The 110,455-nt window shown below is 65.1% G+C and carries 113 protein-coding genes, 2 tRNA genes, 3 pseudogenes and 1 other annotated feature (1 of these 119 cut by a window edge); of the genes and pseudogenes, 31 read left to right on the forward strand and 87 right to left on the reverse strand.

Annotated elements, in window-relative coordinates:
* Positions 1-318: IS66 family transposase (locus ACO2Q9_RS07455; protein WP_423309982.1), on the forward strand; the 318-nt coding region annotated here is incomplete at its 5' end.
* Between the two features lie 22 nt (positions 319-340).
* Here ACO2Q9_RS07455 and cadR read toward each other — a convergent pair.
* Positions 341-760 carry a Cd(II)/Pb(II)-responsive transcriptional regulator gene (gene cadR / locus ACO2Q9_RS07460; RefSeq protein WP_010791743.1) on the reverse strand — a complete coding sequence of 140 codons (420 nt, stop codon included), beginning with the start codon at positions 758-760 and terminating at the stop codon, positions 341-343.
* 46 nt (positions 761-806) lie between these two features.
* Here cadR and ACO2Q9_RS07465 point away from each other — a divergent pair, with 46 nt between their 5' ends.
* The 8 genes from ACO2Q9_RS07465 to ACO2Q9_RS07500 all read left to right on the forward strand — a co-directional run bounded on the left by ACO2Q9_RS07465 (position 807) and on the right by ACO2Q9_RS07500 (position 10,944).
* On the forward strand, positions 807-1,916 hold the full coding sequence (locus tag ACO2Q9_RS07465) for a cation transporter (protein WP_072632770.1): 1,110 nt from the start codon (positions 807-809) through the stop codon (positions 1,914-1,916).
* Positions 1,917-2,506: 590 nt separating this feature from the next.
* On the forward strand, positions 2,507-2,833 hold the full coding sequence (locus ACO2Q9_RS07470) for a DUF2933 domain-containing protein (RefSeq protein ID WP_003090285.1): 327 nt from the start codon (positions 2,507-2,509) through the stop codon (positions 2,831-2,833).
* 18 nt (positions 2,834-2,851) lie between these two features.
* Complete coding sequence (locus tag ACO2Q9_RS07475) at positions 2,852-3,151, forward strand: heavy-metal-associated domain-containing protein (protein WP_003090284.1); 300 nt, start codon at positions 2,852-2,854, stop codon at positions 3,149-3,151.
* A gap of 8 nt (positions 3,152-3,159) precedes the next feature.
* The gene (locus tag ACO2Q9_RS07480) at positions 3,160-4,827 is read left to right on the forward strand and encodes a DUF3141 domain-containing protein (protein WP_003090283.1); all 1,668 of its coding nucleotides are present in this window, start codon (positions 3,160-3,162) and stop codon (positions 4,825-4,827) included.
* Positions 4,828-5,122: 295 nt separating this feature from the next.
* Complete coding sequence (locus ACO2Q9_RS07485) at positions 5,123-6,256, forward strand: acetate/propionate family kinase (RefSeq protein WP_003090282.1); 1,134 nt, start codon at positions 5,123-5,125, stop codon at positions 6,254-6,256.
* Positions 6,257-6,473: 217 nt separating this feature from the next.
* Positions 6,474-6,926, forward strand: coding sequence for a MerR family transcriptional regulator (locus ACO2Q9_RS07490; protein WP_009516039.1), 453 nt, complete (start codon positions 6,474-6,476; stop codon positions 6,924-6,926).
* 154 nt (positions 6,927-7,080) lie between these two features.
* Positions 7,081-8,397, forward strand: coding sequence for an SAM-dependent methyltransferase (locus ACO2Q9_RS07495; RefSeq protein WP_006226050.1), 1,317 nt, complete (start codon positions 7,081-7,083; stop codon positions 8,395-8,397).
* A gap of 117 nt (positions 8,398-8,514) precedes the next feature.
* Positions 8,515-10,944, forward strand: a complete 2,430-nt coding sequence (locus ACO2Q9_RS07500) for a D-xylulose 5-phosphate/D-fructose 6-phosphate phosphoketolase (protein ID WP_003090278.1) — start codon at positions 8,515-8,517, stop codon at positions 10,942-10,944.
* 177 nt (positions 10,945-11,121) lie between these two features.
* On the opposite strand, the gene ACO2Q9_RS07505 is transcribed toward ACO2Q9_RS07500, so the two are convergent.
* Entirely contained in the window at positions 11,122-11,724 is a 603-nt protein-coding gene (locus ACO2Q9_RS07505; RefSeq protein ID WP_009516037.1) for a TetR family transcriptional regulator, read from the reverse strand.
* Positions 11,725-11,829: 105 nt separating this feature from the next.
* On the opposite strand from ACO2Q9_RS07505, the gene ACO2Q9_RS07510 reads away from it, so the two are divergent.
* A complete protein-coding gene (locus ACO2Q9_RS07510; protein ID WP_009516036.1) occupies positions 11,830-12,660 on the forward strand; it encodes an SDR family oxidoreductase in 831 nt (276 codons plus the stop codon).
* An 8-nt stretch (positions 12,661-12,668) separates the two neighbouring features.
* On the opposite strand, the gene ACO2Q9_RS07515 is transcribed toward ACO2Q9_RS07510, so the two are convergent.
* From ACO2Q9_RS07515 to ACO2Q9_RS07610, 20 genes are all read right to left on the reverse strand, one after another.
* Entirely contained in the window at positions 12,669-13,931 is a 1,263-nt protein-coding gene (locus ACO2Q9_RS07515) for an MgtC/SapB family protein (RefSeq protein ID WP_003121546.1), read from the reverse strand.
* Positions 13,928-14,983: a type II glyceraldehyde-3-phosphate dehydrogenase gene (locus ACO2Q9_RS07520; RefSeq protein WP_003121545.1), complete on the reverse strand. Its 1,056-nt coding sequence runs from the start codon at positions 14,981-14,983 to the stop codon at positions 13,928-13,930. Before ACO2Q9_RS07520 ends, ACO2Q9_RS07515 begins: the two co-directional genes overlap by 4 nt.
* Positions 14,984-15,010: 27 nt before the next feature.
* A complete protein-coding gene (locus tag ACO2Q9_RS07525; protein WP_003121544.1) occupies positions 15,011-16,543 on the reverse strand; it encodes an ABC1 kinase family protein in 1,533 nt (510 codons plus the stop codon).
* Positions 16,544-16,629: 86 nt separating this feature from the next.
* Complete coding sequence (locus ACO2Q9_RS07530; protein ID WP_003121543.1) at positions 16,630-17,661, reverse strand: hydroxyacid dehydrogenase; 1,032 nt, start codon at positions 17,659-17,661, stop codon at positions 16,630-16,632.
* Positions 17,658-17,912: a hypothetical protein gene (locus tag ACO2Q9_RS07535; protein ID WP_009516033.1), complete on the reverse strand. Its 255-nt coding sequence runs from the start codon at positions 17,910-17,912 to the stop codon at positions 17,658-17,660. Before ACO2Q9_RS07535 ends, ACO2Q9_RS07530 begins: the two co-directional genes overlap by 4 nt.
* Complete coding sequence (locus ACO2Q9_RS07540; RefSeq protein WP_003121541.1) at positions 17,909-18,553, reverse strand: DUF6629 family protein; 645 nt, start codon at positions 18,551-18,553, stop codon at positions 17,909-17,911. The genes ACO2Q9_RS07535 and ACO2Q9_RS07540 overlap by 4 nt, the downstream gene beginning before the upstream one ends.
* 53 nt (positions 18,554-18,606) lie before the next feature.
* The gene (locus ACO2Q9_RS07545; protein ID WP_003090267.1) at positions 18,607-19,506 is read right to left on the reverse strand and encodes a ribose-phosphate pyrophosphokinase; all 900 of its coding nucleotides are present in this window, start codon (positions 19,504-19,506) and stop codon (positions 18,607-18,609) included.
* Positions 19,503-21,050, reverse strand: coding sequence for a thymidine phosphorylase family protein (locus ACO2Q9_RS07550; protein ID WP_003121540.1), 1,548 nt, complete (start codon positions 21,048-21,050; stop codon positions 19,503-19,505). The genes ACO2Q9_RS07545 and ACO2Q9_RS07550 overlap by 4 nt, the downstream gene beginning before the upstream one ends.
* Positions 21,047-22,408 carry an MBL fold metallo-hydrolase RNA specificity domain-containing protein gene (locus ACO2Q9_RS07555; RefSeq protein WP_003121539.1) on the reverse strand — a complete coding sequence of 454 codons (1,362 nt, stop codon included), beginning with the start codon at positions 22,406-22,408 and terminating at the stop codon, positions 21,047-21,049. Before ACO2Q9_RS07555 ends, ACO2Q9_RS07550 begins: the two co-directional genes overlap by 4 nt.
* Before the next feature lie 25 nt (positions 22,409-22,433).
* Entirely contained in the window at positions 22,434-22,931 is a 498-nt protein-coding gene (locus ACO2Q9_RS07560) for a TPM domain-containing protein (RefSeq protein ID WP_003121538.1), read from the reverse strand.
* Between the two features lies 1 nt (position 22,932).
* Positions 22,933-23,817, reverse strand: coding sequence for a TPM domain-containing protein (locus ACO2Q9_RS07565; protein ID WP_009516027.1), 885 nt, complete (start codon positions 23,815-23,817; stop codon positions 22,933-22,935).
* 1 nt (position 23,818) lies between these two features.
* Complete coding sequence (locus tag ACO2Q9_RS07570) at positions 23,819-24,430, reverse strand: LemA family protein (RefSeq protein ID WP_003121536.1); 612 nt, start codon at positions 24,428-24,430, stop codon at positions 23,819-23,821.
* Positions 24,427-25,734 (reverse strand): MFS transporter, encoded by a 1,308-nt coding sequence (locus tag ACO2Q9_RS07575; RefSeq protein WP_015012974.1) that lies wholly within the window; start codon positions 25,732-25,734, stop codon positions 24,427-24,429. The genes ACO2Q9_RS07570 and ACO2Q9_RS07575 overlap by 4 nt, the downstream gene beginning before the upstream one ends.
* A gap of 31 nt (positions 25,735-25,765) precedes the next feature.
* The gene (locus ACO2Q9_RS07580; protein WP_031687142.1) at positions 25,766-28,231 is read right to left on the reverse strand and encodes a heavy metal translocating P-type ATPase; all 2,466 of its coding nucleotides are present in this window, start codon (positions 28,229-28,231) and stop codon (positions 25,766-25,768) included.
* Positions 28,232-28,263: 32 nt separating this feature from the next.
* Positions 28,264-29,127: a polyphosphate kinase 2 gene (gene ppk2, locus ACO2Q9_RS07585; protein ID WP_003090242.1), complete on the reverse strand. Its 864-nt coding sequence runs from the start codon at positions 29,125-29,127 to the stop codon at positions 28,264-28,266.
* Between the two features lie 10 nt (positions 29,128-29,137).
* The gene (locus ACO2Q9_RS07590; RefSeq protein WP_010791738.1) at positions 29,138-29,296 is read right to left on the reverse strand and encodes a hypothetical protein; all 159 of its coding nucleotides are present in this window, start codon (positions 29,294-29,296) and stop codon (positions 29,138-29,140) included.
* A gap of 1 nt (position 29,297) precedes the next feature.
* On the reverse strand, positions 29,298-29,948 hold the full coding sequence (locus ACO2Q9_RS07595) for a methyltransferase family protein (protein WP_003090238.1): 651 nt from the start codon (positions 29,946-29,948) through the stop codon (positions 29,298-29,300).
* Positions 29,945-30,184, reverse strand: a complete 240-nt coding sequence (locus ACO2Q9_RS07600) for a DUF2933 domain-containing protein (RefSeq protein ID WP_003090237.1) — start codon at positions 30,182-30,184, stop codon at positions 29,945-29,947. Before ACO2Q9_RS07600 ends, ACO2Q9_RS07595 begins: the two co-directional genes overlap by 4 nt.
* Positions 30,185-30,195: 11 nt before the next feature.
* Positions 30,196-30,597, reverse strand: coding sequence for a hypothetical protein (locus ACO2Q9_RS07605; RefSeq protein WP_003090236.1), 402 nt, complete (start codon positions 30,595-30,597; stop codon positions 30,196-30,198).
* A gap of 154 nt (positions 30,598-30,751) precedes the next feature.
* A complete protein-coding gene (locus ACO2Q9_RS07610) occupies positions 30,752-31,186 on the reverse strand; it encodes a hypothetical protein (protein WP_079279895.1) in 435 nt (144 codons plus the stop codon).
* A gap of 143 nt (positions 31,187-31,329) precedes the next feature.
* Here ACO2Q9_RS07610 and ACO2Q9_RS07615 point away from each other — a divergent pair, with 143 nt between their 5' ends.
* Complete coding sequence (locus ACO2Q9_RS07615) at positions 31,330-31,752, forward strand: MerR family transcriptional regulator (RefSeq protein ID WP_003090234.1); 423 nt, start codon at positions 31,330-31,332, stop codon at positions 31,750-31,752.
* Positions 31,753-31,986: 234 nt separating this feature from the next.
* On the opposite strand, the gene soxR is transcribed toward ACO2Q9_RS07615, so the two are convergent.
* On the reverse strand, positions 31,987-32,412 hold the full coding sequence (soxR, locus tag ACO2Q9_RS07620; protein ID WP_006226036.1) for a redox-sensitive transcriptional activator SoxR: 426 nt from the start codon (positions 32,410-32,412) through the stop codon (positions 31,987-31,989).
* 131 nt (positions 32,413-32,543) lie between these two features.
* On the opposite strand from soxR, the gene ACO2Q9_RS07625 reads away from it, so the two are divergent.
* Positions 32,544-32,924: a hypothetical protein gene (locus tag ACO2Q9_RS07625; protein WP_006226035.1), complete on the forward strand. Its 381-nt coding sequence runs from the start codon at positions 32,544-32,546 to the stop codon at positions 32,922-32,924.
* Between the two features lie 73 nt (positions 32,925-32,997).
* Positions 32,998-33,219, forward strand: a complete 222-nt coding sequence (locus ACO2Q9_RS07630) for a MerR family DNA-binding transcriptional regulator (RefSeq protein ID WP_099459023.1) — start codon at positions 32,998-33,000, stop codon at positions 33,217-33,219.
* Here the strand turns inward: ACO2Q9_RS07630 and mobH are convergent.
* Positions 33,201-35,015 carry a MobH family relaxase gene (gene mobH / locus ACO2Q9_RS07635; RefSeq protein WP_010791736.1) on the reverse strand — a complete coding sequence of 605 codons (1,815 nt, stop codon included), beginning with the start codon at positions 35,013-35,015 and terminating at the stop codon, positions 33,201-33,203. The two genes, ACO2Q9_RS07630 and mobH, sit on opposite strands and share 19 nt — an antisense overlap.
* A gap of 298 nt (positions 35,016-35,313) precedes the next feature.
* On the opposite strand from mobH, the gene ACO2Q9_RS07640 reads away from it, so the two are divergent.
* Genes ACO2Q9_RS07640 through ACO2Q9_RS07650 form a run of 3 tightly spaced genes read left to right on the forward strand, consistent with a single transcriptional unit; the run spans position 35,314 to position 36,493 of the window.
* Entirely contained in the window at positions 35,314-35,631 is a 318-nt protein-coding gene (locus ACO2Q9_RS07640; RefSeq protein WP_013391814.1) for a type II toxin-antitoxin system PrlF family antitoxin, read from the forward strand.
* Entirely contained in the window at positions 35,631-36,089 is a 459-nt protein-coding gene (locus tag ACO2Q9_RS07645) for a type II toxin-antitoxin system YhaV family toxin (protein ID WP_013391813.1), read from the forward strand. The genes ACO2Q9_RS07640 and ACO2Q9_RS07645 overlap by 1 nt, the downstream gene beginning before the upstream one ends.
* A gap of 26 nt (positions 36,090-36,115) precedes the next feature.
* Positions 36,116-36,493: a DUF3742 family protein gene (locus ACO2Q9_RS07650; RefSeq protein ID WP_013391812.1), complete on the forward strand. Its 378-nt coding sequence runs from the start codon at positions 36,116-36,118 to the stop codon at positions 36,491-36,493.
* Positions 36,494-36,508: 15 nt separating this feature from the next.
* On the opposite strand, the gene ACO2Q9_RS07655 is transcribed toward ACO2Q9_RS07650, so the two are convergent.
* The 23 genes from ACO2Q9_RS07655 to ACO2Q9_RS07765 form a co-directional block, all read right to left on the reverse strand.
* On the reverse strand, positions 36,509-38,026 hold the full coding sequence (locus tag ACO2Q9_RS07655; protein WP_042992643.1) for a conjugal transfer protein TraG N-terminal domain-containing protein: 1,518 nt from the start codon (positions 38,024-38,026) through the stop codon (positions 36,509-36,511).
* Between the two features lie 13 nt (positions 38,027-38,039).
* Entirely contained in the window at positions 38,040-38,411 is a 372-nt protein-coding gene (locus tag ACO2Q9_RS07660; protein WP_013391810.1) for a hypothetical protein, read from the reverse strand.
* A complete protein-coding gene (locus tag ACO2Q9_RS07665; protein ID WP_013391809.1) occupies positions 38,408-39,802 on the reverse strand; it encodes an integrating conjugative element protein in 1,395 nt (464 codons plus the stop codon). Before ACO2Q9_RS07665 ends, ACO2Q9_RS07660 begins: the two co-directional genes overlap by 4 nt.
* Before the next feature lie 9 nt (positions 39,803-39,811).
* Positions 39,812-40,762, reverse strand: coding sequence for a TIGR03756 family integrating conjugative element protein (locus ACO2Q9_RS07670; RefSeq protein ID WP_003116802.1), 951 nt, complete (start codon positions 40,760-40,762; stop codon positions 39,812-39,814).
* Positions 40,759-41,205: a TIGR03757 family integrating conjugative element protein gene (locus ACO2Q9_RS07675; RefSeq protein WP_003116803.1), complete on the reverse strand. Its 447-nt coding sequence runs from the start codon at positions 41,203-41,205 to the stop codon at positions 40,759-40,761. Before ACO2Q9_RS07675 ends, ACO2Q9_RS07670 begins: the two co-directional genes overlap by 4 nt.
* A 163-nt stretch (positions 41,206-41,368) precedes the next feature.
* A complete protein-coding gene (locus ACO2Q9_RS07680; RefSeq protein WP_003116804.1) occupies positions 41,369-41,863 on the reverse strand; it encodes a JAB domain-containing protein in 495 nt (164 codons plus the stop codon).
* 175 nt (positions 41,864-42,038) lie between these two features.
* Positions 42,039-42,803, reverse strand: a complete 765-nt coding sequence (locus ACO2Q9_RS07685; protein WP_003116805.1) for a DsbA family protein — start codon at positions 42,801-42,803, stop codon at positions 42,039-42,041.
* A 13-nt stretch (positions 42,804-42,816) separates the two neighbouring features.
* Positions 42,817-45,711: a conjugative transfer ATPase gene (locus ACO2Q9_RS07690; RefSeq protein WP_034022491.1), complete on the reverse strand. Its 2,895-nt coding sequence runs from the start codon at positions 45,709-45,711 to the stop codon at positions 42,817-42,819.
* Positions 45,711-46,160, reverse strand: a complete 450-nt coding sequence (locus ACO2Q9_RS07695) for a TIGR03751 family conjugal transfer lipoprotein (protein WP_003116807.1) — start codon at positions 46,158-46,160, stop codon at positions 45,711-45,713. Before ACO2Q9_RS07695 ends, ACO2Q9_RS07690 begins: the two co-directional genes overlap by 1 nt.
* Positions 46,141-47,559 carry a TIGR03752 family integrating conjugative element protein gene (locus tag ACO2Q9_RS07700; RefSeq protein ID WP_003116808.1) on the reverse strand — a complete coding sequence of 473 codons (1,419 nt, stop codon included), beginning with the start codon at positions 47,557-47,559 and terminating at the stop codon, positions 46,141-46,143. The genes ACO2Q9_RS07695 and ACO2Q9_RS07700 overlap by 20 nt, the downstream gene beginning before the upstream one ends.
* Complete coding sequence (locus ACO2Q9_RS07705; protein WP_003116809.1) at positions 47,549-48,460, reverse strand: TIGR03749 family integrating conjugative element protein; 912 nt, start codon at positions 48,458-48,460, stop codon at positions 47,549-47,551. Before ACO2Q9_RS07705 ends, ACO2Q9_RS07700 begins: the two co-directional genes overlap by 11 nt.
* Positions 48,457-49,149: a PFL_4703 family integrating conjugative element protein gene (locus tag ACO2Q9_RS07710; protein WP_003116810.1), complete on the reverse strand. Its 693-nt coding sequence runs from the start codon at positions 49,147-49,149 to the stop codon at positions 48,457-48,459. Before ACO2Q9_RS07710 ends, ACO2Q9_RS07705 begins: the two co-directional genes overlap by 4 nt.
* Positions 49,146-49,544: a TIGR03750 family conjugal transfer protein gene (locus ACO2Q9_RS07715; protein ID WP_003050133.1), complete on the reverse strand. Its 399-nt coding sequence runs from the start codon at positions 49,542-49,544 to the stop codon at positions 49,146-49,148. Before ACO2Q9_RS07715 ends, ACO2Q9_RS07710 begins: the two co-directional genes overlap by 4 nt.
* Before the next feature lie 11 nt (positions 49,545-49,555).
* Positions 49,556-49,915, reverse strand: coding sequence for a TIGR03745 family integrating conjugative element membrane protein (locus ACO2Q9_RS07720; RefSeq protein ID WP_003090173.1), 360 nt, complete (start codon positions 49,913-49,915; stop codon positions 49,556-49,558).
* 16 nt (positions 49,916-49,931) lie between these two features.
* Entirely contained in the window at positions 49,932-50,165 is a 234-nt protein-coding gene (locus tag ACO2Q9_RS07725) for a TIGR03758 family integrating conjugative element protein (protein ID WP_003050225.1), read from the reverse strand.
* Positions 50,162-50,545 (reverse strand): RAQPRD family integrative conjugative element protein, encoded by a 384-nt coding sequence (locus ACO2Q9_RS07730; RefSeq protein WP_013391806.1) that lies wholly within the window; start codon positions 50,543-50,545, stop codon positions 50,162-50,164. Before ACO2Q9_RS07730 ends, ACO2Q9_RS07725 begins: the two co-directional genes overlap by 4 nt.
* A 98-nt stretch (positions 50,546-50,643) precedes the next feature.
* Entirely contained in the window at positions 50,644-51,393 is a 750-nt protein-coding gene (locus ACO2Q9_RS07735; RefSeq protein WP_013391805.1) for a TIGR03747 family integrating conjugative element membrane protein, read from the reverse strand.
* A complete protein-coding gene (gene traD / locus ACO2Q9_RS07740; protein ID WP_013391804.1) occupies positions 51,390-53,579 on the reverse strand; it encodes a type IV conjugative transfer system coupling protein TraD in 2,190 nt (729 codons plus the stop codon). Before traD ends, ACO2Q9_RS07735 begins: the two co-directional genes overlap by 4 nt.
* Positions 53,580-53,583: 4 nt before the next feature.
* The gene (locus ACO2Q9_RS07745; protein WP_013391803.1) at positions 53,584-54,123 is read right to left on the reverse strand and encodes an integrating conjugative element protein; all 540 of its coding nucleotides are present in this window, start codon (positions 54,121-54,123) and stop codon (positions 53,584-53,586) included.
* On the reverse strand, positions 54,120-54,710 hold the full coding sequence (locus ACO2Q9_RS07750) for a transglycosylase SLT domain-containing protein (protein ID WP_013391802.1): 591 nt from the start codon (positions 54,708-54,710) through the stop codon (positions 54,120-54,122). The genes ACO2Q9_RS07745 and ACO2Q9_RS07750 overlap by 4 nt, the downstream gene beginning before the upstream one ends.
* Positions 54,692-55,417 carry a TIGR03759 family integrating conjugative element protein gene (locus ACO2Q9_RS07755; RefSeq protein ID WP_013391801.1) on the reverse strand — a complete coding sequence of 242 codons (726 nt, stop codon included), beginning with the start codon at positions 55,415-55,417 and terminating at the stop codon, positions 54,692-54,694. Before ACO2Q9_RS07755 ends, ACO2Q9_RS07750 begins: the two co-directional genes overlap by 19 nt.
* A gap of 14 nt (positions 55,418-55,431) precedes the next feature.
* Positions 55,432-56,076: a hypothetical protein gene (locus tag ACO2Q9_RS07760; RefSeq protein WP_013391800.1), complete on the reverse strand. Its 645-nt coding sequence runs from the start codon at positions 56,074-56,076 to the stop codon at positions 55,432-55,434.
* Positions 56,073-56,639 carry a PilL N-terminal domain-containing protein gene (locus ACO2Q9_RS07765; protein ID WP_013391799.1) on the reverse strand — a complete coding sequence of 189 codons (567 nt, stop codon included), beginning with the start codon at positions 56,637-56,639 and terminating at the stop codon, positions 56,073-56,075. The genes ACO2Q9_RS07760 and ACO2Q9_RS07765 overlap by 4 nt, the downstream gene beginning before the upstream one ends.
* 150 nt (positions 56,640-56,789) lie before the next feature.
* On the opposite strand from ACO2Q9_RS07765, the gene ACO2Q9_RS07770 reads away from it, so the two are divergent.
* From ACO2Q9_RS07770 to arsH, 5 genes are read left to right on the forward strand one after another with little or no spacing between them, the layout of a single operon-like run.
* Positions 56,790-57,128, forward strand: a complete 339-nt coding sequence (locus ACO2Q9_RS07770) for an ArsR/SmtB family transcription factor (RefSeq protein ID WP_013391798.1) — start codon at positions 56,790-56,792, stop codon at positions 57,126-57,128.
* 2 nt (positions 57,129-57,130) lie between these two features.
* A complete protein-coding gene (locus ACO2Q9_RS07775; RefSeq protein WP_013391797.1) occupies positions 57,131-57,625 on the forward strand; it encodes an arsenate reductase ArsC in 495 nt (164 codons plus the stop codon).
* A gap of 10 nt (positions 57,626-57,635) precedes the next feature.
* A complete protein-coding gene (gene arsB, locus ACO2Q9_RS07780) occupies positions 57,636-58,712 on the forward strand; it encodes an ACR3 family arsenite efflux transporter (RefSeq protein WP_013391796.1) in 1,077 nt (358 codons plus the stop codon).
* 16 nt (positions 58,713-58,728) lie between these two features.
* Entirely contained in the window at positions 58,729-59,151 is a 423-nt protein-coding gene (gene arsC, locus ACO2Q9_RS07785) for an arsenate reductase (glutaredoxin) (protein WP_013391795.1), read from the forward strand.
* Entirely contained in the window at positions 59,144-59,866 is a 723-nt protein-coding gene (gene arsH, locus ACO2Q9_RS07790) for an arsenical resistance protein ArsH (RefSeq protein ID WP_013391794.1), read from the forward strand. Before arsC ends, arsH begins: the two co-directional genes overlap by 8 nt.
* Before the next feature lie 59 nt (positions 59,867-59,925).
* On the opposite strand, the gene ACO2Q9_RS07795 is transcribed toward arsH, so the two are convergent.
* From ACO2Q9_RS07795 to merT, 18 genes and pseudogenes are all read right to left on the reverse strand, one after another.
* On the reverse strand, positions 59,926-62,205 hold the full coding sequence (locus ACO2Q9_RS07795) for a helicase-related protein (protein ID WP_013391793.1): 2,280 nt from the start codon (positions 62,203-62,205) through the stop codon (positions 59,926-59,928).
* Positions 62,206-62,342: 137 nt separating this feature from the next.
* Positions 62,343-62,648, reverse strand: coding sequence for a hypothetical protein (locus ACO2Q9_RS07800; protein WP_003116817.1), 306 nt, complete (start codon positions 62,646-62,648; stop codon positions 62,343-62,345).
* Between the two features lie 89 nt (positions 62,649-62,737).
* Positions 62,738-63,058 (reverse strand): hypothetical protein, encoded by a 321-nt coding sequence (locus tag ACO2Q9_RS07805; RefSeq protein WP_003116818.1) that lies wholly within the window; start codon positions 63,056-63,058, stop codon positions 62,738-62,740.
* Positions 63,059-63,108: 50 nt separating this feature from the next.
* Positions 63,109-64,242, reverse strand: a complete 1,134-nt coding sequence (locus ACO2Q9_RS07810; RefSeq protein ID WP_223224654.1) for a DUF6094 domain-containing protein — start codon at positions 64,240-64,242, stop codon at positions 63,109-63,111.
* A gap of 40 nt (positions 64,243-64,282) precedes the next feature.
* Entirely contained in the window at positions 64,283-64,930 is a 648-nt protein-coding gene (locus ACO2Q9_RS07815) for a hypothetical protein (protein WP_003116820.1), read from the reverse strand.
* A 76-nt stretch (positions 64,931-65,006) separates the two neighbouring features.
* Positions 65,007-65,267, reverse strand: a complete 261-nt coding sequence (locus ACO2Q9_RS07820) for a hypothetical protein (protein ID WP_003090124.1) — start codon at positions 65,265-65,267, stop codon at positions 65,007-65,009.
* Positions 65,268-65,283: 16 nt separating this feature from the next.
* Positions 65,284-65,691, reverse strand: a complete 408-nt coding sequence (locus ACO2Q9_RS07825; RefSeq protein ID WP_003116821.1) for a hypothetical protein — start codon at positions 65,689-65,691, stop codon at positions 65,284-65,286.
* A gap of 104 nt (positions 65,692-65,795) precedes the next feature.
* Positions 65,796-66,137 (reverse strand): hypothetical protein, encoded by a 342-nt coding sequence (locus ACO2Q9_RS07830; RefSeq protein ID WP_003116822.1) that lies wholly within the window; start codon positions 66,135-66,137, stop codon positions 65,796-65,798.
* A gap of 94 nt (positions 66,138-66,231) precedes the next feature.
* Complete coding sequence (locus ACO2Q9_RS07835; RefSeq protein ID WP_003116823.1) at positions 66,232-66,921, reverse strand: DUF3275 family protein; 690 nt, start codon at positions 66,919-66,921, stop codon at positions 66,232-66,234.
* 94 nt (positions 66,922-67,015) lie between these two features.
* The gene (locus ACO2Q9_RS07840) at positions 67,016-67,843 is read right to left on the reverse strand and encodes a DUF932 domain-containing protein (RefSeq protein ID WP_013391792.1); all 828 of its coding nucleotides are present in this window, start codon (positions 67,841-67,843) and stop codon (positions 67,016-67,018) included.
* A 145-nt stretch (positions 67,844-67,988) separates the two neighbouring features.
* The gene (locus ACO2Q9_RS07845; RefSeq protein ID WP_003098919.1) at positions 67,989-68,894 is read right to left on the reverse strand and encodes a DUF3577 domain-containing protein; all 906 of its coding nucleotides are present in this window, start codon (positions 68,892-68,894) and stop codon (positions 67,989-67,991) included.
* A 397-nt stretch (positions 68,895-69,291) separates the two neighbouring features.
* Positions 69,292-69,655: pseudogene (locus ACO2Q9_RS07850) on the reverse strand (XF1762 family protein); the annotation flags it as partial.
* Between the two features lie 141 nt (positions 69,656-69,796).
* Positions 69,797-70,099 (reverse strand): annotated as a pseudogene (locus ACO2Q9_RS07855) (DUF3085 domain-containing protein); the annotation flags it as partial.
* A gap of 27 nt (positions 70,100-70,126) precedes the next feature.
* Positions 70,127-70,645: pseudogene (locus ACO2Q9_RS07860) on the reverse strand (Tn3 family transposase); the annotation flags it as partial.
* The gene (locus ACO2Q9_RS07865) at positions 70,609-71,124 is read right to left on the reverse strand and encodes a Tn3 family transposase (protein WP_003098931.1); all 516 of its coding nucleotides are present in this window, start codon (positions 71,122-71,124) and stop codon (positions 70,609-70,611) included. The pseudogene ACO2Q9_RS07860 and the gene ACO2Q9_RS07865, both read right to left, overlap by 37 nt.
* Before the next feature lie 18 nt (positions 71,125-71,142).
* On the reverse strand, positions 71,143-72,831 hold the full coding sequence (merA, locus tag ACO2Q9_RS07870) for a mercury(II) reductase (RefSeq protein ID WP_034061735.1): 1,689 nt from the start codon (positions 72,829-72,831) through the stop codon (positions 71,143-71,145).
* Positions 72,832-72,841: 10 nt separating this feature from the next.
* A complete protein-coding gene (gene merP / locus ACO2Q9_RS07875; protein WP_003116826.1) occupies positions 72,842-73,129 on the reverse strand; it encodes a mercury resistance system periplasmic binding protein MerP in 288 nt (95 codons plus the stop codon).
* Positions 73,130-73,141: 12 nt separating this feature from the next.
* Positions 73,142-73,492, reverse strand: coding sequence for a mercuric ion transporter MerT (gene merT / locus ACO2Q9_RS07880; protein ID WP_011804695.1), 351 nt, complete (start codon positions 73,490-73,492; stop codon positions 73,142-73,144).
* A gap of 71 nt (positions 73,493-73,563) precedes the next feature.
* On the opposite strand from merT, the gene merR reads away from it, so the two are divergent.
* A complete protein-coding gene (gene merR, locus ACO2Q9_RS07885) occupies positions 73,564-73,971 on the forward strand; it encodes an Hg(II)-responsive transcriptional regulator (RefSeq protein WP_003098939.1) in 408 nt (135 codons plus the stop codon).
* 261 nt (positions 73,972-74,232) lie between these two features.
* On the opposite strand, the gene ACO2Q9_RS07890 is transcribed toward merR, so the two are convergent.
* The 19 genes from ACO2Q9_RS07890 to ACO2Q9_RS07980 form a co-directional block, all read right to left on the reverse strand.
* Positions 74,233-75,057, reverse strand: coding sequence for a hypothetical protein (locus ACO2Q9_RS07890; RefSeq protein WP_003098941.1), 825 nt, complete (start codon positions 75,055-75,057; stop codon positions 74,233-74,235).
* 288 nt (positions 75,058-75,345) lie between these two features.
* Positions 75,346-75,624, reverse strand: coding sequence for a hypothetical protein (locus tag ACO2Q9_RS07895; RefSeq protein WP_003116828.1), 279 nt, complete (start codon positions 75,622-75,624; stop codon positions 75,346-75,348).
* 97 nt (positions 75,625-75,721) lie between these two features.
* The gene (locus tag ACO2Q9_RS07900) at positions 75,722-76,459 is read right to left on the reverse strand and encodes a hypothetical protein (RefSeq protein ID WP_034022477.1); all 738 of its coding nucleotides are present in this window, start codon (positions 76,457-76,459) and stop codon (positions 75,722-75,724) included.
* 83 nt (positions 76,460-76,542) lie between these two features.
* The gene (locus ACO2Q9_RS07905; protein ID WP_003116830.1) at positions 76,543-77,229 is read right to left on the reverse strand and encodes a hypothetical protein; all 687 of its coding nucleotides are present in this window, start codon (positions 77,227-77,229) and stop codon (positions 76,543-76,545) included.
* A 182-nt stretch (positions 77,230-77,411) separates the two neighbouring features.
* Positions 77,412-77,804, reverse strand: coding sequence for a hypothetical protein (locus ACO2Q9_RS07910; RefSeq protein ID WP_003050375.1), 393 nt, complete (start codon positions 77,802-77,804; stop codon positions 77,412-77,414).
* Between the two features lie 21 nt (positions 77,805-77,825).
* Entirely contained in the window at positions 77,826-78,047 is a 222-nt protein-coding gene (locus ACO2Q9_RS07915) for a hypothetical protein (protein ID WP_003120032.1), read from the reverse strand.
* Between the two features lie 333 nt (positions 78,048-78,380).
* On the reverse strand, positions 78,381-78,938 hold the full coding sequence (locus tag ACO2Q9_RS07920) for a hypothetical protein (protein WP_041652386.1): 558 nt from the start codon (positions 78,936-78,938) through the stop codon (positions 78,381-78,383).
* Between the two features lie 243 nt (positions 78,939-79,181).
* Positions 79,182-80,792, reverse strand: coding sequence for a DNA cytosine methyltransferase (locus ACO2Q9_RS07925; RefSeq protein ID WP_042992893.1), 1,611 nt, complete (start codon positions 80,790-80,792; stop codon positions 79,182-79,184).
* Positions 80,793-81,323: 531 nt separating this feature from the next.
* On the reverse strand, positions 81,324-83,354 hold the full coding sequence (locus tag ACO2Q9_RS07930) for a DNA topoisomerase III (RefSeq protein WP_042992894.1): 2,031 nt from the start codon (positions 83,352-83,354) through the stop codon (positions 81,324-81,326).
* Positions 83,355-83,630: 276 nt separating this feature from the next.
* Entirely contained in the window at positions 83,631-84,083 is a 453-nt protein-coding gene (locus ACO2Q9_RS07935) for a single-stranded DNA-binding protein (protein WP_013391788.1), read from the reverse strand.
* Between the two features lie 73 nt (positions 84,084-84,156).
* A complete protein-coding gene (locus ACO2Q9_RS07940; protein ID WP_023087321.1) occupies positions 84,157-84,684 on the reverse strand; it encodes a DUF3158 family protein in 528 nt (175 codons plus the stop codon).
* Entirely contained in the window at positions 84,681-85,475 is a 795-nt protein-coding gene (locus ACO2Q9_RS07945; RefSeq protein WP_023087322.1) for a PFL_4669 family integrating conjugative element protein, read from the reverse strand. Before ACO2Q9_RS07945 ends, ACO2Q9_RS07940 begins: the two co-directional genes overlap by 4 nt.
* A gap of 429 nt (positions 85,476-85,904) precedes the next feature.
* The gene (locus tag ACO2Q9_RS07950) at positions 85,905-87,137 is read right to left on the reverse strand and encodes an STY4528 family pathogenicity island replication protein (RefSeq protein ID WP_023087323.1); all 1,233 of its coding nucleotides are present in this window, start codon (positions 87,135-87,137) and stop codon (positions 85,905-85,907) included.
* A 3-nt stretch (positions 87,138-87,140) separates the two neighbouring features.
* Positions 87,141-87,701, reverse strand: coding sequence for a DUF2857 domain-containing protein (locus ACO2Q9_RS07955; RefSeq protein WP_023087324.1), 561 nt, complete (start codon positions 87,699-87,701; stop codon positions 87,141-87,143).
* 14 nt (positions 87,702-87,715) lie between these two features.
* The gene (locus ACO2Q9_RS07960) at positions 87,716-89,395 is read right to left on the reverse strand and encodes a ParB family protein (protein WP_042992895.1); all 1,680 of its coding nucleotides are present in this window, start codon (positions 89,393-89,395) and stop codon (positions 87,716-87,718) included.
* Positions 89,388-89,657 (reverse strand): hypothetical protein, encoded by a 270-nt coding sequence (locus tag ACO2Q9_RS07965; protein ID WP_042992896.1) that lies wholly within the window; start codon positions 89,655-89,657, stop codon positions 89,388-89,390. The genes ACO2Q9_RS07960 and ACO2Q9_RS07965 overlap by 8 nt, the downstream gene beginning before the upstream one ends.
* Positions 89,641-90,516: a ParA family protein gene (locus ACO2Q9_RS07970; RefSeq protein ID WP_042992897.1), complete on the reverse strand. Its 876-nt coding sequence runs from the start codon at positions 90,514-90,516 to the stop codon at positions 89,641-89,643. Before ACO2Q9_RS07970 ends, ACO2Q9_RS07965 begins: the two co-directional genes overlap by 17 nt.
* A gap of 42 nt (positions 90,517-90,558) precedes the next feature.
* Positions 90,559-90,771, reverse strand: coding sequence for an AlpA family transcriptional regulator (locus ACO2Q9_RS07975; protein WP_042992898.1), 213 nt, complete (start codon positions 90,769-90,771; stop codon positions 90,559-90,561).
* A gap of 118 nt (positions 90,772-90,889) precedes the next feature.
* Positions 90,890-91,636: a hypothetical protein gene (locus tag ACO2Q9_RS07980; RefSeq protein ID WP_003120040.1), complete on the reverse strand. Its 747-nt coding sequence runs from the start codon at positions 91,634-91,636 to the stop codon at positions 90,890-90,892.
* Positions 91,637-92,086: 450 nt separating this feature from the next.
* On the opposite strand from ACO2Q9_RS07980, the gene ACO2Q9_RS07985 reads away from it, so the two are divergent.
* The gene (locus ACO2Q9_RS07985) at positions 92,087-92,587 is read left to right on the forward strand and encodes a DUF305 domain-containing protein (protein ID WP_003098996.1); all 501 of its coding nucleotides are present in this window, start codon (positions 92,087-92,089) and stop codon (positions 92,585-92,587) included.
* Between the two features lie 245 nt (positions 92,588-92,832).
* On the opposite strand, the gene ACO2Q9_RS07990 is transcribed toward ACO2Q9_RS07985, so the two are convergent.
* A protein-coding gene (locus ACO2Q9_RS07990) for an IS3 family transposase (protein ID WP_109842673.1) occupies positions 92,833-94,058 on the reverse strand; the annotation gives its coding sequence in 2 pieces (ribosomal slippage) (positions 92,833-93,773 and positions 93,773-94,058; 1,227 coding nt in all).
* Positions 93,664-93,780, reverse strand: a sequence feature (AL1L pseudoknot). (Overlaps the previous gene by 117 nt.)
* Positions 94,059-94,384: 326 nt before the next feature.
* On the opposite strand from ACO2Q9_RS07990, the gene ACO2Q9_RS07995 reads away from it, so the two are divergent.
* From ACO2Q9_RS07995 to ACO2Q9_RS08030, 8 genes are all read left to right on the forward strand, one after another.
* Positions 94,385-94,458: transfer RNA gene (locus ACO2Q9_RS07995), tRNA-Cys, on the forward strand.
* A gap of 64 nt (positions 94,459-94,522) precedes the next feature.
* A tRNA-Leu gene (locus tag ACO2Q9_RS08000) sits at positions 94,523-94,615 on the forward strand.
* 29 nt (positions 94,616-94,644) lie between these two features.
* Positions 94,645-95,283: a DUF6806 family protein gene (locus ACO2Q9_RS08005; RefSeq protein WP_423310038.1), complete on the forward strand. Its 639-nt coding sequence runs from the start codon at positions 94,645-94,647 to the stop codon at positions 95,281-95,283.
* A gap of 58 nt (positions 95,284-95,341) precedes the next feature.
* A complete protein-coding gene (locus ACO2Q9_RS08010; protein ID WP_423310040.1) occupies positions 95,342-96,655 on the forward strand; it encodes an MFS transporter in 1,314 nt (437 codons plus the stop codon).
* Positions 96,656-96,747: 92 nt separating this feature from the next.
* The gene (locus tag ACO2Q9_RS08015; RefSeq protein WP_423310042.1) at positions 96,748-97,515 is read left to right on the forward strand and encodes a response regulator transcription factor; all 768 of its coding nucleotides are present in this window, start codon (positions 96,748-96,750) and stop codon (positions 97,513-97,515) included.
* A gap of 338 nt (positions 97,516-97,853) precedes the next feature.
* Positions 97,854-104,735, forward strand: coding sequence for a DUF7507 domain-containing protein (locus tag ACO2Q9_RS08020; protein ID WP_423310044.1), 6,882 nt, complete (start codon positions 97,854-97,856; stop codon positions 104,733-104,735).
* A gap of 14 nt (positions 104,736-104,749) precedes the next feature.
* Positions 104,750-107,962: a hypothetical protein gene (locus tag ACO2Q9_RS08025; RefSeq protein ID WP_423310046.1), complete on the forward strand. Its 3,213-nt coding sequence runs from the start codon at positions 104,750-104,752 to the stop codon at positions 107,960-107,962.
* Positions 107,963-107,969: 7 nt separating this feature from the next.
* Complete coding sequence (locus ACO2Q9_RS08030; protein WP_423310048.1) at positions 107,970-109,034, forward strand: OmpA family protein; 1,065 nt, start codon at positions 107,970-107,972, stop codon at positions 109,032-109,034.
* Positions 109,035-109,049: 15 nt separating this feature from the next.
* On the opposite strand, the gene murI is transcribed toward ACO2Q9_RS08030, so the two are convergent.
* Together murI and ACO2Q9_RS08040 are read right to left on the reverse strand one after the other, a co-directional pair.
* Entirely contained in the window at positions 109,050-109,823 is a 774-nt protein-coding gene (murI, locus tag ACO2Q9_RS08035; RefSeq protein ID WP_423310050.1) for a glutamate racemase, read from the reverse strand.
* A gap of 9 nt (positions 109,824-109,832) precedes the next feature.
* Positions 109,833-110,455: the 3' portion of a fumarate hydratase gene (locus ACO2Q9_RS08040; RefSeq protein ID WP_423310052.1), read on the reverse strand. It continues 928 nt past the right edge of the window; the window shows 623 of its 1,551 coding nt (coding positions 929-1,551); its start codon lies off the right edge, out of view — the gene reads right to left on this strand; the stop codon is at positions 109,833-109,835.

The following is a 110,455-nucleotide window of genomic DNA, read 5'->3' on the forward strand; positions in this document are numbered from 1 at the left end:
AGCGCCAAAGCGCTGGACTACAGCTTGCGGCGCTGGGAGGCTTTGACCCGGTTCGTCGATGACGGACAGCTGCCCGTGGACAACAACTGGATCGAGAACCAGATTCGGCCGATTGCCATTGGCCGCAGCAACTGGCTCTTTGCGGGCAGCCTACGAGCTGGTCAGAGGGCAGCAGCCGTCATGACGCTCATCCAGTCAGCACGACTCAATGGGCATGATCCCTATGCGTATCTCAAGGACGTTTTGGCTCGCTTGCCGACGCAACGGGTTAGCCTGGTTCACGAGTTGCTACCGCATCGTTGGTTCGCACCGAGCTGAATGTCGTTATTTGAGGCTCCGCTCAGCGAACGGTTGGCCAGCTTGCCCCAGTGGCGCTGCGCAGCGATTCAAGTGCACCGCAATCGCCAACGCATACCCCTCCCGCACAGGTACTGCGGATGGCACGCAGTTGCTTGCGCAGCGCCTGCAACTCGGCGATTCGCTGCTCTACCAAGCGCATTTGATCGTCTAGCAAGGCATTGACCTCGTCGCAGGACATGGCGGGGTCGTCCTGCAACTGCAGCAGAGCCCGGATATCGTCGTGCGACATGTCCAGCGAGCGGCACCGAACGATGAAGGCCAACCTGTCGACATGCTGTTGGCCATATTGCCGATAGTTGTTGGCGGCCCGCAGGGGCGCCTGCAGAAGGCCCTCTGCTTCATAAAAGCGCACCGCGGGAACGGAGCACCCTGCCAATGACGATAGTTCACCGATTTTCATATTTGCCTACCTACCGCTTGACTCTACAGCTACTTGAGGGTTTCTAATACGGGACATGAGTACATGTCAAAGCAGTAGCTGCTCGAGCAGTTGCAATTCGCAGACGGTCGACGAGGCCCCAAGCGCCATTGCTTCCGTGGAGAGCACATTTTCAGTTCCGGGAATGGACTGCCCCTCCGAGGAGAACCTCATTCGCATGGCGCTGGGTGGTCTGACCGGGGTTGGGCCGATGACCTTCGATCTGGCCCATCGGCAGCTCCGGGTGGTGCACTCGGGCGAGCCCGCCAGGATCGCCCAGAAGCTGACGCCCCTGAACTTGGGTGCGGTTCTGCTGACAAGCGAGAGGCGCACCGAAGGCGGGCAGTGGAAGACGCGTTTCTCCGTGCCGAAGATGGATTGCCCGTCGGAGGAGAATCTCATTCGGATGGCGCTGGCCGATGCGTCGGCTGTTGCGGCACTGGACTTCGATCTGAAGGACCGTGTACTCACCGTGCAGCATGGGGGAAGTACGCAAGAGCTGCTGGGCCGTCTCATCCCTCTCAACCTCGGCGCGCAAGTGTTGGACAGCGTGCAAAGCGACGAGTCTACGGCCCCAGACGCAGAGGGGAATGCCTCTGAGGCTCGGACCTTAAAGCTGCTGCTCGCTATCAACGGTGCGATGTTTGTCTTTGAGTTGATCGTTGGCCTGATCGCCCAGTCCACAGGTCTCATAGCGGACTCGCTTGACATGTTCGCCGATGCGGCGGTCTACGGACTGGCGCTCTATGCGGTGGGCCGCGCCGCCGCCTTGAAGATGAAGGCAGCGCACATCGCTGGTTGGTTGCAAGTCGTGCTTGCGCTTGGCGCGCTTTTGGAGGTCGTTCGGCGGGCAGTTGTGGGAAGTGAGCCGGCGTCCATGCTCATGATGAGTATCGGGCTGGTCGCATTGATCGCCAACGTCACCTGCCTGGTGCTGATCGCCAAGAAGCGGGATCGGGGCGCCCACATGACGGCAAGCTACATTTTTTCTGCGAATGATGTGATCGCAAACGCGGGGGTGATAGTCGCTGGTGTTTTGGTCGCTTGGACGGGCTCCTCGTACCCTGACCTCGTGATTGGCGCAGTCATTGCGCTGATAGTGCTCAGCGGTGCCCGGCGCATCCTGAACCTCCGATAGCCAATCTAGCGGCATCCCACACCGATGCCTAGCCAAGGTGGGATGGCCGGCCGCTTACTCCGTGACTGCCACGTGCCCAGTCCTAGCGGCAGGCGCCGACATCATGCGCTTGTGTATCCCATCGCTACGTCCACACCGCACGGGAGGGCCTTTGCTCGGCCGCGATCCGGTCACAGTTCCGGACACCGTTCGTAGATAGCCTCCGATCGGTGCCGAACGTCTGCCTGCTCGGCACATCTGGCGCGCGCTCACTTGGCGGTGTGCGCTGAGCCCCTGAGGTGAGCTGGTCTGCTGGTTCGCTGCGCGGGGTATGTACCCCGTAGCTGGGTACAGAGAGTCTTTTTGATCAAGATCAAGGTACTGCCTTCACCTCAGCTCTATGCTGAGCTTAACAAGCCACATTTGGCACGGGTCGATCATGCTCAGAAACTATCGAGGACTTTTTAGCGGGGCCATGGAAATCTCCGGTGTTCAGCCCCATTCTTCTGGCATACCTGTTTTATGGATGGGCCTGATCAGCGCCCTGCACGGCACTCGAATGCGGGAATCTCGCCAATCGACAAGGGTCAACTTCACGAAGGAGCATCGCCATGAATATTCCGCCCGATCGAAGTAAGAGCACAGGAAACGGCCCGAACTGGTCTCGCATCAACCAGTGGCTGCTGTGGCTCGGCCTCGCCGCCGCCGTTGCCTGGATGTTCTACCGCCACAACGCCCATCTTCTGCAACTGCTTCCCTTCCTCTTCATCCTCGCCTGTCCGTTGATGCACATCTTCGGCCATGGCAGTCACGGCGCACATGGCGGTCATGACCATCAAGATCAGCCGCCTCGGGGCGATGAAGGGGGTTCGCCTGCGCGCCAATCAGACGACCGGAGCCGCCCGAAATCCGTCGACCAGTCCGGGCACCACCACTGAAACCACCGGAGCATCATCATGGAAACCATCGAACTCAAGGTTGCCGGCATGACCTGCGCCTCCTGCGCGAACTCGGTCAGCAAGGCGCTCAAGCGCGTAGCTGGTGTGCAAGACGTGCATGTCGATCTCGCTCGCGGCGCAGCGAGTGTCACCGGCGACCAGACGGCCCAGAAGACGCCTGAGCTGATCGCGGCCTTAGCTGCCGCGGGCTACGAGGCATCCGCTGATTCCTCGCCGGGCATTGCGGCGGGTGCCGGTGCCTCCCATGCGCCGGCCGCTGCCCGTTCAAAGGGGCATGGCGGCTGCTGCTGCCGCTGATCGACGCCATGGACGCACGCACGAACTCCCAGGGTATCGCCGCCGCACCGCTTGGGCTCTTTGCTGCCTACTGGGGCGACATGCTGTGGCGGACCGTCGCGTCCGGCGAAGCGCTGAGACAGCGCGCCAACAACATGACCGAACACGAAGCGGCGGGTATGCCGCCGCTGCTCCACTTCGAGTCAGAGCAGGTGGCTGACGGCCACGACTTGCAACCGGCGAGCAACTACCGGCTCCTGCGTGTCACTCGCTGTGGCACCGACGCCTTGGAGAAGCATGTGCGCAAAGGCGCCGCGCCGGTGCTGGTGGTCGATCCACGCGCCGGCCACGGCCCTGGCATTGGCGGCTTCAAACGCGATTCTGAAGTTGGCATGGCACTGCTCGAAGGCCATCCCGTGTACTTCGTAGTGTTCGATCCGGAGCCCGTCGAGGGCCAGACCATGGGCGCAGTCGTCCAGACCCTGGCCACATTCATCGACATGGTGGCCAAGCGCCACCGAGGCAAGGCCCCGATCGTCTACGGCAACTGCCAAGGCGGTTGGGCGATCACGCTGGCGCTGTCGCACTGCGAGCACCGTGCCGCCTTGGCAGTGCTCAATGGCTCGCCGCTGTCGTACTGGGCAGGCGAGAGAGGCATCAACCCCATGCGGCTGCTCGGTGGGTTCACGGGCGGCATCTGGCCGGCGCACTGGGCGTCGGACCTCGGCGCCGGGCGATTCGACGGTGCCTGGCTGGTCCAGAACTTCGAGGCGTTGCGGCCCGAGGGCGTGTTCAAGAAATACGACACGCTCTTCGCGCAGCCGGAGACTGAGCGCGATCGCTTCCTGGAGTTCGAGCGTTGGTGGAATGGCTTCTACCAGCTTGCCCGCGAGGAAATGTTGTCGATCGCAGGCGATCTTTTCGTAGGTAATCACCTGGAGAGCGGCGAGGTCGTGGTCGATGGCCACTGCCGCGCGGATCTCAGCCGCATTGGCGCACCGCTGGTGGTCTTTTGCTCCAACGGCGACAACATCACACCGCCCCACCAGGCGCTCGGCTGGCTCAAAGCGGTATATCCGACGACCGCAGACCTGGTGGCGGCGGGCCAGCGCGTGGTGTACCTGCTGCACCAACATGTTGGCCACCTTGGCATCTTCGTCTCCGCGGGGGTGGCGCGACGCGAGCACCGCGCCATCTTGCATCATGCCGAATCGATCCAGGCACTCAAGCCTGGACTCTACGAGATGGTTCTGGAGGACAGCGCCTCTTCGGAGTCGGCCGCCGCTGCGCAGTTCCAGCCGCGGCGGCTGGAAGACCTGCCTTACGACGCCAACCCGGCGGGGTTCGACAAGGTCGAAGCACTCTCGGAGATCACCGAGCGCTTCTATTCGCAGTGGGTGTCGCCGTGGGTCCGCTTCGCCGTCACCCCCGACTCGGCTCGTGAACTTCGCGCGCTGCACCCCATGCGCGTCAGTCGCAAGGTCTGGTCCGAGCAGGTGACCCCGGCCCTGGCGCTGCTGCCATGGGTGCAACGATGGCTTGAGCAGTGGAGTGCGCAGGATCCCCATCGGGTCGAAAATCCTTGGTATCAGCTTGAGCGAACTGGTGCAGACGCGATTGGGCAGGCCATGGAATCATGGCGCAAGAGCCGGGACCTGTGGGCTGAGCTTGTGTTCGAGCAGGCCTATGCCAACTGAACGACCCTCCACTGTGGCTGCAAAAAGAGACGCTCACGGGTCGCAAGCAGCACGCTCCTTGTCGGAGGCGATGCGCCTGCCACGGCCGATTTCGCTTTTCAGCGTCGTCCAGGCACGGATCAAAGTTGGATTCTCCCGTATCACCACGCCAGCAACGGCGCTACAGCATCGGAAGCATGGGCCTGATCGGCGGCCTCGCGTGCTGCTAGCGCCGAGCGAAACTTGGCAATTCGATCTGATGAACGTTGCCAATGGCGGCGACGTCGGCACTGACCGGCGCTGACGGAGCTCCGACATGCGCGTCCTCGCCATCAATGCCGGCAGTGCGACCCTGAAGTTCGGAGTTTTCGAGTCGGCTCGTACCTTGCCATTGATCGACTCGGCGATTGATCATCCTGCGGTGGATGCTGCGACCTTCGAGGAGATCGAGCGGCACTTGCACAGGGCGGGTGTCACAACGCTCGATGGCATTGGTCACCGCGTCGCACACGGTGGCCCACTGTTGAGCAACGCGGTGCTCGTGGATGAAGAAGTCGAACGCGAGATCGGCAAGGCTTCGGCTCTGGCGCCGCATCACAATCCTGCCGCATTGGCCGGCATACGCCTGACCCGTGAGCGTTGGCCCGGCGTGCGCCACGTCGCGGTCTTCGACACCGCTTTCCATGACGACATGCCCGAATACGCCCATTCCTATGCTGTTCCGCCATCGTGGCGCGCGGCAGGGGTACGGAGATACGGCTTCCATGGCCTGTCCCACCAGGGTGTACTGGCCGCCGTCAGCACCGAGCTGAAACGGCCGCCGTCAGAACTTCGTATCGTGAGCTGCCACATTGGAAGCGGCGCCAGCGTCTGCGCGATCGATCGCGGAAGGTCGGTCGATACATCTATGGGAATGACCGCGCTTGAAGGTCTTGTGATGGGCACGCGCTGTGGAGACCTCGACCCTGGCGTACCCGGCTTCGTCGCACGCGCACTGGGTTTGACGTTGGCGCAGATCGAGGCGGCGCTTTACAGCGACAGTGGACTCAAAGGATTGTCGGGTGAGAGTTCGGACCTGCGGATTGTGGAGAAGCGCGCGGGAGAAGGAGTCGCAGCCGCCCAACTGGCAATGCAGGTTCACGCGTACCGCGTGCGCAAATACATCGGCGCCTACGCCGCCGCGATGGGCGGTTGCGATGCTGTGGCCTTCACTGGCGGAGCTGGAGAAAATTCGGCCGCGTTGCGTCGGCGCATCGTTGATGGCCTGGAGTTCATCGGCCTGGAACTAGACGAAGAGCGCAATCGCGCCTACTCGCCCAACACTGAAGTCGCCCAGTTGCAGTCATCCCGATCCGCCGTCGCCGTGCTGGTGGTTCAAGCACGCGAGCAGTTAGCGATCGCGCGTGAGACGTTCCGAGCGCTGAATGACCAGGCAAGTGGTTTGGTATAGGCAATGAACTGGGACAAGACCACGATAAGTCTTCCTCCGGGCCGGGAGCCACGCCCGTTGATGCTCGCGCCGATGATGGTCCAGTTGCCCATCCAACCGCACGTTGAAGGAAGAAACGGAGCGGTTCAGACACCGGGCCCTTGACCCATGTGCAGCACCTGGGTTCAAACTCGCTCGAAAGTGAAGGGATTCAAGACAACCTTGCTGGAGGATGGTGATGCAACTCATTGAATGCGCCAAGGCGGCAGGCGTCACACCGGACACGTTGCGTCACTACCTTCGGGTGGGGCTTGTGGTGCCCGATGGCCGGGGCACGAACGGCTACCGCGCATTCTCGGATCGAAGCGTCGCCCGGGTTCGTTTCATACGCAATGCATTGGCCCTCGGCTTCACGCTCAAGGACGCTGCAGAGTTTGTCGAGATGAGCCAGCGCGGTGCATCGCCTTGTCCGCGCGCGCGGGCGCTGCTGAGCGAACGGCTTGACGAGCAGGCCCGGCGGCTGAAGGAGGCGACAGATTTGCATCGCCGCATGCAGCAGGCAGAGCGCGACTGGAAGCGGCTGCCGGACGGCGTCCCGGATGGCCATTCCGTCTGCGGTTTGATCGAAGGAGCGGATGCGGACGTTCAGCGCAATTCGGTGCGCGCGAAGTCCCGTCGTGTACGCGCATGAATCGCTCTGATCATCGTCGACATTCCCCGGCATCACGACGCTCTACGTACATGCGGTGCAGCGGTTGTGGTCGTGCCGATCACGCCAGCGCCAAGTATGAGTCGTCTATCCACTTCGCAGCATCCGCTGCACACGAGCGAGCGAGGCGCCCCCAATGAGCCACCTCACGACACGGGATCGAACCGTATCGCCCGATGGATATGCCGCCGCGCTACGGATCTTGCGCCGGCTGCTGGCCGGCATCGAGCGCCCGCCGGCGTTGCGTCTGGGCGATATGCTCTTGCACGAGCTCGAATCGCACCCGGAATACACCCTGATCATCCGTGACCCGGGTCTGCTGCGTCGCTTGGTCCTGCGCCCGGATCCGCTGCTGCTGGCGGAAGCCTATTTCCGCGGCACCATCGACATTGAGGGAGACCTGTACACCGCGCTCGGGCTCAAGGCGCATTTCGAGAGGTTTTCGCTCTCTTGGCGCGACAAACTGGCCCTGTTGCGCGACGCACTGCTGCTGCGCGTGTCCGACCAGGACGGGTTGAAGCCCTCGCGGAGTCTGGCCTCGCGCGTCGCACGTCGCTTCTCCCATCGCCATTCGCGTCAAACCGATCAGGCCGCGATCTCCTTTCACTACGATGTGTCCAACGCGTTCTATGGACTCTGGCTCGATGCCGAGAGGGTCTACTCATGTGGCTATTTCAAGGCGACGGATGACACGCTGGACCAGGCTCAGCGCAACAAGCTGGAGCACATCTGCCGCAAGCTGCGCCTGCAGCGAGGCGAACGCCTGCTCGACATCGGCTGCGGCTGGGGCGCGCTCGTGTGCTGGGCGGCAAGAGAACATGGCGTCCGTGCGCACGGCATCACGCTCAGCCAACAGCAACTCGAATACGCGCGCGAGCGCATCCGCTCGGAGGGCCTGCAGGATCTCGTCACCGTTGAACTGCGCGACTACCGTGACCTCGAAGGCACGGCCGTTTTCGACAAGGTGTCAAGCATTGGCATGTTCGAGCACGTGGGACTCGCGAACCTACCGGCCTACTACGCGGTGGTCCAGCGGGTTTTGCGGCCAGGAGGACTCTTCCTCAACCACGGGATCACCCATGACGAGGAGGGCTGGAGCCGAACCGTCGCGACCGAGTTCATCAACCGCTACGTCTTCCCCGACGGCGAATTGGACTGCGTCAGCAATATCCAGCTAGGGATGGAGCGCTCCGGCTTCGAGATCCATGACGTCGAAGGTCTTCGACCCCACTACGCGCTGACCTTGCGTCATTGGGTCCAGCGACTCGAAGCGCGCCGGGAGGAGGCCTTGCGGGAGGTCGATGAGGTGACCTTCCGCATCTGGCGCTTGTACATGGCGGCGTGTGCACTGGAATTCGAGGCCGGGGGGACTGGGATCTACCAGATCGTCGCGTCCAAACGCGACGGCGGAAGCTGGCCCGTGCCCTTGACCCGCTCTGATCTTTATGGATAACACAGCCATGAACGCTAGATGGCCGTGCCGCTGGCGCGCGAAAGACGATCACAGACGCCAGCCTTCCCAATCTCGCCGTCGCGCTTACCTGCGTGCCGGCTCTCAAGGACTTTCCACATGAACCACGAGCTTCCCTGGGTCGCCGAGCGCGTCCGCGTGTTCCGCGAGTCTGATCCCGAGTTCGCCCGCTGGGCGCGCGGCCACGGCCCCATCACCCACAACGATCTCACGCAACTGCGAGTCCACGATCTCGCACAGGTGCTGGTTGCCGAAGGCAAGGCGAGCGACACAACCGCGGTGTATCGCACGCTCTGGTCGGCGGACCGCCTGGCCGTGGCAGGCATGTGGTTGACGGTTCACATGACCTATGCCGACCGGGTCTATCCCGATGGCCGGGAGATGAGAGCCGAGGATTTCAAGGAGACGCCGGAGGGGCATACCGGTGGGGCGCTGAACATCGTGCCGGCCTATGTCGGCTACCTGGCCGCGAACGCGCTCAGTGGGTTGACGCGTGGCTGGTTGATGGGCCAGGGCCATTGCGTCGCGGGCATCGATGCCTGCAACCTTCTGGTGGGCAACATGACGCCGCGCCACGCCGAGAGATACGACCGCAGCGAAAGCGGCCTCACGCGCTTTGCCCGGGATTTCTATAGCTACGCGATCGACGCACAGGGGCGTCCCGCCTCGCCGCTGGGCAGCCACGTCGGCCCGAATACGGCAGGCGGTCTGTCCGAGGGCGGCTATCTCGGCTTTGCCGAACTGCAGTACGTGCACATGCCCTTGCCCGGCGAGCGGCTGGTGGTGTTCCTCAGCGACGGCGCTTTCGAGGAGCAGCGTGGCAGTGACTGGGCGCCGCGCTGGTGGCGGGCAGAAGACAGCGGCTTCGTGGCACCGTTCATGATCCTCAACGGTCGCCGCATCGAACAGCGCAGCACCATGCAGCAGCAGGGGGGCCGAGAATGGTTCCACCAGCATCTGCGGCTGAACGGCTTCGACCCGATGGAGATCGACGGCACCGACCCCGCCGCGTTCGCCTGGGCCGTTCACGCGATGGAGGAGCGGTTGTCGGCCTGCGCGGCTGGAGTTTCGCAGGGCACCGTTCAGTACCCGGTACCCCTCCACTACACCATCGCCGAAGCGCCCAAGGGATTCGGCTTCCCCGGTGCTGGAACCAATGCCGCGCACAACCTGCCGCTGGAGGGGAACCCCCGGGTCGACCAGATAGCGCTTCAGCAGTTCAACGAGGGTGCTCGCGCTCTCTTCGTGCCGTCGCACGAACTCGACGAAGCGGTCGCACTACTGCGCCGGCACGAAGTGCAGCATCGTCCCCTGGAGCGGGACCATGCCCTGGCGCACCGCCAGGTGGCGGCCCCCAGACTTCCGGTTCCGCAGTGGCATGTTGCGGGCCAGGGCGAGGTCTCGCCAATGGCGGCACTCGACGGAGCCTTCGCGGCCCTCGTCCAAGCCAACCCACAGCTGCGTCCGCGGGTAGGCAATCCGGACGAGCTGCGCAGCAACCGCATGGGCCAGACATTGGACCTGCTCAAACACCGCGTCTTCACGCCCGAACCGGGCCTGGCGGAGGCCGTCGATGGCGCCGTGATCACGGCGCTCAACGAAGAAGCGGTGGTCAGCGCGGCGCTGGGCAACAAGGGCGGCATCAACTTGGTCGTCTCTTACGAGGCATTTGCCGTCAAGATGCTGGGCGCGCTGCGCCAGGAAATCCTGTTCGCGCGACATCAGGCGCAGGCAGGCACACCACCCGGATGGCTGTCGGTGGTCACGGTTGCGACGTCCCACACCTGGGAGAACGGCAAGAACGAGCAGTCGCACCAGGATCCGACGCTGGCCGAAGCGCTGTTGGGCGAAATGTCCGACACCTCGCGCGTGTTGTTCCCGGTCGATGCCAACAGTGCCGTTGCGGCGCTGCGCGCGGCCTACGCCTCGCATGGCCAGTTCTGGACGCTGGTCGTTCCCAAGCGGGCCGTCGCCAGCCAGTTGAGTGCCGAGCAGGCCGAACGCTTGGTCGATCAGGGTGGTTGGGTGGTGAAGCCCTGCGACGCCCCCGACGTGTTGCTGGTTGCCATCGGCGCATACCAGCTACAGCAGGCCCTGCTTGCGGCGCGGCGCCTCGAAGCCGCTGGACATCGGACCGCAGTGACCTGCGTCATCGAGCCGGGCCGCTTCAGAGCACCCCGCGACGAACGCGAGCAGGACTTTGTGGCCGGCGACCAGGCCTTGCGCGCCCTGTTCCCGGAGACTGCCGCCGTGCGCGTCATCGTCTCGCACATGCGACCCGAGCCGACGCTGGGCCTGATGCGTCGGATCGATACAGGGGCGCGGCAGACCCGTGCCTTGGGCTACCAGGCGCGCGGCGGGACACTCGATGTGGCCGGCATGCTGTTCGCGAACCGTTGCACGTGGGCGCACGTCGCGGCGGAGGCGGCTCAAGGGCTCGGTGTCGATCCGCAGAGCTTGCTGAGCGCCGAGGAGTGGGCGGCCGTGCAGGGGCGTGGCGACCCGCGCGTCATCACGGTCTCGGCTTAACCCCCTTCCAGCACGACCCACGACCGGACGCTGATTGCGCCGACGCACTCTGCTTCTTCATGTGCGTTGCCAGGTCGCACTGGGTTCGGATGTCTGACGAATGGCTGTGGGACCGATGGCCACGTCGCGCCTGAATGTCGTCCTCCCGTGCCAAGTAGCACTTCCTTGTCCGGGCGTTCAGCGCGAGGCGTCAACCATTTTCCCGCGCTGGAGAGGGGATTTGCCAGGCGAAAGCATCCGCGCAATCGCCAACTGAATCGCCCGTCTGCGCGCCTCGTGCTCCTGCGAATCCCTCGCCGCCGGTGCCATGCACCACGTTTGCACGATCGTCGCTACCAGTCGCACGATCTCATCAGGCGTGAAATCCGCTGTGATGCGTCCTTCCGCCTGGGCAGCGGTGATGGCCGCATGTTTGGCTTCCAGTACGCTGTGACCGGCGGGGAGCAGGAGCACTTCTTGGCCTCGCTCCAGGTGGAACCAGGTCATGAGCCGCCATAGGTGCGGCCGCTCGGTGAGCAAATCGTAGGTGCGCCCCGCATAGCCGGGAAGATCGTCCGCATCGAAGCGCTCGTCCTGCGCCGCGGCGAGGATTTCCCGGCTGAGCACGGCGTCGAAGAGAGCCTCCTTGTCCCCGAAATGGACATAAAGCATCGGCTTGCTGATGCCTGCTGCCGCCGCGATCCGGTCAATTCGTGCCCCCGCCAGCCCGTTCTCGGCAAATTCCCCCAGCGCAGCGTCCAGCAGCATTTGCTGGGTCTCGGCGGGACGTCTCTTGGCCATGGGCCGTTACTCCTCAACAACATTTCATCCGAGCGCCCATCATCGCTTGACACGGGCGCCATTAACTTACAAACTAGTTGGTAAGTAAACCACAGGAGTGCATTTATGTCCAGACATTGGTTCCTCACCGGCGCATCCAGCGGCATCGGTCGCCATCTTGCTGAAATCATCCTGGCTTCGGGGGATGACCTCACGGCCACCGTCAGGCGTCCCGAGACGCTCGACGACCTGGCAGCACGCTACGGTGACCAGCTCGTTGTCGAACGGCTCGACGTGACCGTGAAGGGGGACATCGCACCCGTGGTCCAGCGCGCCGAGGCCCGCCGCCCGGTCGATGTCCTGGTCAACAACGCCGGCGGCGGCATCATCGGCGCCACCGAAGAGTTTTCCGACGCGGACATCGAAGGGCAGATCAGCCTCAACCTGCTGGCGCCGGTGCACGTCACGCGGGCCTTCATTCCCGCCATGCGCACACGGCGAGCCGGTCGGATCATCCAAATCTCCAGCGCCAGTGGCCAAGGCTCCCTGCCGACCAGCAGTCTTTACCACGCCGCGAAATGGGGTCTGGAAGGCTTCAGCGAATGCCTTCGCCAGGAACTGGAGGGGTTTGGGGTCTTCGTCACACTCATTGAACCGGGCGGCGCTCGCACGAGCTTCAGCCGCAATTTGCAGTACGCGCCGGCGAACCCCGCCTATCAGGACACGCCCGCTGGACAGATTCGCGCGATGTTCGAGAACGCGGGTGACGAGTTGTACACGCTCGATCCGCAGAAGATCGCGCACCGGATCTTCGACACGGCCACGAGCGAGAAGCCACCGCTTCGGGTGGCGCTGGGCGGTGACGCCTTCGGCGTCATCCAGGCGGCGCTCAAGGGCAGGCTGTCTGCCCTTGAAGCGCAGGAGAGTCTGGCGCGATCGGTGGCCTTCGATAGCTGATCGCTGTTTCAGGTCAAGCCCAGGGCGACGGCAAAGCCAGCAGCAGCCATGGCCGCGTACGACGGGAGCACTCTCCATGCGAGCGCCCTACCGCCCAGCGACATCAACAGGACAAGTTTGGTGACCTGATTGACGGATGCGGCGATGAACAAGGCCAGGGTGGCCGAAGCGGCGGTGACGGCGCCCTCGGTCACCAGGCGGCCAATCGAGAGCGTGATCGCATCGACGTCCACCAGACCCGAGGCAGCGGCGGTCAGCATGACGCCAGCATCCCCGAAGCGATCGGCAAGAAAGCGGCCTGCCAGCATCACCGCGGCCAGGAAGGCTGCGAACTGGAGCGCGGAGCGCAGCTGCAATGGGTTGCCAAGCTGAAGTTCGGGCAAGTCGTCGGCGGGCGACCGCGCCGCCAGGAACGTCCCCAGAACACCGCCAGCCACGGCCATGGCCACGAAGATGACCACCGGGTCCCAGCCGATGCCGGGGGCTGCGATGGCGACGAGAGCCGCCATGCGCGCAAACATGGCTGCGCAGGCGAGCGCCGCCCCCGCCGCTGCCAGTGGATGCCAGCCTGGCGTCTGCCCGGCCCAGCGCGCCAACGTGGCCGTGGTGGCGGTGCTCGACACGATCCCGCCGAGCAGCGCTGTGAATACCAGCCCTCGTTTCCTGCCGAGCGAGCGCATCAGGACGAACCCAGCGAACGACAGCACTGCCAGCAGGACAACGGCCCACCAAAGGCGATAGGGATTCAACGCCTCATAGGGGCCAAAGCCACGATCAGGGAGTACGGGCAGTACGACCACGCTGATCAACAGCAACTGCGTGCCGCTGCTGATCTCCGCCTCGGACAGCTTGCCGACGCCGGCGTGCAAGAGCTGCTTGAAACGCAGCAGCGCCAGCACGACCACGGCGGCGACCGCCGAAACGCGCCAAGCGCCACTGGTCGCCAGCGCCCCGATGGCGAAAGTCGCAAGGGCGGCGACGGACGTGGTCAGTCCCATCACGGCATGCATATGCGCCGTCACCAGGTAGCCCACCACCAGATACACCCCGACGAGTACGAGCAGCGCGATGAGCATGCCGGCTCCCCAGCGCTGGGCCAGCAGCCCGCCAAGGCCGCCGAGCAGGCCGATCAGCGCAAAGGTGCGAACGCCCGCGACGCGATGTCCCTCGGGCCGCTCGCGTTGCTGCCATCCCCGTTCCAGGCCGATCAGAAGTCCCGAAGCGAGTGCCAGCCCGAGCCCGACCAGCGCGGGATCATCGAATTCACTCATCGTCGAACCTGGACGCGGTCACGGATGAAATCACGCTGCAGTCCCAGCGAAGCATCGGTGCGCGCCATCGACACCTGGGGATCGGTCTCGATGCCGCTCAAGGCGCGAATGGCATCGATGGTCTCGGGGATTACGATCGCCTGGTTGAAGACCTGGTAGGTGTAGTACGCCTGATCGCCATCGACCGAAAGCACGTCCTCCCACAACGCGACCTCCCACAGGTCGCCGCGCGGGCGGCCGAGATCGGCCATCAGTTCCACCGTGCTGTTGAGGGCCACGAGACCATCCGAGGATCGCACGAACGCGATCCGTGGCGCAGCGCGAAAGGCCGCCAGCACCTCGTCGCGCGTGGCCGGCCTCGTCAGTTCGACCCACCAGGTGTGCAGGTGGCTGCTGTTGTGCGGCGCCTTGACCGCGATCGTGACGACGTCCAGGTCCGGGATCACAGTGCGCGCGTCCGGTCCCTGATGGCTGGGGATCGTCTTCTCCGGCACGAGCGTGTTGATGATGCCCTCCGCATGCGCCTCCCACGGGTCGGAAGCCCGGCGGATCAGCGTCCCGCGGGCTCGCTTGAGCAGGCCCGCTGTCCGAAGCGCCCCCAGGGTGCGCACGATCGACGTCGTGTTGCAGGACACCACCCGGGTGGAGGTGCGGCCGATCGCGGTTGCGTAGTTCTCCTGCGCGACGAACGAATGACCGGTCAACGCGTGGGACTCGCCGCCATGGAAGATGGACTTCACACCGGCAGCGTCGTACGCCCTCTTGTTGACCGCGGCGACTTTCTTGGGTGTGCAATCGACCACGACGTCCGCGTTGGCGAGCAGGTCGGCCAGATCGCCCGCGACAGGAAGCCCCGCAGCACGCATCGATTGTGCGGCTTCAGCGGTCGCCGCGTAAATCGGGAAAGCGCGCTGCGCGGCCACCTGCAGGCGATAGTCGTGCACCACATCCGCGACGCCGGCTAGCGCCATGTCCTCCTGGAGTGCGACCGCATCCGCCACCCGCTTGCCGATCACACCGTATCCGTTCACCGCCACTCTGACCTTGTTCATGCCTGACTCCTTGCTTGATGAGGCGCCTCAGCCGCGGCTGCGCGCGATGGAAAACGTGAACCGGATCGCCAGCGCATAGCCCAGCAGCGCGAGTACCGGCATGTCGCCCCAGCGCGGGCCCACGCCGTGCTGCATCAACAAGCTCGATGCGATGTACAGGCCGAGCGTCACGAGCGCCAGCGCGACGCGACGGCCGAGGCGGTCGATCCCGCTCAGCATCCTGGCATCCGGCTTGATCGACAGTTGCAGCAGGTCACCCTGCCGCAAGACGCTGTGCAGACGCCGCGCCATCAGGGAGGGCAGGGCGTGGGCCGCGTTCCCCAGTTCATATGGCAGACGCTGCGATGCCGCAGACTTGGGCTCGTCGAAGACGCCCGTGGTCGTGTGGCGAGAGATGGCTTCGATGATGGAAAACTCGGGTGCCAGCAGTCGCACCGTCCCTTCGAGCAACAACAGGGTACGCGTGAGCACGAGGAGGTCCCTGGGCAGCCGGACTTCCTGGGTCCGGCCCGCCGCCACGAGCTGCGCGAGAGCACCTGAGAGCGACCAGTCCTTCAGCGGCCTCTGTGCGCAGTCTGCGACCAGGGCACGCACGACAGGCACGAACACGGCCCGATCGGTGCCGTCGCCGAGCAGGCCCAGGTCGAGCCAGGCATCGACCACCCATTCGGCATCCTGCTCGACGAAGGCCAGGGCGAACGCCACCAGCGCCCGCCGCATGTTGCCGTCGACCCGGCCCACGATGCCGAAGTCGTGCACGCATATGCGGCCATCGTCCATCACGAAGACGTTGCCGGGATGGGGGTCGCCGTGGAAGAAGCCATCGCGGAAGATCTGGGCGACGTAGCTGTCCACGAGTTTGCCCGCGGCCGCCACCGCGGTGGACGAAGGCAGACCGTGCAGGTGAGCTCCGTGGCTGAACTGCTGGACCATGACGGTCGGCGTGCACAGGCCGTCCACCACGTCGGGGATCACGATGTCGGCAGAGCCGCGCCAGGCGTCGGCGAAACGTCGCACGGAAGCTGCCTCGCGCGACAAATCCATCTCGTAGCGGAAGTTGGCCGCAACCTCGTCCACGATGGCTGCCAGCCCCCAGCGACGCAGCGAGGGCACGAGCCCCTGCATGACCAGGACGATGCGGCGCAGGATGCGCATGTCGGTCTCGGCCTGCTCGGCCGCGCCAGGGCGGCGGATCTTCACCACCACTTCCGTCCCGTCCGGCAGGGCTGCACGATGAATCTGGGCGATCGAGGCCGCGGCGAGCGCGTGCATGTCGAAGCGTGCGAAGAGCTGCTGCCATGGGCGGCCGAGCGCCGCCTCGACCTCCTGGACCGCCTGCTCGGGAGGAAACGGCGCCACATTGGCCTGCAGGCTGGCCAGAGCCTCTTGCGCATCGGGCGCCAGAATGTCGGCCCGCAGGCTGAGATGCTGGCCCAGCTTCACGAAGGTCGTGCCCAATCGCTGCAGCACTTCGGCGAAGCGGTCGGCCGCCCGGTGGGTATCGCAGCGCATCAGGCCCCGGTGCCAGGCCACCCAGAGCAGGAACCCGCTCAGGGCCATAGCGATCTGCGTGGCCCGGCGCAGCGCCGAGCGTTGCGTTGGGCGGCCCGCAAGACGCACGGTGGAAACGGGGCGGTTCGGTCGCGTCATGGCTCATCCAACCTGTTGCGCAGGCGGCCCGCATGCCAGGCTGCGATGTTCGAGATGGTCTCGTCGAGGATGCGCGCGATCGCCTCCGACGTATTGAACCCGACATGCGGTGTCACGAGCACACGCGGATGCGTCAGCAGTGGGCTGGATGCCGACCAGCCGGTATCGCAACCCAGTCCGCCGCAGCCCGTGGGCACTTCGGGAGACAGATCCCCTTCCTGTTCCAGCACGTCCAGTCCTGCTGCGGCGACGGTACCTGCCTCCAGTGCGTGCAGCAGGGCGGCGTCGTCGATGAGCGCACCCCGTGCCGTGTTGATCAGTACCATGCCCGGTTTCATGCGCGCGAAGGCCTGGCCATCGAGAAGGTGGTGCGTGGCCTGCGTGGCCGGAACATGAAGGCTCAGAACATCGCTGCTTTGCAGGATCTGCTCCCACGTCACCACGCGGACGCCGGCGATGGGTGCTGCCGTGATGTCGAGCGATGGGGCGAGGGCCGGGTCGTACGCGAGAACTTCCATGCCGAAGCCCAGGGCGATACGGGCCACGTGGCGCCCGATCCGGCCCAGCCCGACGATGCCCAGCGTCTTTCCTTCCAGCTCGAAGCCGGTGAGGCCGCGGTAAGCGAAAGAACCTTGGCGCGCCCGCTCGTGGGCTTGTGTCAGATGGCGAGCCACGCCCAGCAGCAGCGCGAAGGCATGTTCGGCGACGCTGGCGGACCCATAGTCCGGCACGTTGCACACGGCAATGCCGCGTCGGCGGCAAGCCTGCAGGTCGATGTGATCGAAGCCCGCGGAGCGCGTTGCCACGAGCCGCACGCGCGGCAGCAACCGGAGCACCGATTCGTCAACGCGCGTGCGCACGAAGACGCACAGCACCTCGGTGTCTTCATCGCCGACATCGGATACCACCAGGCGTTCGTTCTGGACGAAGTGCGCGTGCCAGTGGGTCGGAAGCCGTTGCTGCAGCGCGGCCTGGTCCGCCGGTGCGATGTCGGAGAACAGAACGGACAGACGGTTTTGTGCGGTCATGAGCCCTCCTCGATTACCCGGTGCAGGGACAGGATGCAGAACGCGGCGATGAAGTGCCCGGTCTTGGTGCCTTGCGCGAGTTCCGCTTGCGCGAATACCGTCGGCAGCCGGCCGGCGACCGCATCGCGCATGGTCTCGAATCCGTCGAGCAACTGAACCGTGAAGAACGCCGCGCGGCGCATCGGGCCCTGCGTGCGGCCGCAGTCCGCGTAGGCCAGTGCGGGCTTGAATCTGGCCGGAGGATTCGTCATGGCACGGCCAGCCTCGCTCGGGGCTCACGGAACTGCCACAGCACGATGAAGCTGAGCACAGCGGCAAAGAAGCACCACACCGAGATGAACCAGGTTGCATAGAACATGTAGGCGGCGATTGCGGAGACAAAGGCGGCCACCCCAAAAGCCGCCACGCGCCGGTGGCTAGAAACCATCAGGCTTGCGCAGGTGCCGATCAGATACAGGGCCATCGTGGTCATCACGTAGAAGTGCGGAGAGTCGTAGAGGATGTGCTGGCCGACCACGCGGGCCGTGATGGGCAGCTTCACCAGCATCGCCAGCAGGTACAGACCGACGAGCGCGCCCGCGACTGCAATGGCCACCAGAACCCGACGGCGCCAACGGACGCTCTCCAGCGCCAGCGCAGCCAGCGGGACGTAGATCGGCCACAGGACGTGCGAGAAGAACGAGTAGAGATGCGTCAGCGCCACGTTCAGCAAGGGCGCGCGGTCGGGGAACGTCAGCCACAGCATGCCTTCGAGCAGTTGCTGGACCCCGAACAGCAGCGGGATGGCGGCATACGGCAGTTCGCGCCGTGAGCGGGCCCGGCGCATGGTGACGGTCCCCAGGCCCAGCAGAACCGCTGCGGCCGTGAAACTGGCGGGTGCGGAAAAGCACATGGGCAGTCATCTCCCCTCGATCGTGAGCGTCATGGCGAGCGCGGCGCAGCGGCTCATGGCGCGCCGGCTTCCATCAGTTCCTGCACCGCTGTCGCCAGCGGTGCCACCACGCTGATGCCGTTAGAGACATGCGGCACGGTGTCGCAGGTCACCACCCGCTGGGGCCCTGCCGCAAGAAGTGCGTGGTACGCGTCGGCGGCGAACAGGGCGTGCACCCCAATGCACACCGGTGGCGGCAATCCCACGCTGCGCACACTGGCGATTGCCTGGATCATCGTGCGCGCGCTGGACACGATGTCATCGATGAGCACAGGCTGGCGGTCTGCCAGGGCCGCGGTGTCGGGAAGGCTGACCTCCACGTCCTTGTCGCCCCGGCGGATCTTCTGCAACACCGTGAACGGCGCGCCAGCCAAGCGCGCGACTTCCTGGACCCATTGCTCGCTTTCCGCATCGGGTCCGATCAACACGGGACGGTCCACATGGGCTGCGACCCAGGCCGCGATGGCGGGCGCGGACTGGACCACACGGGTCGGCACCCGGTAGACCTCGCCGAGCGAGCGGTAGCGGTGCAGATGGGGATCGACGGTGACGATACCGTCGAACACCGTCGACACCAGCGCAGCGAACGTGCGGGACGTGATGGCTTCGCCCGTGTTGAAGCGCCGGTCCTGACGCAGGTACGCCAGGTACGGGGCAGCCAGCAACACGCGGGTGGCGCCGAGGTCGCGCGCTGCGTCCGCGGCGAACAACAAGGGCAGCGCCTTGGCGTCCGGCTGTGCCAGGCTGGCCACGATCACGACGGTGCGGCCGGTGACGTCGGCGTCCAGCCGCACCAGCGACTCGCCGTCCGGGAACCGGTGCAGTTGCAGGGCAGCCCGCTGCGCGCCCAACGCCCGGATCAGTCCATCGGCGAAGTCTTCGTCGCCCGGCAGGTGAAAAACGAGAGGTTTCATAGGTTCTCCGAAATCTGGAAGATCGGTGGGCGCGAGCGGACGAACTGCAGCGCATAGGCCAGCTCGCCCGGCGCCTGGGCGTGCAGCGTGAAGAGCGGCTGTCCCGCTTCGACCTGGTCGCCCAGGCGCGCATGCACGTCGATGCCGGCGGCAGCGGCGGTCGGTGCTCCGGCGAGCTTGGCCGCCCGCGCGAGCAGCCGGTTGTCGATTCGGGAGACCCGTCCCGTGGACGGCGATGCGACGGTGTGCCGATGCGTTGCCACCGGGATGCTGCGCAGGCCGCCCTGCTCAGCGCAGATCGCCTCGAACGTGGCCCAGGCGCGGCCGTCGGCCAGCACCTGCGTGGCGAGCGTCAGGCCGCCGCCGGCGGGCGCTGCACCGCCCATTTCGAGGATGTCCGCCGCCAGCCGCAACGCTCGCTCCCGCAGGTCGGCCGGGGCCTCGGGCGTCCCTTGTAGGACGGCCAGCACGTCGCGGGCCTCCAGTGCCGGGCCGATCCCGCGGCCGACCGGCTGCTCACCATCGGTGACGCGCAAGGCCACGTGCAGGCCGATGGCGCTGCCCACCTCCTGCAGGCGCCGACCGAGCGCCGCCGCGGCCTGCGCGCTGCGCACTTTGGCGGTGGCACCCACGGGCAGGTCGATCAGCACATGGGTCGAGCCCGCAGCGGCCTTCTTGGACAGGACCGAGGCGACGAGCTGGCCCTCGCTGTCCAGGTCCAGCGGCCGCTCGACGCGGATGAGGATGTCGTCGGCGGGGCTGAGCCGTACCGAGCCGCCCCAGACGATGCAGCCGCCCGTGCGTTCGACCACGCGCCGCATGCTTCGCACATCCAGGTTCACCGGCGCCAGCACCTCCATTGTGTCGGCCGTCCCGGCCGGCGAGGTGATGGCGCGCGAGGAGGTCTTGGGCATCGTGAGGCCGCAGGCGGCCACGATGGGCACCACGAGCAGGGTCGTGCGGTTGCCGGGCAGGCCGCCGACGCAATGCTTGTCCACCACCAGCGGGCGCCCCCAATCGATGCGGTCACCGACGCCAATCATGGCTTTCGTGAGCGAGACGGTCTCCGCGAGGTCCAGGCGATCGCCGGCGCAGGCGGTGATGAAGGTGGCCAGATGCAGGTCAGAGTAATGGCCCGCCGCGACGTCGGAGATGATGGCGCTGAACTCGGCATCGCCCAGGGCATTGCCGTAGACCTTGGCCCGGACATGGCTGAGCGAATCCAGCGGCGGTGCATGGGTCACCGTGACCAGCTGGCCCGGCTGCGCCCCCAGCGACGCCCATGCCGATTCGGACAGGCCAGCGACGTTCTCGGCCAGCCAATCCCCATCGACGACGCTGAGCGTCGCCACGATGCTGCGGCGGCCGGCCGTCAGCTGCACGCGCGCCTGGGTCGTGAAACCCTCCGACCGGCAGACAGGGCAGTCGCGCCGCATGTAGACCACCGGCTCCTGATGGGTGTCGATGCCGGTGCGCCACGCCTGCAGCGTGTTCACGCCATCCTCTCCGGTGCCGGTGCCGGTCTCGTGCAGGTGCGCCGTCATACCAGATCCACCGTCTGCAGGTACTCGGGCACGGCAACCGACCAGCCCAGTTCATGGTCGATCCGCGCGCGCAGCGCATCGGCCGCCTCCGGCTCGCCGTGGGTCACGAAGGTTCGGCGCGGTGTTTGCGTGAAGCCGCGCATCCACGCGAGGATCTCGTCGGCATCGGCGTGGGCGGAAAGGTTGTCGAGCGAGGCCACCTCGGCGCGGATCGGCACGTCCTGGCCATGGATGCGGACGGTGGACGCGCCGTGCACGATCGCGGCGCCACGGGTGCCGCCCGCCTGGTAGCCGGCGAACAGGATGGTGTTGCGATGGTCGGGCGCGAATGACTTGAGGTGGTGCACCACGCGTCCTCCAGTGGCCATGCCACTGGCGGAGATGATGACCATCGGTCCACGACCGGCGCTGAGCGCCTTGGACTCCTCGACCTTGTTGACGATCTTCGCGGCATGGCACATGCCCTCGCATTCCTCGGGCGAGAGCCGGTGCTCGTCGCGATGGGCGTGGTACAGCCGTGTGGCATCGATGGCCATCGGGCTGTCCAGGTACACGGGCAGGTGCTGGTGGATGCGCCCTTGCTTCTTGAGCTGGTAGATGCCGTACATCAGGCTCTGCGCTCGGCCGACAGCGAACGCTGGGATGACCACGACCCCTCCACGGGCGGCCGTCTTGTTGATGACAGTCTCCAGCTGCGCCAGTGCGTCGGACGCTTCATGCTTGCGGTTGCCGTAGGTGGATTCCACCAGCAGGTAGTCGGCGCCGGGGACCTGCACCGGCGGGCGCAGCACCGGGTCGTTGGGCCGGCCGATGTCGCCGGAGAAGAGCACGGATCGCCGGCCGTCGTTGAGGTGCACGAAGGCCGAGCCGAGCATGTGCCCGGAAGGCGTCAACCGCGCGGTGAGTCCGGGCAGCGCCTCGAAGTCCTGAGAGAACGGACGTGGCGCGAACAGCTTCAGGCAGCGCTCGGCGTCCTCACGGGTGTACAGCGGCAGCGCGGGCTGGTGTTTGGAGAAACCGTGCCGGTTGGCGAACTTCGCCTCTTCCTCCTGCAGATGGCCGCTGTCGGTGAGCAGGATCTTGCACAGCTCGTGCGTCGCGGACGTGCAGTAAACCCGGCCGCGAAAGCCTTGTCGCGCCAGCAGTGGCAGGTAGCCGCTGTGGTCGATGTGGGCGTGGGTGAGCACGACCGCGTCGACGGTCTTGGGCGCGACCGGCAGCGGCTCCCAGTTGCGCAGGCGCAGCTGCTTGAATCCCTGGAACAGGCCGCAGTCCACCAGAATGGTCGCGTCGCCATGGCACAGCAGGTATTTGGAACCGGTCACGGTGCCGGTGGCACCCAGAAACTGAAGTTGCATGGTAGGTCTCCAAGGATGTTGTCGTTCAAAGAAGGACCGGCCGATCCGGCAACTCGTTGCCGTGGTCCGCGCCCCGCGGAAAGTGCTGCACCAGCAGGTGGCTGACGGCCACGATGCCTTCCAGGGCTCCGGCCTCGAAGCGTCCCTGCGCAAACTGGGCTTCCATGCGCTGGCACACAGCCGACCACCTTTCGGCACCGCAACAGGCATGGATGCCGCGATCGGCCACGATCTCCACGGCCCGGTCGGCCAGCAGCACGTAGATCAGGACGCCGCTGTTGTGCGCCGTATCCCACACACCCAGGCGTGCGAACAGGTCCAGCGCCCGCTCGCCCGGCGATTGGTTGCGCCACAGTGGCGATCCGTCCAGCGCACCCTCGACCACGAAGCGCAGTTGGCCCCCATGCTGGAACTCTCCCGTGCGGATGGCCTGCTCGATCGCATCCAGGGCACGCGGGGGGAAGGCGCGGCGGACTGCGCGATCCGTGGTCGCAAGGTGGCGAAGAAGTCGTTGCATGTTCATCTCACCACCGTCCTGACGCGCCGCCGCCACCGAAGCCGCCGCCGCCGCCGCGGAATCCTCCGCCCGGCCAGCCGCCTCCCCGGTGGCGCCCGTGCAGGCCGCCGTGGCCACCCATGCCGATGCCCAGCAGCGTGACGAGGAATCCCGCCAGTCCAGCCACCGCGGCCACCGCGAAGGTGCCCACCAACAGCCACGCAGCGGCACCCAGCACGCCAGCCGTGACCAGGGAGCCTGGAAGGCGGCCGAGGGCGTTGCGCAGCACTCCGCCCAGCATCAGGGCCGCGACGAACAGGAAGGGCCAGGCCTGCCCGATGTCGTTGGTCTGCCCCTGCCGCCGTGGGTCCGCCGCAGGCAGGGCCTCGCCATCGATCACCCGCATGATCTGTTCGGCGCCTGCGGCGATGCCGCCGTCGAAATCGCCCTGGCGCAGGCGCGGCGTGATCACCTCGTCGATGATGCGCCGCGATACCACGTCGCTCAGCGCACCCTCGATGCCGTATCCGACTTCGATGCGCACGGTGCGGTCGTCCTTGGCCACCAGGAGCAACGCGCCGTCGTCCACCTTGCGACGGCCGAGCTTCCATTGCTCTACCACCCGCAGGGTGTACTGCTCGACGGGTTCGGGCCGCGTCGAGCGGACCATCAGCACGGCGATCTGCACGCCCTTGCGTTGCTCGAAGGCCCGAAGCTGCGCATCCAGCGCGGCGACACGATCGGCGGCGAGCGTTCCCGTGAGATCGGTGACGCGCGCCTGCAGCGGGGGAACGGCGACCAACTCCTGCGCGGACGCGACCGAAAGGAACAGGCTCAGCAGCAGCCAGGCCAGAGCGTGGGCCAGCCGAAGAGGGGCCGCCGGAGAGAGCACCGCTGTTCTGGGCGTTCTCATGTCAGGGGCGCGCCGCCGGCGACGAGGCGCCGAAATCGACCTGTGGCGGCGCCGCCATGGCCTTCTCGTCGGCGACCGAGAAATTGGGCTTGACGACGTAGCTGAACAGCTTGGCCGTGATGTTGGTCGGGAAGCTGCGCGTGAGCACGTTGTAATCCTGCACCGCCTTCACGTAGCGCCCACGCGCCACGGTGATGCGGTTCTCCGTGCCCTCAAGTTGGGCACGCAGGTCTTGAAAAGCCTGGTTCGCCTTGAGTTGCGGGTAGTTCTCGCTCACCACCAGCAGCCGGCTCAGCGCGCCGGACAGTTCGCCCTGTGCCGCCTGGAACTTCTGGAACGCCTCGGGGTTGTTGACGAGTTCCGGCGTGGCCTGGATCGAGGTCGCCTTCGCGCGGGCCTCGACCACCCGGGTCAGCGTCTCCTGCTCGAAGTTGGTCTCGCCCTTGACGGTCGCGACGATGTTGGGGATCAGGTCGGCGCGCCGCTGGTACTGGTTCAGCACCTCGGACCAGGCGGACTTGGTCTGCTCGTCCAGCCGCTGGAAGTCGTTGTAGCCGCATCCGCTCAGCGACAGGGCAAGCGCTGCGAGCAGGGACATCAGGATCAGTCTCATGGTTCGGTTTCCGTGGAAGTGAGAAAAGTGCGGGACGGTGAAGCGCTCACCAGGACGGGGTTGGCTGGCCACCAACGCCGCGGAATGAGCAGCAGCGCGAGGGTGGCGGCCAGTGGAATCGACAGCCACGCAAAGGTGCTCTGCATCACAGCGCCGAATAGCCATCCGGTGGCGGCCGATCCCAGTGTTTGTCCGAGGCCGGCTGCCGCGGCGAGCCCTCCCATCGCGATACCGAGCCGCCGCGCCGAGGTGCCGGCAGCGAGGTAGGCCAGGGTGGGGAGCACGAGACCCGTGCCCGCAGCCGTGAAACTCACGCCGACGTACAGCCACATCTCGCTGCCATGGCGGGCCAGCATCAGGAGCCCGGCGATGCCCAGGACCATGCCGCAGGCCAGTACGCGGCGTGGGTCGGCGCGCTCCAGCAGGCCGGTGAAGAACAGCACCGCGTTGACGCCCAGCATCACCAGACTGCACTCGGCGAACATCAACGACACCTCTCGGGAGGAGAGATCGGGGTGGCGCTGGCCCTGCAGCACGATGCCGAGTTCAAAGCCGGCAAGCACGAACATGACCACACCGTTGAGAATCCAGAGCGCCAGGGAGCGGCTCCGGGGTGCTCCGTCGTGATCGGCTGCGTCCGCCTCTCCAAGGGAGGAAGGTGCGGGAAGCGTTGCGGCCAGGCCCAGCATCATCAGCGCGCCGAGCGCGGCCGAGAGTGCGATTACGAGCGTGGTCGATGAGCCCTGTACCAGCACGCTCAAGAAGCCCAGGCCGACAAGCCGTTCTGCAGCGGCGTTCAGGCCGGGGCCGAACAGGAACCCGAGCAGCGACATCGCACCCAGCCATGCAAAGCGCCTGGCGCGAATCGATTCTGGGGTGTACTGCGCGACGAGCGCCGGCACCACCGGCACGACCGCGGCCACAAAAAAGCCCGTCGCGCCGCGCAGCGCATAGATGCCGACCACGCCCAGGGACTCGGGGCGCAGCAGCGGGAGCAGGCTGGCCACGTAGCCGATCAGGCCCACCAGCAACACGCGGGCACGCCCCAGCCTGTCCGCCAGCATGCCCCACAGGGGCGCACCCAGCAGGATGCCCGCCGTGTAGATGCCGCTGAGGTAGCCGACATGGCGCGCAAGCGCCGCAGGATCCGCGTCGCCCATCAAGGGCCGCAGCCAGTCGGGGATCAAGGGCATCAGTGCCCCATATCCGGCCGAGACGACGAATACGGCCGCAGCGAGCCAACCCAGCTGCGCGACGCCGAGGTCTTGCTGGCGGGTGGGCCCGGATTCGCGCGGTGATCGCATGGCGCGGCTCTCTACCATGGTGGCCCGCCGCTCAGGCTGACGCGGCCGCTGGGACACTGACACGCGACGTCACGCGCTTGATCCCCGGCAGGCGCGTGCGCTTGAGCATCAGCGCATTGATCGCGACGATCGCGGAACTGCCCGACATGGACAATGCAGCGACCTCGGGCGACAAGGTGAACGGATACAGCACCCCGGCCGCCAGCGGGAAGGCGATCACGTTGTAGGCCACGGCCCACCAGAGGTTCTGGTGCATCTTGCGCAGCGTCGCCCGGGACAGTTCGATGGCCCCGACCACGTCGTAGGGGTCACTCTTCATCAACACCACCTGGGCGCTTTCCATCGCAACGTCCGTCCCCGCGCCAATCGCAAAGCCCACGTCGGCCTGCGTCAGCGCCGGAGCGTCGTTGATGCCGTCGCCGACCATGCCGACCTTGTGACCCTGCTGCTGCAGTTCCTTGATCTTGGAGGCCTTCTGCCCGGGCAACACATCCGCAAGCACGATGTCGATACCCAGTTCCTTGCCGATGCGCTCGGCGGTCGCCTGGTTGTCGCCGGTCAGCATCGCGACCTTCACGCCGCGTGCCTGCAGCTTGGCGATCGTCTCGCGCGAGGTCGGCCGCACGGCATCGGCGATCGCGATGAGGCCGATCAGCCGGCCACCGCGCGCGACGTGGACCACAGTGCGCCCCCCGCCTTGCAGCCGCGCCGCCTCGCTGGCAAGGGGGGCCAGATCCACCTGTTCCGACTGCATCAGCAGCCGGTTGCCCAGGAGCACCGTCTCGCCCCCGATAGTGGCCCGTGCGCCTTGCCCATCGATGTTGGTGAAGTTCTCGGTGACCTCCGTCGGCATGTCTTCCGCACGCTTGAGCACTGCGAGCGCGAGGGGGTGCTCGGAGAACTTCTCCACCGCGGCGGCCGTCGCCAGAAGCCGCGTCTCCTCGACACCGGGCGCGGCCACCATCTCGACGACATCGGGCTGCCCCAGTGTCAAGGTGCCGGTCTTGTCGAACACCACGACCGTCAACTTGGTGGCGTTCTCCAATGCGGCCGCATTCTTGAAGAGAATGCCGTTCATTGCGCCCAGCCCGGTCCCGACCATGATGGCCATCGGGGTGGCCAGCCCCAGCGCATCAGGGCATGCGATCACGAACACGGTGATGGTCAAGGTGAGTGCGAACAGTAATGTCTGTCCCATCACCCAGTACCAGACGCTGAAGGTCAGCAGGCCAATCACGATCGCCGCCAGCACCAGCCACTGGGATGCGTGGTCGGCCAGCAGCTGGCCGGGGGCCTTCGAGTTCTGGGCCTCCTGGACCAGCTTGACAATCTGCGCCAAGGCCGTGTCCGCGCCGACCTTCGTGGCCTTGTAGCGAAAGCTCCCGCTCTTGTTGATGCTGGCGCCTACGACGGTGCTGCCCACGCCCTTCTTGACCGGCATGGACTCGCCCGTCAGCATCGACTCGTCCACTTGCGACGCGCCCTCGACGATCTCGCCATCCACCGGGATCTTGTCGCCGGGCTTGATCACGACCAGTTCCCCGGCTGCAACCTCGGCGGTCGGTACCTTGGTCTCCACCCCGTTGCGCACGACCGTGGCCATGGGTGGGGCGAGATCCATCAACGCGCGAATCGCGTCGGATGCGCCCGCGCGGGCGCGCATCTCCAGCCAGTGCCCCAGCAGGATGAAGACCAGCAGCACCGATGCCGCTTCATAGAACACCTCACCCTCGTAGAAGAAGGTCGCGCCGATGCTGAACAGGTAGCCGGTGCCCACCGACAGCACGACCAACGTGGCCATGTTGGCGACGCCGTTGCGCAGCGCGCGCCACGCCGCCACGTAGAAAGGCCAACCTGGATAGATGATCGCGGCACTTGCGAGGAAGAAAAGAAAGAGCTTGTCGTCCAGCCCGAACGGCGTCTGGAAGTCGCCGAACATCTTCCCCATCGGGGAATAGAAGAACACGGGAATGGCGAAGACCAGGGCCACGAAGAAGCGATTGCGCATGTCCCGAGCCATGTCCTGCATCGAGCCCGACCCGTGGCCCATGTCGTGCATCATGTCGTCCATCGCAGGGTCGCCTGCGTGGGCCTGGTGCGCAGCATGGGCGGCGGGCGTCGTGGCCGCAGCCTTCGCGCGTGCGGCCGTGGCGGGGGCATGCGCGTGGTGCCCCTCATGCCCCATCTCTTGCGCCTGACGTGCGGGTGCGCCGTGATGGCCGTGCACCGCATGGCTGGGGTCGGCAGAGACGCCAGCGGCGGGCGCGCACACGTGCTTGGGCGTCTGCTCGCCACGGCAGTGATAGCCGCATTCGGCGATGCGCTGGCGCAGATCCTCGACACTGAGTTGTCCCTCATCGAGATGGACCGTTGCGCTTCCCGCAACATAGTTGACATCTGCATGATGGACGCCGGGAAGCTGCAGCAGCTTGCGGCGTACTCCCTCCGCGCTCAGGCTCGATACGAGCCCTCCGACTTCAACGTTGATCGACTTCATGGCTGTTCTTCCTGTTCGCTGTGTTCGTGGTCTCAACGAGCGAGTCGGCCCGAGTCCAGGCAGTCCTGCGAGAACTCGAAGACGATCTCCCGGTCGGGAGCGATGACCTTGTGCTTCTTGCCGGCGTAGTGCAGCCGGGAGAGGATGTCTCTGATCAGGTTGAGCCTCGCCAACCGTTTGTTGTCGGCGTGCACGACAGACCAGGGCGCCGCGGCCGTATGGGTGCGCATGAACATCTCGTCGCGCGCCCGTGTATAGCCGTCCCAGTGCTTAAGCGCGACGGCATCCACCGGGCTCGACTTCCACTGTTTGAGGGGATCACGGCGGCGTTCCCCGAGCCGGCGGCTCTGCTCCTTCTTGCCGATGTCGAGGTAATACTTCAGCAGCTTGATACCGGAGTTGACCAGCATCTCCTCGAACTTGGGCACTGAGTTCATGAATTCCTCGTGCTCCTCGGCGGTACAGAAGCCCATCACCGGTTCCACGCCCGCACGGTTGTACCAACTGCGGTTGAACACCACGAGCTCTTCGCCAACTGGCAGGTGCGGGACGTAGCGCTGGAAGTACCAGCCCGTGCGATCCCGGTCGGAGGGCTTTCCTAGCGCGACGACCCGTGTTTCCCGAGGACTCAGGTGTTCGACCAGCCGCTTGATGCTGCCGTCCTTGCCTGCGCCGTCCCTTCCCTCCAAGAGGATCAGGATACGGTCGTTGCATTTGATGAAATGCCGCTGCAGTTTCACCAGTTCGATCTGCAGCATGTGCAACTGTGCTTCGTAGTCCTCGCGGCCGATCGAGCGTGTCGCTGTCTCGTCGCGCGCTGAGCCGTGGGCAGTGCCGGTGCCGTCCACATCGGCCTTGTGCTTGGCGCCTTTGGCGCCCTTCTTGTTCTTTGCCATGGGTTCTCCGTTAGGTCTGGTCGCAGGCGATCAGCATTGCGTGTGTCGACGCCCGGCGGGGCGCGGCGCTCATGTCCGCATCCGAGCGGGAGCCGCAGCCATCGCCTTGTCCGTAGGCTGCAGCCAGGTACGGTCGATTGATGCGCTGACGCCAGCGGGTCTTCTTCATGTCAGCCTCGCTGGCGCGTGTCCGAGAGGGAGGGAAGGAAGCGCGGCGTGCGCGCGGCATAGGCGTCGAACTCGGCGCCGAACTGCTTGCGCATGTCCTTCTCCTCGTTGACAGCCAGCCTCGAATACATCACGACGAGGAAGGGGAACATCAGCAGCGTCAACAGCGTCGGCCACTGCAGCAGAAAGCCGAAAAGGATCGCCACGAAGGCCACATACTGCGGGTGCCGAATCCTGGCGTATGGGCCGCTCACGGCAAGTTGGGCGTGCCGTTGCGCGTGGTAGAGCACCGTCCAGGCGCTCGACAGAAGCCAGAAGCCGCCCCCGATGAAGATGTAGCTCGCGATATGAAGCGGGCTGAAGTGAGGGTCGCCGCTCTCGCCCAGCAGGGTCGACCAGAGATGGCCGCTGTTGTGCGACAGCAAGTCCAGACTGGGATACTTGGTCTGAAGCCAGCCGGACAGCACGTACAGCGTCAGCGGAAAGCCGTACATCTCGACGAACAAGGCAACAATGAACGCTGCGAATGTCCCGAAGGTTCTCCAGTCGCGCGAGGTCTGCGGTTTGAAGAAGCTGAAGGCGAACATGATGAAGACCGCCGAGTTCACGAGGACGAGCAGCCAAAGCCCATAAGCGGGCGCATCGTGGTTCATTTGCGCTCTCCCGGGTACGGTGGATTCGCCTTGCTACCGTCGCCTGGTACGGCATGGCGATGCATCAGCACATGAGCGATGACGCAAGTCGCCAGGAGGACCAGTGGCAGCGCGGCCAGGTAGTGCCCGCGGTGTTCCGTCAGCAGCATGTAGATGCTCACGGCCAGGAAGACCAGAAAGCCCAGGAACCATCGCGAGCGCGAAAACCTTGGACCGGTGCGGTGAGAAGTTGTCATGGTCGTCCTCCTCACTTCGCCGGCTCAGGCATCCGGTCCATCATCATCTGCATCATGGACTGGCACATGTCCATGCGCATTTCGAGCATTTGCTGCCGCTCAGCTGTCGGCGCCGACTCGGCTCCATCCTTCATTGCGCCCATCATCGCCATGCCAGCCCGCATGGCCTGCATGTGTTCGGCCATGAGCGCCTTGCGCTGCGCAGGCGTCTTCGCAGCCACCATCCGTTCGTGCATGGCCTGCATCGACTTCAGTTGCGCATCCATGCCCTCGGTGGTCGGCGCCCTTGGCGTCTCGGCCGCGGTCGGACTCGCACCTGCGGGGTGATGGGCCTGATGGTTGTCCTGCGCGAACGCAGACAAGGTGACCAGTGCGGCGCCAACGATGGCCGCGATCGAATGCGTGAATTTCATTTCTCTCTCCTTTAGCCGCGGGTGCCTGCCATTGGGGCGAAACCGATGTCGCCGCAAGCGGACGAAGCCCTATGAAAACTCCGTAGTCGGGTACAGAGTCAAGGCTTATGAGTTGTGCGCCGGGTGTGACCGACACGGCAACTCAAAGGAGGCGCTACAGCGCGAGACGCTCGAACAGCAGCCACGACGGCCGCTTGGGAGGTGGTCGCTGGTGACCCCTCGATGGGATGGCTCGCAGAGCCAACGTCGGAGCCAGCAGCTGGTCTCCATAGGCGGGAGGCGCCAAACCGACGAGGTCGAACGCGAAGGTTGGTGCTTTCTGAATGGCGGACTGGTTGACGTCGCCGCAGAGCTTCAGGCACGGGGCCTTCGACGGGTCGTGGGAACCTTCTTCGTGCTCACCATGGAGGCCTTCATGATTTCCATGCCCGGACGATGGGACATGCTCATACCCGACAGCATGCCGATGTTGCTGCGGAGACTCCAGAAGGCAGGCATTGGCCACCCCGGCCCCGAGCGCAAACAGCCATACCCCGAGCACCATCCACGCGATGGCGCGAATCCTGCGGTGGTTGAGAAGTGTGCGCATGTGCGGCCTATTGACCCATTGACACCTGTGATCCTATTCCCAACTGAGCTGCGGGAAATTGATTTGGATCAAATGGAGGCAAGGGTCAACTACGCGGTACTGCGTTATTCTGTGTTGCTCGTGAATAGACAGTGGATCGCTCGATGAACGAAGGTTTGGGTGATTGGATGACGGTTGGCAGGCTGGCGAAGGTCGCTGGCGTCGGCGTGGAGACAATCCGCTACTACCAGGGACGCGGCCTGTTGCCGATCCCGAAGAACGCCGGCAGCTTCCGGCGCTACCCCGCTTCGATGATCCAGCGGATCGGCTTCATCAAGCGCGCTCAGAGCCTTGGGTTCTCGCTGGACGAGGTGAAGTCGCTCTTGGATCTGGAGGATGGGCGGAATCGCCGGGCTATTCAGACGGTGACACGGCGGCGCCTTGACCAGATCGATGAGAAGGTTGGCGACCTTCAGCGCATGCGAGGCGCTCTGAGAGACATGCTGGAGAGGTGCGAAGACACGGGAGAGGCGCTTCCTTGCCCTATCATTGCTGCGCTCATGGGGCCTTTGAATACGTCCGAATGATTGCGCGCTGTGAGGAACAGACGAGACCCAAGGAAAGCGAACGAGGCCTGTCGCACTTCGTTGGTAATGGTCGTGCGGACTGTTCGCTGCACAAAAATGCCGAATGAATTTTCAGCAATCTCACGGCCGACTTAGACGACGTGAACTGCGGCGGTCGGCGTAGCGGATACATCGCCCTACGTCGACCCTGCCGGCGCGATCCACTCAGTCGACTGTCAATCTCACAAGTCCCGCCTATTCTCGCTCAAGGATACGCGCACCGGGCCCCTGGCCTGCGAGTATGTCGCCCGGATTACGCAACGGGCACTCTTTGAGAGAGAGACAACCGCACCCGATACATCCCCCGAGTTCGTCCCGCAGCCGCATCAACTGCGTAATGCGGTCGTCAAGGTCTTCACGCCACCTAGACGCCACACGGCGCCAATGCGCAGCAGTCAGATGAACGCCCGGCTGATACTGCCCGAGAGCGTCGAGCACTTCGTCCAGCGATAGTCCGGCCCGCTGCGCGACTTTGACGATGGCCAGATACCTCAAGATAGCGGGCGAGTATCTCCGCTGATTTCCGGACGTGCGTTCGCTCTGGATCAGGCCCTTGGACTCGTAGAAGTGGATCGTGGATACGGGCAGGCCGCTGCGCTGTGACACCTCTCCAACCGTCATGCGAGGCTCGCAACCTAGCCTTGTCAGTCTTGCGGGTGAGTTGGCCTATGGAGCGATTGTTTCCGCGGATCATCCTGGCGCTTCGGTGCGGGAAATGGTTTTGCTCAGCGCCGCAAGGCAGACTGCCTTACGTGGCGGGCGAGGACGTGGCGCGCACCGCTGCGGCGGTACTGCGGGCGGACCCTGTTCCGCCCGGAGAGCTGGCGATCACCGGCCCGCAGGCTCTCACCGCCGAGGCGCTGGTGAACAGCATCAATATCATCTTCGGAGCCAGCATCGACCTGGTGCCCGTCAGTGAGGAAGCCCTGGCGCTGCATCTGCAGGTCTCGGGCTTTCCGAAATCCACGGTGCGAGAGGCGCTGATCATCGAAGAGGTGTCCAAACGCGGGCTGGCGCCGTTCTCCGACGGTGTCATCGAGCAGATGACCGGTCAGCCGCCGCGCAGCATCGAGGCGGTGCTGGTCGAACACCGCCTCGATTTGCTGTTGTCCACCAGCACCCCCCGGCTTTGAGACGAGTCGACTTCTTCGACTCTAGAGGCTGCAGGCGTGCTTGCTGCAGTACATGATCCACGCCGAGACGATGATGAAACAACGATCTGTACGAACAGCCACCCCGACGACGGTGGTCGCCAAGCCTTTTGCCACGGAACGTGTGCCAATTGTTGGCGACGTCGCCAGCCTCGGCGGCGTAACCGTGTCCAACGTTCGTTTCTATGAAGCAGAGAGGTTGATCCATGCTACGCGCACGGCAGGCAACCAGTGCCTCTATGGGCCCGTATCTAGCACCTATGCCAGTTTCAAGTAGGGATTGTTCGGTGGCCGCTCATCGAACAGTTGGCCAGGGTCATCGAGTAAGTAGCCATGCAGCTTGCGCGACTTGCGCGGGCCGGTGACCTCGCAGGTCCAGATGTTTAAGCTGCTGGGCTGCTTGCGATGGACCTGCAGCTTCTCGAAGCGCTTCTGGACCCATTGCCAGTCGACAACGGCATCCTGCTTGGCGAGTGCTGGAACTTGAGGATGCTCCTGGACATAGCGCTGAAACACCCCAGGGCTTACCAGGAACACCGTGTCGTCCACGGTATGCACCAGTGCCTTGGCATCGTTGAGGATCAGCTTTCGGCTCTGCAAGCCATGCCTAAGCCAGCCCATGAAGTGCTCGCCCGAAGGCTGCTGTGTCGATGCCGAAGATTTAGACGCTGGCACAGGCAGTACCAGCGAACTCGTTGCGAAGGCCGGGACGGGCTCTGCATCCTGTCGCGTCGCAAGGAGGTGTCCGGAGCCCACCATCGCCAGCATGTCTTCCATGACGTCAGGCAGGGGCTGAACTGCGGGCGGTGAAGCCAAGTTAGCGGGGCTGCTGCCTTCCCAAGGTGGCGTCGTCTGTTCTTCCAAGACAGGCTTCGCGGCAGTCATAGGCGGGGCAGCCTCCGAGCCAGCATCCTTCTCGATTGCCGCAGCGTCGATTGCCACCGTGCCGGTAAACGATGCTGGCCGTTCGCCAGCTTCCCAGATCAGCGCGGGAGCTAGACGCAGCAGGGTAAATGAGTGGGACCAGCCGGTCGCACTGGTCACGGTCGCGCGCCAGACCGCCTTCCCGTCCGACGTCGGCTGCAATATGCCGTGGTCCTGAAGCACGTTGAACACCGCAGTGTTGTTCGTAGGGATGCCATCGATGCCCTCTGACAGCAGGTGCGCACGTAGCTTGTCCGAAACCGTCTTGCTCACCAGCCACAAGGCGTCCTCGGTGAGCCAGCCATCGGAGGCTTCGGGCTGGTTCAGCTTCAACTCTTCCTTGAGCAGGTAGCGCAACCCGTCCAGCAGCTTGCGTTGCAGCGCGTGCTTGGGGGCGGCCATAGCGCGCGCGGGATCGCCTCCCAACTCTTGGGCCACGGAAGCGCGGTCGGCCTGTACGACAAGTTCGCCCAGCACGCCGGCGTGCTCGTACTGGCCGGCCAGGACGTAGAGCAGCGGTCCCCACAGGTCGGGATAGCCACTGAGCCAGTCCAGGGCATCACGGTCGAGGAGTTGGCGGTAGAGCAAACCTGTCGCAGCGCTGTGGAGCCGATATTCTCGATCGTCGCGGTAGCGGAAGCGGTATGGCTGGTGCAGCGGGCCGTGCCAGGGGTGCCACAGCGAGCCGTCGGCCAGTTCGACGTGCAGATCGACGGCGATCTTGCCGATGTCGTGCAGCAGCGCGGCATAAGCGACTGCGGCAGTCCAGGCTTCAGACTGCGCCGCCTGGTCTTCGGGACTGGCGCCAATGGGCAGCAGATGGGACTGCCGCAGCTTGAGCGCATAGGCGACGATCTCCAACCCGTGATCCAGCATGCCGCCGGGGTAAGCGTGGTGATGGCTTTCCGATGCGGGGAATTGTTGGACCAACTCGGCGTAGTGCTCCAGCGGCGTGCGGTATAGGGTGGCGAACTGCCGCCGCGACAGCGACGTGCGCTGCCAGATGTGTTCCAGCAGCTTCTGCCGGCGCGGTGTTGCCAGCAGCGATGCGGCCGATTCGGGCCGCAGCAACCCTTTCGGGAGGTCGGTGGCGGGCGCTGGCGACGGGGCAGCGACCGGGGGCCGTTTTCGCTGGAACAGAGAGAGCATGCGGGTGTCCTGTCGCGGGCCGAGCGGGAGGCCTTTTTGCCTTTTCGGGATAGAGCCTTTCCCCTTGCACCCCATTCCCTTGCCATTTCGACCCTTTACAGCCTTTGGGTATAGGGCGACGGGTGCTGACCGTCCACCGCCAATGCGGGTTGCAGCAGGGCCGGATTGATGCAGGAAGGCTGGCTGTTCACGCCCTACGATGGGCCGATTCTTGGACTCGGAGAACGCCGTGAGGCTTCACGTTGACAAAGTAAGGAAATTTCCTTACCATGCGGGTATCGCAATCAGGAGAGCCGCCATGCCTGCCATCCACGAAGTTGCCACGCTGACCTCCAAAGGCCAGATCACGCTGCCCAAGCCCATCCGGCAGGCGCTCGGCGTCGATGCCGGTGGCAAGCTCGCGTTCGATCTGCGGGGCAGCGAAGTCGTCGTCACCCGCGTCGATGCCGAGCATGAGGACCCCGCCATCGGCGCATTCCTGAGCCTGCTGGCCCGCGACATCGAAGCTGGCCGGAACGTCCAGGGCCTGCCCGAGGATCTGGCCCGCGCCATGCTGGAGCATGCTGGCCACGGTCTGGACCTGGACGAGGAGATCGACGGGAAAGTGGAACTCTGATGCAACGGCATGGCTGGACGCTGCTCTTCCACGACTGCGTGATCGAGCAGTTGCAGAAACTGCATGCGACCGCGAGGCGCGCGCAGGAGAACGACCCGACGGGCTTCGAGTCCAATGCCAACGTCAAGCTCTTCCGGGCCTTGAGCCAGTTGATCTTGGATGTGGTGCCAGGCGATCCGGCACGCGACGAGTACCGCCAGGGCAACACCTTGGGACCTGCCCACCGCCACTGGCGAAGGGCCAAGATCGGACGGCGGTTCCGGCTGTTCTTCCGGTATGACTCGAAGGCGAAGGTCATCGTGTACGCCTGGGTCAACGATGAACAGACCCTGCGGTCTTCGGGTAGCAAATCGGACCCGTATGTCGTGTTCGAGAAGATGCTCGGGCGCGGGAACCCACCAGACGACTGGCATGCGCTGATACAGGCAAGCAAGCAGGATTGGAGCAAACTGGAATAGGCATCGCTCAATAGCAGGAGACGACCATGAACACCACGACACGCATCCGTACCGCAGAACGACTCGGCCGCACCTTGGGTCGCGGATGGCGTGCCTACGTGCGCGGCGAACGCCGGGCATCGAGCTGGTTGGTGTCAAAGGGGGGGGCGGCGGCCGGTGCCACCGCGCTCGTGTGGGTGGTCAAGCTGGTTGCGCTCGGGGTGCTGCTGTACACCACCTTCTGGCTGGCGGTGTTGCTACTGCTGGGCGTTGCGGCGGTATGGATGGCTGGCAATTCGGCTAGAGATGAAGACCGCTGGACGCAACAGGATGAATTGCGCAATGGCGAGGCGGGCTTTGGCCTGTATTCTTCCAATGGCCAGCGGCTCGACCCTCACGACCCGAACGATCCGTTCGATGACTGAGGTTTGGCCTGTTTGTCACAGAACCTTGCCGGCTACCTTGTTTACACCTGACCCGGCGCTATCACGCGCTTCCTTGGAGCCGACAGCAAGGTTCTGAGCAATCACCCCAGCCTTAACTCCGACCCACCCCAAAGCAGCGACCCAAAACGTCGGCAGGACCAGAAACATCGTGCCTGTGACGAACATCAGGAGCATGTCGCCGAAGGCGTTGTTCAGCCCCACCAGCGGGTCGAAGTTGGTGTGCGGCCGGTTCCAGCCGAACCCCCAGCCATAAAGTGCGTCCAGGATCGTCGAATCGATCCAGCGCGCAAGCTGAAACCAGAAATCCGTGAAGAACAGCGCGAACTGCACGACGCTGACCGTGACGACCGTCTTCAAGTCATAGGTGCCCACGACCAGCACGAGCGGGATGCAGATTACCAATGCCATCTTGAGCAAGGCGAGCACCATCGGCAGCGCCTGCCGCACGACGTCCATCGCGGGAAACGAGGCAATCGCGCCAACTGCCATTCCAACGTCTCCCGTAGCCCGCGTCACGATGTTTGGCAAGGTCTTGTCGATCTGGCCGCCGTAGTCGGTATAGACGCTGCCTTGGTTCAGCTTCTGCTGCCGCGGTGACGCGATCGCGCGGATCACCGAATTGTCCACCTCGGCCCGGCTCAGGAAGCCAGCCCAGCCCGCCAGGCGATTGAGCAGGCTCGGGTCCACCTGTCCCAGCAGCCGTGCCCGCAGGCCATTGCTGCCATCAGCCCACCATTGCCTGCAGGTCGGGTAGCCACCGCCACTGGATACCTGGGCCAGCCCAGCGTCGCGGTTGCTGTCATAGGGCCAGTCATCGCGCGGCGTGCTGGAGCGATACGTGTCGTAGTACCCGTTCGTGTCGGTGAAGAACCGCGATCCGATCCAGGTCACGTCGTGCATCTGCTGCTCATCAAGTTGAGGGCGCTGCATGAACAATTTGGCCCGTGCAGGCCCATAGCAATCCCGAGAGAAATCCGCTACTTCCTGAGCCAGCACCGGATCATCGATGCGCGTGGCGTCGATCTCCATGCGCATCTGCCGCAGGTCCGTGCCGCACGGGATTGCCGCCACCGAAGCGCCCGTGACGGCGCGCGAGAGCGCGTGCATGAACGCCCACCACACCGGCACCTTCGCCGACTGGTTGTTGATGGTGCTGAAGGACTGCGACCAGCCGGTATCCGCGGGCTGCGCCACGCTGACCTGGCACTGGGCCGAGCGCGAGCTGTCGTACTGGATGGTGTTTAGGTCCACGTCGATGAACGGAATGCCGGCGAACATCACCACCACGATGGCGACGAAGACCCGGTTCTCGATGCGGGCGGCGCTCAGCACGCCTTTATTGCCCTCGTCGGCGCCTTCAGCACGAGCTTTCAACCACTCCTGCACGACGATGGCGACGAAAGGCAGCGCGAATACCCCGCTGGATACGAGGACCGCCCAGATGCCGTTGTTGACGATCCAGGAAACGAGTGTGAGGTAGTACTCCAGGTAGTCGGTCGTGAAAAGCGTCATGGCCTCGATCCCCTCAAGCGGCCTGCATCAACAAGCTGGCTTCCAGCACGACGATGGCGACGACGCCCGCGATCTCGCTGCGCATCAGGCGGCGCCGTGCCTGCCCATCTGCCCCGTCCTGGTCTTCGCGCGCCAGCAGCCGGCGGCGCATCCAGAGCCACCCGTAAACCGTGGCCCCGTACAGACACAGCCGCCACACGAAGAAGTAGCCCGATGCGGCCGCGAGCCACCGCTCCCATCCGGCCACGCTGCCGACCAGGTAGATGCCGGCGATGTTGGCACCCACCGCAGCGGCGACGAGCACCACCGCCCACAGCAGCGCCGTCGCCGCGCGCCGGCTGAAGAGCCAGCGCAAGGGGCGCCAGGCCATGCGCTCCGCGTTCATGGCCTGGCTCCGGGATTGCCCTTCTGCAACTGGTCAAGGCGGTCGGGTACCGGATCGCCCTCGTAGATGCCGCGCGAGCCGGCCGCCCGCGTGCCGTGGCGCTGGATGATGGCCATCGGCGAGTTGTTCGCCAGTTCGCGCCGCAGCTCCAATTCCGTCTTCAGGTTGCGGATCTCCCGGTCGAGCGTGTCGCTCTCATGGTTCACGGCCTGCACCGCAAGTTCGTTGGCTGCGACGTTGGGCTCCTTCTTGCCCGTGAGCAGCGTGCGTTGGAGCAGGAGCGCCTTCTCCAGCACCGATGACAGCGCCACTTCGGACGCGAGGCGCCGCGCCAGCAGGTCCTGGTCCGGCTCGTCGCGCAGCGCCTCGATCACGCCGCGGGTGATCGGCAGCGACGTGCTGCCGGCCTCGCGCAAGTTCTCGAAGGTGGTATTACGCGTGCCGGAAACCAGCTCCTGCAAGACCTCCAGCTTGGCTTCGTACTCCTCCTGGATCAGCGGCGTCAGCCCGACGCCGGGCACCGTCTCGGTCTTAGTGCAGGAGTCGCACGTGCGCTGCACCTGCTCTCCGAGGGCGCGCGTGGCCCATTCGGTCGCCTGCTGCGGCGACGTCCAGGTCTGGCAGGACAGGCTCGCGCAACTGGTGGACGCGATGGAGGAGGTGTCCGTCACGCCGCGACCGTTGACCAGGTTGTAGCCCGCGCGGGTGACGTCGCCGACCACCCGGATGGCGGACTGGCCCGCGCCACCGGCATTGCTGCCGCCCACCCAGGGCACGCCGTCGTTGCCGCGGCGCGTCTCGGCCTGCTCGACGGCCGATACGGCATCGTTGCTGCCAACCGCGTCACGCAGGGCCATGCCTTCGGCCATCTGGCTCCAGCCAAGCTGGCCACCCGCCGTCTCGGCCATCTTCTCCGCCATGGCGCGGCACGTCAGCTTGGAGCGGTCGAAGTCCAGCCGCGCCTGCAGCACGCCGTTAGTCAGCAGGTTGTACAGGCCCGGATCGGCGCGCTGAATGATCAGCGCCGGCAGCGATGCAACCGCGCTGGTCGCGCTCTGGATCACGTTGCTCATGATCTGCTGAAAGCCGTTCGTGATGCCGTTAAGCTGATTGCGCAGCGTGGTCTGGATGCTCATGTCGCCGCAGATCAGGTTGCTGTTCCACCCCACGCCGACCCCGATGGAACGCATGCCGGCCGCGCGGCCCATGGACACCGCACTGCCACCGCCGATCGAGTACATGACGTCATCGCCGAGGACGGGGCCGCTGTTCTGGTATCCGACCTGCGCCCACGCCATGCCGCAGACCAGAGCGAGCGTGCCGGCCAGCGCCGTCGGGCGCAGCAGGCGGCACGCCTTGGCGGAAAGGTTCATCGGTTCAGGACGCTTCATCGTGGCACCTCAGAGGAAATCGACGCTGCCCAGGAACACCTGACCGCGGCGTTCGCAGCACGCATAGGGACGCCACAGCGCCCAGGCGTAGTCGCCTTGCTGGGCCTGGGTCAGCGTGCCGCTGTGCGGGAACACCACGCAGGTGTTGGACAGGCGCGGCGTCAGCTCCTGCCACTTGCCCGTAGAGGCATCACCCTCCATCAGCTCGCCGGCCGGCCAGTAGCCGTCGCGGGCGTTGGCAAGCAGCGGCTGGTACACGTGGATCTGCCCGCGGCGCGTGACGACATCGCCCGCGCGCTGGGCCACCACAGCCCCGGATTTTTGGTCGTCGGTCTGGTGCAGGAAGCCGCCGCGCGGATAGACGTTGCCCCAGAGATTCATCGTGGTGCGCGCACCGACCTCGCGCATGCCCGGAATCAACGCCTCCGGGTAGGCCATTTCAGGCACGTTGTAGCGCCAAGCCAGCGTGTCCAGCGTGCTGAGTAGATACGGCATGAAGGCCGTGCCCGCGCCTTGGCAGAAATAGCCCGACGACGATGCGAACTGGTTGAATACCTCGCCGCCAGGATGGCCGATGACATCGCTGTTCTTGAATTTGGCGAGGTTGTTTTCGTGGTCTTCGTTCGTGGTCCCATCCCCACCTGCCTGTGCGGATGGGTTGGGCGTGCTCATCGCCTGCACTTCGACCCAGGGGTTCTCCCCGGTGTTGCTGTAGCTGGAGACGACCGCATCGGGCACGTAGTGCCGGACCTTGGTGGACGTGCGCACCGTGCAGCCCGTCCAGGTGCAGTAGAGCCAGTAGCAGATGCCCACCACCCGGTATTCCAGGCAGTCCGGCGACATGACGGAGGACACGATGGTGGCGGTGTTCAGGGCGTAGCTGCCGGTGGCGCTGACCAACAGCAGCGAGGCCACGGCGACGCGCAGGCGGCGCAGCAAGTCGAATGGGCGATGGGTCACGGCTGCGTCCTCCGGTACTGCTCGATGCGGGACACCGCCCGGGCCACGTCCGGCTCGCCATAGACCACATAGCGTTGATCTACCACGACGGCCGGGATGGCGGCGACGCCCAGGCTCCATGCATCGGCGACGCCCTGGTAGGCGGTGCCGATGCGGCGCTGAAGATCGGTGCCGCCTTGGTTCAGTCGTTGCCGGACGATGGCTGCTGCCCGCTCGGGGTCGGCCGGCAGATCCGCGGAAAGCTCGGCCTCGATCCGGGGCGCTTCGTCCAACTCGATCAGCCGCTCGCCGCCGGCGGTCTTGACCGGGTGGCGGCTGTCGGTGACGACCACCACGTCGGCGGCGAAGGTGGCCGGGCTGAACACGGCCAGAGATGCCGGCAGCGCCACGGCCAGGCCAAGGGTTCGCCAGCCTGGTGCGAACCGGGTAAAAGCTGCTGGCATGTCATGCGCCCCGGAAGTTGATCAGGGCCATAGTCAAACGCCGAACCCCACGCGGCCCCAACAAACAATGCGCATCGCGGCCACCCCGCATACCTGCTTGCGTCGCTGCGAAGAAAAAGCGGAGGCCGAAGCCTCCGCGCTGATCAACGAAGCAGTGCAACCTTTACAGCAGGCCGGACTCCGCAAAGGAGAACGGGGCACCCTGGCCGACGATGATGTGGTCCAGTACCCGCACATCGATGAGCGCCAGCGCGACCTGCAGTTGCTGGGTCAGCATGCGATCCGCGCTCGACGGTTCGGAGATGCCCGAGGGGTGCTGGTGGCTGAAGACCACCGCGGCGGCATTCAACTCCAGCACACGCTGCGCGACGACACGCGGATAGACCGATGTCGAGTTGATCGTGCCCCTGAACAACGGCTCGTAGGCCAGCACCTGGTGCATGCTGTCCAGGAACACAGCGGCGAATATCTCATTGGGCTCAGCGACCAGTTTCAGACGCAGGTAGTCCCGCACAGCGGCCGGTCGGCTGAGGCACGGTCCAGCTTTGAAGATCCGTCTCTCCAGCAGCACGATGGCTTGCTGGATGATCCAGTCCTCGTGTTGGGTAGCGATGGCGGAAAGCGACTCCAGGTAGGAGTCATTGACGACGAAAGACATGGCGAACCTCCAGACGGTGAGATCGGAGGGCGCGCGCCCTGGGAGGGCAAGCCCTCCTGGGGAACGAACAAGGTGCATCCATCACCGCGGTAGCGGTGATCGTTCGCGGCCAGGACGCGAGGCGAACGGGTTGCGGTCAGCGCAGCGGACTGCGCCGTAGCCTTGAAGACCGGGGCTACCTGGGCATGTCGCCGACGACGTCGGCAGGCATTTCCGATGTGGGTGTGGTGGCGGGATCGCCGGCGGCGAGCATGTCCATGGCTGACAGCAAGGCATCGCCCTCGATCGGACCCTGCAGCAGGATCGCCTTGCCGCTTTCGCGATCGTGCAGCCGCAGCGACGGCGTGGCGGTCACGCCGCTGTTCGTGGCTTCCGCAGTTTGGGTACGAATCGCCGCGTCGGGCCGCTCGCTCGCGATGCACTGCTCGATGGCTGGCGTCAGGTCGGGGTAGCGCAGGTCCTCGGGCAAGCCCTGGCCGTCGCTGCGCGTGTGGGCATATACCCACTCGACGGCTTGCCAGAAGGTGGCATGCCCGCCGGCTTCGCCGGCGCATTCCGCCAGACGCGCTTCGGCAGAAGCGGCCGGTTCATGTGCGGCCAACGGCAGGTGGTGCCATTGCAAGGCCACGTCGGCATTGCCGGCCACCCAACGTTTGAGCACAGGGAAATAGGACCGGCAGAACGGGCATTCGAGGTCCGCGTACAGCGTCAGTGTGAAACGACCTTCCGGATTGCCCATCTGCCACGGAGGCCCTGCCACCTGTGTCTCGCTGACTGGCGCCGAAGTCTGAGGTGTGGACCCGCCTGGCGAACGGGACACGAGCCAGATCAGCAGCAGCGCAACCAGCACTGCAGCCAACGCCCACGGCCAGCGGGTCCCCCAGCGCCGACGGCGGAACGCCTGCACCTGCATCGGGATGGAAGGATGTTTGTGTTCCATGGCGTTCTCCGGCTTACGACAGTTCCAAGGCGGGCGACTCGATGCCGCGTGCCTGGTCGATCTTCTCGGCCACCTTGAAGGCGGCTTCCAGCTCGGTGCAGCCGTATTGCTGCATGAGCTGGTAGCGCTCGGCCTTCTCCTCGGGTTCGGTCTGCGCAAGCGCGAGGTAAAGGCTCGGCGGCACCGCGCGGAACAACACTTCCATCGACTTCGACAGGATCACGCCCTCGGTGAATTTCCCCCCCTCCTTGCGCGCAGAAAGCATCAGCGCTTTCTGCGCTGGTGAGAGTTCACGGAAGCGTGCAATCTTCTCGACCTCATCGGGCGGCATCGACAGGCAGATCCACCACTCAATCATGTTGAGCATGGGCTCTGCGGCACGCGGCAGGTCGTCGATGTTCTGGGTCGCCAGCCAGAACCAGGCGCCCAATTTGCGCCACATCTTGGTAATTTTCACGACGTAGGGCGCGAGCAACGGGTTCTTCGTGATGATGTGGCCTTCGTCGGTCACATTGATGATCGGACGACCCAGGTACTGGTCGCGCTCGGCGATGTTGTTCACCGTGCTGATCAGGCTGATGTAGGCGATGGAGAGCTGCGCGTTGTAGCCCTCGCGGGCATAGGTCGCCAGATCCACCAGCGTGATGTCGGCCTCGGGCCACGGCGTGCCATCGCGGTCGAACATCTCGCCATCGGTGCCTTGGCAGAACATGTCCATCGCGTCCGCCATCTCCAGCAGCCGCATGCGCCGCATCTCGGGAAGCGTCGAGTCCTGACCGCGGGCGCGCAGCGCGTTGCGCACGTCGCGAGTGAGCACCGTGCGCTTCTCAGCCACGCAGTGTTCGGCGGCGTCGAGGATGCACTGGCGGATCAGCGAACGGTCGGCCCGCGTCATCCGGGCTTCCTCCTTGTCCTCGCCGCCGGTGATCATCAGCCGTGCCGTGATCTCCAACTCGCCCAACACGTCACGCTGTTCGTCTGCCTCCATGACCGAGGCATCCGGTGGCAGGTCTTCGTCCAACGCATCGGCATCGAGCGTCTGCACGTCGCTGGGTGTTTCGATCAGCCGGCGGGCATCCGCGAACGGTGCCAGGCTGATGCCCGATCCGGGGGCCAGCTTGACCCGGTTCACCGTCAGGCCCAGGCGCCTGGCGAAGCCGCTGAACAGCCCGAAGCTGTTGCCGGCTTCCACGATGAAGAGGCGCGGCCGGTAGATGGCCGTGACCTGGTTCAGCAGGTTGTTGAGCGTGGCGCTCTTGCCCGAGCCGGTGGGGCCGAACAGGAATAGATGGGCATTCATCTGCCTGTCTAAGCGGTTCAGCGGATCAAACGTGATCGGCCCGCCACCGCGGTTGAAGAACGTGTTGCCCGGATGGCCCGTACCCTGGCTGCGACCCCACGCCGGCGAGAGATTCGCCACATGCTGGGCGAACATCAGTTGGGTGAACCAGTTTCGCCGATCCTGCGCGGGGTTGTAGCAGCACGGTAGCCAGCGCAGATAGCTGTTGAGCGGCGCGACTTCATCGTCCTCGCGAACGGGCTGCAACCCCGCGTTGAGCATCACGTTGGCGAGGTCCAGACCGCGCCGGTCAAGCTCGGCTTCGTCGCGTCCGCGCAGATAGAAGGCCAGCGTGCCGCGGTAGAGTTTGTGCGCGCTGCCGATGAGCGAGCGCGCCTCCTGCACGTCCTTGAGCGTCTGCTCCGATGCCAGTGTTTCGCCGACTGCCTTCTTCGCCAGGTGGTTCAGGTGCGATTCGAGAATGTCCTGGGGCGTCGCCACCATGGTCAGACACATCGTCGTGTCCTCGGGCATCTGATCGAACAGCGTGTTGATCGCATCGCCCTTGCGGGTTTCGCCAGTCAGGTGTCCCGTTCCGGGCGGCATGCGCAGCCGGTCAGTGACCAACACACGGTGCGGTATGCCGTCGAAGTGCCAGGTGCCATGCTCCACGTCCGAGCGTGGCTGGCTGAAGAAAAGCCGCTGGCTAAAATCCCGCCCGCTCGCCAGTTCGATCTCGCCAGCCTCGGTGTCGGCGGGGTAGCGCGCGAACGCATAGAAGCGCTCCCGGTCCTCGACCCCAGGCCCGAGCAGCGTCGGACGCGGGTTGAACCAGCGCAGCAGCCAGTCATGGACGTCTGCCGCACCCAGGCGGCGAGCCTGGATGCCGGCGTTCGCCAGCCCGCCGCACAGGCGGTCGCAGACGATGTTCAGCATCTGCTCGGGTGTCTGGCCCCGGCGGTTTGCCTGGCCCTGTCCTTGTCCGGTCACGCGGCGATAGACGACCATGCGCACACGCCTCGTCTGGCCGCGCCAGCGCAAGCGTGTGACCACCGTGTCCTGGAACAAGCCACCGGGCTTGGCCACCGCGCGCAGATGGTGGGCAAAGAACCGCAGGTAGAACTCCGTGAACACCGTGCCACGGGCGCGCGGCTGCACGTAGTCGCGCAACGTCTGCATGTACTGGTCGAAGCTCGGTTCGTCCTGGGCGTAGAGCTGCAACACCCAGGGGTTCTCGTCCAGTTCATCGAAGCTGTCCTGGAGCGCGTTTTCTAAGGCGTCGCGGGCGTGCGCGAGCCAGCCGGGTTCCCGGCCCTCGGTCCCCAGCGGCACCAGCTCGAAGAAGGCGGCCACCGATTGGCCGTCCTCCAGGAGCATCGATTTCGACTCGGGCAAGAACTCCACCCAGGGCAGCAGTTCCACGAAGGACGGTGCGACGTCGTACAGCGCCTGCTCGTCGGCCTCCGTCGCCGGCTTGCGGCCCCGGACTGCCGAGCCGGGTTCGGGGATGCCGACCTGCCGCAAGGCCTCGACGTGGCGCTGCCAGCCGTCCGGCTGCTCATCATCACCAGCGCCGGATGCGGCCAGCTTCGGCGCGGCCGGCTTAGGCCAGGGAAGTTTCCACCGCATCAGTAGGCCTCCACGCGCTCGCCTGGCATGGCGTACTGGATGCGCTGGTTGAGCGGGAAGACCGTCGTGTAGCCCGGCACCGGCACGGGGTCCGTGCCCGCCAGGTGCGGATACACGTACATGACGAGATCGGGATTGGGCAGACGCTGGAACTGGCGGTGGACCTCATTGCGCGCGGTGCGCGTGTAGCGCATCTGCTCGACGGGTGCGACCTGCACGTCGGCGTCGGTCAGGGGCCGACGCAGGCTCTGGCGCGCATCGAGCAGCTGGCGGCCGGCGTTCCGTCCGGCTGCGCCACCGCCGTCGCCGGCCTCCTGCTGCCAGATGTCCATCATCGTGCGGTCACCGTGGGTCAGCAGCTTTTCCTTGCTGGTGGCGCAGCCGCCAAGCACCGCGACGGCCAGGGCCAGTGCCAGGCCACGGGCCAGGTTAGTCAAGTTCGAGTGCATGGCTTTCTCCTGCGCGGTGATCGACCTTGCGGCCTTCGGGATCGAAGTCGATGGCGAGCGGCTTTTCGAGGTGGACGGCAACCTTGGCGCCGGGCTGGACATAGACGGCGGCGAACGCCTGGCCGTACAACTTGTTGACCCAGGCCGACATGTCCCGCACGCCGCCCGCCAGAATCTGGCCGACCGCTTCCTGGCCGGTGATGCCCACGGTGCCGATGGAGCCGTCCGAGCCGACATAGGACATGCGGCCGCTGTCGCTCTCGATGAGTGAGGCCACACCGGCGCCGGCCGCGGTGATCAGGGCCTGCGAGCCGAGGTATTGCTGGGCGTTGCTGCGCCGCTCGCCGCTGACGCAAGGAATGCCGTGGGGATCGCTGATCCAGCCCAAGCCATCGCGCTGTTGGTTGTTCTGCTGGTTGCCCTCGCGGTCTTCGGGGATCGTGCGAATCGTGCCGTCGTGGAAGACGAACGTGATGCTGCGCACCTGGCCGCGCACGCACGAGAGCGTCCAGTCGCCCGAAGCGGTGCCGCTGAACACGGCGCCGGCCACGTCGGGAATGTCGATGCCATTGGCGGTCAGGTTGTCCGGCCCGACCAGAACTTTGAACGGATAGGGATCGTTGACCGTGCCGTCGATCGGCACGCGGCCGATCAGCGCTGTCATGGCGACCGAACCCATGAGCGTGGAGTTGGTCGGCACGGTGTAGACCGGCTTGGCACTCTTGACCCCGGCGGCGCGGGCGCCCGCGTTGGCCACGGTTTCCGCGGTGGTTTCGAGCGTGCTCTGCGCCGGGCCGAAGCTCGTGGGGAAGCTCATGCCGCCGCTCGCGCCACGCCCCCCGTTGCGCCCCTCGGCGGGCTTTGCGTCGTCCGGCTCGACCCACCGCACGCCGCCCTCCATGCCTGCCTCGTCGCCGCCCTGCAGCCCCAGGCCCACGGGCAGGTCCGCATGGCCGCCGCCGCGCCCGCCGATGCTGTCCAGACGCCGCTGCAGGTCGGCGAGCAGCCCTTCGGTCTGCTGGCGCGCGCTGGCCGCCTGCTCTTGGTCGCGGCGCAGGTTGGACCGCTCGGATTCGAGCGCCGAGTTGATGCGCTGGTCGATGGAGTTCTCGCGCTGGCGCAGTCGCTGGTTCTCTTCACGCTGCGACTTGTTGTCCGAGAGCGCGGTCTGAAGCTCGGTGCGCAACTGCTTCACTTGGGCAACGAGCGTCGCCACGGTGTCGCGCGGGGTGTCGCCTTCGATGCCCAGCGCCTTCATTTCATCGGGCGTGAGCTGGGCGCCGTTGTCCGCCGCGGGTGGCGCCGTGCTGCCTCCACCCGAGAACAGCCGGATACCGACGAACAGCACCAGGATGGCAACAGGGATCATCAGCCACTTGAGCAGGCCGTTACTGCGCATGGCGGGCCTCCTTGGTGTTCTCGTCGCCGTCCGGCTGCGGCAGATGCACGGCCGGGTCGAAGCGGTGAATCGCCGGCAGCAGCGACTGCGCGAGACCGCGGCCGCGCGTGACCAGGTACAGGACGGTCGTGTCCTCGGGCGTGCCGCGCGGGCCCAGCGCCTCGTGCTGGAAGGTGGCGGTGAGGAAATCGCCTTGCAGCACGCGCGGGTCGAGCGTGATCCAGCCGCCGCTGCCGTTGGTTAGGCGCACGGCAGTGACCCACTGGTCCTCCAGGCGCCACGACGCGAGTGCGACCGCGCGCACGGGCAGCGTTGGCATCAGTGTGTCCAGGTCGAGGTCGCGGGGCAGGTTGACCCGCATGACGCCCGGAAGCGGCTCGACGGTGCGCAGCGGTGCGTAGAGGTTCTGCGCGGCGAAGCGCGTCAGCACGACAGGGACCGGAGTTTCGCGCCGCGCGGTCCGCGCACCTGCTTGGCCCTGGGCGCGTGCCGGGGCCTCGGCACTGTCGGCCTGCTCGCCATAGCGTCCCGGTGCGCTGTCACCCTCGACGATGCGCACCGGCTCCAGCTCGGCTTCCCCGTCCTTGGGTGGTTCGGCTGCGATGTCCAGCAGGATCAGCGCGCCCGTGTCGGCGTCCTGCAGTTGCAACCGCGTGGGCTCGATCGGCTCGCTGGCGCGCAGGTACACCGCGCCCCCCGCACTCTGCACGCGCAGGCGTTCGCCCACGCCCGCGGGCACGCCCACGCGCACGTTGCGGTCGATGAACACGATGCGTTCCTGACCGACCTTCAGCGGCACTGCCAGTGGCATGCGTTCCCAGCGCAGGATTTCCACTGCATGGGCGACGGGTGCCGCGGCCACGGCCAGTAGCCCCAGCAGCGCGAGTACAGGGTGCTTCATGGGGTGTTTCCTCCTTGAGGCGCTTGCGGAGACAGGCCACTCGGCGCCGGGCGCGTCGGCTCCGGTGCACTGATGCGCTGGGGCGCGCCGTCGTAGCAGTCCAGCGCCAGGCCGAACGGGTTACGGGCGGGATCGACGTCCACCCGCGTGACCTTGATCGGATAGCGCACCAGGGCGCGCTTGACCTGCTCGGCGCCGTAGTACTCGTCCGCCGTGATGTCCAGCGTCACCACCCAGTCGCGATCGGACACGGTGCGCACGCGCGCCGTGGGGTCGTCGCCATAGCCGCGGCCGGGAATCTCGTAGATGCCGCGCACGCGCTGACGCAGCTCGCCCGTGGAGCGGCGGTAGTCATAGTCCGCCCGCAGGAAGGCCTGGCAGGACGGGGTGAGGTACGGCGAGAGCGTGTGGAGGTTGCGCGAGTAGTCTTCCTCGCCATTGGTTGGCCAGCGGTTCAGCGTCTGGAACACGTAGAACGTGAACGCATAGACCGATTCGGGCGGCACTTCCCACCACTTGCGGGTACTGCCAGAGCGCAGGTCGGGCGGGACGTGGATGGTCAGGTCGCGCGGCGCGCTCCACCAGCCGCCGCCCATGACCAGGGCGACGACGACCAGCGCGCCCGCGGCCAGCCGCAAGGTCTTGATGTGCGCCTGCAGGTGGGTGATCTCGTTTTTGAAGCGGCTCATCGCATGCTCCTGCGGGTGGACCAGAAGCCCGAGCGCGAGATCAGCACATGGCCACCCACCCAGCCGGCCATCAGCGGATGGCGCGTGGCGATGCGCCATTGCAGTTGCCGATACAGCCAGGTGTCGGGACGCCCACGCTTGAGGCGGCGCAGGATGCCGCCGCCGATGAAGACGCCGAGCGCCACGCCCAGGACGACGAAGGTCGGCGCCAGCGCGATCGTGCGGAACACCCAGGACAGCGGCGCGCCGACCAGCAGGCCGGCGGCACCGGACAGGCCGCAGCAAATCCAGAGTTCGTCAGCGGTGAGGCCGCGCACCACAACGGGATGGCGGTTGAGCCGGTGCGGAAGGAAGGTGACCGTTCCGTCCGCACGGACGTGCTGCTGCTCGGACATACCGGCCTCGCTTACAGGATGCCGGTGGCTTCGGTGAGCAGCCAGATGCCGATCACAAGCAGCACGGCGCCGATAGCGACCGTGAGGCCGAACTGGCCCCACGTCTTGCGGCCGGTGTGGATCTCCGCGTAGGTCCCGTAGGCGTGGTAGCAGACGCCGATGAACATCGACGCCACCACCAGCAGGGCCACGAGCATGATGATGTCGTAGCCGTAGTTGCGGATCGTCTCCATGATGCCGTTGCCGGTGCCGCGCGTGGGGTTCTCCAATTGCGGCAGACCTTGCGCGAACGACAGCGCCGGCAGCGCGGCGGCGCCCAGGGCCACGGCGGCGCGCTGGGCAAAACGGGAAGTGAGGTTGCGGTTGTGCATGGTCGGGCCTTTCAGGTCAGGACAGAAGGAAGAAACTCAGGACGAGGTACATCGCGACGAAGCGGATGCAGACGCCGAGGAACTGGCGCTGGTTGAGGCGGCTCTCGGACCACCCCACGTAGGCCGTTCGGATGGCCCAGACGCCCCACACGAGCAGGACCGCGAACACGACGCCGACCAGAACGGTCGCCATCGCGGAAGGCGCGATACCGCTGTTGGCTTGAAATGCCGAGACCTGGGCGCCGTTCATTGCTTGCCCTCCGCAGTCGTCGCCGGCAGCGGCTCGGTCGCCCGTTCGGTGCGGTATTCGCCGGCCAGTTCGGAGGGGGCGCGCGGTTGAGCGCGCGATGGCGTCAGGTGAAATTGGATGCCGGCGCGCACGCGCGCCAAGTCAGCCTGGAGCCGCGGGTAATCGAAGTGGTAGCGCTCGCCCGGTGTGATGGGGGTATGCGCGGCGCTGTCCGCGACGGTGCGTTCCAGCGCGTCGAGCTGGCGCAGCGCGGCGACCAACTCCTGGCGCTGCGCCGGGGACTCGGCCAAGGCCATCGGGGACCGGCCCAGCACGAGGGCCGTCACGAGAAAAGTGGGCACGCCGCGATGCGCGGCGCGCAGCCAGATCGAAGCCAACATCGCGCCATTCCTGTGTGATCAGCAATGGGTTGATCGTGGAGATCAGGGCTGTTTCAGGCCGCAAACAATAGGAACCCGGAAGCGACCGGATTGATGGCCTAGAGGTACTTTTTGAAGCTGCCCGCGGTCAGGCTCACGGCCAGTCCCAGCAAGGCTGCGCTGGGCAGCAGGATCAGCAGCGGATGCACCGAGATCGGCAGCGCGAGGTAGGTGATCCAGGGCAGCACGGCCAGCGGCATCAGGCTCGCTTTCGCGCGGTGGTAGATGAAGCCGGATTCCCGGCCCGCGCCGAACCGCCGCACGTCCCGCCGCACCAGGCCGTCGATCAGGCCGACGAATGCCGCAGTGAGGATCAGCGGCAGCGTGAGCACCAGGACCAGCAGGCGCACGAGGAACGTGAGCGTCGTGAAGGCCGCGGCGATCAGGTAGCTCTCGGCCCAGACATAGGCCTGGCTGATGTAATAGCGGAAGTTGCGCGTCGGCTCGCGGCTGGGCGCACGGGCGCGCTCGGCGGTCTGGCTCATGCGCTCCAGCAACCCCGAGCGCACGAACACCCACCCGTACCCGGTATCCACCAGCTCGTGCGCCGTGCGCCCGGGCTCCTGCACCACCACGCTGCGCGTGAAGTGGTTCGACAGGTGCCCGAGTTCGTACTGCAGCATCTGCTGGGAGTGGCGCCAGCCCTGGTCCTTCCAGAACAGGTGCATGCCGACGCACTCCACCACGATCGAGAACAGCAGCGAACCGATCAGCACCCCGAGCAGCCTGAACGGCAAGGTGATGGTGCCGACGATCAGCCCCTGGCGCTGGTTCTGCTCCCGCTGCGCGGTCGAGGCGGCATCCTTCATGGTGCGGCCTCGCCGGTGCTGTCGTCGGCGCCGGTGGCCACCGCGTCAGGCTCGGCCGGAGCGGCGTCATCCAGCAGGTCGTCGGGCAAGGCAGCCTCCTGCAAGGCTGGGGAACTGGTGAACTCCCACCATTGCGTGGCCTCGCTGTAGCTCTGACGCATGTACCCAGCCAGTTGCTGCAAGTCCGCCGGCATCACTTCATCGGGGTCAGGCGCTGGCAGTGGCATCCGGACCTTCCAGAGCTGACCACCCTGCAGCAGCGCGAAGCATTGGCCTTTGGGCAGGCCGACGACGTGGGATGGCTCGATCATCGGCACGCTCGACATGCTGATGCGGTCTTGCGTGTTGCTGGTGAAGTCCGTCGTCCCGCGGATGTCCGAGGCATCGGTCGCGCCGGAGACGATGGTGGTGGTATAGACCTCCACCTTGGGCAATTGACGGGTCAACAATTCCGCGGTGGCGGTTTCCCGAACCCGCAGCATGAACAGGTTGTTGAAGTTGCCGATCACCTGGCCGGCCTTCGCGCGGTTGCCGATGCGGGCCTCGATGTCCGAGAGCGTCTGCGTATACGCGGTCACCTGCAGCCCGGCACCGCCGCCCTTGTTGATAAGGGGGATGAACTCGTCGCCCATCAGTTCGTTGAACTCGTCGGCATGGACGTTGATGGGAATGCGCGTGCCAGCCGAGGCACCCGGCAGGCCGTCGTCGATCCCGTGCTTGTAGATGTGCCCGGCTACCGACACCAGGTCGGAGAACATGGAGTTGCCGACCGCCGCGGCGACTTCAGCATCCGACAGCGCATCCAGGCCGACATAGACCACGGCGCGCTTCCTGATGACTTGCATCCAGTCGAAGATCGGGCGCGCGTCAGACAGGTCGGAGTAATTCGGCGCCAGGAGTTGGGCGATCTTGCCGCTGGTGAGCTTTTCCAGCAGCGGCAGCAGCGATGCAACGATCTTGTCGAAGTAGGTCTTGTCGTAGCGCACCGCCGAGCGCAGGCCATCGAGCACAGGGTCGTAGTTGCGCGCCTGGGAGAGGTATTGCTCCAGCGCCACCACACGCTTCTCGCGCCCGATCATGTTCCTTGGGATGTTCTTCTCGTTGAGCTTGGCCTCGATCTGGACGATCACCTCCCAGGTCTTGGGCTCGGTCTTGGCGAAGTAGTGTTGGGCGTACTCCATGAACAGCGCGTCGATGTTGATTACGTGCCGCTGGATCAGCATGTAGTCCGGGCGCTGCCCCAGTTCCACCAATGCGCGCGCAATGATGTTGACGAAGCGCCATGCGAACTCGCGGAACGCTGCACTGTTGCCCTCGCCGGAGAGTTGCCCGGCAATGCGCGTGGCGACTTCACTGATGCGTCCGAAGCGCCCCACCGCGTTGTAGCGTGCAGAGAACTCGGGCCAGCCGAGGTGAAAGACGTAGAACTCGCCCTCGCGACCCGCTCGCTTGGCTTCGACGTACATGCGTTTCAAGAGATCCGCGTCGCCCTTGGGGTCGATGACGATCACGACCTCATGCTCACCGTCTGCATTCGTGCGACGGATGTCCTGGGTGACGAACAACTCGGCCAGCCGCGTCTTCCCCACGCGCGTGGTGCCCAGCACCAGCGAATGGCCGACGCGCTCACCCAGTGGCAGGCTGACGTCGACCTCGTCGGGTTCGATGCCGTGCAATCGCGGCAGGCCGCCTACCGGTGGCAGTGGCCGCACGGGGTTGAATGACACATCCCAGCCCGTGAGCCGTACGAGGCGAGACAGTGGAAACGGTGCGAACTCCAGCCGCTCCTCCAGGCGTCGCGCCAGCCGGTATGCCGGTGTTGGCTCGACGTAGCGGCGAAATTCCGGCCGGTACGTCTGCATCAGCCTGTGGGTGTGCTTCTGTTCCCACAGGAAACCGCGCCCCACGAACAGGCGCTGCTGGCTGACCGGCACGTCCCTGCTCGTCATCACGTAGCGCGGCAGGCGCCGGATGTTGCGGCGGTAGCGCAGGATCACCCGCGCATCGCGGTAGCGGATCGCGCCATAGGCGCCGAACGCCAGTGCGGCACCGACGCCCATGGCTGGGCTCAGCGCGAGCGACCACGGGGCCACCAGGGACAGAAACGCGGCGCCCGCACATGCCGCGACGGTGTATAGCTCCACCGCTGGGCGCAACAGGACTTCGACGGGCTGTTTCCCCGACATGGCCTCATTGCTCGATGCCGGTCGCCGTGATCAGCGCCGGGTAGTGCCGCAGGCCCAGGCGTTCGGCCAGATCATCGCCGGCCACGGGGGCCATCGGCACGCCAGGCGCCAGTGCGCGCAACCGCGCCAAAGCCTGCGCGGTCTCGACATTGACCACCAGGCCGACCGCGCCGCGGTCGTGCAGCGACGCCGCGTGACGGCGCAGCCAGGCTTGCGAGGTCTCATCGTCGCCGATGACCACGAAAGGCCGCAGGCCCGGTGCCTCGATCACGCGCCGCGCGACGAAGCCGGGCATCAGCTTCGCGCTGCGTACCGGCAGCATCGCTGCCTCGTCAGCGGGGGTGGCGGGAATCTGCGGCGTCGGAATGGGAGGCCGCAACGCGCTGTTGGCGCGTGGCTGCAGGTTAAGCGCTTCGTAGTACGGCAGCGCCGACGCGCCGCCGCGGTCCTCGACCACGATCAGCGGTTCGGCGGCATGCGCGACCAACGGCAGCGCCGCCAGCAGCGCGAGCAGGCCCCGCAGGGTCCAGAGCGGTTTCGTCATGGGGTCGACTCCTGACGCACGGCTCGCGCCGTGGCGATTGAGTGCGTGCCCTGCACGCGGGCGAGGTGTCGGGATACGCTGCGTCGATAGCGGGCGGCAGGCTCACCGCCCGCGGGCCGGTGGTAGCGGCCCATGGCCAGCAGCCAGTCTTCACCGGGGGTGTACTGCTCCTTGAGGATCTCGGCGGCGCTGGCGAGATTGCGGTACGGGTCCAACAAGTCGCAGGCATGGGTGTAGCGGTGCGGGTGGTAGCCCAGGTTGATCTGGCCCAGGCCCGCGTCGATGCGCGTGGGTGGCGTAGATCGCATCGCCTGCTGCAAACCGGCGCAGGCATCGGCACGGGTGGCGAAGCGCCGCGACTGGCCGGCGACATTCAGGGTCCACGGCCATGGGACGATGCGTCCATTGCGTCGCATGCCGCTCTCCTGCAAGGCCACGGCGTAGAGCACCGTCGAGGGAATGCCCGCGCGCTGTGCGGCAAGCTGGTAGGCCGGTGGCGGAACCTCCTGGGCATGGGCGGCGCAGGCGAACAGGCCCGCAGTGAGCGCCAGTGCGCGCAGCAGCGCCGTTACGGCTGGCGTTGCCATTGGCCGTTCACTTCGCGCACAACCGCAGGCAAATCGCCGGGCAGGCTCAGCGACAGCCAGCGGCCGCCGTCGTGGTTGAGCGTGATGCCGCCGCTGCGCACCCGGGCCGGGTCGATCTGGGCGCGCTTGGCCCAGTCGCGGATGCGCGCATCGTCCTGGCGGCTGCCGACCATGTAAAGGTCGAACTCGGCACCCGAGGATTGCAGGCGTTGGACGAGTTGCCCGCAAGCCGCGCAGCCGTCCTTGATGAACACTGCCGTGCGACCGCTGCCCCGCGCAGCGGCGGCGCCTGGCCTCTCGTCAGACAGGTTCACCCGCTGCATGCCGGGGTTCAGGCGCTGCCAGGCCTCGTCGTAGGCGCGCTGGTACGCGAGCAGCTTCTCCACGCGGCGCGCTTCGACTTGCACCTGCAGCTCTGCGTAGCGCCGCCGTTCTTCGTCGGTGCGCGCCTCGATGCCCAGGGCGGACAGCGGGTCCAGATTTGGCGAGTAGATGCCCAGCGGCCCATCCATCAAGTCGCGATAGCGCGCCCATTCCTGCGGTTGCAGGCCCCATTCGCCTGCCACCCGGTCGTCCAGGATGCGGGCGGCCAGCGGGCGCTCCTGGCTCTGCGCATTGCGGGCGGGGGTCGTGGCGGGCTGCTGCGCCCAGGCGGGCAACTGCATCGAGCCCAGCAGGAACGCGTACAGGATGATCGACGGCTTCATGTGGTGGGCTCCGGTCAAGGAATCGCCACGCGACGGGTCTGGTCGCCGGCCTGGAACACCGCGGCATTGCCCTCGATCGCCTGCAGGCGCCACGGACCCAGCGCATCACCCGGCAGCAGCACCTGGAGCTGATCGGGCGTGAAATCTCCGGCACTCGGGGCGACGGACACGCTGCGCTGACCCGCGCGCAGCTCAGCGCCGACGACACGAAATGGCAGCGGCGGCGGTTCGGACTTGGCGGTGGCCGGTTGGCTCGGGGTGCGCCGCTGGGTAGGCGCCGCTGCACGCGCAGTCGCTTGGCGCACCTTGATCTGCTCGACTTCGGTACGCAGCGCCTGAACGTCCTCGGCGGTGGCATAGCCACCCAGCGCCTGTTCGGCTTGAACGATGCGCGCCTCCATTGCCTGCCGAGCGTCTTGCAGGCCTGCGGCGGTGGCGGCTGCGGGCTGCTGCTGCAAGGCCCGCGTGGTCTCGGCCAGCCCGGTCACCTGGGCTTCGAGGCGCTGCAACCGGACATCGAGCTGCTGCTGGTCGGCCTGATCGGTCATCGTCTGGTGGCCCAGGATCGCGAAGACACTGAGACCCAGCAGCCAAAGCCAGAGCAGGCTTTGCAACACCACGGCGGCGGTCGGGCGCCGGAGCGGCTGTGCCGCGTTCATGGCTGGCCTCCCGCAAAGGGGAACGTCTGCACGGCCTCGGCAGCAGGCGGCTCGGACACCGGCTCGGCACCGGTGTCGCGACCAGGCCGCTCGAAGCAGACCTGCCGCGTCCGGTCATCGGCGTGCAGTTCCCAAGCCGGACCGGCCAGGGTGAGCAGTGCATCGCGCAAGGTCATGGGGCCGAGATGCAAGTGCGCCGCCGGCAGCGGCAGCGCGTACAGCTCGATCACCGCATGCGGGGTCTCGCAAAGCTGGTAGCCGCTGCGTTTGAGCACATGCCGCAGCCCGTCGCCGACCGTGGCGCGGACCTCCTCGGGCATGGACACGTCGATGGTCTGCACCAGCAGATCGCGCTGCGCCGCCATCGGCGCCAGCTCCACCAGGGTGTAGCGGCCATAGCGCACGACGGGAATGAACTCGGGCGGTGCAGCCTCGGGCGCGGGTGGGACGTCCTCGACGGTGCTGGCGGCCAGCGGCGGTGGCGTGGTCGCGCAGCCGCTGGCCAAGGCTGCGGCCAGGAGGCTGGTACCGACCAGACACCGGGATACATGGATTGCAGGCATGGCATCGGCTCTTCTGTTGCGATGCCGATACCTTGGCTGCGCGCGGCTGCGCGGTCAGTCAGGAATGCGAACTGGGGGGTGCCCGCTTTTGCAGTCCAACACATAGCGCAACCCGCAAATCCAACTGTGGTTTGCACATTAATTCTATAAATGTTGTATTATCGAATCATGAAAGAGGATCAAGCCATTTCCGCCTTAAACGCCCTGGCTCACACCCAGCGCCTGCGCGTGTTCCGCGCCTTGGTCGTTGCTGGCCCGGGCGGACTGACGCCGAGCACGCTAGCTGACCAGCTCGACGTGGCCCGCAACACCTTGTCCTTCCACTTGAAGGAACTGGCCCATGCTGGCCTCGTCAGCATCGAGCAGCAGGGCCGCAACCTGATTTATCGCGCCGAGTACGGCCGCATGGACGGTCTGATCGGTTACCTGACCGAGCATTGCTGCCAAGGTGGCGTATGCGAGGTTTCTCCATCCAAGACCTGCTGCTGACCATGACCGATACCACTTACAACGCCTTGTTCATCTGTACGGGCAATTCGGCCCGCTCCATCCTCGCCGAAGGCATCCTCAACGACATGGGCCAAGGGCGGTTTCACGCCTGGTCTGCAGGTAGCCATCCGAAAGGCGAAGTTCACCCGCTGGCACTCGCCACGCTGGAGCGGCTGCACCTTCCGACAACGGGCTACCGCAGCAAGAGCTGGGACGAGTTCGTGAAGCCCGATGCGCCGGTGTTCGATTTCATCTTCACCGTCTGCGACAACGCAGCCGGCGAGGCGTGTCCGCTGTGGCCGGGCAAGCCGGTGTCGGCGCATTGGGGCGTGCCTGACCCGGCAGCCGTGGAAGGCACCCTGGAACGACAAAGCAAGGCGTTCTTCGATACCGCCATGACGCTGCGCCGACGTATCGAGTTGTTCCTGTCGCTTCCGATCAAGAGTCTCGATGCCATGTCGTTGCAGCGTGAACTGCGCGACATCGGCCGCCAGTGAGGCCCGCCCGATGAGCGCAACCGATACTGCCGGCCCCGCGCCAGCAAACTCCGCCATGAGCGGCTTTGAGCGTTACCTGACGCTATGGGTGGCGGTGTGCATCATCGCGGGGATCGCTCTGGGCCAGTTCGCGCCCGCCGCATTCCAGGCCATCGGCCGCATGGAGATTGCCAAGGTCAACCTGCCGGTCGGCCTGCTGATCTGGGTAATGATCATCCCCATGCTGCTGAAGGTGGACTTCGCCGCGCTTGGCCAGGTGCGCCAGCATTGGCGGGGCATGGGGGTCACGCTGTTCATCAATTGGGCCGTCAAGCCGTTCTCAATGGCGTTGCTGGCGTGGATCTTCATCCGCCACGTCTTTGCCGACTGGCTGCCCGCCGATCAGCTCGACAGCTATATCGCCGGCCTGATCCTGCTGGCTGCTGCACCGTGTACCGCAATGGTTTTCGTTTGGAGTCGGCTGACTGGCGGTGATCCGGTATTTACGCTGTCGCAAGTGGCCTTGAACGACACCATCATGGTGTTCGCCTTCGCACCCATCGTCGGCCTGCTGCTGGGCCTGTCGTCGATCACGGTGCCGTGGGACACCTTGCTGGTGTCGGTGGGTTTGTACATCGTCATTCCGGTCATCCTGGCCCAGCTCTGGCGCCGGGCGCTGCTGCGCAAGGGGCAGGCCGTGTTCGACAGGGCACTGGAACGCATCGGCCCATTGTCCATCGCCGCGCTGTTGCTGACGCTGGTGCTGCTGTTCGCCTTCCAGGGCGAGGCCATCATCCGGCAGCCGCTGGTGATCGCCATGCTGGCGGTGCCGATCCTGATCCAGGTGTTCTTCAATTCCGGTCTGGCGTACTGGCTCAACCGCCAGGTGGGCGAAAAGCACTGCGTCGCTGGGCCATCCGCGTTGATTGGTGCCAGCAACTTCTTCGAGCTGGCCGTGGCCGCCGCCATCAGCCTGTTCGGCTTCCATTCCGGCGCAGCACTCGCAACAGTGGTCGGCGTGCTCATCGAGGTGCCGGTCATGCTGCTGGTGGTGCGCGTGGTCAATCGCTCACGCGGCTGGTACGAACGCCGCGCGACCACTTCGTAACCTCCAAGAGGCATCCATGAGCACCATCACGATCTACCACAACCCAGCCTGCGGCACCTCGCGCAACGTGCTGGGCCTGATCCGCAACAGCGGCGAGGAACCGACCATCATCGAGTACCTGAAAACGCCGCCCGACCGCGACACGCTCCAGGCGCTGATCGCGGCGATGGGCGTGCCGGTGCGAGACGTGCTGCGCGAGAAAGGCACGCCCTATGCCGACCTCGACCTGGGCAACCCGAAGTGGAGCGACGACGACCTGATCGGCTTCATGCTCCAGCATCCCATCCTCATCAACCGGCCTATCGTGGTCACGCCGCTAGGCACGCGCCTGTGCCGGCCTTCGGAAGCCGTGCTGGACCTGCTGCCGCAGCCGCAGCGCGGCGCGTTCAACAAGGAAGACGGCGAGCCGGTGGTCGATCAGGACGGCCGCCGTGTCTGAATCTCGTCTCGACCTGCCGAACATCGACACGGCGCTGTTCCAGCAACCGGACACCGAACATCTGTTCGCGCCGGCACGGGCCACGCACGCGCCGCGCTTCCTGCTGCTCTATGGTTCGCTGCGCGAACGCTCGTTCAGCCGCCTCGCAGCCGAAGAAGCCGCACGCATCTTGCGGGCGCTGGGCGGCGAGACCCGATTGTTCAATCCGTCCGGGCTGCCTCTGGTGGACGATGCGCCGGCCGATCACCCGAAGGTCAAGGAACTGCACGAACTGGTGCAATGGGCCGAGGGCATGGTGTGGAGTTCGCCGGAGCGCCACGGCGCGATGACCGGCCTGATGAAGACCCAAATCGACTGGATTCCGCTGTCGGTCGGCGCGGTGCGCCCGACCCAGGGCAAGACGCTGGCGGTGATGCAGGTATCGGGCGGCTCGCAGTCGTTCAACGCCGTCAACCAGATGCGCGTGCTGGGCCGCTGGATGCGGATGCTGACCATCCCGAACCAGTCCTCGGTCGCCAAGGCGTACCAGGAGTTCGACGAGGCCGGACGCATGAAGCCCTCGGCCTACTACGACCGCGTGGTGGACGTGATGGAAGAACTGATGAAGTTCACGCTGCTCACGCGCGACGTGGCGCCGTATCTGGTGGATCGTTACAGCGAGCGCAAGGAAAGCGCTGAATCACTGTCCAGGCGTGTACGGCAAGGTGCAATTTGACGCTGCGAGGCGCTGAAAAAAGAGCCGACGACCTCTCGGTCGTCGGCATTGCGTGAAGTTCAGGCGGCGACCAGTTGCCGGGCCAGTGCGACCTCGACGGAATCACCATCCTGGTTCAGGACATCCAGCCCCGATTCGGGCACGTCGCCCGAGGTGGACTGCGAGACCATGATCTTCTTGGCCATCAGTTCCAGGCAGGTCATCTGCGAAGAACCGGCGTAGCCGAGGTAGATCACGCGCACCGGCAACTTCTGCCCGATGCGCCAGGAGCGGCGTGCCGCCTGCTGGAGCGAGTACACGTTGTAGCCCGACTGCATGAACACGATCGTCGGAAACTCCAGCAAGTCCAATCCCGTCTTGACCAGCTCGGGATTGGTGATGAGCACGTCGATGCCACGATCCAGTTGCTCAGCGATCCAGTCTTCGCGGCGGCTGGCATCCACGCTTGCGCGCAGCACCGCCACCTTGAAGCCTTCTTGCTCCAGCAGCACCTTCAGGCGCGACGTGGTGTCCCGCGTGCCGGTATAGACCGTGTAGGCCAGAACCTTGCGGCCCTGCGCCTTCTCCGCTTTGCAGATGTCGATCAGCTCACGCTCCTTGGGGCTGATCTCGAACTCGTTGAACTGAGCCGGGACAAACGCCAAGGTGTTGCGCGTGCGCGGATGCACCACGGTCTCCGACCGGAAGCAGCAATCCGGCCAGGCCAGCAGCACGTTGAGGACCACACCCAGCAAGGTCGTATCGCGTCGCGCCAGAGCCTGTTTCAGCTCCGCGGTCAGCCGACCCGCCAGATCGCGGTAGGCCGCGGCTTGCGCCGTGTCCATCGCGACTTCACGGAACTCCTCGTCATACGGCGGCAGGACGTTGCCACCGATGTCCTTGAGCTTGAGAAAGATCGTGAACGGCAGGATGCAGCGCAGCACGCCCTTGGGGCCAAACCCCGGGGCCTTGACCGTGCGCACCGATACCTTGGTGCCCTTGGCCGTCTTGTGCGCCGTGCCGGTGCTCTCGGAGTAGATGTCCTTCAACACCCCGTGATCGCGCATGAACGCCATCGCAGCCGAGGTCATGCTGCCGCTCGTGGTCGGGCGGTAGCCGTCTTCGATCATCCGCCCCGGAAGGGCTCGGAACAGCAGGTGGAACAGGTCGTCCCCGTAGCCGCCCATCAACGTGCCGGTCAGCAGCAAGGTCTTGCGAGCCTTCGCCGCCAGCACGCCCATGGCCTGGCCCTGGGCACTGCCCCCGTTCTTGTACTCATGTGCCTCATCGGCGATGAGCAGGTCGAACGTGCCTTGCGGCAGGTAGCGTTTGATGAACTCGGACGGCTGATAGCCGCCCTCGCCAAAGCCGAACTCCATGTTGGCCATCGCACGTTCCATGCGCGTGGCCTGACGGTCGGAAAACACCAGCTCGCCGTTGCCATCCATGAGGTTGATGAACTCATGGATGTTGTCGCCGAGCATCGACGCCAGGAACCCGTCACCGAACTTCTGCATCAGCTTCTGCGCGGTGACCTCTCCGATGGTCGGTATGCGCTTTAAGGCTTTGAGCACGGCCGAGGACTGGTCGCTGCCGGACAGACTGCGCGGGCGGATCAGTGTCCACAGGGGCGCGGCGCAGTGGCCGCACTTCCTGCGGCACTCCTCGGCTTGGAGCGCGATCGGGTTGACCGGCTCGCCGTCGAGGTCGGTGATGACCGTGCCGCAGTCCGGGCAGGCCGCCACGTCGCCGTGGCGGGTGCGCCGCGTGGTGAAGACAGGCTTCCAGTGAAAGCCCATCCGCATCCTGACGCGCCCCAGGACGAAGAACTCCTGGCCCGTGGGCTGCACGCCCAACTGCTCGCGCAGCTTGATGAGCTTGACGAGCGTATCCGGCCCGTTGAGTACCCACACCTTGGCACCGGCCACCGTCTCCTGGATCTCGCGCCGCCACTTGTAAACCAGGTGGGGCGGCGACAGCACCAGAGTGCGGCGATAGCCTTCGGCGTTGAGCACGGCGGCCGTGGCAATGCCGACGGTCGTCTTGCCGCAGCCCATCTCGCCATTGACGATCGCAGCACGTTCGCCACGGTCGATCAGCAGCTCGGCGGCGGCGTGGACGACTTCGGCCTGGGCTGGGAACAGCTTGCGCTTGAGGCTGGCGACCACCAGTTGCCGGTGCGCCTGCGGTTGGCCGGTATAGACCGGCGGATTAGCGCTGTTGAGGGCGTCGAGTAGTTCGTCGCCGAACTCGCCGACAAAATCCTGAAGGCTCAGGGTCAGAGGGGAAGATTCCGCGTCGAGCAGTTCGCCCTGTACGGGCGCGGATTCAGCGGCAGTGGTTTCGAGATCGAGGGACATGGTGATGCTCCAAAGAAAAATGGGGCATGCACCACCCCCCAGCGGGGCAATGGCATGCCCCGTGGTGGGAAGAGAATCGACGCGTGGCTGAGGGTGGTTGAAGGTGCTGGCCTGGGCGGCCCGCAGGTGAACCGTGCTCAGTCTTCGGACGGAAGCACGATGACGGTTGCGCAGCGCTGCGAATCGGTGACGATGCGAATGGCGAGCCCCGGATGGATCACGTAGTGCGATTCCAGCGACGCGCCCGATTGAAGCGCGCTGCTGTTCGTCTGCCATTGCTGGATGTTGACGTCGCCCCAGTCGCCACGGGTGTGGCGCCTGAAGTACGGGATCGGGTCCAGGCGACCCGCGCGGACCAGGCGGTCAACACCTCTGCTGAAGATGAGCGCCCCGATGGGGAACGCCAGCCGCTGGCAGTAGGTTTCGATGCGATGCGATGCCATGGGCTCCTCCTTGATGAGTCATTGAGCCACGACACCCCTGCCGGAGTGAAGTGGCTCCGTCAGGTGGATGAGGATGACGATGTGGGGCCTCAGATCAGGTCCCGCTCTTCGGGAAGCTGGACCACCGTGGTCTGGTGGTCCTCGCTGGTCTTGACGATCAGCGCCAGGTCCGGCGTGATCCTGAACTGCGAGATCATTAGGTTGTCCTGTTGGATCGCCACGTCGTTGGCTTGGCGTGTGGCCTCATCGATCTCGCCCCAGTCCCCGCGCACATGGCGCTGGACATAGGCCAAGGGGTCGATCAGGCCTCGCCGGGCCAGCCAATGCACCTTCTCGCTCAACTTCAACGTACTCGGTGCGAACAACGGTTGCTTGTGCGGCGCAGGCCGCTTGAACGGATTGGGGATCATGGTGTTTCTCCTTCGAGTTGGTACAGCAGGACGGCAGCGCGTCCGGTGGATCAGCGAATGGTCAACACCTCGCCCCGTGTCGCGGAGCCAGGTGTCATGTCCCACGCGCGGATGACGGGAACGAACTTGTCGGTGAGGATGCGGGTCTCGGCGATGGAGCCGTCTTCGCGTTCGGTGAACTCCCGCTGGAGCGTCTTGTCCTTGTGGGTGTCACCTTTGACGACGAGCACGCGCCCGGTCTTGGAGCGCACAACCCCCGAGATCGCACCCGCGGCCAGAGCCAGGGCGAGATGCCAGCGGGACAAGGCCCGCGCCGGTGGACGCAGCGATTGCTGCGCAGCCCCCAGGTGCGTGTCCTGCGATGGCCACAAGCCTTGCAGCCTGCCAACCTCATCGGCGAACTGCTCGGGCTCCATCGTCACGCGGAAGAAATGCTCTGGCTCGGCCGGGCTGGCGGGGACGATGTACGGCAGGAACGGCCACTCGCTCGGCAGTTCCTCGGCTTCGACTTCGCCTTGCCCTACCTGCAACAGCAGATTGCGCACGGCCTTGACGCCATCGGGCACCTGCTCGCGCTGGCGCACCCGGCGTCCGAAGATCACCACCTGCTTGAACTGCGTCTCCACCGCTCGGTAGATGCGCAGGTCCGTGTAGTGGCGCGTCAGCCAGCCGACCAACTCCGCGTCGAGCACGTAGCCGGGGACGATGAAAACCAGCACGCCGCCGTATTGCAGCAGCGAGAGCGTGCGCTGGTAGAACAGCTTTTCAAGGCGGGCACGGCCCTGGCCCTGATAGCCGATGTTGCCGTTGACGTCCTTGGACAGGTCCCCATACGGCGGGTTGAGCCAGAGCAGCCCGAAGGACTGCTTGGAGACCATCGTGTCCATCAGGTCCGCGTGCAGGCAGTGATCGACCAGGCCGCGGGCATGGCGCGCCCGCTCCGCGTCGAACTCGACGGCGAACGCCTTTGCCTGCTCGCGCCCGAGGGCATGGGCGGCTTCGGCGATCGCCACGCCTTCGCCGGCGCAGGGATCGAGGATGCACATCGGCCCGTCGCTGGGCATCAGTGCGTTGAGCGCTCTTTCGAGCGTGGGTTCGTCGGTCGGGAAATATCCGTTCTTGACGAAATTGCGGGCGAGCCGCGGGAACATGAGGGCCATGGAAGTCTCCTGGTTGGCGGGGATGAAACACGGAAGTACGCCAAGACGTGCCTCCGAGGGTGGGTCAAGCCGCTACCGCTTCCGGCGTCCAAATCTTGGCCGGATACGGATAGGCGGTGAGCGCGTCGCTGCGGATCAGGGAGCCGAGCGCCAGGGTCAGCGCCGGCACGTCGATGGCGAGCCGATGGCCTTCCAGCGGCCCGAGGGCGAACGGAAGGCGGGCCAGCATCTCGCGGGTTTGCAGCAGTTCCAGCACGGTCTCGCGCCAGTGATCGAGCAGCGGCAACGGGCAGGTGTCCCGCACCAGCATCCACAGGCGGTCAAGCCTGTGGGCGCTGTCGCGTGGCAGCAGTGCCAATGCGCTGGCGTTGGCCTTGTCGGGCTTGACGCAGCGCCGGTCGAACAGCCACACGTTGGACAGCGAGCCGAACAGCGTCCGCCGGTACGCGCGCGTGATGCGCTTTTCCAGGCGATCGACGTTGCCGATGAATACCGGGACGCTGCCGCCCTGGTCGGTGATGACGTGGAACTGGTCCAGTCCCTGCTCGTCGCGCCCGAGGGTCAGGCGAGCGAGGAACTGCTGGACGGCGGTGTCCCGCGCCCAGATGGACAGGAAGATCAGGTTGCCCTGGTCATCGCCGACGCAGGCGTCGGCCATCACGTCCGGGCATTCGTCGATGCGGTACAGCGTGGAAGAAGTGTTTGCGGGCATGGTGGTGTCCTCGGATGAACGGGAACAGCACCGCCCGCTGGGGCAAGTACTGCCCCAGGGGGTGGAAGAAAACCGCTCAGTCCGGCTCGAACTGCCGGGTGTGCGGGTTGAAGTGAAGCGGCTCGTCCGCCGAAGTGATCGGCGTGAAGCCTTCCAGGTAGATGTTGTTGAGGTACTGGTCGCGGTAGGTCAGTGCCTGCCGTGCCTGGTCCTCGGTGAGGCCGTTGTCGATGAAGTACGCCAGCATTTCCTCGTCGGAGGACACTTCGTCGTTGGACAAACTCCCTTCAACGAGTGCCAGCAACGAGGGCGGAAGCGTTGCCAGGATCGGGTCCATGTCGGTTCCTCCTGGCTCAGGCCATCGACGCCGCGGCGGATGCCGCGGATGCCGTGGGTGTGCGCCGCCGGGCGTGGTAGGCGCGAACGCCTGCACGCCAGTCGGCGGACTGCTCCGGTGCGAGGTCCAGATAGGACAGCGGGCACGTGTAGTAGTACGGGTGCATGGACTCGTCCAAGGACTTGTAGCCCCACTGGCCGCCGCTTCGTTCAAGCAGATCGCAGCGGATGTAGCGCAGGGACTGGCCCGGTGCGAGATCACGATGCACGCCTTCGACCTTGGCGGTCACTTCGGCGACGGACCACAGCACGTTGCCGCGCAGGGTGTGAGCGATGACCTTGACGCTGGCGCGCTCGGTCTCTTGCGGTGCGATCAGTTCCGCGATCAGTTCGGACCGCGATTGGTTTGAGAAATACCAGCCCATGAGAGGCCTCCTCGAAAAGTTGAGCTGAAGGCCTCCCCGTGGGGAAGAACCCCCAGCGGGTGATGGAATGCCGCATCTGCGGCGAAGGAACCTATGCGTCGCCCTCAATCCCAGTCGTCATCGTCTCGATCACAACCGGCCGGGCAGTAGCCGAACTCGATCCCGTGCGAGCAATAGCCATGCTCCGCATTCCAGTCCTGGGTTTCCTGCCGTTCGGCAGGTGTTGCGTAGTCCCATTCCTGGGCCGCGATTTCGAGAGCCTGAGCACGTTGCTCATCCGGCAAACGATTGGCCTGTGCGTCGATCGCCGAACTGAAGAGCGTCACGTAGTGGTCGTAGGACAAGCCGCAACCGCGCTGGGCGTGTGCGGCGGCCGCTTTGCAAAGGTCCCGCCACGCGGGTTCATCCAGCGTTGAACGCGGGGTATCGCAAGCGATGGTGGACATGATGGAGACCTCCAGAAAATGGCCAGGGCCTCCCCCGCATGGGAAAGGAACCCCGGCGGGTGGATGAAGAACACCGCGCATGCGGCGTCTGCGATCACGCAGGTTTTGGTTCGGCCTGGCGGCTCCACTCCTGCGTCTTGAAGTCCAGCGCGTAGCCCAGCTCGCCCAGGCGGGCGATCTGCGCGCGCAGGGTGCGGCGGTCGATGGTCGAATCCAGTTTCACGGACTCGCCCAGCGGCCACAGCAGGCCGAAGAGCGCGGCGTCACCGTCTTCGGTGCTGCCGGGGGCAGCGGCCGTAGCAGGCGGTGGCGCATCCACGCCGAAGGGCGTGGTATCGACCAGCGGGTCCGCGGACGCCTGCACGGGTGCGGGCTTGGCGGGCCTGGACGCTTTGGTGGGCTTGGCCGGCGTTGCCGCAGGCTGCGCCCCTTGCTCTTCATCGAGCGGATCGACGTCCTGGGTGGCGAAGCTGCGGGCTTCGTCGCGGCTGAGTTTGTCGATGCCGTTGAGCGTCATGCCGTCGAGGCTGGCACGGATCTCGAACCGCATGCCGCCGCCGACCGGATAGGACTTCGGGAAGATGTACCTGATGATGAATTCCCCGTCGTACTTGCCTTCGGGGTACTGCTCCAGCTCCGGGTCTTTGACCTCGAAAGTACCGAGGTGCGTCGCGAGGCGGCCAACCGTGAACGGGCCGTTCTTGCCGCGGATGGTACGCAGCGTGAGCTGGCCGGGGACGACGATGGGCGCAACAGATTTCTCGGAAGCCGATGGGGTTGCCATGATGGTTCTCCTGATGATGAATGACGGGCCGCCGACGGCACCCGGTGGATGAGAGGAAATGGCCTCGCCCGAGGTGGGCGAGGTCCGCGTGGCATCACGCCTTGAGCTGGCGCATGCCTTCGGCCAGCAGCCACAACGCCCGGTTCAGGCGCAGGTTCTGGTCGATGCCTTGCACCGGACGGGTGCGCTGATTGCGGCCGTTGGCCGTGCGTCCGTTCAGGCCCCCTTTGACTAGGTTCTCCTGGACGCGGTTGAAGACGGCCCACAGGTCGTTCTTGCGGTCGTCCCATCGCCGAGGGGCCAGCAGTTGGCTCTCGGTGACAGGCGTGGACTTGGCCGGATCGTCGTACTTGAGTGCGAGCGCAGAGTTCGCAAAGACCTCCGCTTCGCCCTCATCGAGGGTGATGGTGCGCATCGCATCGCGCGCGTTCTGCACGCGCTCGAAACCTTCGAGGACTCCGTAGGCACCTTCGATCACCTGGCTGGCCACGTCGCCCTTGTGGGGAACGCGGATGTCTGCGGTGGTGTCACCGCAAACCAGGCCGTTGTGGCAGACGAACCGGAACATGCCGGCGAGCATCTGATAGCTGCTCGTGCCGTCATGGCTGTTGAGCAGGATGATCTCGTTCGCCTCGTCGCCGTTGATCTGGCTTGCATGGCGAAGTCGGATGAGGTGCTTCGTGTACTCGCGCCGGTCTTCGTTGCGCACGCGCGTCTGACACACCATGAAGGGCTCGAAGCCCTCCTGGCGCAGCTTGGTCAGCACGGTCGAGGTCGGTATGTAGGCATACCGATCGGACCGGCTCCCATGTGGAGCGTCGGCGAAGATCGACGGAACGACGGCACGAATGCGGTCGTCCGAGAGTGGGCGATCAGAGCGCAGGATCGGGGATTGCGGAGCAAAGCGGGATACCAGAGACATGGCTGATCTCCTTTGAGAAATTCGACAACCGCGTGGCCGTGAGACCACGCGGAACTCGGGGGATGAAATGCGCAAGCACGCGTCCTGGGGACGCGGCGTACGTGGGGAGGAAAAGCGACAAGGCCCCGTGAGAGGCCGTGCCGGATCAGAACGAAGCAGCCAATGCCGGCTCCTGCTCCTGGACTTGCGCCTCGGGCTCGCGCTCGGCGGGCTCGGTGGCCGTGTCGATGGCATCGTCGGCTTCGGACGCGGATGCGTCTTCGGCCGGCGGCGCCTCGGCTTGCGCCTGGCTCGTCGGATAGACCTGGGTGCCGTCGATCTTGATGAGACCGATGTGGACCAGCGTCGATTCCAGGCTGGCGGCCGGTTCCCCGGCGTGCTCACCCTTGGTGCGGATGTACGGATCGATCTTCATGTCGTTCAGACGGAAGGCGATCAGCACCTTGCGGTCACCCTCGATGGCCTGAACGCACCGGCGAACCAGGTGCTCGGCTTCCGGGGTGGCGACGATGGTGTCGAAGTACCGATACTCCGGTTCATCGACAGGCCCGGCCAGTGCCGCGACGGTGCAAGAGAGGAACGAGTCGCCAGCTTTTGGGGTGACGTCCTTCACACGATTGAGATAGCCGATGCCGCGGGTGATCAACTCGTGCTGCTCGATCGAAGCCAGTTCGGCCCGGTCGATCAGTTCGGCCTTGAGCAGTCGCGCCTTGAGGGACGCGGCGGCCTGACCCTTCTGCTCACCCTTGTCGCGGATGTACACATCGCCCCACAGGTCACCGAGGCGAAAGCGCACCAGCGGGCGCTGCTTGGGATCGTCAACGCCGATGTAGCGCTGAACGAGCTTCTTGGCCTCGGCACCCGAGACCTTGACGTCGAAGTAGCGGTAGCTGGGGTCCCGGGCGGGGCCGACCAGCGCGGCGATGGTGCATGCCAGGAAAGGCTGCGCACGGCGGCCGCCCCGGACGGGCACTTCACGGACACGCTGGATGTAGCCGATGCCCGAGGTGTGGAGGTCGAAATACGATTTCTCGTTGGACGTGGTGTTCATGGTGAATCTCCATTGGGATGAAGCGGAGACACACCGGCCCACGCATGCGGGGAAGGTGCGTGACCCCGCGGTGGGTTGATAAGGCGAAAGCATCCGCCACCAGAGGCTGGTGGCCGCTCGCGGAAGGATGCGGTGCGAGCTGGCTCGGTCACGCAGTGGGAACTGCGCCGCAACCTCGAAGACCGATGGTTGCCTGGCATGTCGCTGACGACGTCAGCAGGCATGGGGCCAGCATGGCGGGGCCTCGCGCGCGCGGCAGCAATCAATCGGCACCCGGGCGCTTCCCTTTGTCCGCGCCACCCGGCGCCTGTCACAGGCACTTGGCGCCGCGCAGGTGCTCGGGGGTATCGGCGCGCGGACGGCCGGGACGGCTCCAGGCGCCGCCACCGCGCGCGCCGATCAGCCGCCAGCCGGCGGCGCGCAGGCTGGCGCCACCTTCGTCGGGCATGGTGTAGGTGAGCAGGCGTATGTAGCCCAGCGCCCTTGCCGCCTGCCAGGCCGCGCCGTAGAGCTTGCTGCAGGCGCTGGGTGTGCCGTCGGTGCACAGCCGCGTGACTTCCAGCGTCCAGGTGCCGCGCGACCGGGCGGCCGACAATGGCCACGCCGTGGATCAGGTCGCTGTCGCTCAGCGTGACGGCCAGGGCGAACTTCGCGCCCTGGACCGGGCGGTGGTGGCGATGGTGCGACAGAACGAATGCATTGGCCGTGCGCAGCGACACCGGTAGGAGGTGCAGCCTCGGCGAGGTCGATGGCGTGTTCATGCGGTTGTCTCCGGTGGCATGCCGGCGTTGTGGCCGGCGGGGCGTGCCTCGGCGGCTGGAGACAAACGCGCACGCGCGGCGATGGCGGCGGTGCGAACAAAAGAAGGCCCCCGATGCGGGGGCTGCGAGGCGGTTGCCGCGTCAGGCGGGAGGCACCACTGCTAAGGACAGGTGCGTGGCGGTGGCGGAAAGCACGAGATCGTCCGCCGAGTGCTGGAGGCGCGTGAACAGGCCGTCCTTCGGGTCGAAATACTCCGCGAAGTCATCGCCGCCCAGCTCGCGGCCGGCGAGGTGCCACCAGTCATCGAACGGGTCGGTGTCCGGGTTGCATCCGACGGCGTAGGCGAGCAGTGCCTGGCGCCCATCCGGGCGACGCTCCCCACGCTCGGCGAGGAAGTACACGCCCTGATCCTTGACCAGGACAATGCGGCACTGATTGGGGACGTCTCAGAAAACGGAAAAAATCGTACGCTAAGCCGGTTGCAGCGGTCGTAGCGGCCTGAACTTGCCCGCGCCGATCTTGGCGCTGCTGCGCCAGAGGTAATCGCCGGTCAGGTTGATGTGCTCCCAGCCCAGCGGCGACAGGTACTGCAACAGGGCGTCATCGACAGTCTGGCCGTGACCGCGTAAGGCGTTTGAGGCCCGTTCCAGATAGACCGTGTTCCACAACACTATGGCCGCCGTCACCAGGTTGAGGCCGCTGGCCCGGTAGCGCTGCTGCTCGAAACTGCGGTCGCGGATTTCGCCCAGCCGGTTGAAGAACACGGCGCGGGCTAGCGCGTTGCGGGCTTCGCCCTTGTTCAGTCCGGCATGCACGCGGCGGCGCAGCTCGACGCTTTGCAGCCAGTCCAGGATGAACAGCGTTCGCTCGATGCGGCCCAGCTCGCGCAGCGCCACGGCCAGGCCGTTCTGGCGCGGGTAGCTGCCGAGTTTCCTGAGCATCAGCGAGGCCGTCACCGTGCCCTGCTTGATCGAGGTGGCCAGCCGCACCTTGGCGTTGATCGCCTTGCCGGACGCCTGGAACTGCTGCTGATGCTTGTGCTTGGCAGCGTTGAACAGCTTGCCCAGGATGCGGTCGTGCAGGTCGATGATTTCGTCGGTGACGGTGGCCATGCCCTCGATGGCGAGCGCACCAGGGTCGCGTAGCGGCGCTGTGCCTCGAACTTGGCCAGATCGGCGGGCGTCATCTGGCCGCCTTCGCGGGCGATCTTGAGCAGGCGGTTCTGGTGCACCGACCGCTCGATGCCGGAAGGCAGGTCGAGCGCCTGCCAGGCTTTGAGGCGCTCGATGTGTTCGAGTATGTGGCGCGAGTTCGGCTTGACGGGCGACTGGCGCAGCCAGGCCAGCCAGGTCGTCTTGCCGTTGTCGTGGCGCTTGAGCAGATCGTCGAGGCGGTGCCGGTGGGTGGCCGACAGGGGATCGGACAAGGCCGCGTAGATGCGGCGGTTGGCGCGGCTGTAGGCGTTCATCGAACACCTCCCTTTTCCTCATCCGGCGCAACAGGACAGTTGCTTCACGTCCTTGTTGAAGGTCTGCGCCGCGAGCTTCAGTCCCTCGACCATGGTCAGGTAGGGGAACAACTGGTCGGCCAGCTCCTGCACGGTCATCCGGTGGCGGATCGCCAGCGCGGCCGTCTGGATCAGTTCGCCCGCTTCCGGCGCGACCGCCTGTACGCCGATCAGCCGCCCTGAGCCAGCTTCCGCCACCAGCTTGATGAAGCCGCGCGTGTCGAAGTTGGCGAGCGCCCTCGGCACGTTGTCGAGCGTCAGCAGCCGGCTGTCGGTCTCGATGCCGTCGTGGTGCGCTTCCGCCTCGCTGTAGCCCACGGTCGCCACCTGCGGATCGGTGAACACCACCGCCGGCATCGCCGTCAGGTCCAGCGCCGCGTCGCCGCCGGTCATGTTGATCGCGGCGCGCGTGCCGGCCGCCGCCGCCACATAGACGAACTGCGGCTGGTCGGTGCAGTCGCCGGCAGCAAAGATGTGCGGTGCGCTCGTGCGCATGGCGCGGTCGATGACGATGGCTCCCTGCGCATTGACTTCGACGCCTGCCGCTTCAAGGTTCAGGCTGCGCGTGTTCGGCGCGCGACCGGTGGCGACCAGCAGCTTGTCGGCGCGCACTTCCCCCTGCCCGGTGGCGAGCACGAATTCCCCGCCCGCATAGGCAACGTGGCTCGCCTGGGTGTGGTCCAGCACCTCGATGCCCTCGGCGCGGAAGGCGTCTGTTACGGCTTCCCCGATGGCCGGGTCTTCTCGGAAGAACAGCGTGCTGCGCGCCAGGATCGTGACCTGGCTGCCCAGCCGGGCGAAGGCTTGCGCCAACTCGACCGCCACCACGGAGGAACCAATCACGGCCAGCCGCTCGGGGAGCGAGCTGCTTTCTAGCGCCTCGGTGGAGGTCCAGTGGGGTGTGTCCGCAAGGCCCGGGATTGGCGGAAGCGCCGGGCTCGCGCCGGTGGCAATCAGGCAGCGGTCGAAGTTCACCTCGTGCGTGCCGCCGTCAGCGGTCGCCACGGTCAGCGTGCGCGTGTCCCTGAACCGGGCCTCGCCGCGCAGCACGGTGATGGCCGGAGTGCTTGCCAGGATGCCTTCGTACTTGGCATGGCGCAGCTCCTCGACGCGGCCTTGTTGCTGGGCCAGCAGCCGCTCGCGCAGTACAGCGGGCGCTGCGGCCGGCAGGCCAGCATCGAACGGGCTTTCGCGGCGCAGGTGGACGATGTGCGCGGCGCGGATCATGATCTTGGACGGCACGCAGCCGACATTGACGCAGGTGCCGCCGATGGTGCCGCGCTCGATCAGCGTGACGCGGGCGCCTTGCTCCACGGCCTTCAAGGCAGCCGCCATCGCCGCGCCGCCGCTGCCTATCACAGCCACGTGCAGCGCTTGTTCACCGCCAACATGCTTCGTTTCGCCACCGAGCCAGCCCAGCGCCTTGTCTAGCAGGCCGGCAGGCTTGTTCGGCGTGTCGGTAAGCCGTGCGCGATAGCCGAGCGTGGCCACTGCGGCAACCAGCGGGGCCACGCTCACGCCTGCATCCGCCTCGATTTCGGCCTGCCGCTGCGGATAGGACACCGAGGCCGCGCGCACGCCGGGCACGTTCGTCAAAGCCTGCTGGACGTGCTCGGCGCACGACGTGCAGGTCATGCCTTCGATGTGGAGGGTGATCGCCTCGGCCATGATTACGCCCTCACTGCTTGACGCTGGACGGGTAACCCGCGTTTGCGGTGGCCTTGGTCAAGGCGTCGGCATTGGTCTTGGCCTCGTCGAAGGTGACGACGGCCTCCCGCTTCTCGAAGCTGACTTCGGCCTTCTCGACGCCGGCGACCTTGGACAGAGCCGTCTTGACCGTGATCGGGCACGCGGCGCAGGTCATGCCGGGCACCGACAGGGTGACGGTCTTGGTGGCAGCCCAGGCGGGCGCGCTTAGAGCGGCGGCCAGGGCGATGAGGGTGGTGAGGGTGGTGAGTTTCTTCATGGTGATCTCCTTTCAGTAGAACAGCGGCAGGACGTAGGGAAACGCGAGGGCAACCAGAACCAGGGCGGCCACGATCCAGAAGATCACCTTGTAGGCAGTCCGCACTTGGGGCACGGCGCAAACGTCGCCGGGCTTGCAGGCATGGGCTGGTCGGAAGATGCTGCGCCAGGCGAAGAACAGCGCGATGAGCGCTGCGCCGATGAAGATCGGCCGATACGGCTCCAGCACGGTCAGGTTGCCGATCCACGCGCCAGAGAAGCCGAGCGCGACCAGGACAAGGGGGCCGAGGCAGCAGGCCGAGGCGAGGACGGCCGCGACGCCGCCGGTCGCCAGTGCGCCGCGGCCGTTCTTGGGTTCCGACATAAGGTTCTCCTTCCGGGACTTCGCTTGATGCTGTAACGTTACTTCCGTAGTCAACTACGGAGTCAAGCGCCATGGAGAACGCTCAAGAGAATCTGACCATCGGGGCCTTCGCCAAGGCAGCCCGGGTCAACGTGGAGACGATCCGCTTCTATCAGCTCAAGGGCTTGCTACCCCAGCCGGAGCGGCCCTACGGTCGCATCCGCCGCTACGGGCAGGCGGACGTGGCGCGGGTGAAGTTCGTGAAGTCAGCCCAGCGCCTGGGATTCAGCCTGGATGAAGTCGGCCAGCTCCTGAAACTGGAGGACGGCACCCATTGCAGCGAGGCGGCCGAACTGGCTGCTCACCGGCTGGCCGATGTGCGCGCACGCATGGCGGACCTCACGCGGATGGAAGAGGCCCTGTCGACGCTAGTGAGAGAGTGCAACGCGCACCATGGCAATGTTTCCTGCCCGTTGATCGCAGCTTTGCATTGCTGCTAAAGGGCCCACTTCGGCTCTTAGCGTACGATTTTTTTCCGTTTTCTGAGACGACCCCTGATTGGCGATGGCTTCGGTCAGCACGGGGCGCAGGTCAGCGCCTTTGAATCGCAGTGACATGGATGAAATCTCCTGTGTGGAAGAATGAGAAAGGCCTCCATCCGATGGGATGAAGGGCCTGTAGTGCACGCGGCCGGAACGGCTGGAACGCCGTGGCGGATGCCTCGGGTCAGCCGCAGGACCGCCCGGTTTCGCTGCGGGGCGTCATGCCGGGACGGCCTGGCGCTTGCGGGCCGCTTTCGCGTCGAGGATGCTCACGTCGATCTGGCGCCAGCGCCCGTCGTCGATGAGCCTCTCCAGCACTTCGCCGAGCATGTCGAAATACACCTCGTCGTGCCGATCGACCAGTTCGACCGATTCACCGTTCTGACGGTGCAGTTCCACCACGTAGGTGTCTCCGCCGCGGTCGTAGAGGATCGTCACCCGGCCCTCGAACTTCGCGGTCGAGACCGTGAAGCTGATCGCCGGCGGGGTCTCGATGATCTTGGAGGGCGTGGGATCGACCCAGGTGAAGTCGCGGGCACCGGCATCCACCAGCATGTGGGTGATGCGCCGGAAGCGATCGGGGGCCGGCATCTCCTCCAACTGCTCGATGAGCTGGCCCAACTCCATGCACTGCGGCGTGGGAATGGGCAGCTTGGCCGGCGCCGAGCCGAGGATGTGCCTCGTGATGGTGTACGGCGTGCCGTCCGAAGTCTCCTCGGTGATGACCTCCGGCGTGTCCGCGCGCAGTCCGTCGAAGCGACGACGGGCATAGGGTTGGACATGCACCTTGGCGCCTTCGGCAGGAACCGTGGTCACCAGGCTGGGATCGAGCACCGCGAACTCGGAAGGCTTGAGCTTGACGACGATGGCATCGTCGGTCGCGGCGACCACCTTGCCGTCGAAGGGTTGGGGGTCGATGGCGAAGCCCAGCGTTGAGGACAGCGGCTGATCATCGAACACGCGGTACTTGAACGACCGCACGTTGCGGGGCACATGGCCTGCGACCAGCGAAGGCATCATGGATTTGATGAGGGAACGATCCATGGGGAAACTCCTTGAGGAAAAACAAGGGATTCCCCGCCCGCAAGGGAGAGGTCCCTTGTGGGTGGCGTGGATGGACGCGGTAGGTCCGTAGGAAGAAACGACCAGCACGGTTTCCCGCGCTTGCAGCCTCGAAGGTCTCGACTGCCTGGGCATGTGCCGGCAACGCCGACGAACATGGGGCAAGCATGGCCCTGGGGCGGTCTGCCTGCCCGCAGGAAACGGCACCGCACCACAACCGTTTTCCTGTGCTGCGGGCAAGAAAAAGCCCCTCGAAAGGGGCTGGAGGAATCAGGCTTGGTACACGAAGTAGTGCTCGCGCTGACGCGGAAAGAACACGTGTTTCCACGTGTCGCCGCTTGTGTTGCCACCGTCGAAGACGACCATTTCGTAGTCGTCCACGTCGGTGTCCACCAGGTCGGCGCTGGCGATATGGCGCATGTGCAGCGTGCCGCTCATGCGCTCGAATACCAGGATCTGGCCGATGGCATCTTCCTGGCTCATGGCGTTGACGCAGGCTCCGAGTTGGTGCTCGAAGTCGGATGCGGGTGTGATGAGGTCGGGGAACATGGGATCGCTCCTGTGAAAGTGCGCCGGCCCGGCTCTCTGGCGGGAGACCGGGCCGGCATGCGGTGAGGACAAGGAAGGCCGGGGATGTGTGTGGCAGCTATTCGCCGGCCAGCGATAGGCCCGGCAACACGGGTGCGTCGGCATCGAGGATGAGGATGCGCACGTCGGCCTGGCCGGCCAGTTCAAGGATCTGTGCCAGCTCGTCCGGCATGCCCTTGCTGCGGTGCTCCTGCCGAAGCTGCTCGGCGGCGATCCCCTCGACGTCCTGCAGGTGCTGGTCCGTCCAGGGCGTGGAGATCAGCTTGACGCCGATCGCCGGGCTGTAGGGAATCCGGAACGCGATGAACAAAAAGGCCTCCGGCGTCGCGAGGTCAGCCAGGTTGGCCAGGTACTGGCCGGTTTCGCGGCTGATGTGCGCGCTGTTGATTTCCCAGCACCGGCTGTAGTAGCCGGTCTCGAAGCTCAACCGCTGCACGACTTCCCGTGCGGCCTCGGCCGAATAGGTGTCGCCAATGTGGACGGGGCGGCCGTCGAAGTCGTCGCCGTGGATCGCGTACACCACGGCACCCACCATGCCTTCGCCGCTGCCCCCTTCAGCCGCGTCGCATTCGGCGATCAGTGCGGCGCCGACAGGTTCGGTGCCAGTCCTGACCACCGCGAAGTCGCTGGTGATGATGCAAGGAGAAGAAACCAGCGCCGCGTCGCAGAGGTGCTGCTGGCTCGGGTGGATGTTTCGCCAGACATGCGGGCTTCCGTCCTCGTAGCTGATGGACAGCGTGCGGACGATTTTCAGATTCCAGTAGCCGCGTAGAAAGGGATTGGGATTCTGGGACATGGGATTTCTCCAACAGAATAATGATGGAGCAAATCCCCGCCACCGGGAATTGACCCCGGTGGGTGGAAAGAAAGGAAACAGCGTCAGGTGACGCTGATCGTTGGCGTTTGGGCCAATCGCTCGGCGACGCGCCGGCGCAAATTCATGCGGAATGGCTCGTCGCTGACGCCCGCCAGCAGATTGATGGTCTCCAGCGCGATCAGGGCCGAAGCCTCTTCGATGTCGGCGGCCACAATGGTCTTGCGCAATTGGTCGCCGAGCTGGAGGGCCTGGGAGGAGGAGCTGATGAAGCGGACCTCGCGGCTCAGGTAGCAGCCGTTGCCGCCGAACTCGAACAGCCGCGGCTTGCTGCAGTACCAGCAGCCCTCGAACTGGATGGCGGTCAGGTGGTGCCCGTCATCGAACCGGGTGGCGATCAGAAACAATGCGTCGAGATCGGCGGTGTCCTCGAACGAATGACGGTCGATCAAGTTCCCCAGCTCTTCGTCCTCATCGGCACGGAAGTGCACGGCGAGCAGTTCGAGCAGCGGCGGGATCGACAGCCCTTCGTCGTCCGGCATCGGAATACCGAGTTGCGTGGCCAGGTCTTCCAGGCCATCGAGCACGTCCGGCCATTGCGGATTGGTGGTCTCGGCGATCTGGGCGATGTAGGCCTGCCCGTTGCCGGGGTGGCTCTCGTCCAGCGCGAAGGCGCCGAACAGCGCCTGGATGACGGGCGTCACACGGTCGAGCACGAGAACGCCGGTGGCTTCGTAGTAGTTGTTGGCCATGAAGGCTCCTTTCGATGAATGAACGGAGCCAGCCCTTGCGGACGATGGCATCCGCAGGGGAAACCGCCTGATGCCGGATGGCGCTGGGCGGGGAGAAAACGCGAGGGACATGGCCTCGAACGAGGCGCATGTCCCTCATGGGGTCCCGTGAACGCAGTGATGAAGGTGTGCCAGGGACCGGCTCACCAACCGCTGTAGTTCAGCAGCAGGTCGGCGATCACCTGGCGACGTGGCAGATCGAGGCCGTCGAAGTCCGACAACCCGTTGAAGTGGCAGCGCTTGAGCATGGCACCGCCCTCGCGCGCGTTGTAGAAGCTGACCATCGCGGACAGGAACATGCGTTCCCCGCTGCTCAGGACGCCGAGGGCGTCGTTGAGCCTCAGCATGTCGGGACGCAGATCCCACTTGCTCTTGGCCTGGTTCAGACCTTCACGGGTGCCATCGCCAAACCATTGCGGGCCGGCGATTTCGACACCACGCTTCCAGGCCTCAAAAAAGGCTTGGGGCGCAGCGCTGAAATGCCGTTCTTCCCGAACGATCTGATCGACGACTTCCTGCGGCAGTAGCTGGTTCATGACGTGATTCCTCCAGTTGGATCAGGGAATGGCGAGCTGGGACCAGCCGCCTCTTTCGAGGGCACGTTGAGCCGCAGCATGGCTGCGGAAGTACTCACGAGATTCCCGCGAAACGGGACCTTCGGTATCGCGCGTGCCGATGTAGTGGCCGGCGGCGCTGTGCAGGACTTCGAGCGGCAGGAACTTGCCGCAGTAGGTCAAGGCCAATTGACCGAATCGGCCGAAAGAGGCTTGCTGGGACATGGATGGGCTCCTTGGAAAAGCGGGGCCCTGTCCCTCACGGGATGGCAGCTCCCGCACGCGGTTGAAAAAAAAGCATCAGCGTCTTGGGAACGCGCGTCCGCGCAATGGATGCGATGCGGACTGGTGGGTTGCGCGGAGAGAACCCCGCGGCAGCCTGAAACCCTGGCTGCTGGCATGTGCTGACGAATCAGCGGACATGCGGACAGCTTCGTGAGGGTGCCGCGCCACGTCAGTTGGAAATCGGCATCTGGTCCAGCCCCGATTGATGTGCGCAGGACAAAGAAAAGCCCCGCAACGAGTGCGGGGCGGTCATGACGGTGCGGTGAGGCTGGATCAGCGGGGCTTGTCACCCAGGACATGCTGCTTCCAGATGGCGAATGCCTCGTCCGCTGGCAGCTCGGCCAGGATGATGATGGGCTGGTCCTGTCGGCTGCGCAGCTTTGCGAAATACGCCGCGCGGTCGGCAATGGCCTTGAGCTTGATGCCCTTGAGGAACAGCAGCCGGCCGTCCTTGATGAACAGCACCTTGTTGCCGATGTCGCGGTTGAACGCGGTGCGCAGCTTGCGCTCCGCATGCATGGCATCGGCCAACTGGTCCACGAGGAAGTCGAGCGTCATGTCGATGAGAAGCGGCTCGTCGTCCTCGCGTTCGACGTCGAGCGATGCCGGCGGCAGGCTCTTGGCGAATTCCTCGGCCTGGGCCAGCAGCGCGGCCTGGCCTTGCAGCGGGCGCACGAACGTCGAGCCGCCGTGTCCGTCATTGCGGGCTTCGGCGATGGGCCTGCCGTCGAACATGACGGTGGCGGTGAAGCACAGCGTTTCCTCGCTCGCGAAATCCGCGACCTTGAGGTTCTTGAGCGTGATGCGGTCTTGTCGGGTGATGGTGTCCATAGGAAGTCCTGTTATCGACCGGGTTGACGACACGCCCCTGACGGGACGCGGCATACATCCCGTGGGTTGGAGGAAGGTGGCATCGATGCCCGGTGGGCAGCGTTCGCCGGAGAGATGCCGGGGCGAACTGGCGGGTGGCGTGGGAGGAACCCACGGCAGCCTTGACACCCTGGCTGCTGGCTGTTGCCGATGCGTCGGCAATGCAGGAGGGAGGATCACGCGGCCCGCCGGCCGCGTCGTGCATCAATCCGAAGCGCTCGATCCCGTCTTGTGCGGGCACTGCAACAGCCGCTGGCCCAGCCACGCGACACACGGCACGGCCATGGAGTTGCCGATCGCCTTGTAGCGGGGCGCGTCGGCGGCGGGCTTGCCGCGGTACGGCACCAGCGTGTAGTCGTCGGGCATGCCTTGCAGCCGCTCGCACTCCACAGGCATCAGCCGACGTACCCGCCACTGCGACCAGTCGCCCGGGCCGGGGTCGTTCCAGTCGTAGCGGAAATGTGCCTCGAAGTCCGGTGCCAGCACATGGGGCTTGTCGGCACCGCCGCTGCTGGTGCGCAGCGCGGTCGAGACGCCATCGCCCAGTTCAGCGGCCAGGCCTTCGGTGCGACCGCGCAGCGCCACGCCGATCACCATCGGCCGGCCCTGGCCCGGCTTGCCGCCACCCGTGGAGAGCGTCCCGGCAAGCTGGCCGTGGCCGGATTCCAGCCGCAGCTCGCCGCGCGAGTTCTGCGCGAACGCGATGGCCGGCACGACGCCGGCATTCGCGTGGCTGAGGCGATGCCCGCCCGCGCGCAGCGTCGGTGCCCAGGCCATCGTTGCATCGGCTCCGCAGCCCTGGGCGGTGAAGGCGATGATCGGCACACCCTTGCCGGTGCCGTCCTCGCTGCAGCCCTTGCCGCCGTTGGCGGTGCTGAGCGTGTGGCTGATGCTGCCCGCGATGGACTGCGCCACGAAGGTCTCGACCTCGAAGTCGTTCTTCGGGCCAGGTGCCGCGGTCAGGCAGGCCGCGACGTCAATGGGGCCTGCGGTGTTGCCCCCGCCGAATCCGAACGTCACCGTGGCCTTGCCGTAGGGCTGCTTCAGTCCTGCATATCCCGAGTACCCGCCTGCTGCCGCAGCGCCCGATCCAGCAGCGCCGGCAGCGTCTTGCCACGGCACGAAGCCCGGCGAAGAATCCCCGCGCACGCCGTCGCGCTCAAAAAGTACCTCGGCGGGATCGACGCCACCTCCACCACTTGCCACAAGAAACACGCGACGGCGCCGTTGGGCGACGCCGAAATATTGAGCATCGAGCACGCGCCAGGCGATGCGGCGCCGGGGTCCAGACACACAACCTGCGTGCGCCCATTTTTGCCCTGGCGGTTCGAGCGCACGGCTTTCTCCAGCCAGTGCTCCCAGGAAGTGCCCGAAGGCGTTGCTGCGGTCGCTGAGGACGCCGGGGACGCTTTCCCAGACGAGCGTTGCCGCCGGGCGGCGGTCTTGGTGGCGGGTTTGGTCGATGGCATTTGCAAGCTCCACATAGGCAAGGGTCAAGGCACCACGTGGGTCGTTCAGCCCCTGGCGCGCGCCGGCCACGCTGAACGACTGGCACGGCGTGCCGCCGACCAGGATGTCGGGCGCTGGCACGGTGCCGGCGCGGACCTGGCGGGCGATCGCGGTCATGTCGCCCAGGTTAGGCACGCGGGGGTAACGGTGGGCGAGCACGGCGCTCGGGAACGGCTCGATCTCGGCGAACCACGCGGCTTCGAGGTCGAGCGGTTGCCAGGCGAGGCTCACGGCCTCGATGCCGCTGCAGACGCTGCCGTAGAGCAGCGGCGTGTTGCGCGGCGGTGCGCAAAGATTCGGGTGCATGTCGGTCTCCTGTTCGTATGGCGCAGGGCCATCGCCCTGGCCGGGGCGTTGAAAGGCAGGAGAAAGGCGCCGAAGGCCCCAGGGGCCTTCGGCTCGGGAGGAAAGAAGAACCACCCGTGGGCTGATTGGCAGGCCCGGTCGTCGCTAGAACCGTCTGCTCATCAAGCAATCACACCCGGCCCATGTCGTGGCTGGGGCCGGCATCGTCTGGCGCACATCCGCGCACAAAGGGCGCCCGTTTTTGCGCCGGCGGGCACCGGCACCGAATACCGCTGACCGCGAAGGGTCTCCGGATGGCTCGCACAGGCAAGCCATCGGGGGACCCTTCGCAGCGGCGGAAGGAATGCAGACGAGGAGAACGCGCGGGGTGCGGTTCGCGGAGAAGCCACCTTCAGGTCCCGCGGCCGGGGACGGCCGGACGGGACGCGCACACGGAGCAAGAAGGCGTTGCGCGCTGGGGCGTCCCGCAGGGCATGCGGGACACGGGCCACGCCGCCGATGGCGGGCATGGCTCACGGGGAACGGGGGCGGTCAGGCGCCTTTGCAGCCACCGCCACTGGTACGGCGTGGACGCGAGGCACCACGCCTGGACGTGCCGGTTGCCACCGGCAGCGTGCCTTTGCAGGCGGGGTAGCGACTGCACGACCAGAACGGGCCGCTCTTGCCGGTGCGCTGGCGCGTGGGTGCGCCGCACTGCGGACAAGCCGGTCCTTGGGGAACCTTGATGGACAGGGACGTGCTGCCGTACTGCGCGATCAACTGCGAAATCCATGCAGCCTGCTTGCCGATGAACACATCCAGGGTGAGTTGTCCGGCCTCGATCATGTCCAGCGCCTGTTCCCAGACGGCGGTGGTGCCGGGGTCGGCAATCGCCGCGGGCACGGCGTCTATCAGCGTGAGCGCCGCATCCGATGCGCGGATGGAGCGTCCCTTCTTCACGATGTAGCCGCGGGCGATCAGCCCGCTGATGATGTTGGCCCGCGTCGCCTCGGTGCCGATGCCCGTCGTGTCCTTGAGCTTCTGCTTCAGGCGCGGGTCGGTCACGAAACGCGCAACGCCCTTCATCGCCTTGACCAGTTCGCCCTGGGTATAGGGCTTGGGCGGCATCGTCTTGAGGGCCTTGATGTCGGCCCCGGCGACCTGACATGCCATCCCGTCGCGCAATGCGGGCAGCACCTGGCTGCGCGGGGCATCGCCGTCCTCGTCGGCGCTGCCTTCACGTTCTGGCTCGGCCAGCACCAGGCGCCAGCCCTTGACGAAGACCTGCTTGCCCGTGGCCACCAGCTTCTGCTGGCCGCAGGAGAGGTCCGCCACGGTGCGGTCGAACTCGTGGTGCGGGAGGAACTGGGCCAGGTAATGCGCCCGGATCAGCCGGTACACCGCCTGCTCCTTCTCGCTCATGGCGGAGAGGTTCGCGGGTTCGAGCGTCGGGATGATGCCGTGGTGCGCCGTCACCTTGCTGTCGTTCCAGGCGCGCGAGCGCTGGGTGCGGTCGAGCTGGCCCATGATCGGGGCCAGCGTGGGATCGGTCTTTAGCAGGCTGTCCAGGACCGTGGGCACCTCGGCGAACATGCTTTCGGGGAGGTAGCCCGAATCCGAGCGCGGGTACGTCGTGGCCTTGTGCGTCTCGTACAGGGCCTGGGCAATTTCCAGTGTCTCCTGCACGTCCAGCCCAAGCTGCTTGGAACAGACTTCCTGCAAGGTGCCCAGGTCGAACAGCAGCGGCGGGCCTTCGCGCACGCGCTCGGTTTCGACCGACACCACCTGGGCACTGCCCGCGGCGCGGATCTGCTGCGCGGCCTGCTGTGCGATGGGCTGCTGCAGGCAGCGGCCGGCGTCGTCGGCGCTGGCATCGGGTGCCACCCACTGCGCGGTGAACGTCTGACCGCCTGCGGACAAGGACACGTCGATGGCCCAGTACGGCACGGACACGAAGGCCGCGATCTCTCGGTCACGGTCCACCACGAGTTTGAGCGTCGGGGTCTGTACACGCCCGACCGACAGCACGCCGTCGTAGCCGGCTTGCCGCCCGAGCACGGTGAACAGCCGGCTGAGGTTCATGCCCACAAGCCAGTCGGCGCGCGAGCGCGCCAGCGCCGAGTAATACATCGGCAGTGTCTCGGCCGAGGGCCGCAGCTTGGCGAGCGCGGTGCGGATGGACGCATCGTTGAGCGCCGACAGCCACAGGCGTTCGATGGGACCGCGGTAGCCGCACAGGTCGATGATCTCGCGGGCGATCAGCTCGCCCTCGCGGTCGGCGTCGGTGGCAATGACAAGGTGGGTCGCCTTCGCCAGAAGCGCCTTGACGACCTTGAACTGCGTGGCGGTCTTCGGCTTGACCTCGACCCGCCACTGCTGGGGAATGATGGGCAACTGCTCCAGCGACCAGCGCTTGAGCGCCGCGTCATAGACCTCGGGTGCTGCTGCTTCGACGAGATGGCCGATGCACCAGGTGACCGTGACGCCGGAGCCATTGAGGCAGCCTTCACCGCGCTGGGTGGCGCCGAGAATCCGGCCGATGTCTTTGCCCTGGGAGGGCTTCTCGCACAGAAACAGCCGCATGTCCGTCCATCCGCTTCCCGTTGTTCATGGAGTTGCCGGGATCGAGGATGCCGAGCGCCTGCGGAAGCAGCAGCAAACAAGCCGCATGCGGTGGCGACCGCTTTCACGAGATGGGATGGCTGCGGCGGGGATGGCGTGCAGCCGGTGGTGTGCTGGCCGGGAGCCGCGATGTTCGGGAGCGCGTGGAAGCCGGTGGACGTCGGTGGAGCTATCCCCAGGGGATAGCTCGCGAGGACATGGGGGGCGGCGAAGAGCCGCGGCCGCCCCCATGCTGGGTCACTTCCTGCTCTTGGTCTCCTTCGGCGCAGCCGGTTCCTGGGCGGGCTGGGGCTTGGGCTGCGCGTCCTGCGCGGTCTCCTGCGGTTTGGGGCTGAGGACGACGGACTCGATGCGGAACGGCAGGATGCCGACGCTGCGCGCGTTGATCTGCCAGGTCTCGCGCGGCTGCTCCTCGTTGTCGGTCCAGGGTTCGCGCTCCATGCGGCCGACGACCAGCACGCGCATGCCCTTCTGGTAGAGGTCCTTCCAATGCGCGGCGTCGCGGTGCCAGATTTCCACCGGCGCCCAGAAGCCGCCGCGATCCTCATAGTCGCCGCCCTTGGTGGGAACGGGGTTGTCGAAATAGACGTTCAGCCGCAGCAAGCGCCGCGGTTCGTCGTTGCCGTTGGGGAACTCCCGGTACTCGGGGGGCGAGCCGATGTTGCCTTCGCCGGAAAAATGCGTGCTCATGGTGTGATCTCCGTGGTGGTTGAAATACCCGCGCCTCACTGCCGCCGGGCGCGTGCTGGGGTGCCCGACGCGATCACCGATCGCGCACTGCGGGGGGGATGGACGCGAGCCGGCGCAGGTAGGCGTCTTCCGCCTCGGCGGCCTTGCTGGCGCACTCCTGGGCCTGCCTGCCCAGGGTGTGCAACAGGCTGATCTGCATGTTCAGCGTGATGCGCTGCAGCTCGATCGCGTGCAGGTCGGCCAGCAGGTTGACCGGCGTGCTGGTGCTCGCCATCAGCTCCTGCCACAGGGCCACGCCCATGGCCGAGCGGTCGTGCCTGCGCCAGCGCAGGAACGTCGTTCCCGCGCCAGTGGTCTGCTGGGCCAGTTCCACGGGCAGCAGGTGGAAGGGATGCCCACTGGCCTGTTGCAGCACTTGTCGCTGCGCCAGGCCGATCAACTCGTCGCGCATGGCGAAGCACTGGCTGGCCCAGGCCTCCAAGTCCCCTTTACCTTTAAAAGGCTTTAAAAGGCCTTTTAGAGAGGCCGCGTGCTCCAGGCGCATGAAGGCTCCCTGTTGCAGGCCCCGGAAGTAGCGGGTCGGCTGGTACAGATCGCTCATGCGGATTCGTCCTCGCCGGCAGTGGCTGCGCCTTCGGACGGGTCGGCAGCAGCGGCCGCATCACCATCGGCGCTGGTAGCGGCTGCGGCAGGACTCTCACCGCGCTGTTGTAGACCACGGCGCACGATGGGTGGCGCAAACTTCGAGCGGTGCGTGCCTTCGAGGACGTCCTGCGGCAACTCGCCGAACTTCTCCAGCGCGGCCCGCGCTGCGGCATTCTTCGCCGCGAAGTCGTCGCGCGTGCAGCCCGAGTAGCGGTACTGCTGGGCCAGCGAGAACAGGCTGCGCAGCGCGTGCGCGCCCTCGTTGAGCCAGCGCTCCAAAGTGCTGCGGTCGATCAGCGCGGTGTGGTGGGCGAGGATCAGCTTGCGCGCGATGTCGTCGTAGTCGGCCAGGAGATAGACGGCGGCAAAGCCCAACTGCGCATTGACGAACAGCGGCAGCTTGACGGGCTGCACGTTGAGATTCTCGCCCAGGGTCAACGCGGCGGGCACGCCGGCCAGGGCCTGGTCCACCTGTTCGCGCAGCGTCTGCAGCGTGGTCTTGGTCTGGTCGAGCTTGTCTTCAATGCGCAGCATCCACCAGTCGCTGTACGGGTCGTCCTGCTCCGAGCCGCGCTTCATCTTGTTCATGACGGCGATGTAGCCGTTCAGGCCGACGATGCCAGGTCGCCCCTCAGCGGCGGCGCGGCCATGCCAGATGCGCGAGGCGTGGTGGGTGTGCAGCGTCAGCGACATCGCGCTGCGCAGGGAGCCGAGGTTGAGTTGCAATGGTTCGTTGCTGGTTGCCATGGTGATCGCTCGCTGGTGGACAGGGAGCCGCCAGCATCCGCATGCGGCGGAAGGCAGTCAGTCAACAAACCGAAATGAGCCGGCCCCGGTTCTGTGCGCGCTGGCGGTGCAGCGCGCAACGGTCCCCTGGGGACCGCTCCGCAGATAGGCACTTACGTCGGCGTTCCCGTCCTCGGTTGTTGACGGTATGCGTGCTGCACCGCACGTCGCGCTGCCGTTCGACACGATCCTTCGCCGCGCAGCCGTCCCCAGGGGACCGTTCCGTTGAGCGCCATGGAGGTCTGCTTCATGGCCTTGCCAAGGCGCTTTGCCCAGGTTTCGCGCAGCGGGTCGCGCCGTCGCCCGGCGCTTCACCGCACAGCCGTCCCCTGGGGACCGTTCTGTTGACCGCCATAGACGTCTACTTCACGGCTTTGCCAAGCCCTGCGCTCAGGTCTTGCGCAGCAGGTCGCGCAGGCGCTCGATGTGCTGCCGGGCCACCTCGGGCGGCACGACGTTGCGCGGCGGCTCGGATGGTGGCGCTCGCGTCGCCGATGGTGTTGGCGGTGCCGGGCCGGTCTGCTTGGCCCAGGCATTGAACTCGCCGCGCATGGCGCGCTGGATGATGCCGAACAGATATCCGGCGGGGTTGCGGATGCCATGCTTGCCGCACCGTGCGGCCCATTCGTCCAGCACGGCCTGCCGCAGGGCAGCGTCCACTTGCTGCAACGCCATCCTGACGCCGGCCTGCTGTTCCGCTTTCAGATCCGTGAAGCGTTTGGGCCATTGCAGGTCGCCCAGCGCGCGCGCCTGCGCGGTAGTACGTACTTCATCAATACGACTACTACGTACTGTACGGTCCTGCTTCGGATTCCGAAGAGCGCCGTCTGGCGCGGGTTTCGGCCCTGCTTCGGATTCCGAAGAGGGGCGTTCGCCATTCCGAAGAAGGCTTGTGAGCCCTTCTTCGGAATCGTGGATCGCATCCTCCTGTGGATAACTTTCGGAGGCGGTGATGCCCTGGTCGGCCAGGCGCTCGGCGAGCACTTGCAGCCGCGACGGCAAGGTGCGTCCGGACAACATCGGGTCGTCCGCGATCTCCTGGAGGGTATTGAGTCCCACCACCTGAACGGCCTTGGCCGAATGCCCCAGCGACTGGCTGACCAGGGCCAGGTAGTCGGCGTCGAGTTGCATGGCCTCGAACGGTGTCAGGGGTTCGTCGTGCAGGACGTAGAGGTTGCCGAGGATGCGGCCGGTCTTGGGGTCGCGCCGTCGCCGCACGAGGCTCAGCCAGCGCGTCAGGCGCAGCAGCGTCAGCGCCCGCGCGACGGTCTCGTGGGAGGCTTGTCCCGCGCAGGGCATGGACGCCAGCCAGGGGCGCAACTGCTCATAGGTCGGGAACGCCGTGACGCCGTCGTCGTTGAGCATCAGCCGGAACACCTGCCAGGCGTTGCGCTCCAGCGGTGTCAGGCGGCGGTCGAGGAACAGCCGCCGCGGCACGCTCTCATGCCGATTGCCACTGAACAGGAAGGCGTCGCCGGACGCCGCAGGCGTGGGCACTGCCATGGGCGCTGGCGCGCTGGGATTTGGCTTGGGCGTGAGGTCCTTCAGCGCAGCGTCGAACAGGTCGGCGAGGGCGATGGGGCCAGGGCGCTGGGCTCGTGGGGCGGTGTCGTCCACGGCCATGGCCTAGCCCAATCCCTGATCGACCCAGTTCCTGATCGCGGCCCAGACCACCGAGAGCGGCAGTGACATGCCCTCGGCCAGGTCCATGGCCGCATCGAGAACTGAGGTCTCGTCCTCCAGATCGACGTTCCTGCTGCTGGTCATGGCTTTCCATTGCCGCCACAGTTCGGTGTCCTGAGTCTCGTCCAGGACGGGGTGGCGCCCCTTGCGCTTGGGCAGGCCGAGGATCTCCCGCCTCAAGGCGACTTCCTGATGGGTCAGGCCATAGAAGCGGCTGACCATCTCCGTGCTGCCCCCCAACCGCAGCATGCGATCGACCGTGGCGATTTCCTTCTCCACGTCCTGTGCCTGGTTGAGCAGGCGCTGCAGCACTTCGCGGTTGACCGTGACCGAGCACCACGAGACGCTGGCGTTGGCCAGCACGCTGATCAGCGCGGGATGCTTGAGCGCATCCAGCTCGGCCTCGCCGAAGCCCATGGCCTTGCAGCGGCGCAGCTGGCCGTTGCGAAGGTCATACAGCGCCTGGGCAATCACGGCCTGGTTGAGCGGATGCGATGTGGACATGCGGCCTCCCTCGCTCACGTCCCGGGCGCCGAGGAGCCGGCTTCCAGGTCCAGCAGACGCCGCGCCAGACGGAGCAGCCGAAATAGCTTGACCAAAGCCGTGTCGCTCAAGCGGCTTGCGCCGCTGCCATGGCCTTGGCTCTGGCCATGCAACAGGGTCGGCAGGTCGGTGGCAAGCTGCGCGCCGTCCACGCCCGCTTCGGCGACGGGCTGACCCGTCAGGGAAGCGAGCAGCGTCAGCACCGCGCGGCCGAGCGGCGACGGGGCTTGGCCGTGGGCGCGGCACGCAAACCCGATGCCGTCGGCGCGGTCCTCGATGCACTCGTCCAGGCCAGCCTCGCCGGCAATTTCACGCGCGAACTGCGCGATGTGGATGCGCAGCCGATCGGGCGTGTCCAGGCCGGCGTCGATGTACCAGACGTCGGAGATCGGATAGAGCCCGCCGGCTTGCACCGGGATGGACTGCAGCACGCTCGCCGAGAAGTCGGGCGGCAGCGCATCGCCCAACTGGTCGGCGACCATGCGCTGGATCGACTGCAGCCGCTCGGTCGTCGGTGCCGGCGAGACGATGTGCTCGCGAAGCAGATCGCCCGGTGCGGCCGCCTGGCTTCCCGTGGCCGCTGCGCCAGCCGCCGTGTCGTCGTGGCGCAAAGTGGGCTCGGACACCGCTGGGCTGGCGGGTGATGGACTGGCCGCTGGTGCAGGCGTGGCAATGGACGATGCTGCGCCCGGGGGAGTCGGCGTGCTGGCGGTGGGCGAAGGCAACGCCGGCGGCGCCGCAGGTGGCGTCGGATCGCTGACCAGCGCCCGGTGGCGGCTTTCCGATTCGGTCAGATCCAGCGCCAACACGTCGTAGCCGACGCCCAGCAGCTCGGACATCTGGCCGATCAGCTCGTCCTGCACGCGCTGCGGCGCGAACTCGTCGCCCTGCGTGTCGAACTGCGCCAGCACCTCCTGAAAGAAGCTGTCAAAGTCCAGCGGCAGCGTGCGGTCCTTGGCATAGTGCTCCCAGGTGCGCTTGCAGGCCGTGCGCATGACCGACAGCCGCTCGACCTGGTGGCGCCCCAGGCCGCCATAGAGCACAGTGGGAATGGCGGGCAGCAGGTAGCGCACCGCGTCGGCCATGCGGGTGATGTGTGACCGCTGGACGGGAAACCCATCGGCCGCCAGGCGGCGGGCCAGCTCTGACTGGCTCAGGGCGGCGCCGCTCTCCTGCTCGTAGAACTCGCGTGCTTTCTCGACGCCGAGCGCGCGCTCGATGAATGTGAGGCCGCCGCGCAGTTCGTTCTCGGCAAGATGCCCGGTCAGCGCGACGATTTCACCGCGCTCCGGCCATGGCCGGAACAGACACGATATGCGGAAGAAGCGTTCTTCCTTGGTCTCCGACCAGAGTTCGCGCAGGATCGCCAGCCGCGTGTTGCCGCCGTTGCGGATGATGTAGTGGTCCTCGCCGGGCCGGCGCGTGATGGTCGGCGCCGCGTCCAGGCCGCGCTCGCGGATGGACGCCTTGATTTCCTCGTAGGCGGGGTTGCGCTTCATGCGCGGGTCATGGTCGTAGGGCCGCAACTGGTCCAGCGTCACGACCATGGGTGTGTCGGCGATCGGATCGGTCAAGGCCGTAGCCGCTGGGCCACTGCGCTCGAAGCCGGCCGCGAGCAGCTTGCCGGCCATGTCCTGCGAGGTCATGTCAGCCATGGCCGTACCCCTCGCAGTCCCCGCGACCGCCGACCGGCGCCAAGCGGGCTTCTCGCTCGGCGCGGCGGATCTGGGCACGGGCGTTCAATTCGGCCCGGTGGTCGCTCGCGGTCGAGCTGGTGTAGATTGCCGCGCAGCCGGCCTTGGTGAACTTGAGGTGCCCGCCCGGCGTGCGCTTGACGTGCCAGCCTTCACCGACCGCGAACTCGATCAGGGCGCGCAGCCGCTTATGCCCGCGGGCCAGCTCATGTGCGTTCGCCATGGGGCCTCCCAGGATCAAGAGGTCGCTGCGGGCGGCCGGATACTTGAGCCAGTCGGTCCTGCCATTGTGGGAGCAACTCGCTCGCGAGTGCGCGCATCGTATCGAGCGCGGCCGGGGCGACTCTGCCGGCCGGCTGGCGGTTTTCGACCCGATGCACCGGCAGGCCGCGCGTTGCGGCGCGCGGATAGGCTTCGATGGCCGGTACGTCCGTGGTCAGCACGCGGATGCCGGCATGGTTTTGAAAGAGGTCGCGCAGAGCCTGCTGGATCAGCCGTGCATTGGCGGACACCGGATGGACGCGGTTGATGAGCAGATGCAGCGGCGGCGGCTCGATGCCCAGGTGCCGGTACGGCGCAATGTCTTCGAGCAACTGCATGGTGCCGCGCCGCAGCTCGCGGGCCGCGAGGATTTCCGGCGTGACGGGCGACAGCGCAAGGTTGGAAGCGAGCACCGCCATTTCCAGCAACACCGAGCGCGCGCCCTGGGTGTCGATCAGCACCAGGTCGTAGAGGGGAACAAGCACCGGCAACAGATGCCGCAGCCGCAGGCGCCCGTCCGGCGCGTGCAGCAGCAAGGTGTTCAGCTCGCCCCGATGGTCGTTGGACAGCACCAGGTCCAGGCCCGCGACGACCGTGCGGGACACGAGCTGGCCGAGGTCGCGCTCGTTGAAGGCCAACAGCTCATAGATGCCGCCGGGTGCGCGATGCGCCAACTCGTAATAGGAGGACAAGGTGGGTTGCACGTCGAGATCGAGCAGCAGCACGCGCAGGCCCGCGTCCGCGGCGAGCCCGCCCAGGTTGGCGGCCGTCGTGGTCTTGCCGACGCCGCCCTTCGTTGAAATGATGGATACGACCTGCATGGCGCTCTCCGGCTGGGAATGGGAAGTCCGCGGGAGAGCGGGTCAGGTCCGGTGGTTGAGGCGCTCGGCGATCCACTGGTCGATTTCGATCGAATCCCAGCCGACAGCGCGCACGCCCAGGCGCAGCGCCTGGGGGAACTCGCGCTTCTTCATCAGGTTGTAGATGTGGGCACGTTTGAAGCCGGACTTGGCTTCGACTTCATCGAGCCGCAGGATGCGGCGCTCGATCGGCGGGAGTACAGGGGTCTGCGACATGGCGGTCACTCCTGAACGCTCGGTGGCGTTTGTTGGCGTGACCTCTATTCAATAGACCTGGCTGCGGAAAGACATTGCAAATGCAATCTCCGCGATTGCACATACAAGCTGGATAACCTCATGCGCTTGCGCTACGGACGTACCTCTTAGCGTTGGCGAACTTTCCGTTTAAGGTGCGCTCAGTGATGCCCATGGTGCCGCCGTAGTGGGCGACCAATGCAGAGACAAGGGCCTCCTGCGTTTTGAAGCTGGAATAGGGCACGCCTGAAGGCGACTGGCTCAGCATCAGCGTCAACATCCCACCAATGATGTTGAGATAGGTCGTTTCCGCCCGTTCGCTGATCTCGCATTGCTTGGATGCCAACAGCACCGAGGATTGCTTGAGTAGCGTGTCGTGCTGCTCCTGCAGTTCTCGCATCTCACGTCGGGCTTGTTCAAGCGCGGCCTGAAGGGCCAGCCGCTCCACGAGGATCGCCTGTCCTGTTTCCATGGTGATGAAAGGATGCGCCATGCGTTCGCCACGGCTGAACAGAAATCCTGGCCGGTGCTCGGGGTAGTGGGTGCGCATCCAGCGTTTCAGATCGACATGGCGAACAGTCAGATCTAGAGAATTGAGCAGCTTCGGATCATTGAGCGTGATCCCGTTCTTGCCGTAGGGCAGCTCTCCGTTGAGGATGCCGTCATAGATACGTTCCGAGTGCAGCCGGCACTCATTCCATCGAGGGCAGTTCAGCGACCGAGGCAGGACACGCGGTGACGCGATCGTGGCCAGGATCATCGGCAGATACCGCAGCAACCCAGCCCATCGGATGGCCGCCTCGATGGGACGATAGAACACCTTTGATGTTGAAATGTCCTTGTGCATGTCTTCGTCTCCTTTCGGGTGCGCTACATCACCGGCTCCTTTCTTGCCCAAGGGCTGTTGTGTCGTTATGGCCTGCGACGGACGCTTGAGGCGATGCCCTAAGCGAAGGCGGAGGAGGCCATTGGCGTCCGCCGCAGGTGGCCTTGTCTTGCTTGATATGCAAGAATCGATCAGTTGCCGGCCCATCGAGCGATGAGGACGCAAGCTCGATATTGGCGCTCACGGTACCAGCGTCATAGGTGGCGCAAAGCCCATCAAGACCGATTTGGTATGGTCTGATATCCAGACGGTTCAAGACCCGCGAGTTGAAGCGTTCGACGCCCCTACGTCCAGTTGGGGACTGGAAATCAGCGGTTAGTGATGCATCGCTCCACATGCTGATATATCGACAAAGTATCTGCCGCAGTACCAGTGACCCTGCCAGGTTGCCCCAGCAAATAGGAGACGGAGATGGCTGAACATTCCCATGAACATCAACATCACACATCCGGTCAGATGGGTAAGCACGGCCGACCATACGCCAAGTTCTGGGTGAACATGGTGTTGGGACTCGTCGTCATGTACTTCGTAATGTTCAGCATGATCGACGGCGCTAGGGACTTCAGAAACAATCTCAACATGCTCTACATGGCGGTCACTATGTGGGCGCCAATGGGCATCTTCATGCTAGCGACAATGCCCGGCATGTTTCCAAACCGGCGGCTCAATCTCGTGCTGTACGGCTTGTTTGCCGTTCTCACACTCGGTTCTTTTGCCGCTACCCGTGCTCAAACCGGAATCGGCGATCGACAGTTCATCGCGTCTATGGTCCCGCACCATTCGGGAGCTATCCTCATGTGCCGCGAGGCGCAGCTCTCAGATCCGGAACTCGTCAACCTATGCCAAGCGATTTCCGATGGCCAGCGCGCGGAGATCGAGCAGATGAACCGGATTGCTGCACGCCTTCGTTGAGGCTGGCTGCCACTACACTGGCGCCGCGTTGCGCTCCGGCGAAGTTAGCCGCAGCGATGTAAAGATGAGTACTTGCGGTGTTCCGATGCCGGCGGTCGTGTCCTACAGCCGTCCAGGTGCCAGGCAGTCCACGCGACACCACCCCGCGCTGCCTGCGGAGCGAGCGCAAGTCATGATCGTCGCAAGTTGGAGTTCGATAGCGAACCTGAACCGCCCCGGGTTTCCCGGAGACTCCTTGGGTTGAGTCACGCCGACATGACGGACTCGTTGGGTTGCGAATAGTAGTTGGCTTCGGCTTCGGCCGGCGGGATATTACCGATCGGTTCAAGCAATCGGCGGTTGTTGAACCAGTCGACCCAATGGAGCGTGGCCCACTCGACTTCGTCGCGCGTGCGCCAGGATGACTTCCGATGGATCACCTCGGCCTTGTAGAGGCCGTTGATGGTCTCGGCCAGTGCGTTGTCGAACGAGTCGCCCACGCTGCCCACAGAGGGCTCCAGGCCCGCCTCGGCCAGCCGCTCGGTGTATCGGATCGACACGTACTGGACGCCTCGGTCGCTGTGGTGGATCAGGCGATCCGGGCCGACCGGCTTCCTCGCGTACAACGCCTGCTCGAGCGCGTCGAGCACGAAGTCCGTCTGCATCGAGCAGGAGGCCTTCCAGCCCACGATGCGACGGGCGAACACGTCGATGACGAAAGCGACGTAGACCCATCCTTGCCAAGTCGAGACGTACGTGAAGTCGCTGACCCACAGCGCGTTCGGCCGATCGGCCTTGAATTGCCGCTTCACGTGATCGAGCGGGCACGGCGCCTTCGGATCGCTCACCGTCGTGCGCACGGCCTTGCCTCGAACAACGCCCCTCAGCCCAAGCCGCTTCATCAGCCGCTGCACGGTACAGCGCGCAACGTCGACTCGCTCGCGCCGCAGCTGCCGCCAGACCTTGCGTACCCCGTAGACCTGGTAGTTGTCGTCCCACACGCGCTGCACCTCGGGTATCAGTATCTCGTCGGTCTTCACCCGCTGCGATCGCAGCTCCGGATCGGCCTGCCTGGCCGCATGCGCGTAGTACGTCGACGGGGCGATCTGCAGCACCTTGCAGATCGGCTCGACCCCGTGAACGTCTCGCTGCTCATCGACGAATCGCTTCATCGTTTGAAGGGGCGGTCGAGCTCCGCCTGGGCAAAATACGCCGACGCCTTGCGTAGGATCTCGTTGGCCTGGCGCAGCTCGCGCACCTCGCGTTCGAGCGCCCTGATGCGCTCCTTCTCGGCCGTCGTTACGCCGTCACGCTTGCCCGTGTCGCGCTCGTGCTGGCGAAGCCAGCCTCGCAGCGTCTCGGCCGTGCAGCCAACCTTGGCCGCCACCGACACGATCGCCGCCCACTGCGACTCGTACTCGTCTTGGTGCTCCAGCACCATCTTCACCGACCGTTCCCGGACTTCCGGGGAGAACTTGCTTGCTCTGCTCATAGCTCCATCTTCTCAAGGAATGGAGCCTCCAGATTTTCGGGGCGGTTCAAACCCGCTGAGCAGCTCGACGCATCAGGCGTAACGACGGGTGGATGGACCATCCTTGGACGCTGGTGGAAGTGGTTGGATGAACTTTGTTGCCGAGGGCGAAAAACAAGGCTATAATTGAGTTCTTCACTAATCACCACAGTGGAGAAAGTGATTGGGAAACAGAGACTTAGCGCTCTAATGCATGACTCGTTTCCCGCTCCAGATTTGAAGGGCCCGACCCTTCCATGCAAAAAGGGAAGTCCATACTTCCCTTTTTTCTTGAAAGCGACGGATCTGGCGCGATAGCAAAGCGGTTATGCACCGGATTGCAAATCCGTGTAGGTCGGTTCGACTCCGGCTCGCGCCTCCAGGTTACAGCCCCGCCAACCCTGTTGTCGGGGCTGTTTTGTTTCACAATGCCGCTACCGTGCACCGCCTCGATGGTGAAATTGGTAGACACAGCGGACTTAAAATCCGCCGCTTTCCCGCGAGGGGGCGTACCGGTTCGATTCCGGTTCGAGGCACCATATCCGGTGAGGCAAAAAAGGTCAGACATATGTCCAGCAGCTACGAGGCCCCTTTCGAGATCCACGTTCATGGCGATGTGCCGTTGCGCGCGGACGTGCAATACGAGCAGATCCAGGACGCTTTGAAGCCGCTGTGGAAATATGCGGGCGCCCGCTCGCTGGCCGATGGCGCTGGCAGCGTGTATGAAGAAGAGCCCGGCATCCAGTTCCATACCGAGAAGCATCTGCTCCAGATGTGCTGGACAGTCGGTGGCGACGAAGACTTCCGCCAGTCGCTCGACGACATGTGCATGAGCCTGAACGAACTGGCCGAGCAGGGTGCTGCGATCGAAGTCACGTTCTACGACGCCCAGTACGACGAGGAAGACGAAGACGCCGGACGCGATTCGCGCGACGACTTCGTCATGCTGTTCGTCGGCCCCACGCCCGCAGCCATCATGCAGGTGCAGCGTGACCTGCTGGTCCAGGACGTGGTGCATCTCATGGAACGCCACTTCGACGGAGCGGAGCTGGGCGGCGTGGTCGGCGAGATCGACAAGTTGTTCAGCCAACGCTTCGACGACCTCGTCAGCTCGCTCGAACTCGGCAAGCCTCCGCGCGGTCCCGGTAGCGGCCCGGGCAACCCGGGCCATGGCGGCGGTGGCCGCAGGCCGCGTCATCTCCACTGAACGTCTTCTTGGCGTCTGACGCCTCGGCTATGCTGTGCTCCTCATCAGGAGACGCAGCATGGCGCTTTTTTCGCAGGATGCACTGAACCCCGGCGTTCGCAAGCGCGAAGTCTTTGGCTGGGCGATGTACGACTTCGCGAACTCCGGCTACACCACCGTCGTACTCACCGCTGTTTTCGCCGCGTACTTCGTGGGCGGCATCGCGCAGAAAGCCGAATGGGCCACGTTCGCGTGGACGCTGGCCCTCAGCATCTCCTACGCCATCGTCATCCTGACCATGCCGAGCATCGGTGCCTATGCCGACCTGCGCGCCGCGAAGAAGCGGTTGCTGATGCTGTTCACCATCGGCTGTGTGCTGGCCACGGCCGCACTGGCACTGACACCGCGCTTCAGCGGCGTGTCAGGTGTCGCAGTCGCCATGGTGCTCATCATCATTTCCAACGTCTTCTTCACTTATGGCGAGTCGTTGACAGCGGCGTTCCTGCCCGAGCTTGCAAAACCCGATGCCTTGGGCAAGGTCAGTGGCTGGGGCTGGGGCTTCGGGTATTTCGGCGGCATGCTGTCCCTGGGGCTGAGCCTTGGTTACGTGCTGTGGGCGCAATCGCAAGGCCTGCCTGCCAGCCACTTCGTTCCCGTGACGATGCTCATCACCGCCACCATCTACGGGCTTGCTGCCGTCGTCACGTTCCGTCTGCTGGGCGAGCGCGCCGTACCCAACCCGAATGCATTGCAAACGAGCGGCCTCAAGGCATCGCTGAAGCAACTGCAGAACACCTTCAGGCAGGCTCGACGCTACAAGGACTTCATGTGGCTGATGGCCTGCGCCGTGTTCTACCAGGGCGGCGTTGCCGTCGCCATCACGCTTGCCGCCATATACGCGGAAGCCGTCATCGGCTTCAAGCAGCAGGAAACGATGGTGCTGATCTTCGTGCTCAACTTCGCGGCAGCGGGCGGCGCTTTTGCCTTCGGCTACTGGCAGGACCGCATCGGCCACAAGCTGGCCCTCGGCATCACGCTGGTGGGCTGGATCGCCACCTGCGTCATCGCAGCTGCCGCCACGACAAAGGGACACTTCTGGTGGGCCGCCACCATCGCCGGCCTCTGCATGGGCTCCAGCCAGTCCGCCGGGCGTGCACTCGCGGGCATGTTCGCTCCCCCGAAGCAGCTGGCCGAGTTCTACGGGCTGTGGACCTTTGCGATCCGGCTGGCGAGCATCATCGGCCCATTGAGTTACGGCGTCATCACCTGGGCCACCGGCGGCAACCAGCGGTTGGCCATTCTTTCGACAGCGGGTTTGTTCGCCATGGGGCTTGTGCTGCTGCGCTTTGTCGATGTCGCACGCGGCCGGGCCGCAGCCAGCGGCGCCATGTAAGAGGCGTACCGGCGAGCAGGCGAGGCGGCATGATGCCCCGCATTGTGTGAAGAATTCTCAATTTTCAGCGCACTTACCCGCCCGGTTGACGATTGTTGACATTTGCCGCCTTCAAGCTGCAGGGGGCTGGCCGCATCATCCGTGCCATTCCAATTTCCATGGTGACGCGGATTATGAGCAGTCAATATCGGATTCAGACTTCGCTGATCAGCGCAGACGCGCTTCTGTGCCAGAAGATTTCACGGGGGCTGGGCGAAAACGGCCGCGTACCCGAAACGCACGGTAGCGTAGCCTGCTTCCAGAGGACAAGGCAACCCAGCGAGTGCCGGATCGTCGTGCTCGATGCGGATCTTCCCGACGACACGGCATTCGAGCTCATGGCGCAGCTGCGCTCATCAGGCAACATCGGAATCATTCTTCTCTCTAACCAGAATTCAGTCGCGCAGCGCGTGCGCGCCATGGCTGCAGGCGCAGACATCTGCCTGGGCAAGCAGCCCGTGGACATGCTGGAAATCAGCGCGGTCATCGACGCACTGGAACGTCGACTGGCAGAGCAGCAACCCGCACCACCGCAAAGTCAATGGCATCTGTCCAACGGCGGCTGGGTGCTGAACGACGCACAGGGCGCCAAGGTGGAGCTCACCAGACTCGAACGCGCCTTCATCTCCTGCCTCTTTGAAAATCTTTATGAGCCGGTCAGCCGCGAGAAGCTCATTGCTGCAATCGGCGGAGATCCTTATGAGTATGCGCCGCACCGCATCGATGTTCTGGCAAGCCGCTTGCGGCGAAAGGCTTCGCGACATGGTGTGACGCTTTCCTTGCGGTCTGTGAGAGGAACCGGATATGCATTGACTGCCTGATCTTCTTCAGATCTGAAGCAAAGTTTTCGAGGAATCGCGTGCATTGGCCTTTGGCCGATGCACGCGATTTTCATTTGTTAAATCAATTTCTTTCCCGAGAGGTTTTGCAAGAAATCGAGAGAAAAGCGCAATGAATCTTTGATTGCCAATCCCCAGAATTCCGGCCATCTCAGTAAAGGACCGTCCAAGCGAGACCGGAAGGTCATGACTTGGCAAGACAGGCAAGGAACCAGGGTATGGAAACTCCAGACAATCAATCGCCAGCCTCCTCAAGGGGCTGGATCCTAGCTGGCCACCGTTTGAGGGAGAGAGCCAGATGCATGCTCCAACGAGGGGCAATGCTTGCTTCTGCACTCCTCCTTCTTGTCTCGGCGCCTGCATTTGCGCAGAACACCATCCTTGTCAGCAAGGCATTCGGTACGACGTCCATCGTTCCTGCCAGCTCGACCAGCATGACCATCACGCTGGAAAACACGGATGCGGCTGGACCGCAGACAAATCTTGCTTTCACCGACACTTTCCCGGCCAATCTGAGTTGGACGTCCATCACCTCCAACAGTTGTGGTGGAACCTTGTCGCCGGCTTCAGGGCCTGCGACCTCGTTGTCTTTGACCGGCGGCTCGATTCCCCCTGCGACGGCCGGGGGTCCGACCTCCTGTCAGATCGTTGTCCAGGTCACTTCCAACGTTTCCGGTGGAAAGACAAACGCAATTGCCGCGGGCGCCGTCACTGCGTCAGTCAACGGCTCTGCCACGCAGAACGGTACAGGGGCCGCAGCCACACTCCTTGTGGCGGCCTCGCAGCGCCTTCTTACTTACAAGAGCTTCACGCCATCGACGATCGCTGTCAGCGAGTCGTCGATGATGGAAGTGACGCTCGTCAATCCAAATGCGTTTGCCGTCACTGGCCTCAGCCTGTCCGATATCTTTGCGACGGATGTCACGCGGACGCCGGCGGGTGCTGGAACGCTGGTCATTGCCGCGGGCTCGGTTACCAACAACTGCGGTGGCACTTTGACGGCAACGCTGGGCTCGGGTAGCGTTGTCCTTTCGGGTGGCGCATTGCCTGCGGGGGGCAACTGTTCCATCAGGGTGCCTGTTCGGGCAACGGCGGAGGGGTTGTATACGAACACCATTCCGACAGGGCGCACAACCACCGATCAGGGACCGGGCACGGACGGTGCTGGCAGCAGCGCACAACTGGCGGCGCAGAACGGCCTCGCGATCAGCAAAGCCAGTGGCTTGGGCGCGGTCAACAGCGGTGTGGTTCTCGGGCAGACGGCGACTTCCAGCTGGACCCTCTTCAACCCGTACAGCCAAGCGGTCAATGGCGTCTCGTTTGTCGACAACTTTCCGGATGCGAACGGAAACAGCATTCTCGACTACCGGGTGACCGGTGCAGGCAGTTTTTCTTTCTCTGCGGGTTGTGGCGGAGCAGCGAGTGGAACGGTTCTTCCGGGCGGCGCTGGCATCTCTGTTTCCGGGATCTCTATGGCTTCTGGTGGGACGTGCACGTTCTCACTCAACTCGGTACTGGCCAACGACGCTGTCGTTGGCAGCACGAATCGCGTACCGGTTGGGGCTGTTACCGGAACGCTGACTGACGGCACGCCTGTCACCAACTCCACTGAGGCCACCTGGACGCACACGATTCTTCCAATTGATACGGCTTTCGAATTGCGATCGATCAAGTACTCGGTGAACCCTCTGGGGCAATGGCTCACATATCCGGACTCCAACGTCATCGATCCTGGTGGCAAGGCCAAGTACCTCATCATGCTGCGGAACGGGAACGGCTTCTCTGCCACCGGCGGTACTTTCGTCGATACCTTCCAGCCGACGACGACCGAGGGAATTGCCAGCGACCTTGTGTTGGCGACGCCGCTTAACTATTCCTTTCTCAATTGTGGTGAACCTGGCAACACGTTCTTCAATGCTGCCAACGGATTTTCCACGCCGCCGGTGCCTCCAACATTGACACCGCACCCGTCGGGTAATGGCTTCACCGTTCAGAACCTGAGTGTTCTCGGCCAATCCGAAGACGGACAAGTGAATGGGACCATCAACTGCTTTATCCAGGTGGAGGTGACCGCAACATCCATTGGGCGGCACCGCAACCTCATTTCTCCCGCAAGCGGATCGGGATTCCGGCCTTCGATTGCTCCCGCGGGTACACCTGGGAACGGCATTACCACCATCACCCCCGGTGCTGATCTGGCGACGGTTGCCGTACGGGGGCCACTGCGGGTTGCCAAGTCATTCTCCCAAGCTCTCGTGGCAAACAACACAGGCATCAACCGATTGACGGTGACTGTCAGCAATTCGAGCACGGCTGCCCTTCAGAACCTCGCGTTCATTGATCAGATGCCTCTGTTCAACGGTGACGTTTACATGCGTGTGGCAGCCGTTCCGAATATCGTCAACACATGTGGTGGAACGATTGGCATCGACTCCGGCATCTATCGCAATTCCTTCACGCTTTCTGGCGGTACCGTGCCGGCACAAGCAGGTGGCGTAGACGGCACGTGCTCTGTTTCCCTCGATGTCCTCAGCATTGTCTATGAGCCGAATGGATATCCCGGCGCAGACTGGAATCACGGGGGCACTTTCCCAGGCCCGAACAAAATCAGTACCGGGGCGGTAACCGCGACCGTCGCGGGAAGCGGGGTTCAGGTATCGAATGCGGACGCCGCTGAGGCAGGCTTCCGTTCGCTTGCCTTGTCCATATCGGCGACAAAGGCCTTCAATCCTTCCACCATCCTTGGCGGCGGTACTTCCGATCTCACGATCACGGTGACCAACCCCTACGCAGGGGCTGAGGGTGCCTTGACGAACATTTCCGTGACGGACAACCTTCCCTCAGGAATGATCGTTGCCGACCCTGTGGTGAAGAGCACCACTTGCGCGCCCGGCGTTGGGGGCACGGTTGTCGTGACTGCGAATGCGCTGGGCAATACGGTCAGCATGACCGGTGCCCAGCTTGCGGGTGGAGCGAGCTGTACCGTCACTGTGCGTGTCACGGCTCTCCAGACCGGCACACTTGTCAACACGCTGCAAGTGGGGGATGTGCGCTCTTCCAATGGCGCCACGACGGCCACGCCTTTCAGCGCAAACCTCGTGGTGCAACCGCGTGTCGGCGTGGAGAAGCGGTTCATTCCGAATCGCATCCCGGTCGGTGGCACGAGTGAGCTCGAGATCCGCGTCTACAACGCCAATGGCGCGCCTGCCAACAACATCAGCATCACCGACAACATGCCGACGCAGATCCGTGTGGCGTCGCCGGTGACGATCGTGCAACCCGTTGCCGGTACGAACTGCTCGGGTCTGAACGTCAACGCGCCCGCAGGCGGCAACACCATCACGAGCACTGGTTTGACATTGCCGGCATTCAGCGAATGCCGCTACCGCGTCCGCGTGACGTCGGATGTCGTCAGCGCCGCACCGCACTGGGTCAACACGATTCAGCCGACGGATGTGAGCAGCCTGGAAGGTGGCATCTACACGGCGGATGCGACAGACGAGCTAGAAGTCTACGCCGCACCGGTTGTTGCCAAATCATTCAGTGCTTCGGCAATTGATATGTCGCAGACTTCGGTGCTTACGCTGCGTGTAACCAATCCGTCTACGGGCGGTGCGCCAATGACCAATGTGGCGCTGGTCGACAACCTTCCGGGGGGCATCGTCGTCGCGGCAACGCCCAATCTGGTGACGGTTGGCGCATGCGCCTCGGGTACGGTCAATGGTGCGACTGCTGGCTCTACGAGTGTGGGCTGGTCCGGCGGCACGCTCGCTGCAGGTCAGTTCTGTGAAATCCAGGTGGCAATCCGTGGAACTGCGGTTGGCAACTACACCAACACACTGCCGGCGTGCGACCTGTCGGCAACACCTCCTGTCGCCGGGACTTCTGCTGCTGCGACCGCGACGTCCTCCGGCACGACCGTCTGCAACATTGATGCTGCGACCGCGCCGATCCAGGTGGTCAACAACCCCCCAACCCTCATCCTGCGCAAGACGACGACAGGCGGCGTGGGCGGCCCCTTCGGCTTCACGCTGACGAACACTGCGCAAACCACGGGCTCTGCGAGCACTGCGGCGGCGGGCGCCGCTGTTCAGGTGGATGCCGATACGGGCATAGCCGGTGTTCAGGCTTTCAATGTGGTCGCGACTGGTACAGCCGTGACGATCAACGAGTCTTCGCTGCCCGCCGGCTGGGCCGTGCAGTCCGCCACCTGCGCCAACACAGGTGGTACGACGGTCGGTTCGCTCTCGGGCTCCACCTATACCATTCCTGCTGCCAGCGTTGTCACAGGTGATGTGCTGACATGTGATTTCGTGAACCGCGCGCCCGCGCCGGCCATCCAGGTCACCAAGTCTTCTGCCATCACCACGGATGTGGGCGCAGTTGGCCTTCTCGATGCAGGCGATGTCATCACCTACACGGTGGTGGTGACCAACACCGGCAATGTGACCCTGAGCAACCTGGCTGTCACGGACGTTTTCAATGGTGGTGCGCCGACCACGCTCACGTGTCCGTCCACCACGCTCACGACCAGTGCACCCGGCAACACCGTCACGTGCAATACCTACACCCATACCGTGACGCAGGCTGAGGTGGACGCCGGTGCACCACTGGTGAACGTGGCCACCGCCACGGCACGCGACCCTGCCAATACCGTTGTGACCGACGACGACACCCGTACGCTGAATGTACTGGCAGGTGCTCCGTCGTTCACGCTGGACAAGCGCGCGGTGTCGGGCTTCCCATATGCGAACGTCGGCGACGTCGTCAATTACGAGTACGAAGTCCGCAACACCGGCAACGTGACCCTGAGCAATCTGGTCGTCGCCGATGACCGCATCCCCGCGGGTGCTGCGTGCCCGGTGACGACGCTGGCCCCGGCTGTCAGCACCATCTGTACCGCAAGCTACACGGTGACGGCGGCGGACATCATTTCCGGCTCCGTGACCAACATTGCGACCGCAACGGTCACGCCTCCGACCGGCACCTTGCCACCCGTGACCGACACCGTCACGGTGACGTCCGTGTCCTCGCCCGACCTCGTCGTGAGCAAGACCCACGCACCCATCGAGTTCACGGCGGGTCACCCGGGCAGCATCACGTTGAACGTGGGCAACCTGCGCAACGTGGCGACCTCCGGCATCGTGACGGTGACGGACACGCTCCCTGCGGGACTGACTGTGGCGGCCGATGGCTTCACTGGTGTGAATCCGATGTGGTCGTGTTCTGGCCAGGGTACGGCTGTGGCGACGTGTACAACGACGACCGTCATTCCGGCAAACACACCGCTGGCAGGCTCGCCGTTCAGCATCACTTTCGGTGTCAATGTTGCTGCAGGCCTGAACGGCACGCTGGTGAACAACGTGACCGTCAGCGGCGGCAGCGAGCTTCCCGTGTTCGTGACGCCGGGCAACCGCGCCACCAATACGCCCGGTAACACCGACGCCGATCCGATCCTCATCAAGCTCCCCGGCTCGCTGGGTGGGCGTGTGTGGTTCGACAAGGGCGCTACCACCCGTGAATACGACGGATCAGACGCCACCCTCCAAGGCTGGCTCGTCACCGCCTACGACATGAGCAGTGGTGCGCCGAGACAGGTTGGAACCGCGACGACGGCGGCCGACGGCACCTATACGATCGAAGACCTCGTTGCCGACCAGCCGTACAAGATCGTCTTCCGCGATCCGCAGACGGGTGTGGCCTGGTCAGTGCCGGAGCCCAGCTGTACGGCGGGTGGCAATCAGGCCGGACTGCGCCTGTGGCCGCAGGAGCGTGGTGCGATCGAAGCGACGGTCACGGCCGGTGCGCGTACCGATTGCGCGAACCTTCCGGTCGATCCGAGTGGCGTGGTCTATGACTCCGCTGGCCGCAACGTGATTGCGAATGCCATCGTGACACTGAGCCCCGTGGGCGTCTGTACCGGCTTCGATCCCGCGCTGCACATCGTCAACGCGGGCCTGGGCGGCTACACCGTGAGTGGCAACAGCATCTCGATGCCGACCAACGTGCTGGGCATGTACCAGTTCTTCTTCACACCGGACTCGCCGGCTTCCTGCCAGTTCTCGCTGAGCATCGATCCTGCCTCGATTCCGAACCACAAGTTCGTCTCGACGTTCATTCCGCCATCTGGCGCGTTCACCGCAAGCTCAGGCTTGGGTACGCACCTGATCCAGCCCCAGGCGAGCGCGCCGGTCGGCCTGGAACCGACGACGTACCACCTGCTGCTGACCGTGGGCTCGGGCACCTGGGGCATCGTGCACAACCACATCCCTGTGGACCCGGCCAACGGCTTCGGGCTGGTGATCGCGAAGGTCGGATCGACGTCGGTGGTCGAAGTGGGCGACAGCCTCAAGTACACCATCCGCATCCGGAACAACAATGGTCCCGCCATTCTTCCGGGCGTGCAGGTCGATGACGTGTTGCCAGCCGGCTTCCGGTACATCCCGGGGACGGCGCGCCTCAACAACGCCACGCTGGCGGATCCTGCGGGCTCGCCCGGTCCGGCCCTGACGTTCTCCATCGGCAACGTGCCGGTCAATGTGGACTACGAGCTGACTTACAGGGTTCGTGTGGGTGTGGGTTCGCAGCAAGGCGACGGCATCAACCGCGCCCAGGCGCACTCCGGCCCCATTGTTTCCAACGTCTCGAAGTTCAAGGTCAAGGTGACCGGGGGCGTGTTCACCGACGAAGCCTGTCTGCTGGGCAAGGTTTACGTGGACACCAACGACAACCGTCTGCAGGACATCGAGGAACTTGGAGTTCCGGGAGTCCGGCTGTACCTGATCGACGGCACGAACTTCATCACGGACGTGGAAGGCAAGTACAGCTTCTGCGGCCTGCCCCCGCGCAGCAACGTGATCAAGGTCGATCCATCCACGCTGCCGCGAGGCGCAAGGCTGGTTCCTTCGAGCAACCGCAATCTGGGTGACGGCAACAGCCTGTGGCTGGACATCAAGCGCGGCGAACTGCACCGGGGCGATTTCATCATCGGAAATCCGACGGACTCCGTGCTCAACCAGGTGAAGGCCCGTCGCTCGCAAGGCGAAGTGTCTGCACCGCAAACCGAGAAGAAGACTGGACAGCCCGCCCTGGTGTTCGAGTCCCGCAAGGAGCCGCCGGTTACGCCGGCGACACCGAAGCAGGGCGTGAACAACACGGCTGACCAGCCCGTGCCCGAACCGCGGCACGAAGTCAGGCAGTGAGAGGGAGCCAGACGATGAAACGCTATCAATCCAAGAACCTGGGCCGCCAGAGCCTGATTGCGGTGGCGCTCGCCACCACATTCCCGATGACGGTACCGGCAGCATTCGCGCAGTCGGTCGTCATCGCCAACCCGAAAGATGCGGGGCTGCGCGAACTGCTCGATCGGCCGCTGACGGGTGAACTGCGCGTGCGCACCGGCGCGATCCGGCTCGAAGTTGCACGCAATGACATTCCCGCAGACGGTCAAACCCCGACGGAAGTGACGCTCAAGCTCTACGACGCGCGAGACAACCTCATGAAGGGGACGCAGTTCGTGACGCTGGAGGTCAGCGGTGGTCGCATCCAGCTGCCTCATGCGGATACGGACGAATCCGCTCCGGGGCGGATCGACGCCGATCGCGTCATGAAGGGCGTGCAATTCAAGGTGGTGGACGGCGTGGCGAAGTTCCTGCTGCTTGCGCCGCATGACCCGCAGGAAGTCACCATCCGTGCCATGGCCGGTGACGTCTATGTGCAGGGCAAGGTCAATTTCGTGCCCGAACTGCGCGACATGGTTGCCGTTGGCCTGGTCGAAGGCATCATCAACGTCAGCAAGTTCAAGTCGTCCGAATTGCATCCGGTGCGGCAGAACGACGGGTTCGAATACGAGCTCGAGCGTTGGTCCCGCGAATGGGACAACGGAAAGCGCCACGCAGGTGTCCGCACCGCGTTTTTCCTCAAGGGGAAGATCAAGGGCGACTACCTGCTGACGCTCGCCTACGATTCGGAAAAGGAAACGCGCAACCGCTTGTTCCGCGACATCAATCCGGACGAGTTCTACCCGGTGTATGGCGACAGTTCCATCGTTGGCTTCGACGCACGCACGTCGGACCGGCTGTACGTACGTGTAGACAAGAACCGCTCGTACCTGCTTTATGGTGACTTCACCACTGCCGATGGCTTCACCCAGGGCATCGGGCAAGGTGATACCGCACCGCTGGCGCTGCGCCAACTCGGCAACTACAGCCGCTCGGTAACCGGTGTGAAGCACCACTACGAAGCCGGGGGTATCACGACGAACGTCTTCGGCATGTACGACAGCGTCCGGCAGGTGATCGACGAGTTGCCGGGGCGCGGCGTGTCGGGCCCGTATTCGGTGAGCAACAACAACGGGTTGCAGAACACCGAGAAGGTCGAAATTCTCGTCCGTGACCGGAACCAGCCGAATGTCGTGCTGTCGGTCACGCCGATGACGCGATTCACCGACTATGTTTTCGAACCGTTCTCCGGACAGTTGTTGTTCACGCGTCCGATTCCGACCGTCGATGCCAACCTGAATCCGGTGTCGGTACGAGTGACCTACGAAGTGGATCAGGGCGGTGAGAAGTTCTGGACCATCGGGCTGGATGGACAGGCCCAGCTCAGCGAACGCGTGGAACTCGGCGGCTCGTATGTGCGCGAGGACAACCCCTTGGCGCCCTACCGCATGGGTAGCGCGAACGTGGGCGTCAAACTGGGTGAGAACACGTCCATCGTCGCGGAAATCGCACGCACCGACGGCACGGCCAACACCAACGGCATCAACAGCTTCTCGACCGCTGCAGGCACGCAGCCCGTGGGCGATGTTTCCGGCAATGCGGCACGCGTCGAGCTACGACACAAATCCGGGGCGGTGGAAGCGCGCGCCTATGCGATCAGGACGGATGACGGATTCAACAATCCTTCGTCGGGCCTGGCTGCCGGCCGCACCGAAGCCGGTGCCAAGGCGACTGGTGCCGTGACTGACGATACAAAGGTCTACGGCGAACTCCTGCATTCGCGGGATGATGTCAACGACGGACAGCGCAGCGCTGCGCAGGTGGGCGTGCGCCACCAGATCACCGACACGCTGGAAGCCGACATTGCGCTCAAGCGCGTGAAGGAAGACGGCAACGTCGGCTACACGCTGTCGAACGCCGCCAACACATCCATCGGATCGGTCGGCAATCCCAGTGGCGGCTTCTACAACCCCGGTGCCAATGCGGTCGATCCGCTGAGCGGTACCGCACTGATCAACGGACAGGCCTACAGCCCCACCTTGCAGGCCAACGCGATACCTCAGGATACGACCAGCGTGCGGGGTCGATTGACATGGCGACCGGGCGAGCCATGGGCGCTGTACGGTGAAGTCGAACGCGACGTCGAGGACAGCAACAAGCATCGATTCGCGGTGGGTGCCGATTACCAGTTCGCCGAACGCAGCAAGCTTTACGCGCGCTACGAAGACCAGACGGGCATGCAGTCGTACTATTCGCTGGACCCGGCGCAAAGCAGCAATGCGTTCATCGTCGGCGTCGATGCAGGGTTCTCGAACGAGGGTCAGGTCTACAGCGAGTACCGTCTGCGCGATGCCATCGGTGACAGACAGCTGCAGGCCGCCAACGGCGTTCGCAACACCTGGTCCGTTGCGGAAGGGGTGCGACTGCAGGCTGGCGCGGAACGCCTGAAGGTCTTCGATGGAGACGGCCAGTCATCCACGGCCCTCACGTTCGGTGTCGAGTACACGCCGAATCCGCTGTGGAAGGCGAGCGGACGGATCGAATGGCGCAAGCTCGATCCCTCCGCAGTGCTTGACGGGAACCAGGCGTGGCTTTCCACGGCCATGGTCGCACGCAAGCTTTCGCGCGACTGGACGCTGCTGGCCCGCAACTATCTCTACCTGCTTGACAACAGGACGACCGGCGATCAGCTGCAGGACCGTTTCCAGGTGGGGGTGGCTTACCGTGACACCGACACCAACCGCGTCAACGCGCTGGCGCGCTACGAGTACAAGCTCGAGCGCAACGATGCGCTGACCGAAAGCGAGGAGCGCAAGGTTCACATCTTCTCCACGCACGCCGACTACCACCCCCACAGGCAATGGTGGTACACCGGCCGGCTTGCCGGCAAGTATGTCGACGAGCGATTCGGTACCGTGCATGACTCGTATTCCGCCTTGCTCGCTTCGGGGCGCGTGACCTACGACGTCAATGACAAATGGGATGTGGGTGCCTTGGTCGCCACGCTGTACAGCCCGAAGTCCAGGACGAACCAATGGGCGTTCGGACTGGAGGCGGGCTATCAGGTGCAGCGCAACCTCTGGGTCTCGCTGGGCTACAACGTTGCCGGCTTCACCGATCGCGACCTGACGGCATCGGAGTACACCGCGCGCGGCCTGTACCTGCGCCTGCGCTTCAAATTCGACGAAACCCTCTTTGGCGGCAAGTGAGGCACGCATGAAAAACAGACGAACGATATCCGGCACTGTGAAAGCGGCCGTTGCAGGAGCCGTCGCCACGACATGCCTGGTCACGGCGGCGCAGACATCGGCGCCTTCTGCAGGTGGGCTGAAGGCCATCCTGTTCCCGCAGGTAGAGCGGATCAGTGACGAAGTCATTTACAAGGACCAGAAGACCTACGAAGCGCTGCAGGCCCGGCTGAATGCACAGAAGCAGGCCATCAAGGGCAGCGACTATGCGACGGCCAAGGCGCAGTGCTGGCTGGATGTGTCGTTCCACGAATACCACCGCAACGATCGCACGGACTTCCCGCAGGCTGCGCTGTCCGAGTCGGAAAAGATCGTCGCAGGCCTGGAGTCGGGGCAGAAGGCTGTGGGTCTGGACACGCCGTTGGTGGACGGAGCCCACCGACTCCGTGAAGACCTTTGGGCAAAAGCCAGCGATCTCAAGGGCGCGCGAGGATTCTCGTGCGCGGCGGCGGCGACTGGATGCCTCGAGGTTTATCTGGTCCAGGCAGGTCATGAACACCGCCAGTTCGAGATGAAGCGGCATACCGGCGAAATCATTGCGCAGGCGGAGGAGTTTGCTGCCGAGGCGAGGCGTCAGGCGGACAACTGTCCGCAACCTGTGAAGCCCCAGGCGGTGAAGCCGGTCCCGCCGGTTGCGGAAGAGATCATTGCCATCGAAGCAGACGCGCTTTTCCGGTTCGACAAGTACCAGACCGGCGACATGCTGACCGAAGGCCGCGCGAAGATCGATGAAGTGCTCGAAAAAGCGCGCGCCCAGTTCGTGCGGATCGACGGCATCCACCTGATCGGGCACACCGACCGCCTGGGCAGCGATGCCTACAACCAGCGCCTGTCCGAACGCCGTGCCGCCACGGTCAAGGCCTATCTGGTCCAGGGTGGCATGGCGGCCGGCACCATCACGACCGAAGGTCGCGGCGAGCGCGAGCCCGTCAAGACTTCCTGCGTCGGCGAAGTGGCGACACGTGCGTTGACCGAGTGTCTGCAGCCGAACCGGCGCGTGGAGTTCCGCTTCACCGGTGTGCGCAAGCCCTGAAGCCAGTGGGCCGGCTCAGGCCCATTGAGCCGCTGCCATTCGCTGCAGCGGCTCGATGGGACCACTGCTGAGCCACTGCACGCCGCCGGCCCCGCTCGAGCGGGCGAGGCCCGCCCCTCGAAGCAGGCGCGCGCATTGGCGTGCTACCGCGGGCCCCGGATGCACCAGTTGCACTTCGTCGGGCAACAGTTTCAGGAAGGTGTCCGCCGCAAAAGGGTAGTGCGTGCAGCCGAGTACGAGCGTGTCGATCTGTGCAGCACCGCTGCCGAACTTGCCCATGGCGTTCGTGTAGCGCTCGCACAGTTCCTGGACCAGGGGGGTCTGGCCGAGTTCGATGGCCTCGGCCAGTCCATCACACGGCTGAAGCACAAAGTGCGCCTCGGCCTTGAGACCGGCGTGCAGTGTGGCGAATTTGGCGCTGGCAAGCGTACCGCGTGTGGCCATGACCCCGATGCGTCGCGTGCGGGTCAGCGCAACGGCGGGCTTGAGTGCCGGCTCGACGCCAATCACGATCAGCGAGGGCCAGATGTCGCGCAACTGCTGTATGGCCGCTGCCGTCGCCGTGTTGCATGCAACCACCAGCGCCTTGATGCCGTGCGTCCCGATCAGGTCACCGGCAATCGCCGCGCAGCGTTCCTGGACGAAGCCTTCGTCGCGCTCCCCGTACGGCGCATTCGCGTTGTCTGCGTAGTAGATGAAATGCTCGTGCGGCAAAGCGGCGCGCAGCGCCGACAGGATGCTCAGGCCGCCGACGCCGCTGTCAAAGATTCCGATGGGCGCGTCGGTCATGAGCCTGTACTAAGCTGCAGCGACGGCGATGTTCTTGAACTCGCCGGTGGCGATACGTTTCTGCCATTCGGCCGGACCGGTGATGTGGGCGCTCGTGCCGCCTGCGTCGACGGCCACTGTCACCGGCATGTCGACCACGTCGAATTCGTAGATGGCTTCCATGCCGAGGTCCGCGAAGCCGAGTACCCTGGCAGTCTTGATCGCCTTGGACACGAGGTACGCAGCGCCACCCACGGCCATGAGATAGGCACTCTTGTGCTTCTTGATCGCCTCGATGGCAACCGGGCCGCGTTCGGACTTGCCGATCATCGCGATCAGGCCGGTCTGGGCCAGCATCATCTCGGTGAAGCCGTCCATGCGTGTGGCGGTGGTCGGGCCGGCGGGGCCGACGGCCTCGTCCTTCACCGGATCGACTGGACCCACGTAGTAGATGACGCGATTGGTGAAATCGACCGGTAGCTTCTCACCCTTGGCCAGCATGTCCTGGATGCGCTTGTGCGCCGCGTCGCGGCCAGTGAGCATCTTGCCGTTGAGCAGCAACGTGTCGCCCGGCTTCCAGCTGGCGACTTCTTCCTTCGTCAGCGTGTTCAGGTTGACCTTCTTGCTCTTGTTGTAGTCCGGCTTCCAGTCGA

Origin of the sequence: Variovorax sp. VNK109 (assembly GCF_049445855.1) — a bacterium.
In the GTDB taxonomy this organism is placed as follows: domain Bacteria; phylum Pseudomonadota; class Gammaproteobacteria; order Burkholderiales; family Burkholderiaceae_C; genus JAGOCV01.

Excerpts from the sequence above, each read along its gene's own strand:
- ACO2Q9_RS07935 (WP_013391788.1), bottom strand. The coding sequence starts at position 84,083 with ATGAGCACGCATTTTTCCGGCGAAGGCAACATCGGCTCGCCCCCCGAG.
- ACO2Q9_RS07750 (WP_013391802.1), bottom strand. The coding sequence starts at position 54,710 with ATGGCAACGCCAGCCGTAACGGCGCTGCTGCGCGCACTGGCGCTCACT.
- ACO2Q9_RS07695 (WP_003116807.1), bottom strand. The coding sequence starts at position 46,160 with ATGCACTCGAACTTGACTAACCTGGCCCGTGGCCTGGCACTGGCCCTG.
- ACO2Q9_RS07610 (WP_079279895.1), bottom strand. The coding sequence starts at position 31,186 with ATGCGCACACTTCTCAACCACCGCAGGATTCGCGCCATCGCGTGGATG.
- ACO2Q9_RS07650 (WP_013391812.1), top strand. The coding sequence starts at position 36,116 with ATGAACACCACGACACGCATCCGTACCGCAGAACGACTCGGCCGCACC.
- ACO2Q9_RS07565 (WP_009516027.1), bottom strand. The coding sequence starts at position 23,817 with ATGAGAACGCCCAGAACAGCGGTGCTCTCTCCGGCGGCCCCTCTTCGG.
- ACO2Q9_RS07560 (WP_003121538.1), bottom strand. The coding sequence starts at position 22,931 with ATGAACATGCAACGACTTCTTCGCCACCTTGCGACCACGGATCGCGCA.
- ACO2Q9_RS07710 (WP_003116810.1), bottom strand. The coding sequence starts at position 49,149 with ATGAGCCGCTTCAAAAACGAGATCACCCACCTGCAGGCGCACATCAAG.
- arsC (WP_013391795.1), top strand. The coding sequence starts at position 58,729 with ATGAGCACCATCACGATCTACCACAACCCAGCCTGCGGCACCTCGCGC.
- ACO2Q9_RS08020 (WP_423310044.1), top strand. The coding sequence starts at position 97,854 with ATGCTTGCTTCTGCACTCCTCCTTCTTGTCTCGGCGCCTGCATTTGCG.
- ACO2Q9_RS07515 (WP_003121546.1), bottom strand. The coding sequence starts at position 13,931 with ATGAGTGAATTCGATGATCCCGCGCTGGTCGGGCTCGGGCTGGCACTC.
- ACO2Q9_RS07975 (WP_042992898.1), bottom strand. The coding sequence starts at position 90,771 with ATGTCGCAGACCCCTGTACTCCCGCCGATCGAGCGCCGCATCCTGCGG.
- merP (WP_003116826.1), bottom strand. The coding sequence starts at position 73,129 with ATGAAGAAACTCACCACCCTCACCACCCTCATCGCCCTGGCCGCCGCT.
- ACO2Q9_RS07590 (WP_010791738.1), bottom strand. The coding sequence starts at position 29,296 with ATGAAGAAGACCCGCTGGCGTCAGCGCATCAATCGACCGTACCTGGCT.
- arsB (WP_013391796.1), top strand. The coding sequence starts at position 57,636 with ATGAGCGCAACCGATACTGCCGGCCCCGCGCCAGCAAACTCCGCCATG.
- ACO2Q9_RS07530 (WP_003121543.1), bottom strand. The coding sequence starts at position 17,661 with ATGACCGCACAAAACCGTCTGTCCGTTCTGTTCTCCGACATCGCACCG.
- ACO2Q9_RS07965 (WP_042992896.1), bottom strand. The coding sequence starts at position 89,657 with ATGGCGAACGCACATGAGCTGGCCCGCGGGCATAAGCGGCTGCGCGCC.
- ACO2Q9_RS07665 (WP_013391809.1), bottom strand. The coding sequence starts at position 39,802 with ATGAAGCGTCCTGAACCGATGAACCTTTCCGCCAAGGCGTGCCGCCTG.
- ACO2Q9_RS07960 (WP_042992895.1), bottom strand. The coding sequence starts at position 89,395 with ATGGCTGACATGACCTCGCAGGACATGGCCGGCAAGCTGCTCGCGGCC.
- ACO2Q9_RS07955 (WP_023087324.1), bottom strand. The coding sequence starts at position 87,701 with ATGTCCACATCGCATCCGCTCAACCAGGCCGTGATTGCCCAGGCGCTG.
- ACO2Q9_RS07940 (WP_023087321.1), bottom strand. The coding sequence starts at position 84,684 with ATGAGCGATCTGTACCAGCCGACCCGCTACTTCCGGGGCCTGCAACAG.
- ACO2Q9_RS07500 (WP_003090278.1), top strand. The coding sequence starts at position 8,515 with ATGAACCACGAGCTTCCCTGGGTCGCCGAGCGCGTCCGCGTGTTCCGC.
- ACO2Q9_RS07715 (WP_003050133.1), bottom strand. The coding sequence starts at position 49,544 with ATGTCCGAGCAGCAGCACGTCCGTGCGGACGGAACGGTCACCTTCCTT.
- ACO2Q9_RS07495 (WP_006226050.1), top strand. The coding sequence starts at position 7,081 with ATGAGCCACCTCACGACACGGGATCGAACCGTATCGCCCGATGGATAT.
- ACO2Q9_RS07520 (WP_003121545.1), bottom strand. The coding sequence starts at position 14,983 with ATGAACAAGGTCAGAGTGGCGGTGAACGGATACGGTGTGATCGGCAAG.
- ACO2Q9_RS07470 (WP_003090285.1), top strand. The coding sequence starts at position 2,507 with ATGAATATTCCGCCCGATCGAAGTAAGAGCACAGGAAACGGCCCGAAC.
- ACO2Q9_RS07895 (WP_003116828.1), bottom strand. The coding sequence starts at position 75,624 with ATGTTCCCCGACCTCATCACACCCGCATCCGACTTCGAGCACCAACTC.
- ACO2Q9_RS07680 (WP_003116804.1), bottom strand. The coding sequence starts at position 41,863 with ATGTCTTTCGTCGTCAATGACTCCTACCTGGAGTCGCTTTCCGCCATC.
- ACO2Q9_RS07600 (WP_003090237.1), bottom strand. The coding sequence starts at position 30,184 with ATGACAACTTCTCACCGCACCGGTCCAAGGTTTTCGCGCTCGCGATGG.
- ACO2Q9_RS07595 (WP_003090238.1), bottom strand. The coding sequence starts at position 29,948 with ATGAACCACGATGCGCCCGCTTATGGGCTTTGGCTGCTCGTCCTCGTG.
- ACO2Q9_RS07630 (WP_099459023.1), top strand. The coding sequence starts at position 32,998 with ATGAAACAACGATCTGTACGAACAGCCACCCCGACGACGGTGGTCGCC.
- ACO2Q9_RS07845 (WP_003098919.1), bottom strand. The coding sequence starts at position 68,894 with ATGAACACCACGTCCAACGAGAAATCGTATTTCGACCTCCACACCTCG.
- ACO2Q9_RS07705 (WP_003116809.1), bottom strand. The coding sequence starts at position 48,460 with ATGAAGCACCCTGTACTCGCGCTGCTGGGGCTACTGGCCGTGGCCGCG.
- ACO2Q9_RS07755 (WP_013391801.1), bottom strand. The coding sequence starts at position 55,417 with ATGAAGCCGTCGATCATCCTGTACGCGTTCCTGCTGGGCTCGATGCAG.
- ACO2Q9_RS07580 (WP_031687142.1), bottom strand. The coding sequence starts at position 28,231 with ATGAAGTCGATCAACGTTGAAGTCGGAGGGCTCGTATCGAGCCTGAGC.
- ACO2Q9_RS07675 (WP_003116803.1), bottom strand. The coding sequence starts at position 41,205 with ATGCCAGCAGCTTTTACCCGGTTCGCACCAGGCTGGCGAACCCTTGGC.
- ACO2Q9_RS07865 (WP_003098931.1), bottom strand. The coding sequence starts at position 71,124 with ATGAACGCCTACAGCCGCGCCAACCGCCGCATCTACGCGGCCTTGTCC.
- ACO2Q9_RS07640 (WP_013391814.1), top strand. The coding sequence starts at position 35,314 with ATGCCTGCCATCCACGAAGTTGCCACGCTGACCTCCAAAGGCCAGATC.
- ACO2Q9_RS07930 (WP_042992894.1), bottom strand. The coding sequence starts at position 83,354 with ATGCGGCTGTTTCTGTGCGAGAAGCCCTCCCAGGGCAAAGACATCGGC.
- ACO2Q9_RS07725 (WP_003050225.1), bottom strand. The coding sequence starts at position 50,165 with ATGAACGGCGCCCAGGTCTCGGCATTTCAAGCCAACAGCGGTATCGCG.
- cadR (WP_010791743.1), bottom strand. The coding sequence starts at position 760 with ATGAAAATCGGTGAACTATCGTCATTGGCAGGGTGCTCCGTTCCCGCG.
- ACO2Q9_RS07510 (WP_009516036.1), top strand. The coding sequence starts at position 11,830 with ATGTCCAGACATTGGTTCCTCACCGGCGCATCCAGCGGCATCGGTCGC.
- ppk2 (WP_003090242.1), bottom strand. The coding sequence starts at position 29,127 with ATGGCAAAGAACAAGAAGGGCGCCAAAGGCGCCAAGCACAAGGCCGAT.
- ACO2Q9_RS08005 (WP_423310038.1), top strand. The coding sequence starts at position 94,645 with ATGTCCAGCAGCTACGAGGCCCCTTTCGAGATCCACGTTCATGGCGAT.
- ACO2Q9_RS08030 (WP_423310048.1), top strand. The coding sequence starts at position 107,970 with ATGAAAAACAGACGAACGATATCCGGCACTGTGAAAGCGGCCGTTGCA.
- ACO2Q9_RS07970 (WP_042992897.1), bottom strand. The coding sequence starts at position 90,516 with ATGCAGGTCGTATCCATCATTTCAACGAAGGGCGGCGTCGGCAAGACC.
- ACO2Q9_RS07550 (WP_003121540.1), bottom strand. The coding sequence starts at position 21,050 with ATGACGGCGCACCTGCACGAGACCGGCACCGGCACCGGAGAGGATGGC.
- ACO2Q9_RS07805 (WP_003116818.1), bottom strand. The coding sequence starts at position 63,058 with ATGATCCCCAATCCGTTCAAGCGGCCTGCGCCGCACAAGCAACCGTTG.
- ACO2Q9_RS07765 (WP_013391799.1), bottom strand. The coding sequence starts at position 56,639 with ATGCCTGCAATCCATGTATCCCGGTGTCTGGTCGGTACCAGCCTCCTG.
- ACO2Q9_RS07890 (WP_003098941.1), bottom strand. The coding sequence starts at position 75,057 with ATGGATCGTTCCCTCATCAAATCCATGATGCCTTCGCTGGTCGCAGGC.
- ACO2Q9_RS07900 (WP_034022477.1), bottom strand. The coding sequence starts at position 76,459 with ATGTCCCAGAATCCCAATCCCTTTCTACGCGGCTACTGGAATCTGAAA.
- ACO2Q9_RS07490 (WP_009516039.1), top strand. The coding sequence starts at position 6,474 with ATGCAACTCATTGAATGCGCCAAGGCGGCAGGCGTCACACCGGACACG.
- merT (WP_011804695.1), bottom strand. The coding sequence starts at position 73,492 with ATGTCGGAACCCAAGAACGGCCGCGGCGCACTGGCGACCGGCGGCGTC.
- merA (WP_034061735.1), bottom strand. The coding sequence starts at position 72,831 with ATGGCCGAGGCGATCACCCTCCACATCGAAGGCATGACCTGCACGTCG.
- ACO2Q9_RS07980 (WP_003120040.1), bottom strand. The coding sequence starts at position 91,636 with ATGCACAAGGACATTTCAACATCAAAGGTGTTCTATCGTCCCATCGAG.
- ACO2Q9_RS07685 (WP_003116805.1), bottom strand. The coding sequence starts at position 42,803 with ATGGAACACAAACATCCTTCCATCCCGATGCAGGTGCAGGCGTTCCGC.
- ACO2Q9_RS07820 (WP_003090124.1), bottom strand. The coding sequence starts at position 65,267 with ATGGACCCGATCCTGGCAACGCTTCCGCCCTCGTTGCTGGCACTCGTT.
- ACO2Q9_RS07555 (WP_003121539.1), bottom strand. The coding sequence starts at position 22,408 with ATGCAACTTCAGTTTCTGGGTGCCACCGGCACCGTGACCGGTTCCAAA.
- ACO2Q9_RS07760 (WP_013391800.1), bottom strand. The coding sequence starts at position 56,076 with ATGAACGCGGCACAGCCGCTCCGGCGCCCGACCGCCGCCGTGGTGTTG.
- ACO2Q9_RS07690 (WP_034022491.1), bottom strand. The coding sequence starts at position 45,711 with ATGCGGTGGAAACTTCCCTGGCCTAAGCCGGCCGCGCCGAAGCTGGCC.
- ACO2Q9_RS07735 (WP_013391805.1), bottom strand. The coding sequence starts at position 51,393 with ATGAAGGATGCCGCCTCGACCGCGCAGCGGGAGCAGAACCAGCGCCAG.
- ACO2Q9_RS07655 (WP_042992643.1), bottom strand. The coding sequence starts at position 38,026 with ATGACGCTTTTCACGACCGACTACCTGGAGTACTACCTCACACTCGTT.
- ACO2Q9_RS07910 (WP_003050375.1), bottom strand. The coding sequence starts at position 77,804 with ATGAACCAGCTACTGCCGCAGGAAGTCGTCGATCAGATCGTTCGGGAA.
- ACO2Q9_RS07795 (WP_013391793.1), bottom strand. The coding sequence starts at position 62,205 with ATGTCCCTCGATCTCGAAACCACTGCCGCTGAATCCGCGCCCGTACAG.
- ACO2Q9_RS07485 (WP_003090282.1), top strand. The coding sequence starts at position 5,123 with ATGCGCGTCCTCGCCATCAATGCCGGCAGTGCGACCCTGAAGTTCGGA.
- ACO2Q9_RS07840 (WP_013391792.1), bottom strand. The coding sequence starts at position 67,843 with ATGTCTCTGGTATCCCGCTTTGCTCCGCAATCCCCGATCCTGCGCTCT.
- soxR (WP_006226036.1), bottom strand. The coding sequence starts at position 32,412 with ATGACGGTTGGAGAGGTGTCACAGCGCAGCGGCCTGCCCGTATCCACG.
- ACO2Q9_RS07505 (WP_009516037.1), bottom strand. The coding sequence starts at position 11,724 with ATGGCCAAGAGACGTCCCGCCGAGACCCAGCAAATGCTGCTGGACGCT.
- ACO2Q9_RS07985 (WP_003098996.1), top strand. The coding sequence starts at position 92,087 with ATGGCTGAACATTCCCATGAACATCAACATCACACATCCGGTCAGATG.
- traD (WP_013391804.1), bottom strand. The coding sequence starts at position 53,579 with ATGTCGGGGAAACAGCCCGTCGAAGTCCTGTTGCGCCCAGCGGTGGAG.
- ACO2Q9_RS07570 (WP_003121536.1), bottom strand. The coding sequence starts at position 24,430 with ATGAGACTGATCCTGATGTCCCTGCTCGCAGCGCTTGCCCTGTCGCTG.
- ACO2Q9_RS08025 (WP_423310046.1), top strand. The coding sequence starts at position 104,750 with ATGAAACGCTATCAATCCAAGAACCTGGGCCGCCAGAGCCTGATTGCG.
- ACO2Q9_RS07720 (WP_003090173.1), bottom strand. The coding sequence starts at position 49,915 with ATGCACAACCGCAACCTCACTTCCCGTTTTGCCCAGCGCGCCGCCGTG.
- ACO2Q9_RS07540 (WP_003121541.1), bottom strand. The coding sequence starts at position 18,553 with ATGTGCTTTTCCGCACCCGCCAGTTTCACGGCCGCAGCGGTTCTGCTG.
- ACO2Q9_RS07920 (WP_041652386.1), bottom strand. The coding sequence starts at position 78,938 with ATGGACACCATCACCCGACAAGACCGCATCACGCTCAAGAACCTCAAG.
- ACO2Q9_RS07950 (WP_023087323.1), bottom strand. The coding sequence starts at position 87,137 with ATGGCCGTGGACGACACCGCCCCACGAGCCCAGCGCCCTGGCCCCATC.
- ACO2Q9_RS07815 (WP_003116820.1), bottom strand. The coding sequence starts at position 64,930 with ATGCCCGCAAACACTTCTTCCACGCTGTACCGCATCGACGAATGCCCG.
- ACO2Q9_RS07605 (WP_003090236.1), bottom strand. The coding sequence starts at position 30,597 with ATGAAATTCACGCATTCGATCGCGGCCATCGTTGGCGCCGCACTGGTC.
- ACO2Q9_RS07545 (WP_003090267.1), bottom strand. The coding sequence starts at position 19,506 with ATGAAACCTCTCGTTTTTCACCTGCCGGGCGACGAAGACTTCGCCGAT.
- ACO2Q9_RS07660 (WP_013391810.1), bottom strand. The coding sequence starts at position 38,411 with ATGAACGCGGAGCGCATGGCCTGGCGCCCCTTGCGCTGGCTCTTCAGC.
- murI (WP_423310050.1), bottom strand. The coding sequence starts at position 109,823 with ATGACCGACGCGCCCATCGGAATCTTTGACAGCGGCGTCGGCGGCCTG.
- ACO2Q9_RS07645 (WP_013391813.1), top strand. The coding sequence starts at position 35,631 with ATGCAACGGCATGGCTGGACGCTGCTCTTCCACGACTGCGTGATCGAG.
- ACO2Q9_RS08010 (WP_423310040.1), top strand. The coding sequence starts at position 95,342 with ATGGCGCTTTTTTCGCAGGATGCACTGAACCCCGGCGTTCGCAAGCGC.
- ACO2Q9_RS07835 (WP_003116823.1), bottom strand. The coding sequence starts at position 66,921 with ATGGCAACCCCATCGGCTTCCGAGAAATCTGTTGCGCCCATCGTCGTC.
- ACO2Q9_RS07770 (WP_013391798.1), top strand. The coding sequence starts at position 56,790 with ATGTTGTATTATCGAATCATGAAAGAGGATCAAGCCATTTCCGCCTTA.
- ACO2Q9_RS07915 (WP_003120032.1), bottom strand. The coding sequence starts at position 78,047 with ATGTCCCAGCAAGCCTCTTTCGGCCGATTCGGTCAATTGGCCTTGACC.
- ACO2Q9_RS07905 (WP_003116830.1), bottom strand. The coding sequence starts at position 77,229 with ATGGCCAACAACTACTACGAAGCCACCGGCGTTCTCGTGCTCGACCGT.
- ACO2Q9_RS07730 (WP_013391806.1), bottom strand. The coding sequence starts at position 50,545 with ATGTTGGCTTCGATCTGGCTGCGCGCCGCGCATCGCGGCGTGCCCACT.
- ACO2Q9_RS07925 (WP_042992893.1), bottom strand. The coding sequence starts at position 80,792 with ATGCACCCGAATCTTTGCGCACCGCCGCGCAACACGCCGCTGCTCTAC.
- ACO2Q9_RS07475 (WP_003090284.1), top strand. The coding sequence starts at position 2,852 with ATGGAAACCATCGAACTCAAGGTTGCCGGCATGACCTGCGCCTCCTGC.
- mobH (WP_010791736.1), bottom strand. The coding sequence starts at position 35,015 with ATGCTCTCTCTGTTCCAGCGAAAACGGCCCCCGGTCGCTGCCCCGTCG.
- ACO2Q9_RS07700 (WP_003116808.1), bottom strand. The coding sequence starts at position 47,559 with ATGCGCAGTAACGGCCTGCTCAAGTGGCTGATGATCCCTGTTGCCATC.
- ACO2Q9_RS07945 (WP_023087322.1), bottom strand. The coding sequence starts at position 85,475 with ATGGCAACCAGCAACGAACCATTGCAACTCAACCTCGGCTCCCTGCGC.
- merR (WP_003098939.1), top strand. The coding sequence starts at position 73,564 with ATGGAGAACGCTCAAGAGAATCTGACCATCGGGGCCTTCGCCAAGGCA.
- ACO2Q9_RS07575 (WP_015012974.1), bottom strand. The coding sequence starts at position 25,734 with ATGCGATCACCGCGCGAATCCGGGCCCACCCGCCAGCAAGACCTCGGC.
- ACO2Q9_RS07830 (WP_003116822.1), bottom strand. The coding sequence starts at position 66,137 with ATGTCCACCATCGCTTGCGATACCCCGCGTTCAACGCTGGATGAACCC.
- ACO2Q9_RS07615 (WP_003090234.1), top strand. The coding sequence starts at position 31,330 with ATGAACGAAGGTTTGGGTGATTGGATGACGGTTGGCAGGCTGGCGAAG.
- ACO2Q9_RS07480 (WP_003090283.1), top strand. The coding sequence starts at position 3,160 with ATGGACGCACGCACGAACTCCCAGGGTATCGCCGCCGCACCGCTTGGG.
- ACO2Q9_RS07775 (WP_013391797.1), top strand. The coding sequence starts at position 57,131 with ATGACCGATACCACTTACAACGCCTTGTTCATCTGTACGGGCAATTCG.
- ACO2Q9_RS07825 (WP_003116821.1), bottom strand. The coding sequence starts at position 65,691 with ATGGGCTGGTATTTCTCAAACCAATCGCGGTCCGAACTGATCGCGGAA.
- ACO2Q9_RS07525 (WP_003121544.1), bottom strand. The coding sequence starts at position 16,543 with ATGGCCCTGAGCGGGTTCCTGCTCTGGGTGGCCTGGCACCGGGGCCTG.
- ACO2Q9_RS07535 (WP_009516033.1), bottom strand. The coding sequence starts at position 17,912 with ATGACGAATCCTCCGGCCAGATTCAAGCCCGCACTGGCCTACGCGGAC.
- ACO2Q9_RS07745 (WP_013391803.1), bottom strand. The coding sequence starts at position 54,123 with ATGACGAAACCGCTCTGGACCCTGCGGGGCCTGCTCGCGCTGCTGGCG.
- ACO2Q9_RS07800 (WP_003116817.1), bottom strand. The coding sequence starts at position 62,648 with ATGGCATCGCATCGCATCGAAACCTACTGCCAGCGGCTGGCGTTCCCC.